Source organism: Pseudoalteromonas sp. Cn5-37 (assembly GCF_021532495.1).
GTDB lineage: Bacteria > Pseudomonadota > Gammaproteobacteria > Enterobacterales > Alteromonadaceae > Pseudoalteromonas > Pseudoalteromonas simplex.
This window is the reverse complement of the sequence record NZ_JAKGBA010000006.1, coordinates 1-115343: the sequence shown is the minus strand read 5'-3', so window position 1 is coordinate 115343 and position 115343 is coordinate 1. Positions and strand designations below refer to the sequence as shown.

The following is a 115343-nucleotide window of genomic DNA, read 5'->3' as shown; positions in this document are numbered from 1 at the left end:
ATTTTGAGCAAGGGCAATGCGTTGCTGACGCTTTGGCGCATACATAAAGTGGTCAATTAACCAAATTAATCCTGAGCCTAGCGTTAACAACACTAAGAAAATAGAAAAGTAACCCGCCATGCATTAATTCCTTTATTTACTTCTAATTATTTACCAACTTTAAGGATAGCTAAGAATGCATCTTGAGGTACTTCAACGTTACCTAGTTGCTTCATTCGCTTTTTACCTTCTTTTTGTTTTTGTAGCAGTTTCTTCTTACGGCTCACGTCACCACCGTAACATTTTGCGATTACGTTTTTACGTAATTGCTTAACGGTTGTTCGGGCAATAACATGCTGACCAATCGCTGCTTGAATCGCAATATCAAACTGCTGACGTGGAATTAAGTCTTTCAGTGCTTCAGCTAACTGACGACCACGTGATTGTGCAATATCACGGTGAACAATAATCGCTAACGCATCAACACGCTCACCATTAATTAATACGTCAACACGTACCATGTCTGAAGCTTGGAAATGCTTGAAGTTATAATCAAGCGATGCAAAACCACGGCTTGTTGATTTTAACTTATCAAAAAAGTCCATGACTACTTCAGCCATCGGTAATTCGTACGTCACCGCAACTTGCTTACCATGGTAGCTCATTTTAGTTTGCATACCACGCTTTTCAACACAAAGCGTAATTACGTTACCTAAAAACTCTTGCGGAACTAATATGTTAGCTTCAACAATTGGCTCACGGATTTCAAGAATATTATTCACTGGCGGTAAGTCAGACGGGTTATCTATCTGTTTAGTTCCGTCTTTAGTCTCTACTTCGTAGATTACTGTTGGCGCAGTGGTAATAAGATCAATGTCGTATTCACGCTCAAGACGCTCTTGAATGATTTCCATGTGTAGCATACCTAAGAAGCCACAACGGAAACCAAAGCCTAGTGCTGTTGAGTTTTCTGGCTCGAAGAATAACGACGCATCGTTCAAGCTTAATTTATCAAGCGCATCACGGAATGACTCATAGTCATCTGATGAAATTGGGAACATACCTGCATAAACCTGCGGTTTAATGCGTTGGAAGCCCGGTAAACGCTCAGGCGCAGAATTACGTTGTAAAGTGATGGTATCACCAACTGGTGCACCATGGATTTCTTTAATACCTGCAATAACAAAGCCTACTTCACCGGTTTTTAAGATACCCGTGTTAGTTTGTTTTGGTGTGAAAATACCCACTTTATCTGCGATATGAACTTGATCATTCGACATGATCTTAATTTTATCGCCCGAGCGTAATTCACCATGTTTGATACGTACTAGTGATACAACGCCTTGGTATGGGTCAAACCATGAGTCAATGATAAGCGCCTGTAGTGGCTTGTCTTTGTCACCTTCTGGCGGCGGAATATCTTTAACAATGATTTCGAGTACTTCTTCAATACCAATACCCGTTTTAGCACTACATTGCACTGCATCTAGGGCATCGATACCAATGATGTCTTCAATTTCTTCTGCTACACGAAGTGGATCAGCTTGTGGTAAGTCGATTTTATTTAGAACTGGAATAACTTCTAAGTCCATTTCGATTGCTGTGTAGCAGTTAGCTAAGGTTTGTGCTTCTACACCTTGACCCGCATCAACAACTAAAAGTGCACCTTCACAGGCTGCAAGTGAACGTGATACTTCGTATGTGAAGTCAACGTGTCCTGGCGTGTCGATAAAGTTTAACTGGTATGTTTCGCCGTCTTTAGCTTTATAATTTAGCGTTACACTTTGCGCTTTGATGGTAATACCACGCTCACGCTCTATGTCCATTGAGTCTAACACCTGCTGCTGCATTTCACGGTCTGTTAAACCACCACAAACTTGGATAAGACGGTCAGAGAGAGTCGATTTACCATGGTCAATATGGGCGATGATCGAAAAATTACGGATATGCTTCATAAACTGGATTCTAAACTTCTATATAAAATGGACTAAGTGTATAAAGCGACAATTTTACATTTAATTGGCTTTAATCACCATCTATTTGAGTGAAAGGAATAGTAATTGGGTGAATTTTTATTACTTTAATATCATGCTTCAGGCTCTTAACCCTTGATTTTGCTATCGCATAGCCCGTCAAACCACCAATCACGGCGGCTAAAATTTGCCAGCCTTCGGCAAGCGAAAAAGCCGAAAATGAGATTAAAGCAAACCCTAAACTAAACAAAAGGGGTAGCATGTAAACAGCCATAGCGTGTTTAACTAAGTGGCTATCATCGAGTGCTAAAGTTACTTTTTGCCCTACTTGGAGCTCTTTTTCGAAGGTATAAGGAAAGGTTTTTTTAGCTGTTCCAAACAGCTTTGCAAAAACTTGCGAACCACAACGACCATTACAGCCGGCACAGGCTTGCTTTTGTTCTGCTTCTAAATTCGCTGTCGTGCCTTTAACTGACACGACAGTGAGTGTTTGTTCAATCATGATTTAAAGAGGTCGTGCTACCGACTCAGCTATAGCTTTGGCTGTCATAGCTGGGATATTACCAACAACCGATACATCAAAGCTACCACCATTGTGCACATACACAGTCGTTGCACCTGAGGTTAAAGCGCCGCTTGCACGCTTTCCAGGTAACGGTCTTTGAATAAAAACAGACACTTCAACAAACCCATCTGAATATAAATAATAGTCAGCAAGTTCATTATTTAAATCAAGTTTATGGCGATCTGACTTTAATAACTTAAAGCCATCAGGGAGCCAACCAATTTTCCAATCATTCGCTGCGCCGTCACCGTCGCTGGCTAAATCGTTAGTCGCAAGGACTGCTGGAAAGTCACGATTTTGCATTTCAACTAACATAGGTGCTGGCTGCTCTGTTACGCTGATATGAGTTAACTGTAACTGCTCAAGCATTTCACCTTTGTGATTCACATAGGCAGATTTAAGTAACAACGATGACTCAGTATCTAGCCAAATCCAATAGTTATATTTGTATTCATCTTTTGATTCGATACGCACTAACTGTGCTGAGCGCCCTGCAATACGGCCTTTTCCGCCAAGCACAAAATCATAGTGAGCGCTTAGTCGATTAATATCTTTAAAAAGTACTTCAGGAATTGGCCCGGCTATAGAGTCTGTTTTCACTGAATAAGGCTCAGAATGAGGCTCAAAATAGGTCACTTGATCGTCAACGCGCACCATTTCTAGGCCAGCGCCGTTGAGTAAACTTAAATGCTCAAGCTCAATATCGCCTTGTTTTGCATGTAACCAGCGATAGGGTTCCATGGCTTGGCCTTTTACAACCACAAATGATGCGTCAAAGTTGCGAGTATGAACGGCCATAGCCATATCATTTAATAAAGTCTTGGCGGGATTTTCGTCGCTGGCAATGGCTGGAGCCGTTAATACCAGCGACAAAATAAAAGTAAAAACTTTCATTTAATTAGTTTTTTTCCTCGTCTGCATTTTCTGCAGTTTGCGATTTTTCTAGCGAATATGCAACACGTGCTTGACGTTGGTGCTCAAGCACTAATGCACCAATACGCTGTTGTTGTAACTCACGTAAACCTTGCTCTGCATTTTCTAATGCAGGTTGCTCAGATGAGTAACTAACAGGAGAAGCCATACCGGTTAATGGTACAGTTTGTAATGTTGGGATGTCATTTTGTGGCACTTCACTGTTTTGTGGCAAAGTTTGTACGCCCACAATAGCAAACATGGCAACACTAGCAGCAATGGCCACTTGGGCAAATGGACGACGCCAATTAAATGCTACTACGTTATCAGTGCCTGTTGCCGCCACGATTTCTTCGCTTTTTGGTGCCGTTGTTTTATTCGCGAAATCTGCGTAAACAGGTTCTTGCTCTAGTGATTCAGCCACTGCATCTGCAATGTCAAAATTAAAAGCGTTGTTATTTGCCTCAGCACGCATTACATCACCAATCAATGCGTAACGACCAAATGTAGACACATCGTCATTTGTGATCGCTTGATCAGTTAACTGCTGCTCGCCGTCAAGTAACGCGGACAACTGCTCATTATCCAACTTGTTAACGTCTGCTTTTGTCATACTAAGACTCACCTATTAATGGATTCAATTTATTATCAATCGCCTCACGGGCACGGAAAATACGTGAACGCACCGTTCCCACAGGGCAATCCATAACCACGGCTATTTCTTCATAGCTCATACCTTCAATTTCACGAAGGGTAATCGCGGTTTTTAGATCTTCAGGCAAACTATCAATCGTATTAAAAATTACAGCACGTACTTCGTCACTTAATAACAGGTTTTCTGGCGATGCGTTTGAACGCATTGCATCTGCACTGTCATAAAATTCTGCTTCTTCGGCATCAACATCGTTAGCTGGGGGTTTGCGGCCCTGCGCAACTAAGTAATTTTTAGCACAATTTACGGCGATACGGTACAACCAAGTATAAAAGGCGCTATCACCTCTAAAGTTAGGTAAAGCACGGTAGGCTTTAATAAAAGCTTCCTGTGCGACATCAGCAACATCACCTTGGTTCGATACATAACGTGAAATCAAACCTGCAATTTTATTCTGATATTTTCTAACTAATAGGTTGAAGGCGTTTTTATCTCCTTGCTGGACCCTTTTAACTAGCGCTAAATCCAAATCCTGCTCGCTCATTCGAGCCGGTACTCCTCTGTTTGATTCTTGCTTGCTATTCATATACTCGCCATTGTTTACACAAACTCTGACTGCACCATGAATATAAAAGTTCAGTTTAAAATGATTTTTTTATAAAATAGCACGCAAATAAATTGAGTCATACCAATCTTATTACACGACAACCTCAATAATTGCTTAAGAATCAACGGTTATCTAAATTAAACTCACAATTTAAAACAGCTAACAATAAACTGTTTATGTGACGATAAAACTAATAAGATTGGTATAACGTATTAAAATGACTAATAGTGTTAAAGCAAATATGGTACATATACGTATACCACATAAAAATTTATTTGCTCAAACTTTTGGCACTACTAGCCGAGCATTGTAACCGCAAAGACCACAGACATGAACCAAAATAAACATCACATTACTGATGTCGCTATCATTGGCAGCGGCGCCGCTGGCCTTTCTCTTGCTTTATCGCTTGCAAATCACTGTAAGGTGACGGTACTTAGTAAAGGCGCATTAACAGAAGGCTCTACCTTATATGCTCAAGGTGGTATTGCAGCAGTATTTGATAAAAAGAATGACAGTATTGAATCTCATGTTGAAGATACCCTCGATGCAGGTGGCGGATTATGTGACCGTGATGCGGTTCACTACACAGCGAGCAATGCTAAAAAATGTTTAAAGTGGCTTATTGAGCAAGGCGTACCTTTTGATATGGAATTCGATTCAAAAGGTAAAGAGCGTTTTCATTTAACTCGCGAAGGTGGTCATAGTCACCGCCGTATTTTACATGCCGCCGATGCAACTGGCCGAGCAGTACAAACAACCTTAATTAGCCAAGTACAAGCACACCCTAACATCACTCTGTTAGAAAACTACAATGCCATTGATTTAATCACAGATAAAAGCTTATCCAAAAAAGGCAAGCATGTTCACGGCTTATACGTCTGGAATTGTGTTGATAAAAAAGTTGAAACCATTGCAGCTAAGTTCGTATCACTGGCAACAGGTGGCGCAAGTAAAGTGTACTTATATACTTCTAACCCTGATGTATCGAGTGGTGATGGTATCGCAATGGCATGGCGTGCGGGGTGCCGTGTAGCCAATATGGAATTTAACCAATTCCACCCAACAAGTTTGTATCACCCAGAGCTGCAAAACTTTTTGATCACAGAAGCTATGCGCGGTGAAGGTGCGTATTTAAAACGCCCTGATGGCACTCGCTTTATGAAAGACTTTGATGAGCGCGAAGAACTTGCCCCTCGCGATATTGTTGCTCGTGCCATCGATTTTGAAATGAAACGCCTTGGTGCGAATTGTGTGTACCTTGATATTAGCCACAAAGATAAAGATTTTATCATTGAGCACTTCCCAACTATCTACGCAAAATGCTTAAGTGTTGGCCTCGACATTACCAAAGAAGCCATTCCTGTGGTGCCTGCTGCACACTATACCTGCGGCGGTGTTATGACCGACTTTAATGGCCGTACAGATTTAGATAACTTATATGCGGTTGGCGAAGTAGCTTACACAGGCTTACACGGTGCTAATCGTATGGCGAGCAACTCACTACTTGAGTGCATTGTATTTGCCCATGCTGCCGCGAAAGATATTCTGAGCAAAATCGATGCAAGCCCTGCCCTTGAAGCCTTACCATTATGGGATGAAAGTCGCGTAACTAACTCAGACGAAGAAATCGTTATTACCCACAACTGGCATGAGCTAAGGTTATTTATGTGGGATTACGTGGGTATTGTACGCTCAACAAAACGTTTAGAACGTGCGCTTCACCGCGTTGAATTACTGCAGCAAGAAATTCACGACTATTACGCAAACTTTAGGGTGACAAATAACTTATTAGAACTTCGAAACCTAGTACAGGTTGCAGAGCTTATTATTCGCAGCGCCCTTGAGCGTAAAGAAAGTCGTGGTCTTCATTACACGATTGATTACCCAGAGCAAAACGAAAATCCAACACCGACAATTTTAACGCCTAAGTCGGTTGCTGCACTGCAATAATTGCACGCTTTAAGCGCGAGAAACTTTCTTCATCAACACTGGCTGAGCTTATAATCAGCCAGTGTGATTGATAAAACCCAGCCAACCTCAGCACTACAAAATTAGCAAACACATAACTTTTAGCCGTTATTTGGCCTTGTACTTTCAGTCTGTCGTTTGCAAATCTAAGCTCTGCTTGCTCTAAAATTATAAAACCCTTTTCAGGTTGTGCTTGTTGGACTTTTTTAAAACTAAGAATGGCTAAGAAAAAGCACGCAAAGCAAACCAACAGCTGAGCGATAACATGCTGATAAGCAAAACATAAAATAATGGCTGTTAAGCAAAAAAAGACCACAAAGGGTTTGTGGTCGGGGGTGTTATTTGTAACGGTAAACCTATACACGAACTCGGTCTAAAATTAACGCAACCATGCCGTTTAGCTCAGGGTCTTTACACTCTTCATGACCCATAAACCATGCAAATAAATCAGGATCATCGCACTCAAGTAAGCGTTGAAAAACGGCTTGCTGTTCTTTTGATAGTGAGTCAAACGCTTCTTCAACGAATGGCATAAATAAAACATCTAGTTCTAACATACCGCGACGGCATGCCCAACGAATACGTTCTTTACTGTGAATTTCAGTCATTTTAAACCTCGTACTTATTTGTCTGCAGTTTACCAAATTGCTATCGAATAAACAGCTATTTAAATTGCTACCCTAACTAAGTTATCATTAGCGCTCATTCATATCGTAAAGAAGGTTTTTATGTCGACTGTTTACGCATGTCCTTTATCTTATTCACTTATCAGCCTAACTGGCAAAGATAAGTTGTCTTACCTTCACGGACAAATTACGCAAGATATCAACAAATTAACTGATGATAACTTCCTTTGGGCTGGCCACTGTAATGCAAAAGGCAAGCTTTGGGGTGTATTTAGGTTGTTTTCACACCTTGATAGCTATTACCTTGCAGGGTCAAAACCTGAGGTAGAGCAATCGCTAGTCGAGTTAAAAAAATACGCCGTTTTTTCGCAAGTAGAAATTCAGCAATCTGAAAAACCGCTAATTGGCTTACTAGGTGATGACCTAACAGCGACACTAGAAACCTTAGCAATTAATTTTGACAGTGAGCACAGCGCAGTCGATTTTGCTGGTGGTAAAGCGTTAAAGCTTGCAGATAACCGCGTATTGCTTATGGTCAACGAAGAATTTAGCTTACCTGATAACGTCACAGCTCTTGATGATGACGCGTTATGGCAACAGGCAGCTATTGCCGCAGGCGAGCCGTCATTAAACAGCGACGCTATTGGCGAATACGTACCGCAAATGGTTAACTTGCAAGCGCTTGGCGGTATCAGTTTCAGAAAAGGTTGCTACACAGGGCAAGAAACTGTCGCCCGTATGAAATACCTAGGCAAAAATAAACGTGCTATGTACATAGTTTCGGGCAAAGCTGAAGGCTTACTTGACGAGCTTGAACTCGAAACACAAATGGGCGAAAACTGGCGCCGTGCTGGCAAGCTTATTAGCCAAAGTTTTAATCAACAAACGCAAACCTTAATGGGCCTTGTTGTGCTTCCGAACGATAATGAAGCTGGCCAAATTTTGCGAGCTAAACACCTCCCTCAGGTAGAGTTATCTATTCAAGCTCTGCCTTACTCTCTCGAAGATGAATAAATAGGAATGACTATGATCGTAGCAGCAAACAAAGTGGTAAAAATGCATTATTCAGTATTGGATAATAACAAAAACACCATCGACAACTCTTTCGATGGCGAGCCACTGGTGTTTATCGTTGGCACGGGTTTCTTAATTCCAGGCCTCGAAAATGCGCTATTAGGTAAAGAAGCGGGCGACACATTCAGCGTAACTGTTGAGCCAGAGCAAGGCTATGGTGAGCGTCACGATGACCTAATGCAAGCAGTACCAAAATCAATGTTTGAAGGTATGGAAATTGAAGTGGGTATGCAGTTCCGCGCTACGACTGACGCTGGCGACCAATCAGTGATGATCATCGAAATTCAAGACGAAGACGTTATTGTAGATGGTAACCACCCACTTTCAGGTATTACCCTTCATTTTGATGTTGAAGTACTTGAAGTACGCGATGCAACTGAAGAAGAATTAGCACATGGTCATGTGCACGGTGAAGGTGGTTGTGGTCACAGCCACTAAACCATTACTATAAAAAAAGCGCCACTGGCGCTTTTCTTATATCTGTTCGACTACTTCTTCTGTATCCACAGAAGCGTCTGTCACAGGTTCAGCAATATGTTCTCTAAGCGCAGCCAGTAAACCTTCTTGGTCATTGGTTCCTAAGCGATAGTACGTGCCGTCTTTCATTGCCAATTCAACAGCACTAAATCCAGATACACTGTAAACCCAGCCATCATGGGTGATACGCAGACCAATACCATGACGAAATGAATTACTTACCGCTCGAACAGATTCAATCTCATCAAAAGTCACGGTTTTTCCAAATACACCCGGACCGAATGCCCAGCTTACTGTTTTATCGCTCACCTTAATCGTTAAACCATGAAACAAAAAGGCCACCAGCACTAAGATAGCGCTAAACACCATAAGAGGAATATCTGCACCAATTAAGTTCCAAGCTAAGGCAATGAAGGCGCCAATCCAGCCTAAGATAACAAAAATAAAAATAGCGTACTGTTTATGTTGATACATTCTGAAGTATTCTCTTAAAAGCTATAAACAAAGGTTGCACTCAGCTCAGAATCGTACTTGAGCTTATCTTCCTCTGGTTTTGAGTTATAGCGATACATGTAAGTAAATTTGAGTGATACATCACCCATAATTTTGCTGATCAGGGATGTTTCTGACTTTAAACGCGAGTTTAACCCTGACAATGATTGTTCATAACTGACATCTTGATTAAAGCGAGTGCGAGCAGAAACCGTACGCTCCCACTGCAGCGCTAGACGAAGCAGATAACCGGTTTTTGTTTCATCTTCTTCTGTTGCAGTCTCTTGATCAGCCACCGAGCGGTATAAACCAGGGCCCACATCGATATCGACTTTATTCTTGCTGCCTTGGTAAATGCGGTTACCGTAACCCGTCGCTATGGTGCTCTTAAACTCAAGACCACTAAACTTATCTCGCTCATAGTCACCGTAAATGAAAAATGACTCATTTTTCACATTTAGCTTATAGTTACCTTGGCCTGATACAAAAATACGGTCAGCAGAAACTTCTTCATCACCGGTTTCTTCATTACGGTCACGTTTGTATAAAGTATCGAGCTTAAATTGGTTACGCCACTTTTCGAAATCTTGGTAAAGGTTACCTTTAAGTTTGAAACTAGTTGAGTTGGTATTACCGCGGCTTACCATAAAACCAAACTCCATATCTCCGTACAGCAACTCGCCTTTATGAATTTTATGGATTTCTTCTTCTGATAATTGCCCGTACTCATGAAAGTCTTCAAACGGATCAACAGCAAAAGCCTGCCAACTGCAAACTAGCAGGGCGGGCAAAATAATTCGTTTTATTGAATTAAAACAACTAAAAGTAGAGTCAAACATCGGCTGGAGAGTTATTCGCTATCTTTCCAAAGAATGTGGCAAAACGGTGCATCTTTGTCTCGGCTAATTAAAATTTTCGCAAACAAGATATCTTGATTGTCGAATTCAAGTCCTACTAAGACTTGCACAAATAGCTCAGGTTCAATTTCTAGTGCAACAAAATCTTGCCACTGCTCGTCAGGCTCACCTTCTTCAATAAAGCCAAGCTCTTCTCTGTGCTCGTTAAAATCAGCAATATCTTGCTCGCTTAAATTATCAGGTGCTAACTCTAAAAAGATATCATAAGCCTGATGAGTTACTTCTTCTTCACTGTATAAGCGTGGACCAGCCATTCCTTAAACCTCTGCACATGTGTATCGCTTTGAATCTGGCTATGATAACAAACCTCTTTTGAGTTTTACCAAAAAAAAAGCCAGGTTGCCCTGACTTTTTTGTAATTAATAACAGATTTTACTCCGCACTTGCTGTGCCTTTTATCTTTTCGCGCATTGATTGCACGAGCGTATAAAATAGCGGAACAAGTAAGGTGCCAAAAATGGTTGCAGCTAACATCCCGAATAACACGGTAATACCGAGCGATATTCGACTGCCAGCCCCTGCGCCACTTGCAAACACCAGCGGTAATACGCCAAGTACAAACGACAATGCCGTCATCAATACGGCCCTAAAGCGTAATCTTGCCGCATTAAGAGCCGCTTCAAAAATACCTTTACCTGCCGCACGCTCTTCCATAGCAAATTCAACAATCAAAATAGCGGTTTTGGTGGATAGGCCAATCAGTAGCACTAAACCAACCTGCGCATAGATGTTGTTTTCCATACCAATCACATACAGCGCAAGCATGGCACCAAATAACGCCAACGGTACCGCTGCAATGACCGAAAACGGAATTGTCCAGCTTTCGTATTGCGCAACCAAGAATAGATACACAAATACCACCGCTAAGCCAAATAAGATTGGCGCCATATTACCCGCTTCAATCTCTTGTTTAGACTGCCCAGCCCACTCATACACATAGCCTGTAGGTAATTGCTCAGCTAGCTCTTGCATTGCTTTAATGGCATCACCACTGGCATAACCCGCTGCAGGTTGTCCGCTAATGCTTGCACTACGATATAAGTTAAAGTGCGTTAAGCTTGTAGGGCCTAAAATTGGCTCCAGCTTAGCCAATGTAGTGAGCGGCACCATTGCTCCCTCATCATTACGTACATAGTAGTACTGTAAGTCTGCTGGGTTTTGACGAAAACGGCTTTCCGCCTGCATGATAACGCGGTAAGTACGGCTAAATTGGTTAAAGTCATTTATGTATAACGAGCCAAGTTGCGCCTGCAAGGTTAAGAAAATATCGCTAAGCGCCACCCCTTGAGCTTTTGCCTTATTACGGTCAATTTCAAGGAAATACTGTGGCACATTTGCTCTAAATGTACTGTAAACATTTGACAGCTCTGGACGCTGGTTCGCTTCATAAATTAAGCCATTTAACACTTGTGCAAGTTCAGCAGGCTCGCGTCCTTCACTGTCTTGTAACCTAAACTCAAAGCCTGCGCTTGTGCCAAGTCCAGGTATTGAAGGCGGATTAAAGGCCATGATTTGCGCATCTGGCATCGCCCAGAACTGCCCCATCAGGCGCGTTAGTACTGCACGTAAGCCAAGCTCTGGGCTGGTACGCTCTTCCCAATCCTTGAGTACCACAATACCAAGCGCATTATTAGAACCCGCACCACCGAGTAATGAAAAGCCAGAAACCGCAATAAAGTCAGTTGCCGCTGGTTCATTTTTTACAATCTCGCCCAGCTTATGCATTACATCTTGGGTACGACCGCTAGCTGCCGCATCTGGTAATTGCACATCAACAAAAAGAAAGCCTTGGTCTTCTGCTGGTACAAAGCCTGTAGGCACTGTTTTTACTAGCCAACCTGCAGCCGCAAAAATAACCACCGCAAACAATGCCATTCTCGCGGTACGTTTGAGGATAAAGTTAATAACTTTACTGTAGCCATTGGTCGAACGAGTAATGATATTTTCGAATGGGGCTAACCACTTAATCGGCTTCATGGCTTTTTCATTTAACAATAAAGCACACAATGCAGGGCTTAATGTCAGTGCGTTTAAAGAAGAAATGAGTACCGCAAATGAAATCGTCACCGAGAACTGTTTATATAGCTCCCCAGTTATTCCCGGCATAAAGCCTACTGGCACAAACACCGCAAGCAAAACTAAGGTCGTTGCCACGATTGGCCCCGATACCTGCTCCATCGCTTTGGTAACCGCTTCTTTAATTGGCAGCTTTTCTTCTTTTAGTATTCGCTCAACGTTTTCAATAACGATAATGGCATCATCGACCACAATACCGATTGCAAGTACTAAACCAAACAAGGTGATTAAGTTGATGGAGTAATCCATCATCATCATAAACGCGAAAGTCCCCACCAAAGATACCGGAATAGCCACCGTTGGAATGAGCGTAGCGCGCCAATTTTGTAAGAATAAAAATACCACTAAAATAACCAAGCCAACCGCTTGGACAAGGGTGACAACCACTTCATCAATCGAGCGATTGATGAACTCTGTGGTGTCATAAGGAATCGAGTACTCAACACCATCAGGTAGCTGTTTAGCAAGCTCTGCCATACGGGCTTTTACATCAGCAGCTACTTGCGTCGCATTCGCTTCTGTTAGCTGATAAATAACGATGAATGCAGTGTCTTGCTGGTTTAACTTTGCTGTTGTGCTGTAGCTTGCTGCACCTAATTCAATACGGGCAATATCATTCAAGCGCACAAAGTTACCATCTTTGCTCGAGCGGATAATGGTTTGGCCAAACTCTTCAGGGGTTTTTAAGCGCCCTTTAGCCTGAATCGAATACTCAAATTGCTGACTCGGTGCTGAGGGTGCAGCACCCAGCTTACCCGCGGCTACGATGGTATTTTGCTCTTGCAGTGCCGCTTGAACTTCTGACACAGTTAAACCTAATGATGCCATTCGATCTGGGCGTAACCACAAGCGCATTGAATAGGTTTGCTCCCCCATTACTTCAGCAGAGGCAACCCCATTAATACGGCCAAGTGGCTCGGTTAAGTAATTGGTTGCATAGTTACTTAAGAAAATAGCGTCGATATTTTCTTGATTAGAGTACAGGTTGATACCGAGAAGCATCGAACTCGACTTTTTCTTAACCGATACACCTTGGCGTTTAACTTCTTCAGGTAACCCTGCTTCGGCAAGGGCCACACGGTTTTGTACGTTAACTTGGGCTATATCTGTGTCTGTACCGACTTTAAAGTAAACAGTTATGTTGGCCGTGCCGTTATTCGACGATGTTGATTCGATATACATCATATCTTCAACGCCATTAACTTGCTCTTCTATGGGCCGGATCACCGACTCTTCAACAATTTGCGCACTTGCACCCGGGTAATTGGCACTAATTTGTACTTGCGGAGGGGTTATTTGCGGGTACATATTCACTGGCAGCAAAGCCATTGAAATTAAACCCGCAATGGTAATAACAATCGAAATTACCAAGGCAAATTTTGGGCGAGATATAAAGGTTTTACTGATCATATCTCACTCCTAAGAGTTAGCTTTGCTAGAAATAGTGCCGGTTGTTTCATCGACATTTTTTTCAACAGCTTTCACTTCAGCGCCTTGGCGTACCTTTTGTAAACCTTCAATAATGACTTTTTCACCCGCCTTTAAACCAGACTCAACCACCCACATTGCATTAATACGACGACCCAGCTTAACAATCCGCATAGCCACTTTGTTTTCGTCATCAACAACGAGCACAAACTTACCTTGCTGGTTTTCTTGCACTGCAACTTGAGGAATGAGTGCCAAGTCTTGTTTATTCGTACTTTCAACGATTAAAGTGACGAATAGACCCGGCATAACGATGCCATCAGGGTTATCAAAAGCGGCTCTTAGTTCAACCGTGCCTGTATTGCGGTTAATTTTGGTATCTGCAAAATCAAGTTCGCCTTTATCAGCAAAAGTTGAGTTGTTTGGTAAACGCAAAGTTAAGTCGATAGGCACATCACGAGGGTCTTTATCTGAAGGTGCTTGATTATTTTGGCGATAAGAGATGTAGTCAGCTTCTTCAACCTGAAAACTTACATAAATTGGGTCAACATCGGTCAGCTCTGCAAGCTCATTGGATGATGGCCCAACAATATTACCCACATCATAGTTCACTTTACCGATGCGCCCTGCAAACGGTGCACGTATCTCAGTATAGCTTAAATTAAGTTTTGCTTTTTCAAGCTCAGCTTCCGCGGCTTTTACAGCTGCTGTAGCCTGTTCAAAATTCGTGGTGAGTTTATCGAGATCTGATTGCGAAATAAAACCTTGCGCAGCCACATCTTTACCACGTTTTAAATCTCTTTCAGCGGCGCCCGCTGCGGCAATTTTACTTTTTAAATCAGCTTCAACTTCTGCAACAGTTGAGCGATACTCAGATGGGTCAATACGTAATAAAAGCTGATCTTTCTCAACCGATGAGCCTTCATTAAAGTGGCGTTCAATGAGTTCACCCTCAACTCGGGCTCTAATCGCAACCTCTTGGAATGCTTCAGTACGCGCGACAAACTCTCGGTAATTACCAACTTCCTGTGTGACGACATTAAATACTGATACGGCCGGTGGCGGCGTAGTTTGTTGTTGTGCTTTATCATCTGAACAGCCAACTAATGTGGTTGTTAATGCGACAGAAATTGCAGCAAAAGCCAAAGAACGAGATGATTGTTTAGTTATGCGAGCTGTTTTGCCCATCAGCATATATTTACTCCTAGTAGCGCGACTTAAAACTAAGTCTAGTCGTGTCATGAGATTTTGCGAAAGTATCTAACTAATCACAAAACAAAGCTAGCTGCGAACTAGCACCTTTGTTTTAAAAATATACACCAATTTGTAACTAAATATATGACAAGGTTACCCATTTTTGGAAAATATAATGATTACTTGCGACACATCAGCAATTCTTTACTTAGATGTAATTAACTCGTAAGCTCTAACAAACAGGTCAGAGGAGTCACCATGATAAAACTAGAAATAAAACAACAAGTCGCATGGGTTAGCCTTGCTCGTCCCGAGAAACAAAATGCACTCAGTTTTGCTATGTTCGTTGAGCTTTCAAACGTAATCAAAGAAATTAAACGTGATCGCAGCTTGCGTGCGGTGGTTATCTCTGGAGAAGGTGAGCACTTTTGCTCTGGACTGGATGTTGCTGCAGTGATGAAAAAGCCAAGCAATATCATCAAGCTTTTATTCAAATGGTTACCAGGAAACCAAAATCTAGCGCAAAAAGTGGTGCTAGGTTGGCAAGACTTAAGTATTCCGGTGATAGCAAAAGTAACCGGACACTGCTTTGGTGGCGGTATGCAAATCGCACTCGGCGCTGATTATCGCATCGTCGATAAAAACGCTAAATTAGCGATCATGGAAGCCCGGTGGGGCTTATGCCCTGATATGGGGGCTAACGTGGTGCTTGCAGGTTTAATGAAGCGTGACCAAGCACTTTGGTTGGCAAGTCATGCAGGTCCTGTCTCAGCTGAAGACGCTAAAGAATATGGCTTAGTTACACAACTTACTGATGACGTTGATAAACAAACCGATGCTGTACTAGAAACCCTCATGGCGCGCTCGCCAGATACCCTTGCTGCAATTAAACGAATCACACAGCAAAGCTTTCGCTCACAGCAGCGCAAGATTCTCGCTAAAGAAACCTGGAGTCAAATTCGCTTACTGATGAATCCAAATACTAAAAAAGCGATTGCAAAAGCGAAAGGCGCAGAGGATATCAAGTTTAATAATGCCAAATCATGGTAAGCTAAAGTCGCATAGTACAACTGACAAGGGTATGATGTAGTTGTACTTTATTCGCAATTATCCTGACTTATGAAATACCTTATCAGTAGCGTTATTATTCTTACTTGCTTAGCCGTTGCAAAGTTTTTAACGGCTTTGCTTGAAAGCTCATTCCCTGCTCCATTACTCGGTATGGTGTTACTGCTCGTGCTACTGTTAACAGGCCTCGTTAAAGAACAGCATTTAAAACCAACAGCCAGCCCTTTACTTAATTACATGCCGTTGTTTTTCATCCCTGCAGGGGTTGGTATTATTGAACATCTGGGTTTAATTTCACAGAACTGGCCTTTATTACTGACTATTTTTATAGTCGTGCCGCTGAGTAGTGTTTTAATCATAGGCGCTGTTATCGCCTATTTTAAGGGCCGTGAAAATGACAGTTAGTTTATGGTGGCTCAGCGTCCCGCTTATTATTGTACTTTTCTTAGTGCTGCGATTTTTAAACGCGAAAACCCAGCATGCCACTGCTAAAGCGCTTAGTAACCCTGTGTGCTGGGCAATTGTATTAATTGCAGCGTTGTTAGTGGCACTGAAGCTCCCCTATGAGCCTTTTGCCGAGCACAGTAAAGTTCTAAGCTGGTTGCTTGAGCCTGCCATTGTGGCATTGGCTTTACCGCTTTATCAGCAATTTATCCATGTCAAAAAGAACCTGCTGCTAATTCTTATAAGTTGTAGTTTAGGGGTGATCAATGCCACCTTTGTCGCGTCGCTTATTTGTTATTTTTTTGCAGCCCCAGCACAGTTAAGCGCATCTTTAGCAAGTTTATCTGTAACAACCCCCATCACCTTGTTAGTAACAGAGTCGCTAGGCGGCATACCTTCTTTAGCGGCAGCCATGGTGATTTTTATTGGCGTACTTGGGGCAATATTTGGTAATTTGATTTTCTCGCTGATAAATATTCGCAATGCCCAAGCAAAAGGTGTTGCTATTGGTACTGCTTGCCATGCCATTGGCACAGCATCACTGATTAGTGATCAGCCAAAAGCCGGTGCCTTTGCCTCTGTGGCGATGGCATTAAGTGCGCTTCTCAGCGCGATAATAGTGCCGATACTCTATCCTGTTATTCAGCATGTTCTGGTATAGTCAGAATTCGCAGTAACCTTGTTAGGAAAACACATGATTGACTCAGAAATTCAGCAAGTCGAAAAATACTACAATCTGATTATGGAATATTTGGTCACCTACAGTATGCAAATTTTAGGTGCTATCTTAATTCTATTTATTGGTTTATGGATTGCGCAAAAAGTATCGAACATGGTTGCTGGCCTCATGCAGCGTCACAATATCGATATTACCCTCACCAACTTTGTCAGCAATGTCATCAAAGTATTGCTGATCATTATGTTCTTAGTTATTGCCCTTGGCAAAATTGGCATTAGCGTGACCCCATTTGTCGCTGCCATTGGTGCCGCATCTTTAGGTGCTGGTTTAGCAATGCAAGGCATGCTTTCAAACTACGGTGCGGGCCTTGCTATCATTGCAACAAGGCCATTTGTTGTTGGCGATACCATCGAAGTAAAAGGCGTCAGTGGGCAAGTTAAAACCATTGAACTTGGTCACACTATTCTGATTAACGAAGAAAAAGTCGAAATCACCATTCCTAACAAACATATTGTTGGCGAAATTATACATAACTCGTTTAGCTATTCGTTAGTTAAAGGTGAAATAGACATCGCTTATGATGCCAATGCAGACCTTGCTATTGAGCTTATCGAAAAGGTGCTAAACGATCATGAGCTAGTTAGTGACTCTCCTCATGCACAAGTCGGTATTGAGCGTTTTGCTGAGAGCGGTGTTACCTTGAGCTATCGCTTTTGGGTGCCAACCACCAAGATTATTGAGACCAAATTAGCGGTGAACCGCAATGTATTTAAAGTAATTCAAGAGGCGGATATCGAAATACCTTTCCCACAACGAATTGTTACCCTCAACCAAACTAATGATAAAGGCGCTTAAAGCGCCTTTTTTGCAGCTCGTCGACAGAGATTGTGTTTACTCAAAAGATTGTAGTACAATTTAAATGATAACAATTACTATCATCAATTAACGTCGGGCTATTTTTACCATGAGTAAACGTCTTTGGTTCCAACTACATGGTTGGTTTTCGCTCCCAGTATGGGTGCTATTTTGCTTTATTTGCGTCACAGGCACTGTATCTGTGATAAGCCATGAGCTTACTTGGCTGACCAACAGTGAAGCACGTGCAAACAACCCAAATGATTTACCAGCACTTGGTGTTGATCAAGTTATTAATAGCGTTGAAAAAGCCTACCCGACTGCCGATGTAATGAGTGTACTCAATTATGAGCCTTACTTGGTAAATGCGGTTATTTTCACTGATACCGACAAACCTTACGCTGTGGCTTACGTCAATCAATACACTGGCGAAGTACAAGCGGTTAATGACACTATCTCATTCATTGAATTTATGCGTACCCTGCACGGCTGGCTATTCTTCCCTTGGCAAGAGGGTTACAGCGTAGGTTACTATCTTGTCAGCGCCATGGCTTTTGTTATTTTAGGTGCACTAGTAACAGGCTTAGTGATTTATAAAAACTTTTGGCGTGCATTTAGTCAGCCAAAACTACGTTTTAACCAAGGCAAAAAAACCTTCCTAAAAGATTTACATACCCTAAGTGGCGTTTGGTCAATTTGGTTTATGGCAGTAATGGCACTCACAGGCCTGTGGTATTTAGTGCAAGCCATCATGTGGCATAACGAAATAGACATAGAAGAGCATGCACCGCTCGTGGCGGTTTCAACTTTGCCTGCGAATAAACAAACACCGCCAACCGATTTAAAAGCGGCACTGGCTATTACCAAAGAGAAATTCCCAGATTTCAAACCTAGTTATGTGATGCTGCCAGAGCATAACCGCGGCATGTTTAATATCATGGGCAGTGGCGATACTATTTTCTACGATAACTACGCTTACTCAACTTCAATCAATCCTTGGACGGGTGAAATTGCAGCAAGTAAAAGCCCAGAAACCATGTCGGGATTACTCACCCTTTCGCATATCGCCGATCCGCTGCATTACGGTAATATTGGCGGTCTGTGGACAAAGGTTATTTGGTTTATCTTTGGTTTGATTTTAAGTGGTATGTCGATCACTGGTTTTATGATGTACGCCGCAAAATTAGTAAATAACAAACCTGTAAAAGCGCGCCAATCAGCGCCAGTGAATAACGTTCAGGAGGCAAACTAATGGCTCGTTTACAAGCAACTTGGTGGCAACGTAAAAAGTATGTTTTACATGCTGTGGTACTGGCTTTACCTGTATGGTTTATTTATCAGTCATTAAACCCTCAGTTTCCTGCACTTTGGCAAGAGCAACAAGCGGGCGAATTTAAAATCGCCCCGATGCCGCTAAATGAAGATGCCCCGTACTCACACCACAATGAGTATGTGAAGGATTTCTTTATCGCCTTTAATCAAGGTGACATAAGCAATGTTCGTCAGGCGTATTTAAATATTGGCCAAGCGCCTTTAGCACTAACGGAGTTTGCTAAAGATGAAGAAGGCATAATGCATGGCACCAATCATGGTCAGCACGCCCATGCGATAGCTCCTAAAACCATATCAGCAGATGATAAACTGTGGATCACAATACAAACTTGGCAAGGCCAACTGCATACCCTCAAATGGGATATTCCCAGCCAGTTTATTACTCAATAACATCCGAAAAGCCACTCACTGAGTGGCTTTTTTGTATCTCAGCTAAACACTAAAGTCCCTTCCAAAACAGTTGAAGGTAAAATTTTTGTTAATTATTTTTACCGTTCACCTTTACAAAAGTAATAATATAATAAAGTATTATAAATAGTTTTCATTTGCACCATTACTCTTAATTAATTGGTGTTGATCAAAACTCATCCAAGGAGCAGAACACACAAGGAAAGCTCAATAACAATGATTTGGAGACACAATGATACTTTCAAAAAAAGCCCTAGCTGCACTCAGCTTGGCAGCAACACTCATACTGCCCAATGCTTATGCGATTGATAATGGCGTATACACCATTAAATCAAAGTACAGTGCTAAATTTGTTGAAGTAGCCAGCGCGCAAACCAACGATGGTGCGAATGTTAGTCAGTGGGCTGACACTAATCACGACACCCAGCGCTGGTTAATCACTAACATAGGTGGCAGCAACTATTCGGTTATTAACTTAAACAGTGGTAAAGCCCTCGAAGTGTTTGACTTCTCGACTGCCGATGGCGGTAATGTGGTGCAATATGAGTATGCTGATGTTGCCAGCCAACACTGGCAAATTAATGATGAAGGTAGCGGCTATTACAGCTTCATTAACGATCACAGTGGTAAGGCACTCGACCTTTATGCTTTTGATGGCAACGATGGCGCAAATATTAGCCAGTGGAGCTACAACGGCAGCGATGCACAGCAGTGGCAGCTAACCAAGCTTGCTAATGTTGAATCAACCCCTTGGGATCCATCCACAACCAATGGCGCAGCAGATCACTGGCCACTTACTGGTAATTTAGTCACCCACGATCCTACCCTTGGCTATGAAAATGGCACTTGGTGGGTTTTTCAAACAGGCCCTGGTATCTACGGTAAATATTCAAGTAACGGTGTAGATTGGAATGATGCGCAACCGATTTTCTCAAATGGTTTAAGCTGGTGGAGCAACTATGTGCCAGATCATGATGGAATTGATGTCTGGGCGCCTGAATTAAAAAGCTACAATGGTCGTAGCTGGCTTTATTATTCGATTTCGACCTTTGGTTCACGTGTTAGCGCTATTGGCCTTACATCAGTAAGCAGTGTAGCAGCCGGTGATTGGCGTGATGATGGTTTAGTCATTAACACGACCAATAGCAATAATTATAACGCCATTGACCCTGATCTTGTGGTGGCAAAAGATGGTGCACCTTGGCTTGCCTTTGGTTCATGGAATTCGGGTATTAAACTAACGCGTATTAACCCAATGACCATGAAACCATTTGGTCAAATCTACTCTTTAGCAAGTCGCTCTGGTGGCATCGAAGCGCCTACCATAGTGTATCGCCAAGGCTATTACTATTTGTTTGTTTCAGTTGGCAAATGCTGTGATGGCACGAATAGTACTTACCGTATTGCATATGGTCGCTCTAGTGACATTCGCGGCCCATACCTAGATAAAAATGGCACCGACATGCTAGCTAGCGGCGGGAGCATTCTTGATGCGGGTAATAGCCAATGGGTAGGTCCAGGGGGACAAGACATTTTAAATACCGATGTGATTGTTCGTCATGCCTATGATGCAGGTGACAATGGCACCCCTAAATTGCTCATCAGCACCCTGAATTGGGATGCAAACGGTTGGCCTAAATACTAGTTCTCCCCACTAAGCGCGTGCAAGCGCGCTTTTTACAATCTATCTAAAAGACTGCGAACAAATTCAGAATTAAGAATCTGAGTAACTGCTCCGCTACACCACAAATAGGCACGTTGAATCGGATAACCTTTAAAAATCCAACGCTTACGCACATGATTAAAGTCATGCAAATAATCCGCCTTTGCTTGCGGTAACGAGTCTTTGGCTAACTTATGCCATGCTTTATAAACCCCACTCATATCGGCACCACGCATAAAACGCTGTAACCAGCGCGGAAAGCGTGCAAAGCGAATCGCTGACTGAAAATCAATAATATAAGGCTTGCCATCTTTTGAACAAATCACATTTCCCAAATTACGTAAATCCAGATGCACCACCCCGCGGCGATGCATTTTTGCTACCAAACGCTCAAACTCTTTAAAGAAATCACTCGGTAAATGCTGCTGTTGCAAGGCAAGCTGGCGAAGTGGCGTGCCTTCAATAAAATCATAAGCAATGGCAATTGAGGACAAACGGCAAAAGTTATCGACCACTCCGTCTACGTCTTGCAGGCGTGCCAGCCCCTTGTACTCTTGATTGATAAATAGCGGCGCGATGGTTTTTCTCACCCACCACGGGCTGTGCTGAAAGTCTTTAATAATTAGATCAAATTGCGCGTCTTTATAACGATAGACAATGGCATTGGCAAAGCGGCCAGTGTGAACAACCGACAAACCTTCTGGGCTAAATTGATGAGCTGGAAATTGAGCGTGAAGCTGCGCAAGCAAAGATGATTCAAACATAACAACCCGGACTTGTTAAAATTAAATGCCTAGGCAACTATATTATCAAAATGCATCTACAGCGACAATGTACCGCTTAGAGAAATTTATGCTTTTAAATTATGAATAGCTCTAAACAGTAAGCTTGCGAGTTGCTCTTGCTCATCATCAGAGAAGCCTGTGAGTGCTTTGCGATAGATATCATTTACAGTGGGTAAAATTTCCGGGTAGAGCTGTTGGCCTTTTTCTGTGAGGCATAAAAGAGTTGAACGGCGATCTTCAACTGACTGCTTCTTAGCAACTAAGCCCTTGTCTTCTAAACGAGAAAGTAATCGACTCATGGCACCACGGTCATACACCATGTGCTCACAAAGCTCAGCCAAGGTATTTACTTTACCGCGTGCAAGTAGCACAACCACGATGTACTGAGCCGAGGTTAGCTCTTTATCCTCTAACGCATTATCAAGATGAGTCACCAGATTTGAACGTAAATAAGAGACTAAGCGACCTAAGTCTTGCACGGGATCTAAATCTTCAATACAGCACTGGCCAATTGATGCAGGTTCTTTCATATTTCCTCTAAAGCGATGAATAGCAATTCATAGACAGTTAATCGGCAAAATAATTCAATCCTATTAGATTGCTTCAACGGCTATGAATAGTGTAGCGTGAAGAAGCGTACTAACTGTCGGGGGCGTTATGCTAACTAAACAACATATTATCAAGTATTTATCTCTTACAATACTGCTACTTCTTTGTTGGCTAGAGCATTATAACCATTTCATTATGCGCTTTATCGACAGCGCCCTTATACAATCAACCCTAGTGTATGCTTCATCTCGTACAGTTAATGCTGCTATATCGCTATTGCAATCAGCCGAAGTGGGCATTGGTATTGCCAGTATTCAACCTGCACAACTACTCGACCCAGTAAATGACCTAGCTGAATACATGTCGGATGCTATGCGCCTTGCAATAGGCTCGTTATTTTTACAGCGCATTTTATACACCATTTCTTCTGGGGTTATTTTTAGTGGTGTTTTTACTGTTTCGGTCGTCGCTTACTTTATCTGTGAATGGCGTAACTATTTACCTAACTTGCGTCATAAGATTATGGCGAGCCTGATTTTAATTCGCTTTTTAGTGCCTGCGGTGGTGCTGACAACAGGCCTCGTCAGCCAGATATTCTTAGATGAGCAAATTAACCAGCAAAGTGAGCTGGTGAGCGAGAAAGTCGAGACAGTGAATAGCAGTGCAAATAATACCTCGGCCTTATCTGCCAAGCTAAAGGCCGAGGTCGATAGTGAAAAACAAACCATCTTCGACAAGCTCTCTATATTAAATGAGCAGCAGATTAAGAACCACCAGCAAGCGACAGAACTCAAAGTTAAGCTAACAGAGGTCGATACCCAAATAGAAGCGATTCAAGCAACTCGCAGCTTGTCTGAGCGACTGACCTTTACTGAGCTTGAACAAGCCAAGCCATTACTTGATAAAAAGCAGCAATTAACAGCGCAGTTTAATGCGGTACTGAACCAACAAAGACAGCTAAACCTAGACAAAGACGCCTTAAACGAACAACTAGAAAACTTAAATGCATCACTCAATCAAGACCAATCGTCGCAAGTGAGTAAAATTATAGACACCGTTAGCTCTGGCATTAGCAACATGGTGGCAGCCGTCGAAGACTTATTCATCGACTTTTTGAATATCTTGTCTCTACTGATTTTAAAGCTGTTATTAATGCCGCTAATATTTTTATACCTATTTAACAAAGCCTTTAAGGCCATTTGGCAGCGCCGCTTTATGGATATGGTAATACAAACAAAGCAACTGGCTGTTAATCGCTGATATTTCAGCTAAAGTTATAAACCTAACTCGTTTTTAAAGGATATAAGTATGACTGAGCAACGCCATAATCACATTCCCCTAGAAGCTTTCGATTGGTACGATGAATACGCCCATGGCTTAATGGACCGCCGTACCTTTATGAAAAAGCTAGGTGGCTTAGTCGCCCTTGGTTATTCAATGGCAATGCTAAGTAGCGCTTTACTGCCAAACTACGCATTAGCTGAGCAAGTGTCCTTTAATGACCCTGATATCAAAGCCAGCTATAAAACCTTTGACTCGTTTAAAGGTCACGGCGAAGGTAAAGGTTATTTAGTAGAACCCGCTAATTTAACCGGCAAGCACCCATTAGTGTTAGTGATCCACGAAAACAGAGGCTTAAACCCTTATATTAAAGATGTTGCTCGCCGCCTTGCCAAAGCTGGATTTATTGCCTTTGCGCCAGATGCATTACACCCTCTTGGTGGCTATCCTGGTAATGACGATGAAGGTCGCGCAATGCAGCGCTCTATGGATAAAGAAAAAATCCAACAAGACTTTATTGCCGCAGCTGAATACATAAAAAGACACCCAAATAGTAATGGCAAACTCGGTGCGGTAGGCTTTTGCTTTGGTGGTTATATGGTTAACTACCTAGCAGCCGTTGATAGCAAACTAATCAATGCGGGCGTGCCCTATTACGGCACTCCAGCCGTTAAAGAACTCAGACAAAATATCAAAGCCCCGCTACTTGTACACTTAGCTGAATTTGATAAACGCGTTAATGCAACGTGGCCAGAATACGAGAGCGACTTAAAAGCACATCAAGTGCCTTACACTATGCATATGTATGAACAGGCAAATCATGGTTTTCATAACGACTCTACATCTCGGTATGATGAAAAACAGGCGGAGCTTTCTTGGCAACGCACATTGGCGTTTTTCAATGAGCAATTGATTTAAACAGAGCAATTTCATACACTCTCGAAAAAATTTTAGGCTAGAAAAGAGATGGAATCGCAAGTCAGTTATCGCTTTGACTCACAGCAAACCGCCAATCGGTTTTTAAACAAGCTTAAGCATTGGTCAGTGGCTAAGGTCACTGCGAGTCTTTGCCAAGGTGGTTATGGCGTGAAAATACGTTACGAAGTCGATAATAGTGGCTTTGATTACACCCTTGCAGAGCTTGATGATTTAGCGATGCAACACGAAGGCGAAGAGATTTAATTCTTATACTCTAGTATTCTAGGCATAAAAAAACGGCTAACCTTGGTTAGCCGTTTCATTTTAAAGCCTTACAATAAAACGCTACTTATAAATCAAAGCTACGTGAAATAGACGCGACAATGCGCTCGTCTGCGGTATCCCAGTCTAGGCTGGTATTTTCGCCAGCAAGCTCAAAATCAAAACCTGCAAAGCTTGTTTGATAGGCTAAACGATAATGGTTGTATGACTTGTCATTACCATCCCAAGCAAACTTATTGCCATCTAATGAGTTAGATACATCAAAACTGGCACGAATTGCATGATTTGGGGCAATTTCAAAGGTATGCGCAAGCATAGAAATTACATGCCCAGCATCGGTACCGAAATAATCCCAAGCGTACCAAAAGTTAAGTTCTGTGAAACCCAGACTATTGGTGTAACCAAACTTTGCATAAGTCTCAAAATAATTACCGTCGCTTGAGTAATCTTCACCATGGTAAGAGTAATAAGCAATACCATAATCAACACTAAGGGCATCGTTTATCTCAACATAATTACCAAAATAAGCATCCCACTCAATGTCAGTACCTTCACCAAAATCTACATTTGAAGCCCAAGTACCTACATACATGCCTGAATCGGCAAAGGCGTAATCTAAACTACCTTGAATTGCAGGATCATTCTGAGTCTGGCTTACACCATTGAAGGTGTAATCTGATGCCAATGTAACCGTAGTCGATAAGTCAGCCATGGCTGATGTCGATAGTAATGCCAATGGCAACGCTGCTGCTAATACTGTTTGTCTTGTTGTCATGTTGGTTTCCCCTAGCTAACTGTTTCTATTTTTGTGTAATCTAATTTATTGTCTTTTGGTGAGCCTTCGATATTTTTCACTGTTTTTAACTTGCTGTAGCCAATAAACGCAGCACAGCCGAAAAATAATGCAATAACGAGCGCACCAACCCATTGGATCTGTAAAAAGTCGAACTTAAACAGCAGGGTTAACAATGAAAGCGCCACCACATTTAAGGCAATATAATTAAATTTACCTAAACGTTTCACCGTTAAGTTTAGGTTATCTGTGTATAAACGGATCAAAGAATCAAGTGAGTTGATCACAAACACCACACCAACAAACACCATAGCGATGTTTTTCAGGCCTGCTGTTGCAATACCCGCTTCATGGTATTGATACAAAACACTAAACCAGATAGCGATTGGAATAGACGGGAAAATCAACATAGCTGCCAGCACTTGGTAAGTTTTTAAACCACCCACAAAGCGCGAAGTAAATTGACCAATCATAATGCTCCAAGCAAACCACCAAAACAGGTAGAAGGCATGGTAATCATTTAGTGGTAATACAAACTCATTGATGTTGCCAAAGTAGCTGCCAATTAACGCAAGATTATCAACAAATGCTGATGTTTGTGCATCAGAACCCACAAAGGCACCGAACCACATAAATGCGATTAAAGCGATAAACAACCAAGTAGTAGAAATACTTAAAAAGCGTACATACTTAATGTCTGTGCTCGAATACACAGCAAAACAAATCGCTGCAAACACCATTAAGTAGAATGTCGGAATAATTGACTCACCATCACCAAGCGACGGCAAATACCAAGGTAAATTCGACAGCAGTAAAAATGCAGTAAATGCGCATGTACCAATAATAACTATGTTATTTATTAGTTTTACCCAAGCAATTTCAAAAAATTTTACTTTGGGCTCTATTACGCAGAAATAAAAGCACGTAAGGAAATAAAATCCCCAGATCAAGAAGCCCCAAAAACCAAACTCGATGGCTAATGGATTGGCAAACGCATACTCTGGGCTTGCTTTTATGTCTGCATAACCTGCAAACTCTGTCAGTGGAAACATAATCAAGCCAACATCTAGGCCCGATGTAAATAAAATTGCAATGAACGTAAACGTTCTAACCGGTGTGACGCCAACACACCTTACCGTACCCCATTTAAATAAAATAACCGCAATTGCTAACAGGGTAAAAATGATGCCAGCACTAAGCCAAAAGGTCATAGTTACCCCCCCAAAATAAGTAATAATACTTCATTGTTTCTCCAGTTTTATTCCTCGCATTAACGCATCACAAACAACTCGTGATGCGCGCCACTGCAAGCCCCACAGCCGAAACTGCGGGTGGCCTTATTAGATCTCCGAACTACGCTGCGTTGATTGCCATTGTTTTTCCATAGCAACATCTGCAGTTGATGCCGATAACACAGGCTTACCTAAGATGTGGTCCGCCGCTTTTTCTGCCACCATAATGGTTGGCGCATTTAAATTACCGTTTGGAACGGTTGGGAAAATAGATGAATCTACAACCCGTAAACCTTCGATACCGTGCACTTGAGTTTGCGAGTTAACCACGGCCATCTCGTCTTCACCCATCTTGCACGAACATGACGGATGGTAAGCACTCTCAACCGCTTGACGAACAAACGCATCTATTTCTTCATCGCTTTGAACATCTTTACCGGGTTGAATTTCACCATCGCGATACTCATCAAACGCACTTTGCTCAATAATCTCGCGAGTTAGACGTACACAAGCTCTAAAGCCTTCAATGTCATCTTGATGCTGTAAGTAGTTAAATTGGATCTTTGGCGCAACCTGAGGATCCGCCGACTTAATCGTTACTGCACCACGGCTTTTTGGTTTGTTATGCCCAACATGAACTTGGAAACCATGACCATCAAAGGCACTTTTACCGTCATAACGAATTGCAGCTGGTAAAAAGTGATACTGAATATCTGGCCATTCAACACCCGGTTTTGAACGAATAAATGCACATGATTCAAAATGGTTCGTCGCCCCTAAACCTGAGCGATTTAATAACCAACGAGCACCAATTAGCCCTTTTGAAACAAGGCCTAATTTGCCGTTTAAAGTAATTGGTTGCTTACACTTATATTGGAAGTAAAACTCCAAGTGGTCTTGTAAGTTTTGGCCAACACCTGGTAAGTGGTGTTTAACCTCAACACCCGCTTCGCTCAGGATATCTTTATCACCAATACCTGATAATTGCAGAATATGCGGTGAACCAATTGGGCCCGCACTTAAAATAACGTCTTTTGCTGCAAATGCCTGCTGCTTAGAGCCAGACACTGAAAACTCAACACCAACGGCTTTTTTGCCTTCGAGCAATACTTTTTCAGCTAAAGCACCGGTGATTAGCGTTAGGTTTTTACGTGACTTAACTGGGTCTAAATACTCACGGCTAGCAGAGCTTCTTACGCCGTCTTTTACCGTCATATGCATTGGCCCAAAACCTTCTTGCTGGGCTGCATTGTAGTCATCAGTTTGCGCATAACCTGCTTGTTGGCCCGCTTTGATAAAGGCTTTATAAAGCGGGTTAGCCATTTCATTACCGTTATTAACCCCTAATGGGCCGTTATCGCCACGGTAACTGTTACCACCTAAGTAGAATGATTCAGCACGTTTAAAGTACGGTAAGCATGCTTGGTAATCCCAACCATTAGCGCCGTGTTGCTGCCACTCATCAAAATCTTTGGCATGGCCACGTACATACACCATGCCGTTAATAGATGATGAGCCACCTAACACCTTACCTCGCGGGCAGTGCATCTGGCGGTTATCTAAATATGGCTCTGGCTCGGTATGAAATTGCCATGCATATTTGTCAGTATTCATTGGGATTGATAGCGCGGTAGGCATCTTTATAAAAATGCTTTTATCACTACCACCCGTTTCAAGTAATAACACCTTATTAGAAGGGTCTGCTGATAGTCGGTTTGCCAACACGCAGCCTGCTGAGCCAGCACCGACTATGATGTAATCATAGTTCTGTGTACTCATTAAAATGGACTCTCTATATTGCTCATACCCACATAAATCGATTTAGTTTGGGTATAATGATCTAAGGTTTCGATACCGTTTTCACGGCCGATACCTGATTGCTTATAACCACCTACTGGCATTTCAGCAGGTGAATTTCCATAGCTGTTTATCCAACAAATACCGGCTTGTAATTGGTGGATCACGCGGTGTGCGCGCTGAATATCTTTAGTGAACACGCCTGCAGCTAAGCCTAGGTGGGTATCGTTTGCACGCTGAATAACGTCATCTTCATCATCAAACACCAACACACTCATTACTGGGCCAAAGATCTCTTCTCTAACTATGGTCATGTCGTCTTTACAGTCGACAAAAACGGTCGGTTCCACAAAGTAACCGTTTGGTGCAGATGCAGGTGACAGAGCCTTGCCACCGGTTAGCAAGGTTGCGCCTTCTTGAATACCTTTATCGATATAGCCAAGTACAAGCTCTTGATGTTTTTTAGAGATAAGCGCCCCTAAATTCACCTCCGGATCCATTGGGTCGCCAGCGATAATATTTTGCTCTGTGCGTGTTTTCAGCTCATCAATAAACTGCTGATAAACATTTTTATGCACATAAATGCGCGTACAGTTAGTGCAAATTTCGCCTTGCGTATAAAAATTACCTAACATTGCCGCACTAACAGCTTGTGATACATCGGCATCATCAAATACTAATAACGGTGACTTACCACCAAGCTCCATGGTCACATCTTTAAGTGAACCAGCAGCGCTTGCCATTACTTTTTTGCCTGTGCCTACTTCACCAGTGAAAGACACTTTTTCAATATTTGGGTTTGCTGTTAACCATTGCCCTACTTCAGCAGCGCCTTGCACAACGTTGAATACGCCAGCAGGTACACCCGCTTCGATGAAAATCTCTGCAAGTTTAATTGCACCAAGAGGTGTTTCTTCAGAAGGTTTGAAAATAACCGAATTACCCGCAGCCAGTGCTGGGCCTGATTTCCAACACGCAATTTGCAGTGGATAGTTCCATGCACCAATACCGGCACAAATACCTAAAGGCTCTTTACGTGTGTAGTAAAAGTCATTGCCAACCATTTGTTGCTGACCCACTTGTGCAGGAGCAAGACCAGCAAAATATTCGATAACATCGGCGCCTGTTTCAACATCGACACACTCGGCTTCTTGCCAAGGCTTACCCGTATCAAGTACTTCTACTTTTGCCAGTTCATCGTTACGTTCGCGTAAGATTGCCACGGCTTTTAATAAAATACGGCTACGCTCAATTGGCGTCATTGCAGACCATGCTGCAAACCCTTGTTTTGCGCTTTCGATTGCCGCGTTTTGAATAAATTCATCAGCGATTTCAACGTGATAAATCACTTCATCCGTTGCAGGATTCTTAACCGCAAAGGTATCGCCTGTTTGATTCTTTAAAAAATGGCCATTAATAAAATTTTCGTAAACAGGTGTGGTCATTTTAGGCTCCATACTGTTTTATCAGTGAGCGAATATAGTCTTTGGCTAATCGCTCACAATTTTCGAATTGATCTTGGTCTGACTTACTTAATACGGCTCTTAGCCATAAACCATCGATCATGGCTGCACTTAGCTCAGCAGCTAAATTGGCATCGCTATCGCTCATTAACTGTTTGAATGAGCTTAATAAGTTACTAAATAAACGTTTACTATTTACGTTTTGTAAGCGATGCAACTGGGCGTCGTGCATTGAATGCGCCCAAAAGCTCAACCAAGTTTTGGTGTTGTTGCTTTGCTGCTGAATACGCGAAAAGTTTGCTTCAACGATAAACATTAATCGTTGCTCTGGACTAGTTTGTGGCGTTACTTGATTCAAAAGTGCTTGCTTTAAGCTGGTCAATAAATAACGCACAGTGGCTTCAATTAAGCCCTGCTTACCACCAAAATAATGACTGATAATGCCAGACGATAAGCCTGCCTTTTTACTAATGCTATTTATGGTGGTGCCTTGCAAACCAAGCTCTGCAACCGACTCTATTGTGGCGTCAATTAACTGCTGACGACGAACAGGTTCCATTCCAACTTTCGGCATAATTTTTTATTGATTGAACGTTCAATTAAAATAAAGGTTAAGGTAATGAGCATGGCAATTCAAGGTTGACAAATTGTAAACAACCGCAAAGCTACACTCGTAAGTTAAGCTAACCCACTGTTCTTACGTTTATTATCCGAAATATAAAAAAGTTTTAAATTTATTCAAAATAAAGCCTAAAAAGTATGATTTTAGGCTGAAATACGGAAAAAAGAGAAAATTTATTGCAGGCGTATTTTTAATAAAAAAGCGCTTATAAAAGCGCTCATATTAGGTTAAAAGTTAAGCGAGGCTCATTCGTGGTATTTACGAATAACCGCTATCTTGCCATCTTCGATTTCGAGCACATCCATAATGGTTTGCGTGTATTCAATTTCTTGCTGGTTTTGCGGATGTATACCTTTAGCATGATGGGTATAACGCAAAGCAATGGCAGAATCATTAAAAATAAAGGTATCGAGTAAGTTTGCTTGGTATTCAGTGTGCGCACCAAGGTAAAAAGTCATGCCTTTGCGCATCATCGCTTTGCCATCTGGCTCTCTTGAATCATCTGTTTGATAAGGTAAATGTTGGTTTGCTACATCATCAGTTAATAAAGCTAAAAAAGCTTCTAGCTCTTTGTTGGTAGCATTAGGTGCTTGTGTTGCAACCATGGTATTAAAGTACTGCTGTGCTAATGCTGTGAGCTCTGGGTTAGCTTGCTTTGCTTGGCTAGTAAATGTGCTTAACAGGCAAATAGCTAGAAAATAAAGGTGCTTCATCGTTATTCCTTGTGGTTTTAGTTATTGACTAATAATCAAACTACGCACCTAAAATAACGACAAAGCATCGAACTATCAACAATTTAGTTTTAAGCTGCTTGTGGCTTTGGGATCTCGCGTTTATCTAAATAGCCGCTGTATCGTGTTGCAATTAACGCCGCTAAACTGATGATAGCGCCTATCCAAGCAGTGTCTTGCAATGAGTAGTTTTCAACGACAACACCACCTAACACTGAACCTAGCGCAATACCGATATTAAACGCAGCAATGTTTAATCCAGAGGCCACATCGACAGCATTCGGTGTGAACTTTTCGGCAAGTTTAACCACATAGACTTGCAGCCCAGGCACATTACCAAACGCAAATGCCCCCCATACAAGTATGGTCAGTACCGCAGCGACTTTAGATTGCATGGTAAAGGTCAGCACCAAGAGCACAATACTCAAAGCACTAAAGATAATGGTCAGCGCACTAATCGGGCCTTTTTTATCAGCTAATTTACCGCCGTAGATATTGCCAACAGCAACCGATACTCCATATACCAGCATAATTAAGCTAATGGTGGCTGATGCAAAACCAGTTTGCTGCTCTAAAATAGGCGCTAAATAGGTAAAGGCAGTAAATGTGCCGCCATAACCAAGTATGGTCATCAAGTACACTAGTAAAAGCCTAGGTTGCACCATTACTTTTAGCTGCTCACTCAAAGTAGCTGGTTTACTTTGCTTTAAGTTGCTCGGAATTAAAAACGCGCTACCAATCAGTGCAATTAAACCCAGTAAAGACACCACTAAAAAGGTCGCTCGCCAGCCAAAGTGCTGACCAATCCACGTTCCTAATGGCACACCGGTTACTAATGCAACCGTTAACCCCGTAAACATAATCGCAATGGCACTGGCTTCTTTATCTTTACTGACAAGCCCTGTAGCGATGGTTGAACCAATTGAGAAAAACACCCCATGGGCAAGGCCTGTTAGAATCCTTGCGGTGATCAAGCTACCATAACTAGGTGCTTGCCAAGCCAGTAAATTACCGATTACAAATAGGCTCATTAAGCTAAGTAATACATGTTTTCGATTCCAGCGTCCGGTAAGCGCAGTTAATACTGGCGCCCCCACCGCAACACCTAATGCGTACAAGCTAACAAGTAGCCCAGCACTTGGTAACGAAACCGCTAAATCATCAGCGATAGTTGGCACTAAGCCGACAATCACAAACTCAGTGGTGCCTATGGCAAACGCACTGAGAGTTAATGCAAGTAATGCTATTGGCATCACATATCCTCTGTTTAATTTTGAAAGTGGAGCTATTGTGGCTAAAATTAAATTTGCAAAAAATAGCAGTAGTGACAAAATACTTTTGTTAAAAATGAAAAGGTAAAACCATGAGCGTGATCTCCAACACCCAAGATTTAGAAGCATTTATTAGCGTGGTTGATACCGGCGGCTTCTCAAGTGCGGCCAATGCTCTCGATGAGCAAGTTGCAAAAATATCACGGGCGGTAACTCGGCTCGAAAAATCCTTAAACGTTACCTTATTCAACCGCACCACAAGACGCATTGAGCTGACCGAAGAAGGCGAATTATTTTTAGGCTATGCTAGAGAAGCACTGAGTCAGCTTGCACAAGGCGAAGAGGCCTTAAAGCTTCTGCACTGCGCCCCATCAGGAAAATTAAGAGTCGATGCCGCAAGTCCTTTTGTGTTTCACCAATTAGCACCACATTTAAAAGCCTTTAACCAAGCTTATCCTGACATAAAACTTGAGATCACCAGCCACGACAACATTATCGATTTACTTGAGCATAAAACCGATATTGCTATTCGTATTGGCGAACTTGCTGACTCAAACTTGCATGCGCGAACTTTGGGAGTTAGTAAATTACAGCTCGTTGCCAGCCCTAATTATTTAAAAGCGGTACCAGCATTAAATGAGCTAACCGACTTAGCCTCGCACCAGCTTATTGGTTTTACCGATGCGCCGCATTTAAATCACTGGCCGCTGACCACGCCTTTAGATCTTAAATTTTCAATCAGTGCATCAAGTGGTGAAACTGTGCGCCAGCTTTGTATTCAAGGTCATGGCATTTCCTTGTTGTCGGAATTTATGATCAACGAAGATTTAAAAGCAGGCCGTTTAGTTAAAGTGCTCGAAGGCGAAGTACTGAGCCCTAATCGTCGCGAAAAAGTGCATGCGGTGTATTATCAAAACAGCGGTGTGTCATCACGAGTATTAGCGTTTTTAGACTTTATAGCACCCAGGTTAACGCTGTAGTTTTTTTGCACTTTTAACAAAAGTGTTTTGTGATTACCGGCATTAATTTCATAAATAATTTTCGTTATGCTGAAAGCATATTCGCTTTCAAGGAGCCGTAATGAACAAATTATTCGATACTATACAACTTGCCGGTCATACTTTAAAAAACCGTATTGTCATGCCACCGATGACTCGCTCTCGCTCATCACAACCAGGTGATATCGCCAATGAATTAATGGCCGACTACTATGCACAACGTGCCAGTGCTGGCTTAATTATTAGCGAAGGTACACAAATATCAGCCCTAGGTAAGGGTTATGCTTGGACACCGGGTATTTACACTGCCGAGCAAATTGCCGGCTGGAAAAAAGTAACCGACAAAGTTCATCAAGCTGGTGGCATTATGTTCGCTCAGCTTTGGCATGTTGGCCGCGTATCTCACCCAAGTAACACAGGTGGCGAGCAACCAATTGCGCCATCTGCGATTGCAGCTAAAGACGTAAAAGTTTTTATTGATGAAGATGACAAACCCGACTTTGTTGCCACTGCACAGCCACGCGCAATGAGCCATGACGACATCAAACAGGTTATAAGCGAATATCGCCAAGCTGCCCTTAATGCAGTTGATGCAGGGTTTGATGGTATTGAACTTCACGCTGCCAATGGTTACTTAATTAATCAATTTATTGATTCAGAGTCGAACCAACGCACTGATGAATACGGCGGCAGTTTAGAAAACCGCTTACGCTTTTTACAACAAGTGACACAAGCGGTATGTGATGAAATTGGCGCTGAGCGAGTTGGCGTACGCCTTGCTCCACTCACAACCCTCAATGGGACGGTCGATGATAACCCGTTTGAAACCTATATTGGCGCAGCAAAAGTACTCAATGACCTTAACGTTGCTTACCTGCACATTGCCGAAGCTGATTGGGATGATGCACCTTTAATGGAGCAAAGTTTTAAGCAAGCGCTACGTGAAAACTATGCTGGATTAATGATTTATGCGGGCAAATACACTGGCGATAAAGCAGAGCAAGCATTAGCCGCAGGCTGGGCTGATTTAATTGGTTTTGGTCGCCCGTTTGTTGCCAACCCAGATCTGCCAGCGCGCATTGAACAAGGCATTGAACTGGCTCAGCATGATCCAGATACCCTATTTGGAGGCGGTGCTAAAGGCTACACTGACTACCCTTTAGCAACGCAGTAACGCACTAAAAAAAGTGGCTCGTCAACCAATAGCTCAATACAATAAAGCTGATGTTGGCGAGCGCTCTTAACCACCAAGGAGCAGAGCTAAACTGTATTTGGCTATACTTGCTTACTAATACCAAAGCGCCCATCACAGTAAACCAAGGAGTAAAAAAGAATAGTGGCTTTAACTTCACTAAACTCACCGCTAAATCGTGCAGCGCCCCACTGACGGCAAAAGTAACAACAACCGCACACCAAACCGGCATAATGTCATTGCAAGGCTTCATGACATACCGAGATAAGTAATAGCTCCACACCGGATTCCAATATCGCCAAAATAGATAAAACGAACTCGCACCCAGCGAGCGTGTCAGCATATTGCGCAGCGAATCTTTATGCCCCAGAGGCACACCTGTACGTTTTTTAACGTATTGAGTAAGGGTAATAGCTGCTGACACCAACTTTCTCTTTTTTACTAATGACTCAATTAGACTACTAAACAGCCAATAAAAGAGAAACCAAAACAGGGTTAGAAATTGTAACGGTTTATTTTATTCGTATTGGTTTTGCGCAGATAGATAGCTGGTAATCACCCATTACCTCTGCTATCAACATTAGAGGGACACCAATGAAAACCTCATTATCATTGATTGGCTACTGAGTGAAACATTGAAAGTGTACCCTAATGGAGTATACTATGATTTATAAAACAAAGGATTTTGTTTCGCGCACGAAAAAAGAAAGTTTGTCTGATATTGATTTAATAAACGCTTGCATAGAGATGTCAGCAGGCCTTTTCGATGCAGACCTAGGTGGTAATGTTTATAAAAAGCGCGTAGCCATGGGCAGTAAAGGAAAAAGAGCTGATTACAGAACTATCGTCGGAGCTGTAATTGGTGATAAATATTTCTTTCTCTATGCGTTTGCTAAAAACGCTAGAGCTAATATAAATGCTAAAGAAAAGTTAGCATTAAAAGAGTTAGCAAAAGAGTTTATTCGATTTTCCCAAAGTGAACTTGAACAACTAGTCGATGATGGCGAACTTTTAATTGTAGGTGATGATCATGAGTGACATATTAAAGTCAGTTCACAAAACAGTGAGTGGATTAAAAAAGTCAGGAGTTATAGACAAAACGACGATGCGTAAATTTGACGCATTATGCCTTACAAGTGTTCATGAATTTACCCCCGAACAAGTTCGTAACTTAAGACTGAAATACAATCTTTCACAACCGGTTTTTGCTCAATACTTAAATGTCAGTGACAAGTTAGTTAAAAAATGGGAGCAAGGTGATAGCTCACCAAGAGGAGCAGCATTGAAAATGCTCACTCTGGCAGAGCAAAAAGGGTTAGAAGTAATCGCTTAAGCCTAATCCAAAGTTTTGTAATTTTGAGCATTCAGCTTCATTAAAATCACATCTTACTTTTTACTTTATTAGTTGCTTGGCTGGTGGCGGGGTTGTCTGGCCAAAAATGTTTTGGATAACGCCCTTTCATTTCTTTTTGCACATCGCGGTAACTTGTTTGCCAAAAGTTAGCTAAGTCTTGAGTTAACTGCAGTGGTCGCCGCGCTGGTGATAATAGCTCCATTAATAATGGCAATTTACCTTGTGCCAGCAAAGGCGTGCTGGTCATGCCATACACTTCTTGCATGCGCACACTGAGCTTCGCAGGGCCATCAAGTTGATAGCTCACTTTTACATTTGAACCACTTGGCACTGTTAATCGCAAAGGCAGCAATTCATTCAATAAACTTTGCTGCTGCCAATCAAAACAGCTTTTAATTGCTTCGCTGTAATTGAACTTTTTTAATTGCTCAAGGTTTTTAATATCATCCAAATAAGGTGCAAGCCATTGGTTATCGGCAATTAATTCATCGTGATTTAAAAGCGGGAATGACTCTGGTAACAGCTTACTTGCCAAGCTCATTCGAGTGAGTAACTGCTCACTGTCGGGTTGTTCATTAAATAACGAAAAGCCCTGCTTACTAAATAAATTTAACCACGCTTTAGTGCGCTCGCTCTTATCTAGGGGCTGTTTACTTGGTTGACTCGCTATGGTGATAGCACCGAGCTTGAGCTCATCTTGATGGATAAAACGCCCTGCTTTTTCATCGTATTCGCAGCGAGTTTGCTCAGTAAATAAATGCGAAAGATCATCTTCTAGCTCACTTGGCATAAAGGCAACAGCAGCAAAAACCCGGTTTCCCTTATGACCGCCCATATGCGCAATGGCAATATAGTCATCGTTATGCCAAAACTCCTCACTTAAGTCGGCGCCCGCACCATTGGCAAGTAAATAACCATTACCGCGCTTTTTGGCTAAACGGTCAGGAAAGGCAAGTGCCACCAGCAGCGACAAGTACTCTGTTTTAAGCTCATTAACCGGCTTGAGCTGTAAGCGCGATAGCCAATAATTTAATTGCTGCTTAAATACTGGGTGCGGTTTACTGTGCTGACTATGTAATGCCAAATTAAGATCAGCTGGCATACTAATGCGGCTTTCAAGCAGCGCCGTTAAATACCCCGCTAATATATAAATACCAGGCATGCGCTGATCCAGTTGCTTTGCCTTAATGAGCATGTGCGAGAGGCGAATATCGGCTCCATAACTCAGCATTTGACTGCCAAGGGGTGTTAGCTTTTCATTTTTATCAATGGCTTCGAGCATTTTCAAAAGTGCCGTTGCCTGTTTAATTTGCTGGTTACTAGGTGGGTCGAGTAAGCTAAGCTCAGCAAGTGATGCCCCCCACTGCTTTGCCTCTAATAACAACTGACTAATATCACTGGTCAGAATTTCTGGCGCATCATGACTGTTACGGCGCTCAAAGGTTTGCTTAGAGCCTAAACGATACACAACCCCCGGCTCAATTCGCCCAGCACGACCTGCGCGCTGTATAGCTGAAGAACGAGAAATACTCTGCGTAACAAGCTCAGTAACACCGGTTTTTAAATTGAAATTGGCAGCACGGCGTTTGCCGCTATCAACCACAATACGTATTCCTTCAATGGTCAAACTGGTTTCAGCGACATTGGTGGTTAGTACCACTTTGCGTTTGCCATTTTTAGCGGGCGCAATAGCAGCTTGTTGCTCTTTTTTATTTTGCTCACCATACAGGCTAAATACTTCAACGCTATCATTTAAATCATTTAAAGACTGCTGAACGCGCATTATTTCACGCTGTCCAGGTAAAAACACTAAAGCACTGCCCGATTGCTCACTAAGCGCCTGTTTTATTAGTGCAGGTATGTCATCGAGCCAACGGCTTTCGTCTTTAAGTGGAATATACACTTCATCAATAGGGTAGCTTCGACCTTGTGATGAAATAATAGGACAGCTGAAAAACTCACTGTAACGTTCGCCGTCTAAGGTTGCCGACATCAGCAATATTTTTAAATCATCGCGAAGTGCTGCCTGTGTTTCGAGGGCAAATGCCAAAGCCGTATCTGCGGCAATTGAGCGCTCGTGAAATTCATCAAAAATAAGTAAGTCTACATCACTAAGCTCTGGGTCATTTTGCAACATACGCGTCAGCATGCCTTCAGTGACAATTTCGAGTTTAGTTGTAGAACTTACTTTTGATTCGCCACGAATGCGTAAGCCGACAGTGTCACCGACTATTTCATTCTGCTGACTTGCCAAATACTGGGCAATATTGCGTGCGGCCAGTCGTCTTGGCTCTAACATAACAATGCGTTTAAAGTGCCCTTCGCGCATTAAGGTAAGAGGCAGCCATGTTGATTTACCCGCTCCCGGTGGCGCTTGCAATAAGGCCATTGGGTTACTCTGTAATGTGGTTAACAGGGATTGATAAATATCTTGAACTGGCAGCACGTTAGGTATCTCTTACTTTCTTTTCACGCATTGTATCAAAAAACTAAAAATTGCGATGGCTATAGGCTTATTTTCTATTTCGGGCTTTAAAAAGTGAAAACATTGCATTCTGCCAGTTTAGACTTATTCTTGATTAAACGACCGCACAAAAGTCAGAATAAGGAATAAACTTGTTCAGGATTTACACCCGTATTTTAATCACCTTGCTATTTTTAGCTTTACCGCTTCAAAAAGCATATAGCCAGCAAAAGATTACGGTTGCACTTGGCAATACACTTCCACCTTGGGTGATGGCTGAAGACAACACAGGCATTATTCCTGACTTACTTCGCGCGACACTGGGTGCTCAAGGTTACCAACTACAATTCGTCTACGTGCCTTATGCAAGACGGATCCTTTTATATAATGAAAACTTAGTTGATGTAGTATCTGATATAAACAATAAAGTTATTGAAGCTAATCAAATGAACGGTTACTTTTCAGATATTGCTTACAACTATGAGAACTTTGCGTTTAGCCTAGCCAAGCGAAATTTCGACCTCAAGTCCATCGCCCAACTAAAACATCATACCGTGCTATCTTGGCAAGGTGCTAAAGCGCGACTTTCACCTGAATATCGCGACATGGCAAAAGAAAATCTTAATTATTCAGAAACATACGACCAATCAACCCAAGTACGGCTTTTATATCGTGAACGGTATGAAGTGATCCAAATGGACGGAAAAATTTTTGACTACTACCGAGCGTTAATTACAAAACATGGGGAGGTTGATGTGTCTGAACCGGTGCAGCAGTTTGCTTTGTTCGGCAAAAGCCCCAATGGTTTTTTGTTTCATGATGAAGCCTTAAGAGACCGGTTTAACGAGAGTTTACGTAAACTAAAATCAACTGAAGAATACACGCGGATAATCAATCGCTATACATCTAAGAGCCACTAAGTATCTAAAACTAGCGCAACAGAAAATATTACAGGCTGATTCTAAAAACTACGTAGTAATTGCAAACGTTTAAATTCCACTCATTAGATTTAAAAACATAAAACAACTACAAATCAATAATTTAATAAGTTTCACCAAATTGGTACAGCGATTGCTCTTACTAAGGTGAATGTTTAACAGAGTAAGGAGATTATGATGAACAGCGATCGTTTAGAAGGCAACTGGAAAGAGCTTAAAGGTAAAGCACAACGTAAATGGGGTGACCTTACCAATGATGATTTAGATAAAATTGAAGGTAGCCGTAAAGAGCTGGTTGGTAAACTTCAGCAAAAATACGGTAAATCAAAGGAAGAAGCTGAACGTGAAGTCAGCGACTTTGAAAAAAGCCATTAATTTGAGCAATCAATAAAGCCGCTAATTGCGGCTTTATTTATCAAGCTGGCTCATGCTTTGCTAAATCTACCTCAGCAACCGTTTGATTTTTACCTTGCGATTTAGCGCGGTAAAGCCGTTTATCAGCAATGTTTAAGCAATGATCCATGCTCTCATCAGCGACGCGCACGTACAAGCCAATACTTAAGGTAACATGAAAAAGATGCTGGCCGCTCGTAAATGGCTTTGCAGCAAGCTTCTTATGGATTTTTTCAGCGACTTTTCTGGCTCTAAGCTCATACCCTGTTGGGATCACAATTAAAAACTCTTCGCCGCCCCAACGGGAAATAATATCGTCTTCTGTGCACACGTTTTTAAAGACATCAGCGAAAAATATTAGCACCTCATCACCCACTTGATGACCGTAGGTGTCGTTGATTTGCTTAAAGTTATCAACATCCATCAGCAAGAACACAGCCCCTTCGCCAAAGCGCTTATCTTGCAAACATTCGGTTGCGTAGCGACGGTTAGCGAGTTCTGTCATCGCGTCAGTGCGAGCCAGCTTTTGATTAAGTTTAAGTTGCTCCATTAACTGCAAACTGTATTTGTTGCGATAATATTCGTAGAAGCCACCCAAAATACATAAAATAGAGAAGCACAGCATGACCCGTGTAGGAAAATAATGACTCGGATAACTGTAATAGCCAAATTGATCAGTAAAATAAAAAAGCACCGAGATAATAATGGCAAGCAAGATAAGATCAAACGCTCCGCGCTTTAAACCACGAATAAAAAAGGTCACAGGAGATACAATAAACAACCATAATGGCCCAGTGCCATTACTACCCCCAGAGACAATTAAAAAACACATCATCGAATAGAGAGCGTACAGCATAAGTATTGCGATGGTTTCGTCACGATTTTTAATGACAAAAGGTGAGGCAAACACAAAGCCGCCAATAATCAATAAATAGCTAAGGGCATGGTAACCATCTTGATAGCTGGTGATCGCCATTAAGAACGAGGTGATCGAACCAATAAATGCAAAAACACGTAAAAATCGTGCTTTATCTTTGTCACTTGCATTCACTGTATCAATCACAATTTCACCTTAGATTTCTTGATCAATCTCAACAATACCAATCCGCAATAATACTTAATCATTTTGAGGGATTAAACCTGTCGCTACCTGCGTTAAAAATTTCTGATTTACGACTGCATGGATGCAGAAGGTAGAGCAATGCAGGAGCAATTGCCGAGCACAACTAAATAACGAAATTTTTGCCTTGTTATCAACGAGGTTTCATTGCCTCAAAATAGACCACTTTATTAAGCGAATTGGTATAACTTTAACACAAATATTTAAAATAGAAGGAATTTGCCAGTATTAAAGCAATTAAAAAGAAAAAAGTATGATTAAAAATAGGCATAAAAAACGAGCCATTTGGGACTCGTTTTTAATTTAAACAAAAGCGAATAACTAAAGGTTATTATTCTGGTTCATAGCCCAAATTAGGCGACAACCAACGCTCAGCTTCTGCAAGAGTCATGTTGGTACGCTTAGCGTAATCTTCAACCTGATCTTGTTGAATTTGCGCCACTGCGTAGTACTTAGCTTCAGGGTGAGAAAAATACCAACCAGATACCGCCGCACCCGGCCACATTGCATATGAACTTGTTAGCTTCATGCCAATACGCTGTTCGGTATCAAGTAACTGCCAGATTTTCTTCTTCTCTGTATGTTCAGGACAAGCAGGGTAACCTGGCGCTGGGCGAATACCTTGGTAGTTTTCACGAATAAGTTCATCGTTCGATAGATTTTCATCTACCGCATAGCCCCAATACTCTTTACGCACTTGCTCATGCAAGTACTCAGCAAACGCCTCAGCTAAACGGTCTGCAACGGCTTTAACCATAATCTTATTATAATCATCTTGCTTCGCATCGAAGGCATCGGCAAGGTCGTCTTCTTCAAGACCACCGGTAACCGCAAACGCACCAAAGTAGTCAGGAGTGCCTTTAGGCGCAATATAGTCAGCTAAACAGTAGTTAGCAAAGTCGGTTTTTTCAGTTTGTTGGCGTAAATGACACGATGTAGTTAAAAGCGTTGTACGCGACTCATCGGTGTAAATCTCAATGTCATCCCCTACTCGGTTTGCAGGGAATAAACCAATGACACCTAGAGGTTGTAGTGCACCTGATTGCTCTAGCTCATCAAGCATTGCATTAGCATCAGCGAATAAGCTTTTAGCCTGTTCACCGACAATTTCATCTTCAAGAATACGTGGATACTTACCAGCGATTGACCACGTCATGAAATAAGGTGTCCAGTCGATGTACTGTCTTAACGTCGCAATCGAAACATCTTTAAATTCAGTCACACCTAGCTTTTTAGGCACAGGTGGTGTGTAGTTGTCCCAATCAAGTTTTACAGCGTTGTCGCGAGCACGCTGTAGAGTAACTGGTTTTGAGCGCGGCTTTTTACGTGCTTGTTGTTCACGTACTTTTTCATACTCAGCCTTGGTTTTCTCTAAAAATGCTGGTTTTAACTCTTTCGACAATAAATTAGAAACCACACCTACAGCGCGGCTAGCGTTATTGACATAAACCACACCTTTATCATACTGAGGCTCAATTTTAACCGCTGTATGCGCTTTAGAGGTAGTTGCACCACCAATCAGTAACGGCAATTCAAAACCACGACGGGTCATTTCTTTCGCAACATGCACCATTTCATCAAGCGATGGGGTAATCAGCCCTGATAAACCAATAATATCGGCTTTCTCGTCAATGGCGGTTTGCAAGATTTTCTCTGCCGGCACCATCACACCAAGGTCGATAACCTCGTAGTTATTACATTGCAGTACCACGCCTACAATGTTCTTACCAATGTCGTGTACGTCGCCCTTAACGGTTGCCATAACCACTTTACCATTGGTTGCACCCTCTTCTTTTTCAGCTTCAATGAAAGGGTCAAGATAGGCAACGGCGCGCTTCATCACACGAGCTGACTTAACAACCTGTGGTAAGAACATTTTACCCGCGCCGAATAAGTCGCCTACAACGTTCATGCCATCCATAAGCGGGCCTTCAATCACTTCGATAGGCTTAGCTTTGCCCTTGCGGCACGCTTCGGTATCTTCATCGATGTATTCGGTAATGCCTTTAACTAATGCATGTTCAAGGCGCTTTTCAACAGGCCAAGTACGCCACTCTAAATCTTCAACTTTTTCTGCTTGCGCCATACCTGAGTATTTGGGTGCAAGTTCAACAAGTCGTTCACCGGCACCTGGGTCGGTATTGAGGATCACATCTTCTACAGCTTTACGCAGCTCGTCGGGAATATCGTCGTAAACCGCTAATTGGCCCGCATTTACAATGCCCATGTCCATACCCGCTTTAATCGCGTGGTATAAAAACACAGAGTGAATAGCCTCACGTACTGGGTTGTTACCACGGAACGAGAACGACACATTCGATACACCACCCGACACTTTACAGTGCGGTAAGCCTTGCTTAATTCGACGCGTACCTTCAATAAACTCAACAGCGTAGTTATCGTGCTCTTCAATGCCCGTTGCGACGGCAAAAATGTTCGGGTCAAAAATAATGTCTTCTGGCGGAAAGCCAATATCATCAACGAGTATTTTGTAGCTACGCTGACAAATCTCGAACTTACGATCAGCGGTTTCTGCTTGCCCTGTTTCATCAAACGCCATTACAACCGCAGCAGCACCAAAGCGTTTAATTAGCTTAGCTTGGCGGATGAACGGCTCTTCACCTTCTTTAAGTGAAATTGAGTTAACAATGGCCTTACCTTGAATACACTTTAAGCCTGCTTCAATCACGTCCCATTTCGATGAGTCGACCATGATAGGTACTTTTGAGATATCAGGCTCTGAAGCAATTAAGTTTAAAAACTTTACCATCGCCGCTTTCGAGTCCAACATGGCTTCATCCATGTTGATATCAATCACTTGCGCGCCATTTTCTACTTGTTCACGGGCAACATCGAGAGCGGTCTCGTAATCTTCTTCCATGATCAAGCGCTTAAACTTAGCCGAGCCTGTTACATTGGTACGCTCACCGACGTTAGTAAATACAGCAATTTGGTCAGTCATGTCGGTTTCCTAGTTTAAGTTACACGCTTCAAGGCCCGATAAGCGCATACGCACTTCAAGCTCAGGTAATTGGCGAGGTTTAACACCTTCAAGGCCTTTCGCAAACGCCTTAATATGAGCCGGTGTGGTGCCGCAACAACCACCTACAATATTGATGAAGCCAGACTTGCCCCAATCAATAATTTCTTGGGCCATTTCAGGAGCTTCTAAATCATATTCGCCAAACTCGTTCGGTAAACCTGCATTTGGATACACCGAGGTAAAGGTTTCACAAACGCGCGATAACTCTTCAACATACTGGCGCAGTAAGTCAGGGCCAAGGGCGCAGTTAAGGCCGATTGATAGCGGTTTAATATGGCGAATTGAGTTATAAAATGCTTCTGTGGTTTGCCCTGATAAAGTTCGGCCTGAGGCATCGGTAATGGTGCCTGAGATCATCACAGGTAAACTACGACCAGCTTGCTCGAATGCTTCTTCTACGGCAAACGAAGCCGCTTTTGCATTAAGGGTATCAAAGATGGTTTCTATTAAAATAAGATCAGCACCACCTTCCATCAGTGCCAGTGTTGACTCAACGTACGCCGCCACCAGCTTATCAAAGTTGATATTACGGTAACCTGGGTCATTTACATCTGGTGAAATAGAACAGGTTTTTGACGTTGGCCCAAGTACACCGGCTACATAACGCGGTTTGCTAGGATCTTTTGCTTCAAGTTCATCACACACGCTGCGTGCAAGCTTCGCTGACTCGAAGTTGATTTCGCGGCTAAGGCTCGCCATGTCGTAATCTTCCATCGAAATAGTCGTGGCATTAAAGGTATTCGTTTCGATGATATCGGCACCGGCTTCTAAGTAAGCACGGTGAATATCAGCAATGATTTTTGGCTGAGTTAGGCTTAATAAATCGTTATTGCCTTTAATAAGTACATGCCAGTCTTTAAAGCGCTCACCGCGATAATCCTGTTCTTCTAATTTATATTCTTGGATCATGGTGCCCATCGCGCCATCGAGGATTAAAATTCGATGTTTTAGCGCCTCGGTTAATTGTTCGCGTTTATTCACTTTCACTGCATTACTCGGCATAGTTGTTAGTCCTTACATCTTGGCTAACTAAGTTAATATCATACGGTGTAGTTTGGTACACATAATAGTTTAACCAATTCGAAAACAATAAAAAGGCATGGCTTTGCCACGTTTTCGACGGTTCGTTGTCTGGGTTATCGTCAGGGAAGTAGTTTTCTGGCTTAGGCGCATCCGCTGATTTTTCTTGGTCGCGTAAATACTCCCCTTTTAAGGTATGAGCATCGTACTCTGGATGGCCAGTAATATACACTTGGCTGCCTGATTTATTTTTAATTAAGTAAGCACCAACTCGCTCTGATCCGGCTAACACCACCAGCTCTTCGCAGGCAGTGATCTTATCGATATCAATATGACCATAACGAGAGTGTGGCACTAAAAAGGTATCATCAAAACCACGAGTGAGTGCTGCATGGTCAAAATAACTTTTATGGGTAAATACGCCGCTTAATTTATTTGGTTTAAGTTCGCGCTTAAGGCCATAGTGATGATATAGACCCGCATGGGCCGCCCAACACGAAAACAGCGTAGACGTAACATGTTGCTCAGCCCAATCTAAAATAACTTTTAGCTCGTCCCAGTAAGCAACTTCGTCATACTCTAAATGAGCAAGCGGCGCGCCTGTTATGATCATGGCATCGTAGTTATTATCTTTCACTTCTGAAAAATAGCGATAAAACGTATCCATGTGCTGCTCAGAGTGACTACTGGTGCGGTGAGTATCTAAGCGCAACAGCTCAACATTAACTTGTAGCGGTGAATTAGCTAACAAGCGAATAAACTGCACTTCGGTTTCAACCTTGTTTGGCATTAAGTTTAAGATGGCCAAACGCATTGGGCGTATCTCTTGCGTTTTAGCGCGACTTTTTGGCATTACAAACACGTTTTCTTGGCGTAATTTTGCAATGGCTGGCAATTCATCTTTTACTGTAATGGGCATAGCTGGCTCCGAGCATACTTATCTGACTGCTAATTATGAACGGATAGTTAGAAATTTCAACCTCTAGATGTTTAGATGTCCAAATGAAGTGGTATTTCTGAGTGGTCATTAATTAAAATGTATGACTCTTTGAGTAAATAACACCTTGATGATAAGCCTATCATAAACGCTGAATTCTGTATTTTGAGGTAGTTTGGGTATACAATACTTGCTGTTAATTTTTCTTATAAATTGAAGGCTCCTTTCATGGTGTTACCAGATAAGTTTATATTCTCGATGAGTCGAGTTTCTAAGGTTGTGCCACCTAAGCGCACTATCTTAAAAGATATTTCTTTACACTTTTTCCCAGGCGCAAAAATTGGTGTGCTAGGTCTAAACGGTGCAGGTAAATCAACGTTACTTCGCATTATGGCTGGTGTTGACCAAGACTTTGAAGGTGAAGCTCGCCCTCAACCAGGCACTAAAATCGGTTACTTACCGCAAGAACCTGTACTAGACGAAAGCAAAACAGTTCGCGAAACAGTAGAAGAAGCAGTAAGCGAAGTTAAAAACGCACTAAACCGCCTTGATGAAGTATACAACGAGTATGCAATGGACGGTGCTGACTTCGATGCACTTGCTAAAGAGCAAGGCGAATTAGAAGCTATCATCCAAGCACACGATGGTCACAATATCGACAACGTGTTAGAGCGTGCAGCTGATGCATTACGCCTTCCACCTTGGAATGCAAAAATTGAACACCTTTCGGGTGGTGAGCGTCGCCGTGTTGCGATCTGTCGTTTACTACTTGAAAAACCAGATATGCTTATCCTTGACGAACCGACCAACCACTTAGACGCTGAGTCAGTTGCTTGGTTAGAGCGCTTCTTACACGACTACGAAGGTACCGTGGTTGCTGTAACCCACGACCGTTACTTCTTAGATAACGTAGCAGGTTGGATTTTAGAGCTTGACCGTGGTGAAGGTATTCCTTGGGAAGGTAACTACTCATCGTGGCTTGAGCAGAAAGATTTACGTTTACAACAAGAACAGAAATCTGAAAAAGCACGTCAAAAATCAATCGCGCAAGAACTTGAATGGGTTCGTTCAAACCCGAAAGGCCGTCAAGCTAAGTCTAAAGCACGTATGGCACAGTTCTCTGAGCTTCAGCAAAACGATTACCAAAAGCGTAACGAAACGAATGAACTATTCATTCCACCGGGTCCACGCTTAGGTGATCAAGTTATCGAAGTGAAAGGCCTGAAGAAGAGCTTTGGCGAACGTGTATTAATCGATGACTTAAACTTTGCAATGCCGAAAGGCGCTATCGTAGGTATTATCGGTGCCAATGGTGCGGGTAAATCAACGCTATTCAAAATGCTAAGTGGTGAAGAAACGCCAGATAGCGGTGAGATCATTGTTGGTGACACTGTTGAGCTTGCAACGGTTGATCAGTTCCGTGGCGACATGGACGAAAGCAACACTGTTTTCCAAGAAATCTCTAACGGCCAAGACGTATTAAAAATTGGTAACTTTGAATTCCCAAGCCGTGCCTATGTTGGCCGCTTTAACTTCAAAGGTAACGACCAACAAAAATTCGTTAAAGACCTATCAGGTGGTGAGCGCAACCGTTTACACCTAGCTAAGTTACTAAAAGCAGGTGGCAACGTATTACTACTGGATGAGCCAACCAATGACCTAGACGTTGAAACACTACGTGCACTTGAGAACGCTATTTTAGAGTTCCCTGGCTGTGTAATGTGTATCTCGCATGACCGTTGGTTCCTTGACCGTATTGCTACACATATTCTTGATTACCGTGATGAAGGCCAAATTAACTTCTTCGATGGTAACTACACAGAGTATGAAGAATGGTTAAAGAAAACCTTAGGCGCAGAAGCGGCACAACCTAAGCGTATTAAATACAAAAAAATTGGCTAATTAGCTGATACTCAAAAAGCCCCTACTCAGGGGCTTTTTTGTTGTATTAAGCTTTGCTATCACTCACTCCATTATGATCTATACTATTAAGTAACTAAAGTTGGAGATACAGCTATGAATGAACGCAGAGAGTTTTCGCGGGTATTATTTTCTTGCCCTGCGGTCCTTCGTATCGAAGATAACGACTATCACTGTCAGTTACTTGATCTATCTTTGCAAGGTGCGCTCATTACTAAAAGTGATTCATTTTTAGTGCCTATTCATAGTAAAGCTGACTTAATCTTTACCCTACCAGAGTCAACTATCGAGATTAAAATGCAAGTGGAGCTGTGCCATGTTGAGCATCAGCATGCAGGCCTTCGCTGCGAACATATCGATATTGATAATATCTCACTTAAAACGATTGATTGAGCTCAATCTGGGTGATGAAGCATTATTACATCGCGAATTAGCTCATTTAATTCACGCACCAGAGTAAACTTTTGTCGGTAGATTCGTTATGCTGTAGCAAATTCAGCTATTCAATGAGCTATGCAGTTAAATCCCCACTTACCCTTGGTGTATCACCCAAATTACTCGTTTAGTTTCGATCCTAACCATCGCTTTGTGATGAGTAAATTTGCTTATTTATATGAGCATGTACAAAACCTTGGATTAATAAATGACAACCTAACTCAACCGATGCTTGGCAGCCCTGAGCCCCTTGAGTTAGTGCACTGCGAAAATTATATCCACGACCTTTGGCACAACCGCTTAGATGAAAAAGCGATGCGCCGTATTGGCTTACCTTGGTCAAAAGAGCTGATGGCACGTACCTTTACTGCGCCTCTGGGCACCTTACAAACAGCACGTTTAGCTCTTAAACATGGCATTGCTTGCCACTTAGCGGGTGGCACTCATCATGCTCATACTGATTTTGGCTCAGGCTATTGCATGGTAAACGACCTCGCTTTCACCAGCGAAACCCTGATAAAAAGTGGTGAAGTAACCAATATACTTATTTTTGATTTAGATGTTCATCAAGGTGATGGTACCGCAGCAATGCTGGCGCATCAGCCCTATGCTTATACCTGCTCTATTCACTGTGAAAAGAATTTTCCGTTTCGAAAATCAGCCAGCGATTTAGATATAGGTTTAGCACCGAATGTCGCTGATAGTGAATACCTAGGCGTTGTTGACGATACGCTGAGTTATTTATTAAACACCCTAAACCCAGACTTAGTACTTTATGATGCAGGTGTAGATGTATGGCAGCAAGATGGCTTAGGAAAACTTGATATAAGCTGGCAAGGGATAGCACAACGCGACCATTTAGTTCTCAAACGCTGCCTTGAGCACAATGTACCTGTCGCAACCGTGATTGGTGGTGGTTATGATAAAGACCATCGCCGTTTAGCGGCTCGTCATGGCATTGTAGTAGAGCAAGCTGCTCGATTTTAAAAACAACAAAGAAAAAAGGCCCGGTGGAGAAAAAACCGGGCCTTTGCTACTGTAACATTGGGATATGTTAGCAACTTTTTTCTAAGTTAAAACAAGTAGCTGTGGAGCTACCGAATGGTAATCTAAAGCCATAGCTATGCTCAAAACCGTGATGTTTACAATTGAAAAAGCAAACACTTGGCGCGCCCAGCCGCTTACATCAATATTGCGACGATAGCCACGAAGCGCCATTAGCAACCACCAAAAACTCGTTGTACAAGCTACAGCCATAAAGGCTAAACCTGTATAACCACTAATGGTTAATAACATCACAACCAACGCATACACGGCGATATATAAAACAATGTGATGCTTTGCCTTCTCGATCCCCTGCGCTACTGGTAACACAGGAATTCTGGCCGCTTGGTAGTCGTTATAACGAAAAATTGCAATTGCATATGAATGAGGCATTTGCCATAGACTAAACATAACCAATAAAATCACAGCACCAGCATCAAACTGCCCAGTTACGGCACAATAACCCACTACAGGTGGTACTGCGCCAGATAAACTTCCTACAAAGGTGCCGTACACAGAACGACGTTTCATGTATAAGCTGTACACACCTACGTAGATGACGTAACCAAAAGTAGCAAATAAGAGTGCCACTACGTTGGTATACACTGCTAATAATCCGAAACCAATAACACCAAGCACGATGCCATGTGCCATAGCCGCCTTTGCTGACATTTCGCCAGTCACTGTGACGCGTTTGCGAGTGCGCGCCATAGCAACATCAATATCACGATCAATTACGTTATTGATCGCGCATCCTGATGCCACTACTAAAGATAACCCTAGTAAGGTTGCGATCATTAACCATGGGTCAATATCACCGCGAGAGGCTAGCAAGAATCCCCCCGCGACAGAGATCAAATTGCCCATGATAATGCCAGGTTTAGTGACATTTAAATAACGTCGAAACACTTCCTCGACTCCTCTAATTTTCAGCACAAACGCAATATTACGAAAGAAACTAGCTAGTAACAGACTGTAAGAACTGGAGACACAACCTCAGACTAACCAGCTCCTTTCGTAAATCTTTTACCAATTACCAAGTAATTGTTATTAGTACATCATCATGGCGTTCGATTCGTAGATGATCCACACCGACAAACCAACCACCATAACTATGATTAAAGCACTAAAGATAAACGACAATGAACTTGCCTTGCCGTCTTCAGTTTTGAAGTTTAGGTGTAAGAAATATTTCAAATGCACCCAAATTTGCACAATCGCCATGCTCACGATGCACCATGCAGTGGTCGTTTTAGAAAACGAACCACTCATCACAGCCCAAAATGGAATAGCCGTTAAAACCACTGACAGTAGAAAACCAATTAAATAGTCTTTAACGCTGCCATGTGATTGATCATTATGTGCATGAACTTCTAAGTTATTAATTACATGTGATTCACTGTGACTCATTACATTGCTCCCATTAAATAAACAACGGTAAATACACAGATCCACACCACATCTAAGAAGTGCCAGAATAGGCTTAAACAACTTAGGCGTGTCACTGTTTGTGGGTTTAAACCACGGCGCACAACTTCAATCATCAGGACAGTCATCCAAATAAGACCCGCTGTAACGTGAAGACCATGTAAGCCCACTAAAGAGAAGAACGATGTTAAAAAGGCACTTTGCTGAGGGCCATTACCGTGCGCAATTAGGTGATGAAATTCGTACACTTCCATACCAATAAACACTGCACCAAAGGCAAAGGTAACCAGCAACCAAGTTAACGTAGCCGCCTTTTTCTGCCCGTGAGCAGAGATCATCGCAAAGCCAAATGTGATACTACTAAGTAGTAGAGCTGCGGTTTCAACCGCAACAAAATCAAGTTCAAAAATATCTTTACCCGACACACCGCCAGCAGTGTTCATGAACAATACTGCGTAGGTTGCAAAAAATGATGCAAACAACAGACAGTCAGTCATAAGATAAAGCCAGAAACCAAATACGGTGTTACCACCTGTATCGTGGTGCTCATGGTCGTGTGCATCGACATGACCGTGTGCGCCGTTTAAGGTGTCGAGTCCTGCAGAAATGCTACTCATGCATTCACCTCCTTAGTAGCGGCTGTGTTATGAGCCGTTTCTAGTTCAACAATTTCATCTGGTTGCACGTAGTAATCAACATCGCTGGTGTAACAACGTTTGATGAACACCACGATAGCACCCAGTAAACCAAAGGCTGCAAGCCACCAAATGTGCCAGATCATGGCAAAACAGAAGGTTGTTAAAGCTGCGCTCATTAATACACCTGCCGATGTATTTTTTGGCATATGAATTGGGCTATAAGAGGCTTCTTGCTTGTAGGCTAAGCCTTTTTCTTTCATGTCTGTCCACGCATCGATGTCATCAACATGAGGGATTTTCGCAAAGTTGTAGTACTGTGGAGGTGAAGCAGATGCCCACTCAAGGGTATGACCATTCCACGGATCGCCCGTTGTATCATCAAGTTGCTCGCGGTTTTTGAAGCTCACTACAAGTTGTACAACTTGGAACAAGATACCGAACATAATGATCACCGCACCGCCAGCTGCAATGTATAACCAAATGTTCCAATCAGGGTTGTTTGTGTGGTTTAAGCGACGTGTCATACCTAAGAAACCAAGTACGTATAACGGCATAAATGCCACGAAGAAACCAATTAACCAGCACCAGAAAGATCGTCTGCCCCAGCTCTCGTCAAGTTTGAAGCCCATTGCTTTAGGGAACCAAAACGCAAAACCAGCTAAATAACCAAATACCGCACCGCCAATGATGGTGTTATGGAAGTGAGCGATTAAGAATAAGCTGTTATGTAATACGTAGTCAGCACCAGGAATAGCAAGTAACACGCCGGTCATACCACCGATAGTGAACGTCACCATAAAACCTAAAGTCCAAAGGACAGGCACAGTAATACGTAAACGACCACGATACATAGTGAATAACCAGTTAAACAACTTAACCCCGGTCGGTACCGCAATAACCATGGTCATAACACCAAAGAAGGCATTAACGTTAGCGCTTGAGCCCATAGTAAAGAAGTGATGAAGCCAAACGATAAAACCTAAAATCGAAATTGCACCACTTGCGTAAACCATCGACTTATAACCAAACAAGCGTTTACCAGCAAACGTTGAGATAACTTCTGAGAAAATACCAAACGCAGGTAAGATCAGAATGTAAACTTCAGGGTGACCCCATGCCCAGAATAAGTTGATGTACATCATCGCGTTACCACCTAATTCATTCGTGAAGAAGTGGAAATCGAGATAACGATCAAGCGTTAACATAGCCAGAACAGCAGTTAAAATTGGGAACGATGCTGCAATTAAGATATTCGCCCACGTACATGCCCAAGTAAAAATAGGCATTTTCATTAATGTCATGCCTGGTGCACGCATTTTAAATACAGTCGCTAAGAAGTTTACCGATGTTAATAAGGTACCCAAGCCGGATATCTGCAAGGCCCATATATAATAGTCGACCCCGACACCTGGACTGAATGACAATTCAGACAACGGTGGATATGCCACCCAACCCGTTTTCGCAAACTCACCAAAGAATAATGAGATATTGATTAGGATTGCACCGCCAGCAGTTAACCAAAAGCTAAGGTTATTTAAGAATGGGAATGCAACATCACGGGCACCAATTTGCAGCGGTAAAATGATGTTCATTAAACCAATCATAAACGGCATCGCCATAAAGATGATCATGATCACCCCGTGTGCCGTAAATATTTGGTCATAGTGCTCTGGTGGTAAGTAACCACTTGCACCGCCAGTAGCCATTGCTAATTGCAGTCGCATCATAATGGCATCCGCGAAACCACGGAAAAGCATGATAAGCGCAAGAATGATGTACATAACACCTAAACGCTTATGGTCAATTGAGGTGATCCAGTCGTGCCAAATCACGCCCCACTTTTTATATTTTGTTACTAAGCCTGCCACTAACAGACCTAAGACAGCAACAACCGTCATGGTAACCATGATAATTGGTTCATGAAACGGGATTGCGTCTAATGTTAATTTACCTAACAACGACATGATTATTCCTCGTCCTCGCTGTGCTTCTTATGAGCTGAGTGCTCTGGCATAGCGTGTTGCATTGCACCGTGAGAGCCATGCGCTTGCATATATTTCATTACGATTGAATGGAACATATCTTTATCTACGCTGGCATAGTATTTAACTGGGTCGTATTCACTTGGTTTTGCAAGTTCAACATAGCTTTGCTTAGTCAATGCAGAACCAGTATTTTTTACTTTGTTTACCCAAGCATCGAAATCAGCTTCTGTGGCTGTTGCAATGGCATCGAACTTCATACCTGTGAAACCTGCACCACTGTAGTTAGCAGAGAAGCCTTTAAAAGTACCCGGCTCATCAGCAATTAAATGAAGCTTTGTTTCCATGCCTGCCATTGAATAAATTTGGCTACCAAGCTGTGGAATGAAAAACGAGTTCATGGTGCTTTCTGAGGTGATCTTGTACTGCACTGGCACATTGGCAGGAAAAACAAGCTCATTCACTGTGGCGATGCCTTGCTCTGGATAAATGAATAGCCATTTCCAGTTCAAAGAAACAACCTCAACAGTAAGGTGCTTACCTTTACCCTCAAGTGGTTTATATGGGTCAAGTTGTTGCGTTGACTGCCACGTGATCACACCTAAAATCGCAACGATGATGATAGGAATGGTCCAAACTACAGCTTCAATCTTATTAGAGTGCGCCCACTTTGGAGCGTAAATTTCTTGATCTCGTCCATCACGGTATTTCCATGCAAAATAAATTGTCATGGCAATAACTGGAATCACAACAATCAGCATTAACACCGTAGCTACGATAATTAAATACTTCTCGTCGACACCAATTTGACCTTTTGGATCGAGTACCCCGCCTTTACAGCCAGACAAGGCCAGCACTAAAGACGCTAGAGCAATATTACAAAGGTTTCGAATTGACAAAGGAATATCCTACAACCTAAAAGTTAACACTTGTCGAAATAAGAACACGACGCTTTTCTGCAACAGATGCTACAGATATCCCTCGGCTGACTAACAAGCACGACAAATCGGCACGCTAAGAAGTGAGGGATTTTAGGTTGGCTGCTGAAATTTGGGCGTAAAAAACCCACTAGGTGCTTAGTAAAGACAACTTAGAAAAACGACTAAATGGCTGAACTTAAGCAACAAAGCTTATTTACAGACAACCACTTACACGAGGAGGAGCACGACAGCCATGAGCGCTGTGTACTACTAAAGACTTTATCGTTTCACGCGCAGCGAAGGCCGCTTTACGTAAAATGACACCTGCACGACGCGCAGGGAAGAAATGGAAGACCAACCAGCATAAACCAATAAGTAATTGGCAAGACACCACAGGGTAAGCTAAAAAACTCAAAACATTAAGCAACGGTGTTTCGTATAAAGCACCTTCACTTAATAAACTTCTTAGCCCGTGAGCATCTTCTAATGTACCGTTGATTAGCATGGCTGAATTAATCAGCAACAAGGCTAAAACTGACATTAGTTCTTTGCCAGCAAAAAACGCACGCGCAGCCAATTGCAACCTAGCTAAGCTAGACTGTTTGACACCTTGTGACTGATTAATTGCTCGCAAAACTCACGCCTTTTATCGCTTTTACTGCATTTTAGGTAAATGGCTTACCCTATTTTTTAATGCGGTAACATGATCTTCATCAATAAAGTTTCAGTAATTACTGAAATTTCGATGTGGAGTATAACAAAGTCAACAGACGGTACAAGTAGAATTTTACAGCACACGGTTAAGTATTGTTTAGCCATTTGATAATAAACTGTAAAAAAACAAACCTATTGAAGCTAAGTACTTAAAAGTAATACTGTATTTTATATAGCGTAAAGCTATGAAGAAAAAGAAAATAGCATAAAAATAGCGATTTAAAGCATACTTAGTCAGTAGCAATCGAAGCTTTAATACTGAACAAGGATTAGCCAAAGGCGATGAAATATAATATTCTACATAATATTAAAACAAAGAATAAAAGAGATAATTATGCGTCAATATGCACTCGCTGCAGCCTTTTTAGCACTAAGTACCAGTACACCTGCAAATACGATTGAAGACACCGCTGTAGCTGGCTTAGATAAACCTGCGATTTACTACGCCGATATAGAACCCCACTTAAAACGCGCAGCAAAACATCCAAGCGTCACACTAAAACAAATCGGCACCTCTTTCCAAGGACAGGCACTTAATTCTCTAAAAATCGGCACCGGCCCAATCAAAGTGATGATGTGGAGCCAAATGCACGGCGACGAAAACACAGCTACTGCCGCACTAATGGATTTTTTAAGCTTTATAACCGCAGATGAAAACGCACAATGGCTAGAAAGCTGGCAACAGAAAGTAACTCTTCTCATTATCCCTATGGTGAACCCAGACGGCGCCGCAGCTCAAACTCGCCATAATGCACAAGGTATTGATTTAAATCGTGATGCTAAAGCCCTTCGCACAAAAGAAGGACAAATACTCATGACTGCGGCTGATGAATTCAAACCTGATTTCGGCTTTAATTTACATGATCAGAATGCCTATTACGGTGCCGGAAAAATGGGTAAACAAGCCTCTATTTCAGTGCTAGCACCCGCCTATAATGAAGCAAGAGAAGTGAATAAAATTCGTGGTGAGGCTATGCAATTTATTGCTCATTTAGCCAAAACGGTTGAAACCATGATCCCAGGGCACTTGGGGAAGTACAACGACAGTTACTCTTATCGCAGTTTTGGAGATACTTTTTCGGAAAAAGGTATCCGAACTATATTAATTGAATCAGGTGCTTACCCAAACGACCCAAACCGACAAATAGCCCGTAAAGTTAACCGTGTTTTATATAAAAAGACTATTGATTCAATAACTTCACAGGAATGGAAAAGCGCTAAAATAGCCCAGTACCACGCTATCCCATTTAATGCTAAAGACAATTGGGTAGACTTACTAATAGATGATGTAACTGTAAAGAGTGAGCTAGGTGATTATCAGATAGATATTGCAATAAACAACAAAGGACAGTCACCCATTATTAAAGAGTTGGGGGATATAAGCAGTATCCGCCAAGGTTACACGAGTTTAGATGCAAGCAACCTGAACTTTAGAACCGGTAACAGTTTTGTTTTAAATGAGTCGTTAACGCTTACCGAAAATAAATATAAAGAGCTTTTAATACAAGGCTATAGTTGCTTTTCTGGCGATATTAATATGCTAGAAAACTCCACAAATTGGCCAGTTTACGCATGCAAAAGTGTATTTACATCAATACCTTCACTTCATGCACCTGCCGCCTTTTTCTTACAAGCAAATGGCAAAAATAAGTACGCAGTTTTAGGGGCTAAGCTAATTAATTTAGATTAAACACGATTTAAAAAGACAGGCACTGTTAAACCTCCAAATACCTTAAATTTGTAACCTAAAATAATAGCTGAGTAGACAAACTACCCTATTAGCTTAATCTAACAATAGAAACCAAGATAAAAGATTTAATTTTATGAGAATTGAAAGTACAAGTTAGCTGCAAGAGTTTGCAAAAAATAAAAGTCGAGAGAAATTTAAGATTAACTGGCAAGTAATAACTTACAGCTTGCTAGATTACTTCGTCGCTTACGAGCAGTTTTACTGCAATAACTTTCAATAGCACCCACTCGACCTGCTGCTCCATGAAATAAGTTTTCAAATTGAGTTGTTAATGTTAACCAGTTTTTAGCTTCCAAATTCAGCCTTTCAAGAATAGGAGGTAAATGATGCTCTATATATCCAGGCTTATCCGCGCTGATACAACGCCCAGTTTGCTCCACAAGTAGCAGGTATGACTTTAACTCAAAAGGTATTCCCTTTGATTTATACTTACTCATGCCACCAATAAAACGAGCTAGTAATTTAGGTTGCTTTGACTCCTTCGCGCTTTCGCATCGCTTTATAAAACTGGTATAGTCCGATTGCTCCGGCGTACTTGCAGCTTTAGCACGAACAGGGTTTAAATCAACATAGGCCATGCAGGCTAAAAGCGCTGATTCATCAAGGAGAGCTTGGCTTTTAAAGCGCCCTTCCCAAAAATGCCCTGTACACTCGTCTTCTTTATTTGCCCGTCTGGCAATATATTCATTTAGCATTCGCATGAACCAACTAATGCTCGAAAGGCGCGCTCTGTATTCTGCAACCTCTTTATTTAAGAAGACTTGTTGACCATCACTTAACGGCTCACCATAAAGGGCTTTTTGACCTAAAGGCGTCATTTTACTGAGCTTAAACCAGCGTAAAAGAATGGCTTTATCCGATAACCTATTTGCTTTTTTATTATCAACATAAAGCACAAGATGCGTATGATTGCTCATCACCGCATAAGCACACACATCAATGCAAAATACCTTTGCAAGAGCAAGCAGACGCTGTTCAACCCACACTCGGCGGTGTTCATATGATTTGCCTGTGAGTGCGTCTTCTCCACAAAGGTAAGCGCGTCTGACGCAACGAGATACACAGTGATAATATTTGGTGTTCGACAAACAGATTTGCCGCTTCCTTGCTAAAGCCATCGTTCACTCCTTGAACTGATAATTTGAAATGCATTAAATGTAATTAAAGTTTAGACAATATCTTATTTACTGCAAGAATGAGTTCATGGATAAAAGTGACTGTCTTTGTAAATAGTCTTTGTAAATATTCAAAATAGTTTTAAAGTGACTGTCCTTGTAATACCATTCCGCTTAAATATCTGATCTAATATAGGCTATATAAAATCACCGGTTAATAACATTGAATCCAAACATATCTGAACAGCTTTTAGCGCTTTCTCGTAAAGAACCAAACGCACGAAAACGCATGCGATTGCTCGCAGTGTCATTATTTTATGAGGGGAATAGCAGAACCGATATTGCAAAACGTCTAAACACAGCAAGAAGTAGTGTGAATAAATGGGTTTCTAGTTACCTAGAGTATGGGCTAGCTGGTTTAGACAATAAGCCCATTCAAGGACGTCCATCAAGATTACAACAGCGGCAACTTGAACAACTATCTGAGTTTATAAAGCGCACGAATACAGAACTTCGTGGTGGCCGCCTTACCGGTGAAGACATTGTGCATTACATTCATACTGAATTTGGTGTTCATTACCACTTAAATCATGTCTATAAAATTCTAAAGCAACTTGGCTTTAGTTGGATCACAAGTCGCTCTAAACACCCGAAACAATCATTACAGAGCCAAGAAGCTTTTAAAAAACTTCCAACTGGAAACGATCCTTCACACACCAGGACACCTTCCTCTTGATCGGATCGACGTATGGTTTCAGGACGAAGCACGATTTGGCCAGCAAAATCCGACTACGCGCATTTGGGCTGAAACAGGCACTCGGCCACGGATTGTAAAACAACAGCAATTTGACTATGGATACTTATTTGGCGCGGTATGTCCAGCGACAGGCCAAACAGAAGCGTTAGTTAGTCCATTTGTAAATAAAGAAGCGATGACGCAGCACATGCGCCAGATATCACACGCGACACCTGCTGGAAGACATGCTGTCGTGATCATAGATGGCGCAGGCTGGCAAACATACGATACAGCTGCAGAATTTAAAAACCTAACGCTTATAAAGCTTCCACCTTATTCACCAGAGCTAAATCCAATAGAGCAAGTATGGAGTTGGATACGACAACATTGTTTATCAAATAGAGTGTTTTCAGGCTATGACGAAATTGTCGATGAAGTTTCAAAGGCGTGGAATCACTTTATTTCAATCCCGGATCGAGTAAGGAAAATGTGCAATCGGGAATGGATTAAATTGATTTAATCTTTATACGGAATGGTATAAAATTTAGTTAAAGTGACTGTCCTTGTAAAATTTAGGTATTAAAAAAGCGCCTTTGGGCGCTTTTTTTGTGGTTAAAGAATTTGATTCTCTTTCCAGACTTGTTCTTTTGCCATGCGCTTTTTACGCTTGTCACATGGGTCGTCGCAGTCGCAGGCTTTGTCGATACCAACAGCGCCTAGGCCACCACAACTACTGGCCATAGATTTCTTTTGCACAATCATGCCGACAGCCATCGCCGCCACAATTAAAATAAGTAGACCAAATGTAAGAAGAAAAAGTGACATTGCTTTGCCCCTATCGTCAGCAATTAAATCGAGCCTAATTAATTAGGCTGCATGTATTATATACCTAAACCACCTCAAGGTGCGAGTTTCAGTTAGAATTAAAAGCAATTTAGGCAAGGCATTGATTGCAAGCAATAGTGGTTCTATTGTTAAAATCAATAACGCAGTATAAATCGCTTTTAAACCAACCCTTTGGGCGCTTCACAGGCACTTACTCTCATCGTTGTTACTTCTTAAAAGGGACTGCCATTGTTCCCAAGTAACGCCTTGATATTAAGCCCTATGGAGCGCTGAATTCTGCATCTTGAGGCGGCTTGGGTATACACTGCTTCTTGCCCTACTACAAATATGCTTTAAATGCAGGGCTTGAATAAGTTACTAAACCATTGTCTGACTTACCAATTAAGTACACCGGCAAATCGTGCTCTTCGGCGTATTTCTGCGCCTTTTCCATGCCCATCACTGTAATTGCCGTCGCTAAGCCGTCTGCAGTCATCGCTGATGGGTGTAAAACAGTAACTGATACCAAATCATGACGGCTCGGCATACCTGTTACAGGGTCAATTAAGTGGCTATAGGTAACACCATCCATTTCGTAAAAAATTCGGTAATCACCGGATGTCGCAATACCATTAGTACCCGGCTCAATTACTTTATGTACTTTACGCACGCCAGGCTCAGCATCAGGCTGCTCAATAGCTATTTTCCAAGTGATGTTGTTTGGCTTAATACCCGACACACGAAGCTCACCACCAATCTCAACCATATAATTAGTGAAACCATGGCTTTCTATCACTTGTGCTACTTTATCAATGCCGTAACCTTTGGCTGTAGCCGAAAACGACAGCTCTAAACCATCAATCGTCTTCATAAGACCAGCATCTGTAAGTTCAAGCTTATCAACACCAATTTTGGCAACCATTGCGGCCAAGGCTTCATCGCTTGGGCGTTTAGTCGGCTTTTTATCTGGACCAAAGCCCCACAAGTCAATAAGTGGCCCCATAGTCACATCTAACGTTTTTGTTGATTCGCCAAGGCGAATTGATTCAGCTACCACGTTTCTAAAATCAGCGCTTATTGGCATTACCTGCCCTGCTGGTAACTGGTTGAACTGGTTAATTTCTGAATCAGGAATGTAAGTCGACATAGATTGATTTACATCTTTAAGCACTTGCTTAATTTCCGGGTGTAAATCAACACCTGCAACCTTTGAAGACTCTGCAAACACCTTAATGTGATAAGTGGTGCCCATTGTCTTACCTTCAAAATAAAGCTCTTCAGCCTTATCTGATTGACCGCAGCCAGCCATGAGTAAAGTCATAGTTAATAGGAAAAAGGCCATCAAGCCTTGGCGATAAAACACTCTATTCATAGCATTCACCTTGTAGATACCACGGAGTTCGGTATAGAAATAAAAAAGCCTCGTAACACTAAGTGCTACGAGGCCTGTATTCTAACCAAAACTAATTGTTTTGTGTATGGTGTTAGCCACCGAAGTCATCTAATAAGATGTTTTCGTCTTCTACACCAAGATCTTTAAGCATGTTGATAACAGCCGCGTTCATCATTGGAGGACCACACATGTAGAACTCACAATCTTCAGGCGCTTCATGATCTTTCAAGTAGTTTTCATAAAGTACATTATGGATGAAGCCTGTGTAACCTTCCCAGTTATCTTCTGGTTGTGGATCAGACAGTGCTGTGTGCCATACGAAGTTATCGTTTTCTGCTGCTAAGCCGTCGAAATCTTCTACGTAGAACATTTCACGCTTAGAACGCGCACCATACCAGAAGCTCATCTTACGCTTAGATTGTAAACGCTTAAGTTGGTCAAAGATATGTGAACGCATTGGTGCCATACCTGCACCACCACCTACGAATACCATTTCTGCATCAGTGTCTTTCGCGAAGAACTCACCGAATGGACCAGAGATAGTCACTTTATCACCTTCTTTTAATGACCAAATGTACGAAGACATTTTACCACATGGAAGGCTTAGGTCTCTTGGCGGCGGCGTAGCGATACGCACGTTAAGCATGATGATGCCTTCTTCTTCTGGGTAGTTAGCCATAGAGTATGCACGAATTGTTTCGTCGTCTACTTTAGACTCCAGATCGAAGAAACCGAAGTGGTTCCAGTCGCCACGATACTCTTCTGGAATATCGAAATCAGCGTATTTAACGTGGTGAGCTGGTGCTTCAATTTGAATATAACCACCGGCACGGAAAGGTACTGACTCGCCATCAGGGATTTGTAACTTAAGTTCCTTGATGAACGTTGCCTTGTTATCGTTAGAGATAACAGTACAGTCCCACTTCTTAACACCGAAAATTGACTCTTCAAGTTCAATTTCCATGTCGTTCTTAACATTTACCTGACACGCTAAACGGCAGCCTTCACGAGCTTCACCTTTAGAGATGTGATCAAGTTCTGTTGGTAAGATATCGCCGCCACCTTCTTTGATGTGTACACGACACTGACCACAAGAGCCACCGCCACCACATGCAGATGAAACGAAGATACCTGAATCAGCTAGCGCGCCTAATAGCTTGCTACCTGCAGATGTTTTAATAGCTTTTTCTGGGTCGCCATTAATTCCGATGATGATATCGCCGCTTGCTACTAATTTAGATTTAGCACCAATGATAACTAAAACTAAAATAACAACGATAGCGATGAAAACACCAACGCCTAAGAAAATCTCATTCATGATTTATCCTCGCTACCTATTAAAGTGAAATACCAGAGAATGACATAAAGCCAAGACCCATAAGACCAACAGTGATGAAAGTAATACCTAAACCACGTAAGCCATCAGGAACGTCTGAGTACTTCATTTTTTCACGGATACCAGCAAGTAAAGTAATTGCTAGTGCCCAGCCCACACCTGAACCGATACCATAAACAACAGACTCGCCGAAGTTATAGTTACGCTCAACCATGAAAGATACCGCACCGAAGATCGCACAGTTAACTGTGATCAGTGGTAAGAAGATACCTAACGCGTTGTAAAGTGCAGGGAAGAACTTATCTAATGCCATTTCAAGAATTTGTACAAGTGCTGCAATAACACCGATGAAAGTCAAGAAACGTAAGAAGCTAAGGTCTGCTTCTGGGTAGCCAAGCCACTCTAATGCACCTGGTGCAAGAACAGCGTGATAAACCAAGTTATTTACAGGTACTGAGATACCTAGTACCACGATAACTGCCACACCTAGGCCGATTGACGTTGTTACTTTCTTTGATACAGCAAGGAAAGTACACATACCTAGGAAGAAGGCTAAAGCTAAGTTTTCAATGAAAACCGCTTTTACAAATAAACTAATATAATGTTCCACTGCTCGCCCCTTACGCTTTTGCTTCTACTTGGTCTTTCTTGAAGGTACGAAGTACCCAGATGAATAAACCAATAATGAAGAATGCACTCGGTGGTAAAATCAATAGACCCATTGGTTGATACCAGCCACCATTTTGTACTAATGGGATAATATCAACACCGAATAGTGAACCTTTACCGAATAACTCACGGATGAAACCAACAGTTAGTAGTACTACTGAGTAGCCTAAACCGTTACCGATACCATCTAAGAAAGACATTAACGGTGGTGACTTCATTGCGTATGCTTCAGCACGACCCATTACGATACAGTTTGTAATGATTAGACCAACGAATACTGAAAGCTCTTTAGCTGTTGCATAAGAGAATGCTTGCAATACTTGGTCAACAACGATTACAAGTGATGCGATGATCGTCATTTGCACGATGATACGTACAGATGATGGGATGTGGTTACGAATTGACGAAATAAACAAGCTAGAAAACGCAGTTACTAGTGTCAATGCGATTGACATAATTAGTGCATTTTTTAAGCTTGATGTTACCGCTAGCGCAGAACAAATACCTAGTACTTGTAATGCGATCGGGTTATTTGCGAATACCGGGCCAAATAGGACCGACTTCATTTCTTTAGTATCAGCCATTATTTCAACGCTCCTTCACGTACTTTCGCAAGGAATGGACCAAAGCCATGCTCGCCAGTCCAGAAGTCAACTGTGTGATCAACACCGTTTGAAGTTAATGTTGCACCAGAAAGACCATCGATTTGATGTTCGTTCTTCGCACCGCTCTTCATGATATTGATTGGTAACTCTTTACCTTGCCATTTAGCAGTCCATTGTGGATTTTGGATTTCACCACCTAGACCTGGCGTTTCGTTGTGCTTGAAGAAGTTGATGTTTTTAACTGTTTCACCATCGCTTTCAAGCGCTAAGAAGCCGTACATTACACCCCAAAGGCCATAACCTTGGATTGGTAGAATGATTGCGTCTGTAGAACCATCAGATTTCTTCGAAATATATACAGGTGAATTTTTTGTCATACGCTGAATACCAGCGATGTCTTTAATTCCTTCTGCTTTCAACGCAAAGCTACGAGCTTGGTCGAATTTTGTTTTCTCGAAGTCAAATGAGTTAGGATCAGCACCTTCAACAAACTCACCTGTGTTCATGTCTACAACACGTGCTTCAATTTTTGAGTTAAAGGTATCTGACACAGTACCTGATACTTCAATGCCTGCAGCCGCTAAGATATTGCGTTGAATATCTTGTGTTTTGTTAGCTTGCTGTAAAGGACGAAGCTGAACTGAAGCAAACGATACGATAATTGCACACACTAAACATAGTGCAACAACAACGGTTAGCGTTTTGCCGATTGATTCGTTATTACTAGACATTACGTGCCAACCTCCGCTTGATATTAGCTTGCACTACAAAGTGATCGAATAATGGTGCAAATAAGTTAGCAAATAAGATTGCTAGCATCATACCTTCTGGGAATGCCGGGTTAACAACACGGATCATTACAACCATAAAGCCGATTAACGCACCGTAAGCGAACTTACCTTTGTCTGTGAATGATGCAGATACTGGGTCTGTTGCCATGAAGAACATACCAAATGCAAAACCACCAAGCACTAAGTGCCAGTGCCAAGGCATAGCAAATACAGCGTTAGTTTCTGAACCAATTGTATTTAGTAAGAATGCCGTTGCAACCATACCTAGGAATACACCTAGTACGATACGCCATGAAGCGATACGCACGTAAATTAGGAATAAACCACCGATTAATAGTGCTAGTGTTGACGTCTCACCCATAGAACCTTGAATGAAACCGTAGAACGCATTCCACCATAGCTCCATGTTGCTGTAATCAAGTGAACCAACAACAGCTTGGCCAAGCATAGTTGCACCAGAGAATGAATCTACTGCTGTCCATACTGTGTCACCTGAAATTTGCGCTGGGTATGCGAAGAATAAGAATGCACGACCGGCAAGAGCAGGGTTAAGGAAGTTACGACCCGTACCACCAAAGATTTCTTTAGCGATTACAACACCAAACGTAATACCTAGTGCAACTTGCCATAAAGGAATCGTCGCAGGCAGGATTAGTGCGAATAATACAGATGTTACGAAGAAACCTTCATTTACTTCGTGCTTACGCACTGAAGCAAATAGTACTTCCCAGAAACCACCCACAGCAAATGTTACTGCGTATATTGGTAGGAAGAAGCAGGCACCGTAAAACATTTTCGCGCCCCAACCAGAATCAGCAGTTAATTCACCACCGAATAATTGGAACAAACCAACTTGCCATGTGTTTGCTAGTTCAAAACCTTGCGCTAAAGCACCAGCGGCCTGATGACCGATGTTGAACATACCAAAGAACATTGCAGGGAACGTCGCCATCCACACTAAAATCATCATACGTTTTAGGTCGATGTTATCGCGAACGTGTGTTTTGCCTTTATTTACATAACCAGGCGTGTAGAAAATAGTCGCTGCAGCTTCGTAAAGCGCATACCATTTTTCGTGTTTACCACCCGGTTCAAAATGCGGCTCAATATCTTCTAGAAATTTCTTTAAACCCATCTCTCTAGCCTTCCTTCTCGATCGTAGTCAAGCAATCGCGTAGGATTGAACCGTACTCGTATTTACCCGGACAAACGAAGGTACATAATGCTAAATCTTCTTCATCAAGCTCTAGCGCACCTAACGAAATAGCACCATCAAGATCACGTGCGATTAAATCACGTAATAATAGTGTAGGTAGGATGTCTAAAGGCATAACACGCTCATAGCTACCAATTGGAACCATGGCACGCTTCGAACCACCTGTTGAAGTCGTCATGTTAAATAGACGGCTAGGAGCAAGGTGAGATAAGAAGGTACGTGTTACTGAGAACTTGTTAGCACCTGGTGCGATCCAACCGAATAGCTCTTTTTCGCGACCTTCAAGTAATACAGATACTTGAACATGGTAACGACCTAAGAACGCGTGTGGACCTTGAGAGATAGCGCCTGATAATACAGAACCAGAAATTACACGGTTATCACCGTCTTCTAATTCACCAGCAACTAAATCATCTAAAGATGCACCTAGCTGAGTTTTCACTAAGCGTGGGTTTTTAACACGTGGACCAGCAAGCGAAACAACACGGTCTGTGAAGATTTCACCTGTTAGGAATAAATTACCAAACGCGATTACGTCTTGGTAACCTAAGTGCCAAACCTGCTTGCTTGCAGAAACTGGGTCTAAGTTATGAATGTGTGTACCAACAAGACCTGCCGGATGCTTGCCACCAAACTCATGTACTTCTACTTGAGGGATTGATGAACTAGGCACTTGGCTACCAGCTTGTTTACAAACAAATACTTTGCCGTCAGTTAAACGAGATACCACAGCTAAACCTGCTTCAAATGCTTGAGTGTTTTCAGCAATGATTACTGCAGGATCTGCAGCTAGCGGGTTAGTGTCGATAGCCGTTACAAAGATAGAGCTAGGATTTGCATCCAAAGCAGCTACTCTGCTGAATGGGCGAGCACGTAGTGCTGTCCATTGACCTGACTGAACTAGTACTTCTTTCACTTTTTCACGGTCTAAGCCCGAAAGCTTGTCGGCCTTGAAAGAGTCAAAGGTGATTTGCTCACTGCCATTAACTTCAATAACAACAGATTGCAGCACACGTTTAGCACCACGATTGATTTCTTTAACTACCCCAGAAGCTGGTGCAGTAAATAAGACGCCTGGGTTCTTTTTGTCTTCAAAAAGTACCTGGCCTTTTTTGACTTGGTCATCCACGCGAACATGCATGGTTGGACGCATACCAATATATTCTTCACCTAGCACAGCTACACGTTTGACGGCAGAACCATCGTGAATAACTTGCTGAGGTGCGCCCTCTATCGGTAAATCCAGACCTTTTTTTATGTTGATCATACGCACTTGCATTACATTAACGGAAAGAAACTGAAAAATCGTACCAACCACGTCGCCATTTGATATGCTCAAGTTAAACTCTAAGTATCAAAGAATAGCCTGTTTAACACCCCAAACAAGCAACGCAGTAAACTCCTCACATATATTGCCCGAATTTTAACATCAATCAGGGTGACTATGCGAGAGCAAATATGAAATTTATACGACAGATACGGTTATTTAGACTACAAAAACCTTTTGAATAAAATTCAATATAGACCAAAGTGCTATTGATGAAGTTTTATTTTCATCCAGAAACAAAAAAGTCGCTTAAAAAAGCGACTTTACAAAATCAAGTTTGTTCAGCGATTAATCGATCAACTGTGAAATCGCAACATCAGGATTCACATCTTGCTCGTAATCTACACTCTCGATACCAAAACCGAATAAACGTAAAAACTCATTATGGTAACCCACGTAATCCGTTAATTCGTCAATTGTATCTGTATCTACTGTATCCCAAACATGTTGTACACGAGCTTGAACATCATCTTCTAACTCTTTGTAGTTTTGGAATAAATGACCACCTTCGTCAAAACGTGGTGTTTCACCGTAAAGGTTTTCAGTAAATAGTGAGTGAATTTGCTCAATGGTACCTTCGTAAGTACCGTCTGCTTTCATTACTTTGAATAAAGCAGAGATATATAAAGGCATAATTGGAATTGCCGAGCTTGCTTGTGTCACAACCGCATTTAACGAAGAAACATACGCTTCACCATTTAAGCCTTTTGTTGACTCTTTGATTGCTTGCGTTGCACGGTCAAGATCTTCTTTCGCTTTACCAATTGTCGCATGACCGTAAATTGGCCATGTTAATTCTTTACCGATATAAGTGTAAGCCGTTGTTTTGAAGTTATCAGCTAGTACATCCGCTTCTTTTAATGCGTCAATCCACATTTCCCAATCTTCACCGCCCATTACTTTAATTGTATTGTCGATGTCTTCTTGGTTTGCTGCTTCAACCGTTACTTCATCAATCACACGCTTTGAAGTATTTAAGTTCTTCGTGGTGATATCAGAGCCAATTGGCTTAAGCGTAGATGAGTAAGTTTCGCCTGTATTTGGATCAGTACGGCGAGGTGACGCAAGGCTGTAAATAACTAAATCAATTTTACCTAGATCAGCTTTGATAGTATCAATTGCTTTTTGCTTAATTTCGTTAGAAAACGCGTCGCCATTGATATTTTTAGACCATAAACCAGCTTCTTCAGCGGCTGCTTGGAATGCTGCTGTGTTGTACCAACCTGCAGAACCCGTTTTGCGTTCGCTACCTTCTTTTTCAAAGAAAATACCTAACGTTTTAGCACCGCCACCAAATGCAGCCGTGATACGTGATGCTAGGCCGTAACCTGTAGACGCACCTATCACTAATACATTCTTAGGTGCATTGCTCAGTGGTCCTTGCGCTTTCACATAATTAATTTGTTCTTGTACGTGCTCAGCACACCCTACTGGATGCGCGTTAGTGCAGATAAATCCACGAATTTTCGGCTTAATGACCATTGATCATCCTATATCTATCACAATAAAAATTAGCGCTAGTTTAAAGGCTAATAGTTAAAATACAGGTCTGATCAGTAAAACTTTTCAGACCCACGTAAATTTTTCGAGCTTAAAACACCCAAGTAACCAGCAGTCTAGAGTGACTGTCCTTCTAACTTTGAGTGACTGTCCTGCTAATTTAGTCGAACTTTGAGCCGCCTAAGCACTTTGGTGATTCAGGTGCCTGTCCATGTTGTTCACTGAACTCTTCGGGAGTAAATGTGTGAATCGCTAATGCATGAATGTGATTTGCTAATTCATCTTTTAATAGCTCATTAATTTGACGGTGACGGGCAAGTAAACGTTTACCTGCAAATTCTTCACTCACAACCACCACTTTAAAATGCGACTCAGTTCCACGACTATGCATATGGCTTTCATTGACAACATTCAGGTGTTTACATTCGATACCCGCAGCAAGCTTTTGCTCAATTTGTTGTTGCATTGACATGTGTCATAGACCTTTCATAAGAAAATAATTGCCAGCTACTATATCAAGGGCATGGCTCAATTTGCCAATGATTTTATATGATTGAACGAAAGGTAAGGTTAATTCGAGGGTGTTTGAGTCTTTGCTGCTTCGGCAAACTATGCTGGTAATCGCGCTGGCTAAAACCATTCATGATTAAACAGCTACCACTTTGCAGCACAATGCTATATTGTTCACTTTTATATTTGTGCTTTATTTTAAATACACGTTCGGCCCCTAGTGATACAGACGCGATTGTTGGTTGCTCACCAAGTTCTTTCTCATCGTCACTATGCCAGCCCATACAATCATGACCATCTCGATACAAATTAACTAAAAGCGCATTAAATGGTATCTGCAAAGTTCTTGATAAGCGTACACGCATAGCATCAAGTACCTCTGGCCAAGGCTCAACGATTAATTTTGAACCCGAGTAACCATAATTTACGTTCTGATCAGCAAAAAAGCATTGCAAACGCGGGATCACATGGCTTTTTCCGTACACTTTTATAGCCGGTTGCTGCCAATTGAGCTGCTGCTGAAGAAAGTAAAATAATTCGAGGCTTTTTTGCGCACTCAATGTATTGGCTTGGTAAGAAAACCCATCAGGTAGATGATTAGGGTTGGCGTTTGGCTGTTGCATGTTAGAATTTACCTATACATTAATACTTTCGTAAAATCATGATGACCACCCAAGCACAGCTCGGTGATAACACCTATACCCTAGAACGCTTTCCGTTAGATCAAAAAAATCGCAGTCTTCAAGCATGGGACTCAGGCGATGAGTACCTTGTCAATTATGTACAAGAGCACTACCCAGATGCAAATTCAATCCTGATACTCAATGACAGTTTTGGCGCCTTATCCTGTGCCTTTAATACGTTAACAGTTTATTCAGTTAACGACTCGTATATTGGTCATCAAGCTACCCGCTATAATTTACAAACCAATGAGTTATCAACAGATTCTTTAACGCAACTGGACTCATTAGCAGCATTACCTAATCAGGTTGATTTAGTGATATTAAAAGTGCCACGCAATTTAGGCTATCTTCAGCATCAACTTGCCGCAATCAGTGCAGCTTTACCTGCTGACATTGATGTTATTGCAGCTGGAAAAACGAAAGACATTCATAACTCAACTATAAAGGCTTTTAGTCAGTATATCGGTGAAACATCAACCAGCTTAGCGGTTAAAAAGTCCCGTTTAATTATCAGTAAAACCAGTGGTCTTAATAAAGTAGCCCCCTTTCCTGTTAACTGGCCACTTGAAGGCAGTGAATTTGAAATTCAAAATCATGCAAATGTATTTTCTCGGGACTCATTAGATATCGGCGCGCGCTTTTTCTTTAACTATTTGCCACAAACAAGTAAAGCCCGCAGCATCATTGATTTAGGCTGTGGTAATGGTGTTGTTGGGTTGATGACTCTCAAACGTTGCCCTAAAGCCCATGTAACCTTCGTTGATGAGTCCTATATGGCCGTTGAATCAGCCAAATTGAACATAACTCACAATTTACCTGATCAATTAGACCAGTGTGAGTTTGTTCAAAACGACTGTTTAACCGATTTTCAACCTAACAGTGTTGACCTTGTTTTATGTAACCCACCATTCCACCAAGCGCAAGCGGTCACCGATCATATCGCTTGGCAAATGTTCAAACAGGCAAAACAAACATTAAAGCACGGTGGTGAATTAAGAATTATTGGTAATCGTCATCTAGACTATCATGAAAAGTTAAAACGCATGTTCGGCAATTGTAAGCTATTAGGATCTAATAAAAAGTTTGTCGTACTAAGTGCTACAAAGAATAATTAATGGAGCTAACTAAATGAAAAAAATACTTCCTTTATGCTTGCTAGCCGCCCTATCTGCGTGTAGCAATCAGCCAAATCAGTTAATTTTGAACCCCGTTTATCAAGGCGGGAAAATTTCAACTATTAACAGTAATGTTAGCACCAGCGTAATTGACTTACGTGGTGACAATGTGACCCTTAAAATCATTGGTTCAGACAAAGTAAAAACGCTTGCAAGCCCTGGAATAGCTGATTCTGTGAAAAGTGCCTTAGACAGTGCTCTAAGCCGTAATGGTGCAAACATTTCAAACTTAGCAACTACACGTTTTGAATTAGATATTCATAAGTTGCAAGCAACTGTCACCGAAAAGATGATGACGCACAGTAGTGCTGCAAATGTGGAGTTTGGTTTAAGAGTGATTAAAAGTACAAGTAACTTTAGTAAGATATACCGCGGCAACGCAAATCTTGAAGGACCACTCAGTCATGACCGTGCAAAAATAGAAGGTCAACTTAATAAGTTGACTGAACAGGTTATAACACGCATTGTATCTGACCCAGAATTAATCGCCTATTTAGAAGGTTAACCATGAAACGCATTTTATTACTTAGTTTTTTATTGTTTTTTGCTCACAGTTCATTCGCAGCGACTGAAGGTAAGTTTATTCAAAAAGACAATATGTTTCCGCGCGTAGAAATTGTTACTACGCTTGGCAGTATTGTGGTCGAAATGGATCGTTCACGGGCACCAATTACAGTAAATAACTTTCTAACTTACGTTGCCGATGGTAGCTATCAAGGTAGTGTATTTCACCGTGTTGAACGTGATGAAGACAACGAACGTGATTTTGTAATTCAAGGCGGTGGTTACGATAAAGACTACGATGGTCTGTACGAAGGTGACCCTATTTTCAATGAAAGTGGCAACGGGTTAAAAAACGATATGTATAGTATCGCAATGGCATACCAAGACCGTAAACCACACTCAGGTACGCGTCAATTCTTCTTTAATATGGACGACAACGACCATCTTAATCCAGGTCGTGATTGGGGCTTTGCTGTATTTGGTATGGTCATGGATGGCTACGAAACTCTAGACAAAATCATGCGTGTCGAAACTGCTTTCAATGAAAAAATTGGTTACAGCTTTGTACCCAAAGATCCTGTTGTTATCTTAAACGTAAAAGTGCTTGACGCTAATCAATAATAAATAGGGGCGCACGCCCCTTAAACTGGCAACACTATGACAAAAACCCTTTCTTTTTCAGAGTATTTCTCATACTTCAAAGATAAACGTTTAATTAATATATTTATTTTTGGTATTAGCAGCGGCTTTCCGTGGGTATTGATTGGCTCTGTCATGTCGGCCTGGCTAAAAGATGAAGGCCTAAGCCGCAGCATGATTGGGTTGTTTGGCATCGTGTTTGGTGCATATAGCATTAACTTTTTATGGTCACCGCTCGTTGACCGTGTAAAGTTACCCTTTTTATTTAACTGGCTAGGCCAGCGCCGTAGCTGGATTTTACTCTGTCAGTCAGTCATTTTTATTGGAACCTTTTCGCTTGCAGGGCTCGATATCAAAGCCAACCTTTGGTTTGCTGCCGCACTGTGTTTAGTGATTGCAATAGCATCTGCAACTCAAGACATTGCTATTGATGCATTTCGTATCGACACTTTGGCAGAAAATGAGAGCCATAAAGCCACCGCAGCGGCAGCAATGGCAACCTCAGGTTGGTGGAGCGGCTATGCTCTATTAGGCGCCCTACCGTTTTATATGGCCGACATTCCTTCAATTGATTGGCCACAAGTTTACTTTTTCCTATCTGTCGTGATGCTGCTATTAATGAGCAGCGTATTTTGGGCGAAAGAACCAGAATCAAATCGCGATGCAGTTCAAGCAGAGCTTGAGCAAACCTATCAACAAAAGCTGGCTGGTAGTACGCAAACTCGCTTTGCTAAAGTTATTGCATGGCTTGCTGTAACCGTTTTTGATCCTTTTAGAACCTTCTTCGCCCGTAACGGGGTAAAAACAGCATTGGCTTTATTAGCTTTTATTTTCTTATTTAAAATCGGCGAGGCCTTCTTAGGGCGAATGTCTATCGTGTTTTATAAAGAAGTGGGCTTCTCGAATAGCGATATTGCTACCTTCTCAAAAGTAGGTACGGCAGTACTTACTATCGCTTTCACCTTTCTAGGTAGTTTGTTTAACCAACGATATGGCATTGTTAAAGGCTTATTTATTAGTGGTATTGCGATGGCAGCCTCAAATCTCGCCTTCGCTTGGATTGCTATAGCAGGCCCTAAATTGAGCCTTTACGCGTTTGCAATCATTATTGATGGTTTTACACAGGCTTGGTCTCTCGTTGCCATGGTGGCGTTTATATCTATGCTTTGCGACCGAGCATTTAGTGCCACTCACTATGCGCTACTTGCATCATTAGGTAATTTAGGTAGAACTTTACTTTCAAGTTATAGCGGCGTGCTCATTGATGACTGGTTAGGAGGAAATTGGGCGATGTTCTTTGTAGTGACAGCACTTATGGTTTTACCTTCATTAATTTTCTTATTTTTAATTAGGCATAAGCTTTATGCACTAGAAAACAACTATCATCAAAGGGATTTAACAAGTTAGATACGAAAGTAATTTTAGAGGAGAGATAAATGGTGAAATTTTAATAGCGCCTCCCTGCACTATTTGTATTACTTTAGTAGTGTTATTTCACCACAAAGCACTAAAAAATTATGCGTCTTTTAGCAAATTAAGACCTTCGTACGGGTCAACTTCTAAAGCATCACAATAACGTATGAACTCAATAACATCTAGTCGACGTTCTTGGTTTTCAATTTTACCGATAAAAGAATGCGGCGTACCTAAAACCTGCGCAAGGCTACGCATTGTGTGACCTTTCTCGTGGCGTTTAGTTTTAAGCCATTTCGTTAATTTCGAGTTTTCTTCAGAAGAAACTGTTTTACCCATCATAAAATACATCTCCTACTAGATGATTTAAATTAATAAACTTAAGAGTGAAATTTGCCCGTCTCACTCTTGGATACATTATATACTAATAATTTTCACTTTGAATTATTAATTATACAAATGTCCACCTTTTAGGTATGGACCTTATTAGTATACATGTCTTAGTGTAGCTAAAATTAAAGCATGTGCTCTATAGTTAACTGGTTAACTGTACCAAAAAATTGATCAATTGGAAGTCAAACAAGATGAAAGTATCGCTTTAAATTCTGCATATTTATGCTTAAAGTGTACGTAAATACCGAAAAAGGCTAAGAAATGTTTCGTATATTATTTTTGTTGCCAATTGTACTGTGTGTAGCATGGTACCTATTTTTAAAACACAATCGAGTACCAATTAAGCAAGGTAAAAATGGCTTTGTATACATTTTGGTCGCATCAGCGTTAGTTTTAGGCTTCTTTTTACTGATGATTAAAGTGACCCAACACTAGGGTCACTCATTTTTAATTAATCGGTAACGAATTTACCTATTACTATCTACGACGATCTCGCAGCATTAACAAACACGGTGTAAGCACAAGTGTCAACACCGTGGCAAATGTTAAGCCACCAGCGACAGCCGTTGCCAATTGCACCCACCATTGAGTAGATGGCGCACCAAAATCAATGTGACGGTTAAATAAATCAATATTCACTTGGAGTACCATTGGCATCAATCCCAAAATGGTGGTAACAGTCGTTAGCAATACCGGACGCAAACGCTGTGCACCGGTTCGCAAAATCGCATCTTTGGCAGCCAGACCTTGGCTTCGTAAAACATTATAGGTATCAATCAATACTATATTGTTATTAACCACAATACCTGCAAGCGAAATAACCCCAATACCTGACATCACAATACCAAACGGTTGCTGTAATACGATTAAACCTAAGAACACACCCACAGTTGAAAATAGCACAGCACTTAAAATCAAAAATGCTTGATAAAAGCTATTAAATTGCGTCACCAAAATGATACCCATCACAAATAGAGCAACCACAAAAGCCTGCTCAAGAAAGGCTTCTGATTCATCTTGATCTTCAGTTTCACCACGCACTTTAATTTTCACGCGAGGGTCTAATCCTTGCTCTTCTAATTGCGCTTGTAAGCGCGGCAATGCCTTGGCAAGTTGTTCACCCGGCTTCATGTCTGCATTAACGGTAACAACGCGCTGAGAATCTACACGACGGATAGTATCGACTTTAGGCGCTGCTTGACGCTCAACAAAGTGACTAATTGGCACTTGCCCGTGCATGGTTTTTACACGTAACGTTTCAAGACGTCCTAAATCACGTTTGTCATGGGGGAAACGTACGCGAATATCAATCTCGTCATCCACATCATCTGGACGGTATTCCCCTAATTTCAAGCCATTGGTAATAAGCTGAACATTTGCCCCTAACATACTGGCATCGGCACCAAAACGAGCCGCATCCGAACGGTTCAATTTAAGTTGCCATTCAATACCTGGTTTTGAAGCACTGTCATCAACATTTCGAAACGCGCCATCATTCTCGATAGCTTGCCTTACTCGTTTAGCTTCACTGTTAAGCACATCAACAAACCGAGAGCTCAGCTCAATGCTTAACGCTTTACCACCACCCGGGCCGTTTTCATCTTTACGAAGTTCAATTTCTACACCGGCATAACTTGCCGTGATTTCGTTAACTTGGCTGATAATATCTTCTGCGAGCGGACGCTCATCCCAATCTTTTAGATTCATTCTAAACGTGCCTACTTGATCTTTACCACCAGTACGTGCGTACAGAGTTTTTATACCTTCCACTTTTAGGATGCGCGACTCAATATCTTTCATGATCACGTCTTTTTCAAAGATGGATAAGTCACTGTAAGAACGTACTTTGATATTGACGCCATTTGGCTCAACATCAGGAAAGAACTCAACGCCAAGCTTAGAAATAGCAAAGGCAAAAAACACCATAATAGAAAACACGATTGCAGCAGCAAGGCTCCACCAAGGACGCTCTGTTGCATAATCAAGCACTCGAATATAACGCCCTAGCATCCCTTTAATTTGTGTTAAATCGCCAGACTCTGCTAACTCTAAATCATGTTTTTGCTGCTCAGAAAGCGGCCTTGATTTACCTATTAGTCCACCAATAGTTGGTACAAACACCAGTGCCATAAGTAATGATGCAGACAAGGTAGCAATAAGTGTAATCGGCAAGTATTTCATAAACTCGCCCATCATTCCCGGCCAAAATATCAGCGGGGCAAAGGCCGCTAATGTTGTTGCCGTAGAGGCGATAATTGGCCATGCCATTCGTTCTGCAGCCAGTTTATATGCAACCTTGCGCTGTTTGCCTTCACTCATTGCTCTGTCTGCAAACTCACTAACAACAATTGCGCCATCCACCAGCATACCGACAGCCATGATGAGCGCAAAGAGCACCACGATATTCACCGTTAAACCAAACACAGAGATCACTAAAATCCCCGTTAAGAATGAACCGGGAATGGCAATACCCACTAAAAATGCCGTGCGCGCACCAAGTACCGCCACAATAACGATAACCACCAATAATACAGCAGACAGCACATTATTTTGCAGATCAGAAAGCATCATCTTTACGTCTTTTGACATGTCGCCGGTGTAATCAACGCGTATATGATCAGGCCATATTTTCTTGGCCTCATTGACCACTTGCTTCACTTGTTCGACCGTATCAATAATATTTTCACCAGCACGTTTTTTTACTTCCAGCGAAACCGCATGGCGGCCATTAATACGTGCGATTGAGGTTGGGTCTTTATACGCTCGACGAATTTTTGCTACGTCCATAAAACGTACCACCCTATCGCCAACGACTTTCACGGGTTGCTCCATGACATCCTGAATCGTCTCAAATACCGACGGGATTTTTACAGCAAAGCGTCCTTTACCAGTATCAAGTGTACCGGCAGCAACTAAGCGGTTGTTATTTGATAGCAGTTGAATGATGTCACTCGGTTCAAGACCATAAGAAATCATCGCCAGTGGATCGACCTCAATTTCGACCATGTCCTCGCGATCACCACCTACATCAACTTCTAATACGCTAGAAATGCTTTCTAGTTCATCTTTAAGATTACGAGCAAGGGTTAACAAACCTCGCTCTGGCGCATCACCGGATAAGGTTAATGTAATAGTCGGTTGCTCGTCTTCCATCAAGATTTCATGAACTTCTGGTTCTTCTGATTCAGAAGGCAGTTTCGCCTTAGCTAAGCTGACTTTATCTCGTACATCAGCTAAGGCTTCTTTGGGATCCATACCCGCGATAAATTCAAGGGTCACAGAGGCATGCCCTTCACTTGCCACCGCTGACATTTCTTTTACGCCTTCAATCGAGCGGAGCTCAATCTCCATTGGCCTAACTAATAGCCGCTCAGCATCTTCAGGGGAAATACCGTCATGAATAATCGACACATAAATAAAAGGAATGGTGACATCAGGATTCGCTTCTTTAGGGATGGTTTGATATGTCACCCACCCCGAGATCAGCAACAAGATGAAAATAGATAAAACTGTACGCGTGTGAGTCAACGACGCTTCGATTAAGTTTTTCATACTTAGTTGCTCGTAGCTTCAGTAAACACGGGCTCAACTTTATCACCGGCACGCACAAAACCTTGACCAAGGGTAATGACATTTGCTTGTTCGCCTAAACCCCAAAGCCAAACCCCCTGCTCGGTACTTTTAGCCAGATTCACCGATTTAAACTCAACAATATTATCGTCATTCACGACTTTTACGCCGATATTACCTTGCTCATCAAGGGCCATAAAAGCCGGGCTTAATAACATTGCAGGCTCAGTTGGCAACTCAATATTTAGCTGAGTCGAAAAACCTGCTTTGTATTTCATTCCTGGGTTTTCAAACGCCGCTTCGATGCGAAATGTATTGGTGCTGTCATCAGCAACAGATGCAATATAACGAATACGACCAGGATAGGTTTTGTCATTTAAAACATGAGCAAAAGTAGCTTGCCCGACTTCTAAGCCTTGCACTTCTTTTTGAGTCGCATCGGCTCTAACAATTAACGGGTCTAAATCAGCGAGCTGTAAAATAGGGTCGCCTATGCCAACATAATCACCAATTTCGACTAAACGTTTGTTAATAACGCCATCAAAAGCAGCGCGTACTTCAGTGCGCTCTAGTTTTAATTCAAGGCTAACTAAGGTTGCTTTAGCCTGTTGCAACATAGCTTGCGCTTGCATGGTTAATACTTTGTTCTGTAAACCTTGCTGATTTAGCTTAAGGGCGCCTTCGTATTCAGTTTGATACTGTGCCACTAAGGCTTCTGCTGATGTAATTTGGGCGGCTAAATCAGACTTATCGAGGCGTAAAATAACCTGTTCTTGTTTTACAAACTGACCTTCTTCAACCAAGATTTCGAGTACTTGTCCTGCTTGCCTAGCGCTAATATTTGCGATTTTGTCAGGCTCTGATTTACCGTAAAAGGTCAGGTTTTTATTTATTTTCTTAGCAACTAATGACATCACCTGCACTTTAGGCAAGCGCTCTTGGGCTTGTTCTTTACTTTGCTGCGCGTTTTGATCTGCTTTGCTATCGCCGGATAGCATCCACAATATAATCACCAAAACAATGGCGATAGCTAAAATATAGGGTTTCTTTTCTATTGTTGTAGTTATATTTGGCAACGCAAAATTCCTTCTAATAATGCGTAAAATTTAGCAGAGGCAGGATATTATGAGAAGTTAAAGCAATAAAAAAGCCACATCAAGTGGCTTTCATAAATAATTAAACGCTGAAGCTGGCTCCGCAACCACAGGTTGTAGTTGCGTTCGGGTTATTCACAAAAAAGCGAGCCCCTTCAAGGCCTTCTGTGTAATCAACGGTACCATCAACTAGGTATTGAATACTCATAGGGTCAACAACTAGCGTTACACCATTTTTAACAATTTCTAAATCGCCAGGGTTAGCTTTTTCATCAAAAGTAAAACCATATTGGAAACCTGAGCAACCACCACCTGTAACGTATACACGTAGCTTTAGATCAGGATTTTCTTCTTCCTCGATTAACTGTTTAACGCGAACAGCTGCTGCATCGCTGAACTTGATTGGCAACTCATCTGACATACCAAAACCCTCAAAACCTATAATGGTCGCAATTATCTAATACCCGAGTATTTTAATCAAGTATCGCCTCCCATTGAAAATATTTTAGTATAGGATTGGCTAACATATTCGCATTGAACTAACATTTAATTGTAGTACTTTTTACCCATGTAAAAGTTATGCGATGAGGGACCATCACAGTGATAGATCATTTAAAGCTGCATTTCATTAGTCCAAGCTTAACTAGCTCGCAAACAATCCCTGCGCAGTACGATAGTTTACTCGTTTGCTTATCCGTACTTACTGCGGTCTTTACTTCTTACATTTCATTTTTACTATCAGCAAAAATTAAAAGCTCTCAATTAAGAAATGAAAGCCTTGTATGGACTTTGTTAGCATCGTGCTTTTTAGGTATTGGTATCTGGGGTATGCATTTTGTAGGTATGCTCGCCTATAAACTTCCTATCGCTGTTGAATACAACATCACGGTCACTTTGATCTCTATTTTGCCAAGCGTTTTTGCAAGTTATATTGTTCTTTCCCCCACTATTGGGCGTGGCAAAGGGCTAGTTTTTCGAAGTGTACTTATGGGGGCTGGTATTGGTTGTATGCACTTTATTGGCATGATGGCAATGATGATGCCAGCCCACATGGCCTATGAACCTTGGTTATTTTCATTATCGATTTTAGTCGCAATTGTTCTTTCTGGCATTGCACTATGGATTAATGATTTTAGAAATGAGCGTGAGGTAAACCAAACACGTATAAACATTCTCGTTGCAGTCATTATGGGGAGTGCTATTTCAAGCATGCACTACATTGGTATGATTTCAATGACTGTATTTGAGACTGATTATACCATTTATACATCTGGCCATGATAACGCTGCGCTTGCAAAATTAATTATATCCGTCTTATTAGCCCTAAGTCTGTTCGTATTAGGAATTGTCGAACTTAGAGCACGAAGTTTACTATCAGCCAAACTTGAAGCCGTGCTGAATACAGTTCAAGATGTCGTTATTAGCTTTAATAATGTAGGAGTAATTGAATTCGCTAACCCAGCAGTTCTTCCTGTTTTTGGCTATGAACCAACCCACCTAATCGGTAAACATATCCACACTTTAATCCCAAAACAATCATCGCAGTTAGATGAGATATTCTGCGACCCACAGCAAAAAAAAGAAAACGTGAGTACAAATAAGAGCCGCCTATTAAAGGGGTTACGTAAAGATAAATGCTACTTTCCTATCACTCTCACAATTAGCTCCATTGGCAAAAAAGAAGCAGGCTCTTACGTTGCAACTATTAAAGACCTAAGCGACATTCAAAACCAAGAAGCGTTTACACAAACAATTTTCGATAACTTACCTATTATGCTGTTCGTAAAAGAGGCCGAGCATCTAACATTTAGCCATGTCAATAAAGCAGGTGAGCAACTTTTAGGTAAAACTAAAGAGCAACTCATTGGCTTAAATGACTTTGATATTTTTAGCGATGAGGACGCCGTGAATTTTATTCAAACAGATAGGGATGTACTAAAAAGTAACGAAACACTTTTTGTAACTGAGAAGCCTATGACCATAAATGGTCGAACGCATTATCTTCGAACCAGAAAGCTCGCAATTAGAGACGCTCAAGGAAAAGCTCGCTACTTACTGGATGTATCTGAAGATGTTACTGAATTAAAACAAGCAAAAACAGATCTTGAGAACTTACATCAACGGATGTCAATGGCTGCAGATGCAGCACACATTGGAATTTGGGAGTGGAACTTTGAAACCAATGAATTAATCTGGGATGACTGGATGCATACCTTGTTCGAAATTCCAAAAACATCTTTTAAAGGCAATTACTCAACATGGGCGAGCACCTTACACCCAGATGATTATGAGGACGTTACAAATAAGCTCAAGCTTTCGATACTAAACAATGAAGAATTTCATGCTGAGTTTCGTATCGTTTTATCTTCTGGCAGAACTCGCTATATCAATGCCGACGGAAGAATCTACGGAAAACGGATGATCGGCGTCAATTTTGATATTACCAAGCGGGTTTTGGCTGAACAACAGATACGAATGTTGGCACAAACAGATCATCTTACCGGTCTTGCAAACAGAAGCGCTTTAAGTAAGTTTATTAATCATGAGTTTGACCGTGTTGAACGCACAGGTGGTAAGGTTGGTTGTTTATACTTTGACCTTGACAAATTTAAGCCCATCAATGACACCCATGGTCATTTAGTTGGTGATTTCGTGCTTGTTGAAATTGCTAAACGGTTACTTGAAACAGCCCGAAAAACAGATTGTGTTGCACGCATTGGGGGTGATGAATTTGTCATAGTCATTACTGATATAGAAAATCAAAATCAGATTGAGCGAGCTCTAACACGTTTTATTAACTCAATATCAACGCCAATTGCATCTGAGGTGGGTTATTTAAATGTAGGCGCAAGTGTTGGTTATGCTTTATATCCTGATGATGCAAAATCACTTGACGACTTATTAAATAAAGCTGATGAGCGCATGTACAAGCAAAAACATAACTCTCCTATGACAGTGATAAGTATGCAACCATAACCTTGGCTCAGTCATTAAATATTATAATCAGCTCGATTTTCCCAAAAAGAAGATAAAAATATAAAATGCCAACGACTTAGTGAGTTTGATTTGGTAAACTGCGGCTCAAAAGTGCTGTGAGGAAATATGCGTGTGGCTTGAGAGACTAAGACGTCGACTAGCAAAGCCTAAAACATCTGTGCAATTGTGCTTACTTGGTGTGAGTGCAGGGTTAATTGCGGCAGTGCTGATCATATTCTTTCGCCTTACGATCATGTTTTTCCAGAGCTTATTCTTAGAAAAGCCTGATGACTTTTCTACGCTTCCTACTCTTGAACGTGTTTTATTACCAGTCGGCGCAGCCTTATTAATTGCCCTTTTTGCAGCTTCAACTGGATTTAAACATTATCGACTTGGTATTCCATTTGTCATTCATCGAATAAAAAAATACTACGGTCATATGCCACTCTATAACACGGTTAACCAATTTGTTGGTGGTGCTTTAGCCTTGATCAGTGGTTTTTCGGTGGGCCGAGAAGGCCCATCAGTGCATATGGGTGCAACAGGTGCCAGTTTACTGGCCGATAAACTACACCTTCCACACAATGCAATGCGTACCCTCACCGGTTGTGGCGTTGCAGCCGGAATTGCAGCCTCATTTAACACCCCACTTGCAGCCGTTATCTTTGTTATGGAGGTGGTGCTTAGGGAATATAAAGTGCATATTTTTGTGCCCATTATGCTCGCTGCGGTTACTGGTGCTTTAGCCACTCAGTTTGTATTTGGTGATGCTTCAGAGCTTGCGCTTATCACCATGAACCCATTGAGTGGCTGGCATTACCCATTTTTAATCATTTTTGGTATGGCACTAGGGGCTGTTGCCTATGCGTTTAACCAAAACTTGATGCTTATAATCCGCACTTTTAAACCGCTTAGCATGTTTCCTCGCCTATTACTGGCAGGGTTAATTGCAGGGTTAATTGCTTATATGGTTCCTCATGCAATGGGTTCAGGTATGAGCGCCATCACTATTGCTATTGAATCACCAGATGATGTGCAGTTTTTAACAACCATCTTAATTGCCAAATTACTCGCCACCTTATTTGCCATTGGTTTAGGTATTCCAGGTGGGATCATCGGCCCTGTTATTGGGCTTGGGGTATTAATGGGCACCTTAATGGCCTTCTTTGCGCAGTTTATTAGCCCAGGAGTAGATATCACAGGTACCTACAGCATGCTTGGCATGGCTGGGTTATTGGCCGCTACATTACACGCACCACTTGCTGCACTCACTACGGTTATGGAGTTAACCTCAAGCCCCGAGATCATTGTGCCAGCCATGTTGGTGATCTCAACGGCTTATGTCACAGCATTACAGTTTTTTGGTAACCGCTCTATTTTTATGCAGCAACTTGACTTCCAAGGGCTTGAGTATCAAATATCGCCTGCCACAGAAGCATTACAAAAAGTAGGCGTGATGGATGAAATGGATGAGCAGTTCAAACTGCTTTACAGTGACGACAAACAACAAATTAAAGAATCGCTCGATGCCCTTGATAGCCAAACCCCGCTGATTGTTCATGATGAAGAGAATGGCTATCGTCTTGCTGAATATGATTTAAGTTTGATGTCTGACCAAGAAAGTAACATCAAATATGTCAGCCTTGCCGGCCTTAGTAGCCAAGCAACATTAGCCGATGCTTTTGACTTACTAAAAGATAAACGCAGCGGTGCGGTGTATATTTACAACCTACTTGATAACCAACAGATTATGGGCCTTTTGCGTTGGGACCAAATCAGACATATTCTTACCATACGCAATAGTTTGTTATAACAATTAAAATGGATGCTTAAATGACTGCGCTATTAGTTTATAAAACCTTCCACGTATTTTTTATGATTGCTTGGTTTGCCGGTATTTTTTACCTGCCACGTCTTTTTGTTTACCACGCAATGAGTGAAGAAAAAGCCTGTAACTCAATGCTGAAAGTAATGGAACGCCGCTTACTGTTTTTTGTGACGCCGTTTGCCGTTTTAACATTGGTATTTGGCTTACTGACCATTTTTGAATATGGTCGTGATTGGTTTAGATACAGCATGTGGCTGCACTACAAACTGGTGTTAGTAATTATCCTTTATATATATCATGGCTATTGCTTTAAATTACTGGCTGACTTTAAGCATGATCGCAATACTCGTAGCGATCGCTTTTACCGTATTTTTAATGAAGTTCCGGTACTCATCCTTTTAGCTATAGTGGCACTGGCAATTATTAAACCTAACTTATAATTTGCTGCTGTGAACGTTAAAAATTTGCTATAGTACTGCGCAAATTTATGCGGCCTCCCATACCGAGTGCCAGCGCCCTATAAATATGATTAGGAACAAACCCCATGCTAAGTTTCCAAGGTGAAAATATCCTGTCGGTCAATCAGCTTGATCGAGATTGTATTGAACGTATTTTTGCAGTTGCTAAGAAAATGGAGCCTTATGCTAAAAAGCAAAAGCGCACCAATGTTTTAGAGGGCGCAATTTTAGCGAACTTGTTCTTTGAACCAAGCACGCGTACTCGCGTAAGTTTTGGTACAGCATTTAACTTACTAGGTGGTTTGGTTCGTGAAACAACAGGTATGCAAAGCTCGGCGCTTGCAAAAGGTGAATCTTTGTATGATACCGCTCGCGTTATCTCAGCGTATGCAGATGCAGTCGCAATGCGCCACCCTGACGCAGGCTCTGTTGCTGAGTTTGCCACTGGGTGTGACGTGCCAGTGATTAATGGCGGTGACGGCCCAAATGAGCACCCAACACAAGCCCTACTGGACTTACTAACAATTGAGCGTGAACTAGGTCGCTTCAACCAAAGCATCGACGGTATGCACATTGCCCTAGTAGGTGATTTAAAATACGGCCGTACTGTGCACTCTTTATCTAAATTACTTTGTCATTATAAAGACGTTAAGTTCTCTATGGTGGCACCTGATGGCTTACAAATGCCAGACTACATTTTAGATGCTGTAGATAACGCAGGTCATAAAATTCAAGTAGTCGATAAGATGGAAGGCAACTTGGCGGCCGATATTGTGTATCAAACCCGTATCCAAGAAGAGCGCTTCCCTTCACAAGAAGAAGCTAACAAATACCGTGGTGGTTTCCGTATCAGCCAAGCAATTTACAACGCACACTGTAAGCCAAACTCAGTATTGATGCACCCACTCCCTCGTGACAGCCGTTTAGAGGCAAACGAGCTAGATAACGATTTAAATAGCAACGACAACCTAGCAATTTTCCGCCAAGTGCAAAATGGCGTGTTAATTCGCATGGCGTTGTTTGCTCTAACCTTAGATGTTGCCGACAAAGTTGAGCAATATGAAGTCGACGTGCCTTGGTTTAGCCGTAAACGTAATAGCTAACTTGCTTCGTTTTGGGCTCTTTGAGCCCTTGCAAACCAATTCATTTAACGTGACAACCCAATAGGACTATTCATGACAATTAGCCAAGATCTTTTTAATCGCGCGCAAGAATCAATCCCAGGCGGTGTTAACTCACCAGTTCGTGCCTTCAATGGCGTTGGCGGTACTCCTTTATTCATCACTAAAGCTGAAGGCCCTTTTACCTTTGATGCTGATGGTAACCGTTATATCGATTACGTTGGTTCATGGGGACCCATGATCATGGGTCATAACCACCCAGCTATTAAGCAAGCGGTATTAGAAGCCGTAGAAAATGGCTTAAGCTATGGTGCGCCAACCGAAACTGAAATCTTAATGGCCGAAAAAGTAAAAGAGCTAGTACCATCAATCGAAAAAGTACGTATGGTAAGCTCAGGTACTGAGGCAACAATGAGTGCAATTCGCTTAGCACGTGGTTTCACTGGCCGTGACAAAATCTTAAAGTTTGAAGGCTGTTACCACGGTCATGCAGACTCACTACTAGTAAAAGCAGGCTCAGGCGCACTGACTATGGGTGTACCAAACTCACCAGGTATTCCTGAAGACTTTGCTAAGCACACATTAACTGTGTCGTTTAATAACCTTGATGAAGTAAAAGCAATTTTCGCAAAATATGCTGACGACATCGCTTGTATCATCGTTGAGCCAGTTGCTGGCAACATGAACTGTATTCCACCTGTACCAGGCTTCTTAGAAGGTCTGCGTGAGGTGTGTGATGAATACAAATCTGTGCTTATTTTTGATGAAGTAATGACAGGTTTCCGTGTTGCTTTAGGTGGCGCACAAGCTTACTACAACATCAAACCAGACCTAACCTGTTTAGGTAAAGTGATCGGTGGCGGTATGCCTGTGGGTGCATTTGGCGGTAAGAAAGAAATCATGGATTACATCGCACCTGTTGGTCCAGTTTATCAAGCGGGCACATTATCAGGTAACCCAATTGCCATGGCTGCCGGTTTAAAATCTTTAGAACTTTTAAGTGCTGACGGCCTGCACGACGAGCTTGAAGCAAAGAGCAAAGCAATTTGTGAAGGCTTTGAAGCCGCTGCGAAAAAAGCAGGTATTGCACTTACAACAAACTACGCAGGTGGTATGTACGGTTTCTTCTTTACTGATAAAGAAAAAGTAACTAGCTACCAACAAGCGACTGAGTGTGATTTAGAACGCTTCAAAAAGTTCTTCCACTTAATGCTAGAAGAAGGTGTTTATCTCGCTCCTTCGGCGTTTGAAGCAGGCTTTGTGTGCGCTGAACACTCTGAAAAAGAGATCAACGACACCATTGCAGCCGCAGAGCGCGCATTCGCGAAGCTGTAAAAAGCTATTATTTTGAAAAAGCCCTCACATGAAAGTGTGAGGGCTTTTTTTATTTGAATGAAAATATCTTATTTTTCGGTCTATTCTTTTTATACTAGTATTGTTTAGCGAGAAAACTGTGAATAGACTCATAATACCTGCTGTTAATTTAATGGCACAACTTAAGTACAAACATAAAATTACTTTATTGTTTAGTTTATTAGTTTTTCCTCTGTGTCTGAGCTTATTTTTTCTAATCAGTCTGTTAAATGAAAATATCCAAGTTTCAAAACAACAATACAAAGGCATCAGTAGTTACCGCTTGCTGTTATCGTATCTTGTCGATAACAAGCAACAAGCCATGCTGAATTCCGCCCAAACTTTAGGTTATGCTCACAATGCATCGAGTGAAGAAAACATACTTGAAACAGTATCAATTGAGTCGCAATTAGCTGTTAGTCAAAACCTCACTATTAACTATTTAAATCGTACTTTAGTCACCCATTTGCCTAACTTGATTTACCATCTTAATAGCACCTACCAAAGTGCTGAAAAAGTATTAAATCAAGGTAAGTTTACGCCAGAAAGCTTTATTGCTTTATCAAACCAAATTAAAGCGATACCCCAGTTATCTGGGCAATTTAAAGATGCGTTATCCATCGCCTTCCAACAAGACAATAAAATAAAAGAGCAACTATCTCCTAGTGCTGAAACATTACTAGAAAACATATCTCAGTTCTCGCAACAAGTTAACCAAAGGCTGTTGGAGCCTGATACGATAGAATTAAGCAAAGCACAATTTTTGAGCCTTAAAGCGAATCTAAACCAAAGTATAGATGAGTACATTGCTGACACTGAGCCAGCCCTTACGAGTATCATTAGTTATAAGCTAAACAATGAACAATTCATTTTGTACCTTGTTATCGCTGCGGCTCTATTATCTTTAATAATAGCCAGTTACTTGATGCTTGGATTTTATCGTTTAGTAGTTGATACCCTGAAGCTTTTTTCAGAAACCGCTAACAGTGCCGCGCAAGGTAATATCTCTGCTCGTTTAAAGTTAACAGGTAAAGATGAGTTAACCTCAATAGGAAAAGAGTTTAATCATGTATTGGCATCATTTTCTTTGATGGTAAATGAAGTCAAGCACACTACGAGCAGTGTAATAACAACCACAGATACAGTGACGAGTCACTCTGAAAAAACCAGTCAAGATGTACAAGTTCAGCAACAAAGTGTGTCAACTATTAGCCAAGCTTTATCAGAAATGAGCCAAGCTGCCGAACATGTCGAGGTGTCTGCCTCTCAAGCCGTTGATTTAGCTTCATCTGCAGCCAAAAAAGTACAAAAAGGTGCTGATGAAAGCGCAAATTTAGCCACGCACATGAGTCATTTACAACAAGAGTTCAACGAGGGTCTTGCTGCCTTAGAGTTACTTGCTAAAGACAGCCAAGCGATTAGTAGCGTGAGTAATGGTATAAATGAAATTGCCGAGCAAACCAACCTACTAGCTTTGAATGCTGCGATAGAAGCAGCTAGAGCTGGTGAACAAGGCCGAGGCTTTGCGGTTGTTGCAGATGAAGTAAGAACCCTTGCAAAACGCACTCAACAACAAACTCATGAGATCCACCAAATTATTAATTCACTTCAATCCGCAACAAAGCTAACACAAGATAGAATGCAAGCAAGCGTAGAGAAGATGGAACAAGGTTCACAAAGTGCAGAGCACACTAAAAATAATTTATTAGCTGTCGCAGCATCAATGTCTGATATTGGCATGCAAGGAAAGCAAATAGCAGTTCAAGTCAGTCAGCAAGGCACTGCAATTCAAAACGCTTTACACCACGCTGAAGATGTCAGTGAACTTGCCAGAGACACAGAGAAAAGTGCACTTATGGCAATGAATAGCGTACAAAATTTAGCTCAACTGTGTGTTGAGCTAAATGATTCAATGGCCAAGTTTAGCGCTGACAATTAGGTCTAGGCTCAAACTCGCTTGCACGAATGGGGAGTTGCACCACTTTGCCACAACCCGGAGGCGCTTGCAGGCCGGTTTCTTCATTAATGAATGCCCAACGAATAGAAGCCGGACGAGTATCTGCTATAGCTTCAGGGTTGAGTGGTTTAAGGTAGCGAATGTAGGCCTCTAGTGCGCCAACACTGCCTGTTAAACCTGTGCTCTTGTTATCGTCGCGGCCAATCCATGCAACGGTCACGGTGTTTTGGTCAAAACCAGCAAACCAGCTATCGCGTAATTCGTTACTTGTGCCTGTTTTACCGGCAAGCTGAATTGATGGGAAATGAGCATTTAGGCGTTTAGCCGTGCCATCTTTAGTCACGCGCTTCATTGCATACTTAGTCATGTAGATTGATGCATCATCAAAGCGTTTTTGTGAGCTGACATCATGCTTGTAAAGCACTTTACCTACTGAGTCTGTAAGGGCTGAGATAGACGTTAATTCACGGTACTGACCATCAGCAGCAAGCGTTGTATAAAGCTGCGCTACTTCAAAACTTGAAAGCTCAAGTGCACCTAAAAGTAACGACGGATATTGATCAATACGCCCTTCTACACCTAAACGCTTCAAGGTATCAGCGACTTTATCAACTCCAACATCAAGACCCGTGTTAACGGCTGGGATATTAATACTGTTACTAAATGCTTTATAAAGAGGCATAGGGCCGCGGAACTGCTTGTCGAAGTTCTCAGGTTGCCACACTTTACCCTGCTCATTAGTCACTTGCAGCGGTGAGTCATCCACCAACGTGGCAACATTAAACTGACCACTTTCAAATGCCGATAAATAAACTGCTGGCTTAACTAATGAGCCAATATTACGTTTGGTATCAAGCACACGGTTAAAACCAAAATAACGTACGTCACGGCCTGCAACTAATGCCGACACCCCACCTTTTTCGACATTAACAGAAATCATCGCAGCCTCAAGCTCTTCTGTTTTAGGGCGTCTTTCTAGATAAGGTAGACTTGCCTCAACAGACTCTTCCATGGCCGTTTGCTTTTGTAAGTCAAAATAAGTGAATACACGCACCCCAGCATCTAACACCTGCTGATCAGGTAGTAGGCGCTTTAATTCTCGGTTAACTAATTCTAAGTAACCCGGATACGACTTTTGCAAGCTGTCTTTCATTGGTGCAATATCAATAGGGCGCTTTAATGCTGCGCGGTACTCACGGGTATCAATTAGCTTGTTTTCAACCATTAAGCGCAGCACTAAATCACGGCGCTCCATTGCGCGCTCACTATAACGGCGCGGATTATAGTACGATGGCCCTTTTACCATAGCGACTAATAGCGCGATTTGGTCGTATTCAAGCTCATCCACAGGCTTTGAAAAATAAAACTCAGCGGCAAGCCCCATACCGTGAACACCTTGATTGTAAGACTGACCCAAATACACTTCATTCAGATAGGCTTCTAAAATTTCATCTTTGCTGTAGCGGTAATCTAATATCAAGGCAATAAGCGCTTCATTAAACTTACGCACCAGTGAACGCTCACGGGTAAGGTATATATTCTTTGCTAATTGCTGGGTTAAAGTACTGCCCCCTTGCACGGTACGTCCGGCTTTAATATTGCTGTATAAAGCGCGCATAATTGACCACACAGATACACCATGGTGTTGATAGAAATTGCGATCTTCAACCACCAGCAAGGTATCTTTTAGCATCGGCGGAAATTTATCTAGCGGCACAAACTCGCGATCTTGTTTTGAATCATTACCAATGCGAGCTATTTGAACCGGCTCTAATCGAGCATTGTTTAAACGGCGGCCAAACTTATCTTTGATAGTTGCTAATTTCTGCCCTGAAAAACGCAGCTCAATAACGTGTGCATCTTCAAGGCCATCATAAAACTCAAACTCGCGACGGTACACTTTAATACTGTTTGCTGATTTAACATACTGACCTGTACGGCTTAGTTTATTCACAGATGAGTAATTTAAACGGTTTAACTCCCAAATAACCTCTTGCTGAGACAAATACTGCCCGGGATAAAAGCTCATTGCGCGGGCATATACTTGTGCAGGTAACTGCCATTTATTGCCTTCAAATTGGCGAGTGATTTTTGCATCTAAATAAATTAGATACAGCACCATGGCAACTATTACTGCGAGTGAAAGCTTCCAAAAAATTGACCAAAGTTTTCTCAATAAACTTGTTTTAGCAGGCACTTGAGGTGTGCGTGAGCGCTTAGCAGTAGTTTTTTTTGATGCCGCTTTAGGTTTGCTAGACGACTTTTTTGCAGGAGTTTTTTTATCAGCCATTGAGTTCGCTATTGGTCAGTTAATTTTACAGGATTAAGCCCTAAACAGCGCAATATTAACACCTGTAAAATTAACAGTCACTTAAACTCGACTAGCGTGTACACAACCAAAGAGAGTGGATCACTGCAGGTATAAAAAAGATAAAGCATAAAATAATGTTAATTACTAAGTCTTTACCAGCACCCGCTTTCAAAAATACCGCTACAGGCGGTAAAAACAGCGAAATAATTATAAGCAAGAGTTTGTTATCCATCGTTTTTCCTTATTGATTCAGAATTAAAAGCATAGTCAAAAAACGACTATTTCGCCTATCAGAAATGACTTATTTAAACGCAAAAAAGCCCTACCTAAGTAGAGCTTCGATTTGAACACACAATGATATTTTTATGTGCGTGCTATTGCACGCACTAAGATTAGTTACTGCGCACTGAAACAAACTCAGGGTAAGCATCAATACCACAGTCATGTTGATCCATACCGTTTAGTTCTTCTTCTTCGGTAACACGGATACCCATGGTATTTTTCAGGATTGCCCATACGATTGATGACGCGATGAATACAAATCCTAAGATACATACTAAGCCAATTAATTGATTAACAAAGGTTGCATCAGAGTTTGAAAGTGGCACTAGCATAATACCTAATGCACCACACACACCGTGTACAGAGATAGCACCTACAGGGTCATCGATTTTCGCTTTATCAAGTGCAACGATGCTAAATACAACCAGTGAGCCACCTAATAGACCAAGTAAACAAGCAAGTAATGGTGTTGGTGATGCTGGCTCAGCAGTAATCGTTACCAGACCTGCTAATGCACCATTTAGAACCATTGTTAAGTCAGCTTTACCCCATAACACTTTACATACAAATAGTGCTGCGATTGCGCCACACGCTGCTGCTGCGTTAGTGTTTAAAAAGATTTTGCCAACTGCTGTTGCGTTTTCAGCATCAGAAACAAGTAGTTGCGATCCACCGTTGAAGCCGAACCAACCCATCCAAAGAATTAATGTACCCAATGTTGCTAACGGTAAGTTAGAACCAGGAATTGGGTAGATTTCACCATTTTTACCGTATTTACCTTTACGAGCACCTAAGAAAAGCACACCTGCTAGCGCTGCCGCAGCACCTGCACCGTGAACGATTGCAGAACCAGCGAAGTCAACAAAGCCCATTTCTGATAAAAAGCCCGCGCCCCAAGTCCAGTAACCTTCGATTGGGTAGATGAAACCGGTTAAAATAACAGTAAAAATTAAGAATGCCCATAACTTCATACGCTCTGCAACCGCACCAGATACGATTGACATAGCTGTTGCTACAAACACAACTTGGAAGAAGAAATCAGACTCTAAAGAGTGATCAGCATCAGCAGCTTGCGTGCCGATTAATGCGCCAAATGAAGGGATGAAACCACCTTCTGCGTTATCAACATACATGATGTTGTAACCCACTAATAAAAACATAGTGCAAGCAATAGAAAATAGTGCAACGTTTTTAGTTAGAATTTCTGTTGTATTTTTTGCACGAACTAAACCTGCTTCAAGCATAGCGAAACCAGCCGCCATCCACATTACTAAAACACCCGACATCAAAAAGTAAAAAGTGTCGAGTGAGAACTTCAACTCTACGATAGTGTTTTCCATAATTCCCCCTTAAATTGCTTCTTCATCAAGTTCGCCCGTACGGATACGAACGATTTGGTCTAAGTCGTAAACAAAAATTTTGCCGTCACCAATTTTGCCTGTTGAAGCAATTTTTGTGATGGTTTCAACAACGCGTTGACAATTTTCGCTACGAGTTGCAATTTCAAGTTTGATCTTTGGAATAAAATCGACTTGGTATTCAGCTCCACGATATAGCTCAGTATGACCACGTTGACGGCCAAAGCCTTTAACGTCGACAACTGTCATCCCCTCAATGCCTAAATCAGCCAATGCTTCACGCACATCATCAAGTTTGAATGGCTTTATTATTGCACTAATCATTTTCATAGTGGCCCCCTTCGGACGCTTATTGTTATCCTGTTGACTTATACAATCCAACCTTTATGCCACTATTTTTTATTTAATTCTTTCAATAAGTTAAAAACAAAACTGCGTTTTTGAACAAAAAAAATGCACCCTAACGGTGCATTTTTTTAACAATTAACCTGCGCTGGTGCAATTAACACAACTATAGTTGAACTAAGCAATTTCGCGATTGCTGCTTGGCTTGATAAAGGGCTTTATCTGCGGTGCGCATTGCAGCTGTGAGGGATACTTTATGGAATTTTGTTATACCAATACTCATCGTTAGTGAGTAAGGTTCACCATTAATTGAAAAGGCGTGCTCAGCTAACTGTTCACGAAACGTATTTAGCTTAGGCTGAGCCTTTTCGAGATCCATATTGTTTAATACTACAGCGAACTCTTCACCACCAATACGAGCAACTGTAAAATCATCAAATTTTCTTTTCAAAAATGAAGCTACTTGCTTTAATGCCTGATCACCCGCCTCGTGACCAAACTGATCATTGATATTCTTAAAAAAGTCGATATCAAGCAGGGCAAGCACGTTATCTTGCTCTACATTTTTTAATACTCTTTCAGCATATTGATAAAAATAACGTCGATTATGCAAACCAGTTAGATGATCGCGGTATGCACTTTCTTTTATATCGGCTATTAATGACAACTGCTCCATAGTTTGCATCACACGGCAATGAAACTCTTCGTTCATAAATGGCTTAGTTAAAAAGTCATTAGCTCCATATTTTATGAACCGCGCAGATAAACCATGCTTACCCGCACCTGATAGGCCAATTATTGCTAGGTCATCGCGGCCACGAAAGTTACGTACCGCTTTAACAAGCTCAAAGCCGTCCATTGTTGGCATCGCATAATCCGTTAGCAATAACTTAATTTCTGGGTCGTCTTTAAGCATTTGTAGTGCTTGCTCACCATCTTGCGCATCACTTACTTTGAAAAGCTGCTTTTCAAGCATTTGCTTCATCAAAGTACGACTTAACACCGAATCATCAGCCACTAACGCTTTACAACCATGATTTCTAAGCAATTGCGCAACAAGTTTAATCGCGTAGTGATATGAATCACGGTTGTCTTTAACTACGTAATCAACCACACCTAGTTCTAACATTTGCTGACGAATGTATTCATCAATTTTAGATGTTAGCACCACGGTAGGAATATCTTTTGAGAGGGTATATCTGGCCACTTCGCCGTTCATCGCATCAGGTAATGTTAAATCAACCAAAGCTAATGTGTAGTCATGCTTAGCGATATAGTTTACGCCCTCTTTTAAGGACCACGCAAAGTCAACAGCTACATCAAGGTAGTGAGCTGCTAAATGCCGTAACACTTGCTGTACTACTTTACTGTCTTCTACAACTAACACTCTTTGCATTGCAACTTCTCTTTCTTAAGCTCGTGTATATACCCAAACCACCTCAAGGTGCGAGTTTCAGTTGGAATTAAAAGCGATTTAAACAAGGCATTGATTGCAAGTAATAGTGGTTCTATTGTTAAAATCAATAACGCAGTATAAATCGCTTTTAAACCAACCCTTTGGGCGTTACACAGGCACTTACTCTCATCGTTGTTACTTTTTAAAAGGGACTGCCATTGTTGCAAAGTAACGCCTTGATATTAAGCACCTGTGAAACGCTGAATTCTGCATCTTGAGGTGGTTTGGGTATACCATTTATAAACTTGCTCAATATACGCCATTTTTTAATCTAGCTAAATATTTAACCAAGCTATCTTTACTAAAAAGTGCACTTTTTTGTAACTCACCCTGCATTTCTTCTTTTATTTAACAGCTAATATTGGTGACTAGTCTCATTAGTTTGTCATCGAGTTGGCTTTACTTTTTAATAGCTGCAATTCGAATAATAAGGAATCAACATGAAACTTGTTAGTTTTATTGGCTTGTCAGTGACAGCATTAACACTGGCCTTCAGTACTCCAAGCTTTGCTGATAATGGACGTCGTATTGACGTTGACAGTAAAGTGGTGACAGAACACAAAGCCCGCATTAATGGTGAGCGCTTTTCATATACCGCAACCACAGGGACACAACCAGTTTGGAATGAGCAAGGCGATGCGGTTGCAACGCTACAATATACTTATTATACCCGCGACAAAGTAGACGATAGAACAAAACGCCCTTTAGTCTTTTCGTTCAATGGTGGCCCAGGTTCTGCGTCAGTATGGATGCACCTTGCCTATACTGGACCGCGTGTATTAAAAATTGATGACGAAGGCTACCCTGTTCAACCTTATGGCGTAAAAGATAATCCTTACTCAATTTTAGACGTGGCTGATATTGTTTATATCAACCCTGTTAACACCGGTTATTCACGTGTTCTTGAAAACGAAAAAGGTGAGCTACCAAGTAAATCAGATCAACAAAAAATGTTCTTTGGTGTTAACGCTGACATCAAATACTTAGCAGAGTGGCTAAATACCTTTGTTTCTCGCAACGAGCGCTGGCGCTCTCCTAAATTTTTAATTGGTGAGAGCTATGGTACGACTCGTGTATCTGGCCTTGCTCACGAATTACAAAATCGCCAATGGATGTACATCAACGGTGTTATTTTAGTATCACCAACTGAGATTGGTATTAAGCGCGAAGGCCCTGTAGAAGCTGCTAACCGCCTACCTTACTTTGCTGCAACCGCTTGGTACCACAAAGCACTTAGCGCAGACTTACAAGCAAAAGACTTAGACGAGTTACTCCCTGAAGTTGAACAGTTCACCGTGAATAAGTTCTTACCTGCAATTGCTAAAGGTGGTTTCTTACCTGCTGATGAAAAGCGTGCCATTATCAAGCAAGCGGCAAAATACGCAGGTTTATCTGAAAAGTTTGTTGAGCAAAATAACCTTGATATCCCAAATAACTTCTTCTGGAAAGAGCTATTGCGCGAGCGCGGCCAAACTGTAGGCCGTTTAGATTCTCGCTATTTAGGTATCGACAAACGTGATGCAGGTGAGTCACCTGATTACTGGGCTGAGCTTACTTCATGGTTACACTCATTCACGCCAGCGATTAACTATTACCTACGTGAAGAGCTTAACTACAAAACCGATATCAAATATAACCTATTTGGTAATGTTCACCCTTGGGATCGCTCAGGCAACAACACAGGTGAAAACTTACGTTTAGCAATGGCACAAAACCCATACTTAAACGTGATGATTCAATCTGGCTACTACGACGGTGCAACAAACTACTTTGATGCTAAATACACAATGTGGCAGTTAGATCCTAGTGGCAAAATGAAAGAGCGCTTAAGCTTTAAAGGCTACCGCAGTGGTCACATGATGTATTTACGTCATGCTGATTTAGAGTCATCAAATAACGACTTACGTGATTTCATCCTGAAATCTCTACCAGCCGAAGGCAAAGCAGCAAAATACTAAACAGCGTATTTGCAAATCCATAATAGAAAAAGCCCGTTTTATACGGGCTTTTGTTTTTCCACTAATCTTTTTGGGTATATACTCAAGTCATTGATTTAAGGATTTGGATAATCAGCAAATGGCAGAAAAATTTCGCGTAATGTTTGCAGGGCTTGAAGCCGGTGTCGACCAAGCACAAGCAACAGAACAATTAGCTGCAAAACTAAAAACAACAACAGACAAAGTTGCAACCCTGTTTGAGCATAAGCCATTATTTGCACCAAGCGAGCAAGATAAAGCACTAAAACAAGCAAAATTACTCGCAAGTGTTGGCATTAAAGCCAAGCTCCAACCGATAAACCAAGCAGCCACCAGCAACCAATCAAGTAATACAGATGCACAGACCAAAGAGCGTGAAGAACGTATTTTTGATGCCCTCGATTACATCACCAGTAGCCTTATTCGTCTAGAAGAAAAACTTGATGACTTAGAGCAACGTTTACCTGAGCTTGAAAATAACAGCGTTGCTGATAGTGACGATAGCTGGCAAGAAGATGACTTGCTACTTGAAGACGAATTAACAGAGCCCGTTAAAAAACGCTCAAACACCCTACTCTATTCGCTTATTGCCATGGTCATTGTGCTATTGATCATTTTGGGTGTAGTGGAGCTTTTTCCTGAACTTTTCTCCTTTTTAGAAAGTTAATACTAATATTGACATGAGCAACACACGAGCAGAAATCAGACAATCTATCCGAAAACAGCGCAATTCACTGACTGTTGAACAACAAAAAAATGCAGCCATTGCGCTAAAAGTGAATTTTACTCAACACTTAAAATCACTAAAAACACCTAAAAATGTCCATATCGGCATTTATTTTAGCAATGATGGCGAATTAGACACCTCATTGTTAATTAAAGAATTATGGAAGCAAGAGCAGCATTTATACCTGCCTATAATTCACCCCTTTAATGGCACAACTTTATACTTTCAGAGGTATGAAGAAAATTCACCCATGACTGCAAACCGCTATGGTATCTTGGAGCCCAAGTTGAATTGCAGTCAAATATGTCCTTTAGACAAGCTTGATATTTTACTTATGCCATTAGTGGCATTTGATGATCAAGGTAACCGTTTAGGAATGGGCGGTGGGTTTTATGACAAAACGTTGGCTCGGTATTACCAAGAAAACTGGCAAAAACCGATTTTGATAGGCCTTGCCCATCAATGTCAGCATGTTTCAGCATTGCCAATTGAATCGTGGGATGTACCGTTAAAACACATTATAACCCCAGAGAAAATCTACCAATGGTAAGCAAACTGTTTGTATACTATAGGCCCTCTCTGACAGCTAACTGAGCACATAATTATGACGCAAGATGAATTAAAAAAAGCCGCTGCCTGGGCAGCCCTAGAGTTTGTAAATGAAAATACCATTGTTGGCGTAGGTACAGGCTCTACAGTGAATCACTTTATTGATGCACTTGATACAGTAAAAGACACCATTACTGGTGCGGTTTCAAGCTCTGAGGCTTCAACTGAAAAGTTAAAAGCACTGGGTATTGAAGTATTCGAACTAAACGATGTATCAAGCCTTGATGTGTATGTTGATGGCGCAGACGAAATCAACCCACACAATGAGATGATCAAAGGCGGTGGTGCAGCCCTGACACGCGAGAAAATCGTTTCAGCGGTAGCAAAACAATTTGTTTGTATTGTTGATGAATCTAAAGAAGTTACAACATTAGGCGCATTTCCACTACCGGTTGAAGTGATCCCTATGGCACGCAGCTATGTAGCGCGTGAACTAGTAAAACTAGGCGGTGATCCTGTTTACCGTGAAGGTGTTGTAACAGATAACGGTAACGTCATTTTAGACGTGCACAATTTAGATATCAGCAACGCCAAAGAATTAGAACTAACAATCAACCAGATTGTTGGTGTAGTAACAAACGGCTTATTTGCCCATCGCGGCGCAGATAAAGTCATTATCGGCACCAAAAACGGGCCGCAAATAAAGTAAATAGGAATGAGGATATGAGTAAGGTATCGTTAGCAAAAGACAAAATTAAAATTCTCTTGCTGGAAGGCGTGCACCAAAGTGCTGTAGAAACGCTTAAGCGTAATGGCTACAGTAATATTGATTACGTAAAAACATCCTTACCTGAAGACGAGCTCATTGAGCGCATTAAAGATGTGCACTTTGTAGGCCTTCGTTCTCGCACTCATATTAATGAAGCGGTATTAGAAGCAGCTGAAAAGCTAGTCGCAATCGGCTGCTTCTGTATCGGTACTAACCAAGTCGACCTGCAAGGTGCTCGTGAACGTGGTATTGCAGTATTTAACGCACCATTTTCAAACACCCGATCTGTTGCAGAATTAGTACTTGGTGAAATCTTATTATTACTTCGTGGTATTCCAGAGCGTAATGCCCTTGCACACCGCGGTGGTTGGTTAAAATCAGCCAACGGTTCATTTGAAGCACGTGGTAAAACCTTAGGTATTATTGGTTACGGCCACATTGGTACACAGCTAGGTATCATGGCTGAAAATATCGGCATGAACGTTGAGTTTTACGATATCGAAGACAAGCTAACACTGGGTAATGCAACGCAAGTTCATAACCTAACTCAGTTACTACAACGTGCTGACGTTATTAGCTTACACGTACCAGAAACACCACAAACGAAGAACCTAATTGGTATGGCTGAGCTTGAAGTAATGAAGCAAGGCGCCATCTTGATCAATGCTTCTCGCGGCACTGTTGTTGATATTGACGCTCTAGCAGAATCACTGCGTGATAAAAAGCTGAGCGGCGCTGCAATCGACGTGTTCCCTGTAGAACCAAAATCAAATGATGAAGAGTTCGTATCACCGCTACGCGAGTTTGATAACGTAATTCTGACTCCGCATATTGGTGGTTCAACACAAGAAGCACAAGAAAATATCGGTATTGAAGTAGCGGGCAAACTTGCTAAGTACTCAGATAATGGTTCAACCATTACGGCGGTTAACTTTCCTGAAGTATCACTGCCTGAGCTTGCAAACCGCAGCCGCTTATTACACGTGCACCATAACCGCCCAGGCGTTCTAACGCAAATTAACCAAGCGTTTGCACAGCACGGCATTAATATCGCAGCCCAGTACTTACAAACTGATGAATCAATTGGTTACGTAGTAATTGATGTAGATACAGACCAATCAGAAGTCGCTCTTAAAGAGCTAAGTGCAGTTGAAGGGACTATCAGAGCACGTATTCTTCACTAATCGTTGGTATACCGAATAAATAAAAAAGCGCAACCAGTTAAACTGCTTGCGCTTTTTTTGTAGGACAAAACTTTAAGGTAGGTTGGTTTGAGCGCAGCGAAACCCAACACGGGAACCCAGCTTTAAACCGTAAATTTCAAGCTCTAAGCCATAAATAGCTTACCGTAGGCGTGAAATTTATTTTGCGCGATGGCTTATTTCTTATAAATAACACACAAGAAATTTCAGGTGAACAGCCAAAGTAGCAGCAAGCTTGTGATTATTCTCATTACGCTACTGAAAAACTAATAGGGTGTACCTTGGTTAGGTTAACATTTTGTTTAGCTTGCCAAAGATTGTAATTATCCTGCATCGATAGCCAACTTTCAGGGCTTCTACCCAAAGCCTTAGATAATCTTAATGCCATTTCAGGAGTAATTGAGCTCTGCCCCTTAAGAACTCTGTTAAGAGTTGAAGGTGAGACATCCAATTGTTTCGCGACAAATCTACAGCTGTAACCGAAAGGCTCCATATATACATCGGAAATAAATTCACCCGGATGCGGTGGATTATGCATAGTCATTAGTGATAATCCTCGTAGTTTAATATGTAGGCGTTACCATCTTTAAATTCAAATGTTACTCGCCAATTACCATTTACAGTTATTGACCAAACACCATCACGATTGCCTTTTAATGGATGCAACTTAAACCCAGGTAAATCGATATCTTCAATAATCGAAGCGGTATCTATAGCGGCTAGTTGCATTCTCAAACGGCGCTCGTGTTTGGCTTGAATCCCTGCTTTGCTTCCAGTCTCGAAGAACTTTTTCAAGCCTTTATGTTTGAATGTCTTGATCATTGCCAAAGTGTAGCGTGTTGCGCAACAGGTGTCCACTTAAAATGTAACCCTCTTACTTAGGGGGAATAGCCTGTGGGTTAAAATTTGAAGCAAAGCAAAAACCAGCACGTTAATTAAAAGCTTTAAACCGTAAATTTTAAGCGCTAAGTCAGATACGGCTCACCGTAGGCGTAAAATTCATTTCGCGCGAATTTACACTCCCAACCTCCTTTAAATTATTTAACAGATCCAGGTCATTTGTTTTATTTCTTAGATATCGACATAATGCACCACTATGCTCAAATCACCATTGGAAGGTTTATTTTGAAAAAACTGATATTTGCTTTACTACTTATTACACCTATGTTTTGCGTATCAACAGAACTGCCAAGTGAATTTGAAAATAATTTAATCTACTTAACCCCAAAGCTCAGTGATGGCACAACAGTAAAATTTTTCACTGATACTGGTGGTGGTTGGAATGCTATTTCAAAAGAACTCAGTGAAAAATATCAATGGAAGGTTGAAAGCAAAGAAACTGAAGACGGTGCCATTAAAGTTACTGATATGCCGCAATTTGATAAAAGTGCTTGGATACCCATCGCAGGGCTGAACAATTGGTGGGCAGGTCAATTACAAGTAGTGCCAAGAAGAGAAATAAGTTCATCTAATGAGTTGGATGGCACCTTAGGCGGCAGATGGCATGCTGAAAAAATCATCGATTTTAACTACCTAGATAAAAGCATCACTATTTTATCTAAACTACCTGAAACTGATAACTTTTCTGAAGTACCTTTAGGTTTCCAAAAGAATGAATTAGGTAATTATACGTTAGGTTTTCCGAGCATTAATATATCGGTAGATAGTGTAACGATTCCAATGTTATTCGATACTGGCGCTTCTGCTTGGCCTTCAAATGAAGCTCTTGAGCAACTTAATTTATCCGGTGAAAAAGTCGCAACCTCTTTTATCACAGCGTCCATATTTGACAATTGGGTGAGATCTCACCCTGAATGGACGGTTATAGAAAAAGCATGTTTGTTATCTAAACAATCAATGATTAGAGTGCCAGAGCTAAAAATAGCAAATAAAGTGGTGGGCCCTGTTTGGTTTACGCGAAGAGAAGATAATAATTTTCATCAATTTATGTCTTCTATGATGGATAAACAAATTGATGGTGCGCTAGGAGGTTCAGCGCTTAAATATTTGAGAGTTATAGTCGACTACCCTAATGAACGAGCTTGGGTTAAAAATGATTTGAAATGAAGATTAAAAGGCCATGCTCGTTCAAAGGTTAGCTTGAATGTCTTGCCTACCTAATACTCTCATAATTTCTATATTGCCACCTTGAATGCGATAATAAATGCTATCAACACCACAAACAGCTCGTCGATAACCTTGCCTAATCTCATCGACTGCTGGTGCTAAATAAGGTTGCTTTGCCAATTGCTCAAAACGATAAAAAGACTTACAAAAATAAGCATCAGCCTGATTTTCACCATATTGCTCTAAACTACGAAACCAAATTCGCTTCAAATCAGCTTCGGCTTGAATATTAAGTTTATAACTTCCCATCCTTACTCGCTTCTTCCTTGAAACTAGCTAACATTTGACTTGGTGATTTATCTGAAAGTCCACTTTTCTCTGCTTCAATTAATTTCATACGAATAGCTTCAATTTCAGAAGCTCGCATTTGCTCTTTTCTAATCAAATCTCGAAGTAACTCACTGTCACTCGCATAATTTCCTGAAGCGAGCTGTGCTTGCATCCATTTTTCTTGTTGGGCAGTCACAGTGATACTTTTTTTTACCATCGCCATAATTTACTCATCTTAAATAAAACAAATACAGATATAATCCTACTTTATACTACTACAATCAAGCTTAGCTTATTGGTGCTAGTAATCAACTATACCTTTTACTTAATCCCCCACCTCAAACACACTTCCCTGTGTAAATCACGCCGATGAGTCAGTAAATTTTACTTATCGGTTTGCGGTGCCTCAGCGTCTTTATCTTGCTGTTTTTCGCTTATCATGGCATTTAATTTCTCGCCGCCTTTGATACCAAAATCTAACGTGCGGATTGGGAATGGGATGGTCATATCAGCTTCGCTTAGGGCGTTTCTAACTGCCACAACAGCCTTGTGACGAACGGTCATGAAATCTGCTTCGCCGGGGTATTTAATCCAAAACCAAACTAGTAAGTTAACGCTGCTATCACCAAAGCTTTCGGCGTAAACTGCGGTTTCTTCTTGTTTGATCACAAAATCAAACTCATTGATTTTTTTAACAATCACCTCAGCGGCTTGCTCGGGGTCATCGGCATACGAAATACCTACTGGTACCTCGATACGACGCACACCTAAGGTGCTGTAGTTACTGAGTATATTTCTAAATAGAATCTTGTTAGGCACTAAGATAAGTTGCCCATAAAAGTTCTCAATGAGAGTGTTTCTAAGGTTAATCGCCTTAACGGTACCAAACACGCTTTCGGTGCGGATTACATCCCCTGTTTTGAATGGTTTGCGAATACCCATGGCAATACCCGCTATAAGGTTCTCTGTCATGTCCTGAAAGGCAAAACCAATAGCGAGGCCTACGATACCCGCACCAGCTAGTAATGAGGTGACCGTGCCTCTGAGGCCCAAGAAATCAAGGGCTACAAATAAGCCTACACATAATACGATGACTTTTACTATCGATGACATTAAGTCTGCTATTTGTGAAGACTCTAACGAACGGCGTAATAGCTTTCTAAGCATTGAACCAACGATACGTGCCAGCAGTGAAAACACGATAGTAATGATTACTGCAACAATAAAGTTAGGGATATGGCTTATGATGATATCAACCCAGCCACCGAGCTTTTCTTCTATAAGTTTTTCGGCTTCACCGACGGTTGGTATTTTTAACATGCGACTACCTGATACATTAAGAAACATAACTGCTGTTTTGCAAAATAAGCGCCAGTTTCATACAAGCACAAAAAAGCCGTGCTTAGCACGGCTGTTTTAATTCATTTTACTAAAAGTTTAGTTCTGCTCTTCCCGTAAGAAAACAGGCTCTAATTCTTTTGCTGTAGCATCGCTGCTAAAGTAATAACCTGCAACGGTGAAATCTTTTAAATCACTTAATTGGGTGATTTTATTTTCAATGATGTAACGTGCCATCATGCCGCGGGCTTTTTTCGCATAAAAGCTGATCACTTTATATTGGCCGTTTTTACAGTCTTTAAAATGTGGAGTGATGATTTGTGCATTTAATGCTTTTTTATCAACCGCTTTAAAATACTCATTCGAAGCAAGGTTTACCAAGTATTTGCTATCTTGCTCAGCAAGCACTGTATTTAGCTTTTCGGCGATAACACTGCCCCAAAACTCATATAAGTTTTTACCGCGTGGGTTTTCTAACTTAGTACCCATTTCAAGGCGGTAAGCTTGCATTAAATCTAATGGTTTAAGCACACCATAAAGACCAGACAAAATACGTAAGTGCGACTGTGCGTAATCAAGATCAGCATCGCTTAGAGTTTGCGCATCTAAGCCACCGTATACATCACCATTAAAGGCTAGCACGGCTTGTTTTGCGTTATCTTGAGTAAATGGCTGTGACCACTCGGCGAAGCGTGCCGCATTCAAACCAGCTAGTTTATCGCTGATTTTCATTAGGCTACCAATTTGCGCTGGTGTTAAATCACGGCAAACTGACATTAACTCTTCGCTGTGCTCGAGTAATTCAGGTTGAGTGAATTTATCGGTCGTGGCTGGTGTTTCGTAATCTAAATTTTTTGCAGGTGAAATAACAGTGATCATACTTAGCTATTGACTTGTAATTTGTTTGATGTCAATTTCAACATTAATTGAATCAAAATGCACGTTTTGTTTCGTCCTGCCTTTATCCGCTGTTCTTTTCATACATAATGTTCTAATTTCTGTATTAAGGACATTTGACCTATTAAACACTGTCATAGTGTTGCAGCATAAAGGCCGCTATAATGGATTTTCTTTTAACTTGCTTGGAATGAGGAAAGCAAATGACTTCAGCACTACAAAGGCTTAAACAGCATTCATCTATTGTTGCAGATACAGGTGATATCGAAGCTATCAAAAAGCACCAACCAGAAGATGCAACAACAAACCCATCTCTACTTTTAAAAGCCAGTGAAATTGAAGCGTATAAGCCTTATTTAGATAAAGCGTGGCAATATGCCAAAGAAACCGAGCAAGATGCAGCTAAACAACTTGAATTAGCATGTGATTACTTTGCTGTATTAATTGGTAAAGAAATTAGCGAAATCGTACCTGGTTATATCTCTACAGAAGTAGACGCACGTTTATCATTTGATACCCAAGCGACTATCGACAAAGCACATACGTTACTGAGCCTTTACGAAAAAGAAGGCGTTAGCAAAGATAAAATCCTAATCAAAGTTGCATCAACTTGGGAAGGCATCAAAGCTGCAGAACAGCTTGAAAAAGAAGGCACTAAGTGTAACTTAACGCTGTTATTCTCTGAAGCACAAGCTCGCGCATGTGCCGATGCGAACGTATTTTTAATTTCACCATTCGTTGGCCGTATCTTAGACTGGCACGTTGCTAACGGCATGGAAAAACCAACAGATCCGCTAAACGATCCAGGTGTGCAATCTGTACGTAACATTTACGAATTTTACAAACGCCACGATTACAAAACGGTTGTTATGGGCGCAAGCTTCCGTAACACAGGCGAGATCATCGCACTTACTGGCTGTGATAAGTTAACGATTAGCCCTGCTCTTTTAGAAGAGTTAGGCCAATTAACGGATGCACAAGAGTACCTACTAGAGAGCGACTTTACTGTTGAAGAAAAACCAGCACCACTAACTGAAGACCAGTTCCGCTGGTTACATAACCAAGATGCTATGGCAACAGAAAAACTTGCTGAGGGTATTCGTTCTTTTGCTCAAGCACAGCTTGAATTAGAAGCACGCTTTAAAGCAATGTAATTTAAATTACAGTATTTTTTAAAACGCCACCGCTAGGTGGCGTTTTTGTTTCTAAAAAACCACCTTCTTTGATCTATTCATCTATCAATCACAGTTCTGTAACAGTATTGTCACTTTTTTATTCTATTTTTGAGCAGCCTGTGGTATAGGTATTTCCGAGGTTCAAAAAATCAATAGGAGAAGTTCATGGATAGCCTAGACGATATTTTAGAAATATTAGAAGGTCCTAGTACAACAAAAAAGACCTCTACAAAAAATAAAAAGAGAAAATGGCGCGAAATCGAAGCGTTGAAAGACAAGCATAGACTTCGCAAAGAACTACAGGAGTTAGACTATTTCACAGACAGCGTTGAGCTTGATGAATTAGACTTTTAATTAAAGGCCCGCAAGGGCCTTTTGCATTTGCGGCAAAGACCAATTTACTGGTGCTTTATTTTGATCAGTAAGCAGCTGGTTTGTCTTTGAAAAATGCTGACAACCAAAAAAGCCACGATGTGCAGAAAGCGGTGATGGATGCGGGCCTTGGATCACATGATGACGCGAGGTATCAATGTGTTTACCTTTTTTCTGAGCATGTGCGCCCCATAACACAAACACCACACCGTCACAGTGATGGTTGATAAGCGCAATTACTGCATCAGTAAACTTTTCCCAGCCAAGATGCTTATGAGAATGAGCTTGCCCTTGCTCTACCGTTAGTACCGTGTTGAGTAAAAACACGCCTTGTTCGGCCCAGCTTTGCAAATAGCCATGATGAGGTATCTCAAAACCTTCTATATCAGTAGCCAACTCTTTGTACATATTTTTCAAAGACGGGGGCAGCTTTTTAACTTCTGGTAATACCGAAAAGCACAAACCATGGGCTTGACCTTCTCCGTGATAAGGATCTTGCCCTAAAATAACCACCTTAACTTCATTCAAAGGGGTAGCATCAAAAGCTGAGAATACCTGTTCGTCTTTGGGATAAACGGTAACGCCTGCTGCGCGTCTATCGGCCACATATTGTAAGGTTTCTTGCATGTAGGGCTTAGCAAGCTCAGTATCTAGAAATGTTTGCCAATCGTTCATTTTGAAGCCTGTATTTGCTGACGAGAAACGTCTATTTTACCACACATGTCGGTCAAACCATCAAGCATACGGATTGTAAAACGGTGCAATAAGTCTGCGTTTACACTAATAAACTGGTTATGTTGCACTGCTGGCAATTCAGGCCATTGTCGCCAATCAATTTTAGGCTGAGGCTTTTTCGATTTTTCATCTGGAATAATCACGACCTCTGGATTGGCAACCAATACATTTTCAATACTAATGCGCGGGTAGTCTGTATCACTATTAGCAAACACATTATCCGCATGACAAATAGTTAATAGCTGATTGATCCAAGTATTTCCGCCAACTGTCATCATTGGCTCAGGCCATAATTGATAAAACACCGACACTTTCGGTTTGCCTTCCTGCGCTGTACGAATAGCGTTGAGTTTAGTTTCAAACTGTTTGGCTACTTTATTTGCCTTGGTTTGCAAATGCGTAAGCGTGCCTAGTTTACGTAGTTCATCTGCCACATTATCAACCTGATTTGGATTGCTGTACGCTACCGGAATACCTAACTTTTCAATGTAAGCGAGATCTTCAGCTTTGTTACCCGTTTTCCAAGCCAGAACTAGGTCTGGTTTTAACGACAACAGCTTTTCCATGTTAATTCCGTAATAGCCGCCTACTCGTTCGATATCATTCGCTTGCTGAGGAAAGTCTGCATAGTCAACGGTACCGACAATGCGCTCTCCAGCACCAATCGCAAACAGGTTTTCAACGATATGTGGGGCTAAGGCAACAATACGTTGAGGCTCTTTTATTTCATAAGCCTGAGCCAATGTTGGTAAATAAAATAAAACACTTACGAGTGCAAACTTAATGGTTCTCATGTTAATAATCGAACCCTTTTTGTGCTTTTATTCCTGCATCAAAAGCGTGTTTTACGTTTCTGACTTCACTGACTGTATCAGCTAAGTCGGTTAGTTTTCGGTGTGCACCACGACCTGTAATAATCACCGATTGCATAGCAGGGCGAGAGCTAACGGCTTCTAGTACTTCGTCTAAATCAATATAGCCGTAGGTAATCATATAGGTTATTTCATCTAGCATAACGAGGTTAATCGACTCATCCTTCAACATTCTTTTCGCTTCTTGCCATGTCACTTGCGCAGCAGCTGTATCTGACTCTTTATTTTGTGTTTCCCAAGTAAAACCGGTGTTCATAATAACAAATTCAACCCCTGCTTTTTCGAGTAGGTTACGCTCACCACACTCCCATGTACCTTTAATAAACTGACACACAGCGGATTTCATTCCGTGACCTACCGCACGTGCAACAGTACCAAAACCAGAAGTCGATTTACCCTTACCGTTGCCAGTAATAACCTGAAAAATACCCTGCTCTTTTTGTGCAGCAGCAATCCGTTCGTCGACTTTTTCTTTTACTTTTTGCTGGCGTTGTTGGTGCTTATCTTGATTCTGTTCGCTCATTGTTGTTCCTTATGTCTCTAAATTGAAGTTCTCATAAATATTGATGATTTGTTCAATATCGAGATTCTCTGCTACTACACTAGCTAAACGGCTTAACTGCTGTTCACGGTTTAAGTTAATATCAATTGGCTTAATTTGGCTCTTTGCTGCAAGCCAAGTTATTAGCTCAGATACGCCCTCAGGGGTATCGAACAAGCCATGTAAGTAAGTACCTGCTACTTGGTTATCATCACTAATAAAACCATCTACTTTGAATCCACTTGGGTGATCATTAAAGCTCAAAAATGGCTTTTCAAGTGCCGGCCCTTGGCTGATTCCGGCGTGAATTTCATAACCAGATATTGCTTTATCGCTATTGTTTAAATGAAGAGTACCAGAGACTTGGCTTAGTACTTTTTGTTGCCCTAATTGCGTTTCAAAGTCAGCAAGCCCAAGCCCTTTTGAACTGCCTAAATTAGATTCCACAGCATGTGGATCAGTAAGGTAGTTGCCTAACATTTGCAGCCCACCACATATTCCGAGCACTTTACCGCCATAACGCAGGTGACGTGTTATTTGTTTATGCCAACCTTCATTTTTTAAAAACACTAAATCGCTGAGTACATTTTTACTGCCCGGAATAATAATCAGATCAACACTTGGAATAGCCTGGGTATGACGTACATACTGTAAATCAATTTCTGGTTGTAATCGCAATGCATCGAAGTCTGTGTGATTACTAATATGAGGAAGTAGCAACACGGCTATGCGTAATTGCGGTTTATCTACCTGATTAGTTATAGCAACGGCATCTTCAGCATCGAGTGCTAAGTCATGTAAATAAGGTAACACCCCAAGCACTGGCTTATTGGTGTATTGCTCTAACCAATCAAGGCCTCCTTGCAATAACGCAATATCACCACGAAAACGGTTAATCACAAAGCCTTTAACGCGCGCTTGCTCCGACTCAGACAACAAGGCTAACGTTCCGACTAAATGAGCAAACACGCCGCCTTTATCGATATCGGCAATGATGATCACCGGGCAATCAACCGCCTCAGCGTAACCCATATTAGCAATGTCGTTTTCGCGCAGGTTAATTTCTGCTGGGCTCCCTGCACCTTCAACAACCAGTAATTCAAAACGTTCACTTAAACGCTGCTGCGAAGTAAGAACTGCATCCATCGCCACTTTTTTGTAGTCGTGATAATTGCCAGCTTCCATATTCGACAGCGCTTTACCATGAACGATTACCTGCGCCCCGGTATCGCTGTTAGGTTTTAATAAGATAGGGTTAAAATCGACTTCTGCGGGGACTTTTGCCGCTACTGCTTGCAAAGCTTGTGCGCGACCTATTTCGCCACCATCTTCGGTTACGGCGCTATTTAACGCCATATTTTGTGGCTTAAAAGGCGCAACCTTAATGCCTCGATTAGCAAAGATCCGGCAAAGTGCTGCTACAAGAGTACTTTTACCTGCATCTGAGGTCGTGCCTTGCACCATTAATGTTTTCATCATTGTTCTCTTTTTAAGGTTTGTGCAAGACCTGCAATCACAAACTCAACACGTGCAACTTGCTGTGCTAAGGCTTGATGCAACCAACCTGAATGATCAACAAACTGACGACTTAATTCACCGAGTGGCACAATGCCATGACCCACTTCATTGCTGACAAAAATCACCTCACCCGGCAATTGCGATAGCACATCGAGTAAGGCCGCTTTTTGCTCAAGCCAAAATGCTTCACCATGCTGGCATAAGCAATTACTCAACCAAAGGGTTAAACAATCCACTAAAATACAGTTTTCAGCTTGGCTGTGTTGTTGTAGTGCTTTAGCCAAATACAAAGGCTCTTCAACAAGTTGCCAATACTTAGCCCTCTCAGCTTGATGCCTATTAATTCGGGCTGTCATTTCTTCATCACCCGCATTGGCTGTGGCGATGTAGATAAGAGGCTTGTTTGAATCTGTTGCCAGCTGCTCAGCAAAACGGCTTTTACCGCTGCGAGCACCGCCTAAAATTAAAGTATGTTGTTGGCTCATAATAAACTCACCAAGCAAAGGTAGGTAACAAGCTCAGATACTTGCTGGGCTGCTCCCAAGCAATCACCGGTATAGCCAGATAACTGTTTTTCAAACCAGCGCTTTAATAGTAAGCGAGTAACACAAAGCACACTGATGAGTATTAATAATTGCCCTAAAGTGAAGCCAAAAAACAACCATGCAATTGCTAATACCGCACCGCCAGTTACTAACAGTATTTGATAACTTTGCGTGCTTAAATGCATCGCAATGGGTTTTACTTTAGATGTGGCGTCCTGACTTACATAGTCCATGTCTGCAATTAAACTTGTTGCTACAACCCGACTTAAGCTTTGCCCTAAAACAAGTGCAATAATCACAGTACTGGTTACTTCACTAAGTGCAACGAGTGTTTGGTACTTAATTAATAAGGCCATCACTAACGCCGCAGAACCATAGGTACCTAAGCGACTATCTTTCATAATGCTCAGCTTATCTGCGACTTGCCAACCACCACCAAAGCCATCCCAGACATCAGCAAGGCCATCTTCATGAAATGCCCCTGTAATTATCAAGCTAAACGTCATAACTAAGGCAACTGCAATGGCTGCAGGGAATAACCAACTTAGCAGCAAAAAGCTCAGCGCTAAAAGTACACCTAATATCACACCGACCAATGCAAAATAACGGCTGGCCTGATTGAGTGCTGTATCAGACACTACAAAGTTTAATTTAACGGGGATACGCGTTAAAAAGCTAAGCGCTAGCAAAAATAGCTGAAGCTGACTTGGAGTAGAACCAGAAGTGTGTTGTTCAGTGCTCATATCAGACAACTTGCTCAACATTAGCATCGGCAAAACTTGCCATGTCATTGTAAAACGCCAAAGATGCTTGCAGTAAAGGTAAAGCAAGCGCAGCCCCGGTGCCCTCTCCTAAACGTAAATCAAGCTGCAATAAAGGTGCTGCATGCAAGGCATTGAGCATTGCTTTGTGCCCTTGCTCATCAGAAGCATGAGCAAATAACATATAATCGCGAGCGTTTGCATTAATGCGAGTTGCAACAAGCGCCGCTACGGTACAAATAAAGCCATCCACGATCACTGCTATACCAAGCTCGGCAGCAGCTAAAATGGCACCGGTGATCTGTACAATTTCAAAACCACCTAATGCCGCAAGCGTCATTAATGGATCGCTAAAATGAGCTTGATGTAATTGAAGGGCTTGCTCAACAACTTTAATTTTTTTAGCAACAACCTCGTCACTCACACCAGTGCCTTTACCAACACATTGGCTGGCAGGTAACGACAACAAGGCAGCCATTAATGCCGCAGCACTTGTGGTATTGCCAATGCCCATCTCACCAAAGGCGATGGTATTGCAGCCTTGTTCATAGAGTGAATAAACTCGCTGCTTAGCTAATGCAAACCCTTTTTCAACCTGGCTAAGTGACATGGCCATTTCAGTATTCAGTGGTGCAGTGATTTCACCTAAACGCTGGTTATGCACACTTTTATCGTGTGAAGTAGCGAGTGTTCCAGCGTCAACAACTTCTAGCTGCCAGCCAAGCTGGCGACAAAATACATTAATCGCTGCGCCTCCTGCTGCAAAGTTTGCCACCATTTGTGATGTAACGCTGCTAGGAGCAATCGACACACCTTGGCTTGCCACACCATGATCACCCGCAAATACAACTAGAGAAGGGTTTGAAATAACCGGTTTAAAGGCAACTAGCGCCTGCTCACTATCAAGCTGCTTTGAAAAAATAAGCGTTAATTGTTTGGCACAACTTTCAAGCTGACCTAAAGCGCCTAGCGGCTTTGTTTTAAGGTCTATTTTTTGTTGAATTACAGCTGAAAATTGCTGATTAAGAGGCATGATATTAAACATTAGCTACCTGCTCTGTTTACGAAAATAAAGTAAGAATAAAAAGAACACACTACCGATAGCGGCTGTGATCACACCAACGGGTAGTTCTTGGTTATTCAATAGGGTTCGGCATAACACATCTACCCACACCATAAAAATGCCACCTACCAAGGATGTCATAACTAAGTTATGGCTGCTGCCTTGCGGCGAAAAGTAGCGCACAATATGTGGGATCATCAGGCCGACAAAACCAACGCCACCGCACATAGCAACAAGCACCGCTGTAATTAATGAACTTAGCAGCAGCATCATGATCCGAAAGCGTTGTACATGAATCCCCAAAGTCGCTGCACTTTCATCACCAAGCAGCATCGCATTTAGCTGACGACGAAATGCAATCATCAAAGTCATACAGGCAATAATAACGGCAAACGGCAGCCAAAGAGTGTCCCACTGAGCACGAGAAAAACTGCCCATCGTCCAAAACAAGATAGCGGTGATGGCTTGTGGATCGCTAAAATAAAGCAACAGACTAGTTAGAGCACTAAATAAGAAAGATAAAGCAACACCAGCGAGTAACATGGCTTCAACTTGGCCAGCATGGCGACGCCCTGCAATAGCAATAAGCAACAGCATAGAAAGTAAGCTTCCGGCAAATGCTGCAACTGACATACTAAAGCCAAAACTCACACCGGTTAGGGCTATAAAGCACACCACACCAAATGAAGCCCCAGAAGAAATACCAAACAAGTAAGGGTCAGCAAGCGGGTTTCGGGTTACGGTCTGCAAAATTAATCCTGCAAGAGCCAGCCCAGAACCTGCTAAAAATGCCAGCATTGTTCTGGGCATACGTAACTGCCAAATAATACGCTGCACAAATTCATCGCTACCTTGGCTAAACAAACCATTAAAAACATCACTCAGTGGCGTATTTGCAGCACCAAAGCTCAATGCTAAAAAACAACTAATAAGCCCTACGACAACACAGATACTTAAACGCATTGCATCAGTCATGTTGATGCTCCTGTGTCTGATAGCCATAAAAATAAGTGATGTGCGGAATAAACTTATCAGTGCTTGATTGCGGGTGAGCAGATACCGCTGCGCAGACACCAAATACATCACTCAACAGCTGCTCAGTAAGCACCGCTTTTGGTTGCCCCTGACAAACCAAACGCCCTTCATCAATCACCAATAATTCATCACATAAACTCGCGGCGAGATTTAAATCATGGAAAGAGGCAAGCACTGTCACATCGAGGGACTTTGCTAATTCCATTATTTGAATTTGGTATTTAACATCAAGGTGACTGGTAGGCTCATCCATGATGAGCAACTTAGGTTGCTGTACGATAGAGCGTGCAATGAGCGCTCTTTGCTTTTCGCCACCTGAGAGCGAATCAAATGCTTGCTCACTATGATGAGACAAACCAACCTGCTCAATCGCTTGAAAAATACGCTGCTTATCATTGGCAGACGTGCCGCTGAAAAGTCGCTTATGAGGTGTTAAGCCTAGGCTCACCACGTCGAACAGAGACAAATAAAACTGCGATGGAGACTCTTGTAAAACCACTGCAACCTGCTTTGCATATTCATCAGCACTGATTTGCCAAATATCTTGACCGCGCAGCAGCACAACCCCTTGCTTAGGCTTCAAGTAACGATAAAGACAGCGCAACAGGCTTGATTTACCAGCTCCATTAGGGCCAAGTAGACCGATAAACTGCCCAGCGTTTAACTCAAGGTTAATTGATTTAAGTATCGTTTTATTCGCAGTACCCCAACTTAAATCAGACACTGATATTAATGGCGCAGCGCTAAGGCTATTTTGTTGCAAGCTTATTCTCTCTTGGCGAGTAATCACAACGCACAAGAAAGCACTGGTAAGTACCAGAAAATGATGTGAGTTGACCCGCTCGATGATTAGTTGTTAGTGCTAAGTATCTGGCTGACCATTATTTAGATGGATTACAGTTGCGGGAACAGCTGGAGAATTTCACTCCATTCCATAGCATATGAGTATTATGGCGGGCTAAGTAAATAATTCAATGAATATCGCTCTAGATGGCTAAAAAACAATTTTAGGCCAAGCTTGTCCTTGTTCATCTATATATACATCAAGTGTAATAAGCCCTGCATAAGGAAGATGAAAAACATTTAAATGCGTGGCTGATTGTTTTGGCATCTGACAAACAATAGCGAGAATTTGTTTGATCACTCCAGCATGACTAATTACCAATGACTGTTCATGCTTAGATTCACATAGTGATTGTAAAAATGTTTGCCACCATGCCTCTACCCGGGCGTAAAAGTCTGCCATAGATTCACCATTTGGTACTTTTACTTGCCATGGGTGCTGCCAAAAATCACCAATATGAGGCTTACTTGTTTGCTGCCAAAGCTGTTGGTAATCTTGGCCATCCCAATCACCAAAATTAAACTCTTTCAGCGCGTTATAATACTGTACATGCAGTGAGTGCTGATTTGCTAAATAATCAGCGTGGACTGAGCAACGCTTTAGTGGTGAGCTATATATGGCATTTAAATTTATGAGCTCAGCAGAGGCTTGGCGCATTTGCTTATGACCAAGCTCTGATAAATCGACATCGATTTGCCCAGAAAGAATTCCAGGCGTAGCGATTTCGCCATGCCGAAGAAAGTAAACTCGTGAAGTAAATGCGTCCATAATGTTCCTCAGTAAACCATTAGTGAACGTTAACGCGTTTTAAATACTCTGTCGACTTATGCTAAGGCTGTTATACTCAGAGAGTTAAGCTAAACGCATTAAACGAACATCAAAATGCAGCACTGCATTTGCGCCAATTTTGCCACCGTTACCTTTTTTACCCCAAGCAAGCTCTGGAGGGATCACAAATTCATAACGAGAGCCAATATTCATTAATAGCAACCCTTCTCTTAACCCTTCTATAGCTTCGGATAATGCGAACACCTCAGGCATACCCGCTTTATAACTGTCGGCAATAACACTGCCATCAGCAAGCATAATACGTTGATTAATAACCACTGTATCGAACTCTGATATGCATTCTCCTGCAACATCATCAATCACTTTATACATTAAACCCGACGGGCATAGATGCGTATCTGGATGCGATGAGAACTTAGCAATAAATGCTTCACTATTTTTACGATTTAAACCTGAAGAGCCTTTTGACTTGGTCGTTTTCTTACGAGACACAGCAAACCTTAATTGTATTACAAATATAAAACGCTTTATCGCATAACAAGGTAAGGGAAGCAAGTTTGCGAGAGTAAAGTTGCAAGTTAGAAGGGGAAAGTTTGAGGATCTGGCGTAGGTTGGGTAGAGCACAGCGAAACCCAACACAGAGCTATCAGCTTTCAGCCGTCAGCGTTCAGCGTTCAGCCGCGTGATCTGACCCCGATAAAGTAGACACGGGGTTTAATTAACTTGTTCGTACTGCATGGGACTTTTATACCCTAGGGTGCCATGCCTTCTTACTGAGTTGTAGTATTTTTCAATATAAAAATACGTTTGTGTTGTCATTTCACTACGACTCAGTTCATTTAAATTCTTTATCCACTCCTTTTTATACTGCGCGAAAAAGCTTTCTGAGCACG

Annotated in this window: 115 protein-coding genes, 1 pseudogene and 1 riboswitch (1 of these 117 running past the window's edge); of the genes and pseudogenes, 43 read left to right on the top strand and 73 right to left on the bottom strand. The window is 41.7% G+C overall.

The genetic code is table 11. The features are described from left to right. The 6 genes from lepB to rpoE all read right to left on the bottom strand — a co-directional run. Positions 1-120, bottom strand: the 5' portion of a protein-coding gene (gene lepB, locus L1266_RS10445; RefSeq protein ID WP_054554336.1) for a signal peptidase I. It extends 816 nt beyond the left edge of the window; only the first 120 of its 936 coding nucleotides appear in the window; its start codon is at positions 118-120; the stop codon falls past the left edge of the window. Positions 121-146: 26 nt separating this feature from the next. Then, the gene (lepA, locus tag L1266_RS10440) at positions 147-1934 is read right to left on the bottom strand and encodes a translation elongation factor 4 (protein ID WP_054554335.1); all 1788 of its coding nucleotides are present in this window, start codon (positions 1932-1934) and stop codon (positions 147-149) included. A gap of 70 nt (positions 1935-2004) precedes the next feature. Further along, the gene (locus L1266_RS10435; RefSeq protein WP_235377484.1) at positions 2005-2454 is read right to left on the bottom strand and encodes a SoxR reducing system RseC family protein; all 450 of its coding nucleotides are present in this window, start codon (positions 2452-2454) and stop codon (positions 2005-2007) included. Between the two features lie 3 nt (positions 2455-2457). Next, positions 2458-3411 carry a MucB/RseB C-terminal domain-containing protein gene (locus tag L1266_RS10430; protein ID WP_054554333.1) on the bottom strand — a complete coding sequence of 318 codons (954 nt, stop codon included), beginning with the start codon at positions 3409-3411 and terminating at the stop codon, positions 2458-2460. Between the two features lie 4 nt (positions 3412-3415). Continuing rightward, complete coding sequence (locus tag L1266_RS10425; RefSeq protein WP_054554332.1) at positions 3416-4042, bottom strand: sigma-E factor negative regulatory protein; 627 nt, start codon at positions 4040-4042, stop codon at positions 3416-3418. Between the two features lies 1 nt (position 4043). After that, entirely contained in the window at positions 4044-4625 is a 582-nt protein-coding gene (gene rpoE / locus L1266_RS10420) for an RNA polymerase sigma factor RpoE (protein WP_036969086.1), read from the bottom strand. 393 nt (positions 4626-5018) lie between these two features. On the opposite strand from rpoE, the gene nadB reads away from it, so the two are divergent. Continuing rightward, on the top strand, positions 5019-6641 hold the full coding sequence (gene nadB / locus L1266_RS10415; RefSeq protein ID WP_235377483.1) for an L-aspartate oxidase: 1623 nt from the start codon (positions 5019-5021) through the stop codon (positions 6639-6641). Here nadB and L1266_RS10410 read toward each other — a convergent pair. Together L1266_RS10410 and L1266_RS10405 are read right to left on the bottom strand one after the other, a co-directional pair. Next, positions 6616-7023: a protein YgfX gene (locus L1266_RS10410; protein ID WP_199530098.1), complete on the bottom strand. Its 408-nt coding sequence runs from the start codon at positions 7021-7023 to the stop codon at positions 6616-6618. The two genes, nadB and L1266_RS10410, sit on opposite strands and share 26 nt — an antisense overlap. Further along, positions 7016-7267: an FAD assembly factor SdhE gene (locus tag L1266_RS10405; protein ID WP_054562257.1), complete on the bottom strand. Its 252-nt coding sequence runs from the start codon at positions 7265-7267 to the stop codon at positions 7016-7018. The genes L1266_RS10410 and L1266_RS10405 overlap by 8 nt, the downstream gene beginning before the upstream one ends. A 120-nt stretch (positions 7268-7387) precedes the next feature. On the opposite strand from L1266_RS10405, the gene ygfZ reads away from it, so the two are divergent. Both ygfZ and L1266_RS10395 read left to right on the top strand, forming a co-directional pair. Beyond that, a complete protein-coding gene (gene ygfZ / locus L1266_RS10400; protein ID WP_187490605.1) occupies positions 7388-8299 on the top strand; it encodes a tRNA-modifying protein YgfZ in 912 nt (303 codons plus the stop codon). Positions 8300-8311: 12 nt separating this feature from the next. After that, positions 8312-8797 carry an FKBP-type peptidyl-prolyl cis-trans isomerase gene (locus L1266_RS10395; protein ID WP_054554327.1) on the top strand — a complete coding sequence of 162 codons (486 nt, stop codon included), beginning with the start codon at positions 8312-8314 and terminating at the stop codon, positions 8795-8797. A 36-nt stretch (positions 8798-8833) separates the two neighbouring features. Here L1266_RS10395 and L1266_RS10390 read toward each other — a convergent pair whose 3' ends face one another. The 5 genes from L1266_RS10390 to L1266_RS10370 form a co-directional block, all read right to left on the bottom strand. Beyond that, positions 8834-9310 (bottom strand): hypothetical protein, encoded by a 477-nt coding sequence (locus L1266_RS10390; RefSeq protein WP_166341794.1) that lies wholly within the window; start codon positions 9308-9310, stop codon positions 8834-8836. 14 nt (positions 9311-9324) lie between these two features. Further along, entirely contained in the window at positions 9325-10119 is a 795-nt protein-coding gene (locus L1266_RS10385) for a DUF481 domain-containing protein (protein ID WP_370316364.1), read from the bottom strand. Positions 10120-10178: 59 nt separating this feature from the next. Next, entirely contained in the window at positions 10179-10499 is a 321-nt protein-coding gene (locus L1266_RS10380; protein ID WP_054554325.1) for an HI1450 family dsDNA-mimic protein, read from the bottom strand. A 118-nt stretch (positions 10500-10617) separates the two neighbouring features. Beyond that, positions 10618-13731, bottom strand: coding sequence for an efflux RND transporter permease subunit (locus tag L1266_RS10375; RefSeq protein ID WP_054554324.1), 3114 nt, complete (start codon positions 13729-13731; stop codon positions 10618-10620). A gap of 9 nt (positions 13732-13740) precedes the next feature. Continuing rightward, a complete protein-coding gene (locus L1266_RS10370) occupies positions 13741-14943 on the bottom strand; it encodes an efflux RND transporter periplasmic adaptor subunit (RefSeq protein WP_235377482.1) in 1203 nt (400 codons plus the stop codon). A gap of 258 nt (positions 14944-15201) precedes the next feature. On the opposite strand from L1266_RS10370, the gene L1266_RS10365 reads away from it, so the two are divergent. The 7 genes from L1266_RS10365 (at position 15202) to L1266_RS22395 (ending at position 21374) form a co-directional block, all read left to right on the top strand. Then, on the top strand, positions 15202-15993 hold the full coding sequence (locus L1266_RS10365; RefSeq protein ID WP_054554323.1) for a crotonase/enoyl-CoA hydratase family protein: 792 nt from the start codon (positions 15202-15204) through the stop codon (positions 15991-15993). A 69-nt stretch (positions 15994-16062) separates the two neighbouring features. Beyond that, the gene (locus tag L1266_RS10360; RefSeq protein WP_138619385.1) at positions 16063-16416 is read left to right on the top strand and encodes a CidA/LrgA family protein; all 354 of its coding nucleotides are present in this window, start codon (positions 16063-16065) and stop codon (positions 16414-16416) included. After that, complete coding sequence (locus L1266_RS10355; RefSeq protein ID WP_199530097.1) at positions 16406-17116, top strand: LrgB family protein; 711 nt, start codon at positions 16406-16408, stop codon at positions 17114-17116. The genes L1266_RS10360 and L1266_RS10355 overlap by 11 nt, the downstream gene beginning before the upstream one ends. Positions 17117-17149: 33 nt before the next feature. Then, positions 17150-17989, top strand: coding sequence for a mechanosensitive ion channel family protein (locus tag L1266_RS10350; RefSeq protein ID WP_054554320.1), 840 nt, complete (start codon positions 17150-17152; stop codon positions 17987-17989). A gap of 100 nt (positions 17990-18089) precedes the next feature. Then, positions 18090-19241 carry a PepSY-associated TM helix domain-containing protein gene (locus L1266_RS10345; protein WP_138619389.1) on the top strand — a complete coding sequence of 384 codons (1152 nt, stop codon included), beginning with the start codon at positions 18090-18092 and terminating at the stop codon, positions 19239-19241. Then, the gene (locus L1266_RS10340; protein ID WP_054554318.1) at positions 19241-19711 is read left to right on the top strand and encodes a hypothetical protein; all 471 of its coding nucleotides are present in this window, start codon (positions 19241-19243) and stop codon (positions 19709-19711) included. Before L1266_RS10345 ends, L1266_RS10340 begins: the two co-directional genes overlap by 1 nt. A 250-nt stretch (positions 19712-19961) precedes the next feature. Then, positions 19962-21374: a family 43 glycosylhydrolase gene (locus tag L1266_RS22395; RefSeq protein WP_328260171.1), complete on the top strand. Its 1413-nt coding sequence runs from the start codon at positions 19962-19964 to the stop codon at positions 21372-21374. A gap of 32 nt (positions 21375-21406) precedes the next feature. Here L1266_RS22395 and L1266_RS10325 read toward each other — a convergent pair whose 3' ends face one another. Then, a complete protein-coding gene (locus L1266_RS10325; protein WP_235377481.1) occupies positions 21407-22156 on the bottom strand; it encodes an RIO1 family regulatory kinase/ATPase domain-containing protein in 750 nt (249 codons plus the stop codon). Between the two features lie 86 nt (positions 22157-22242). Beyond that, positions 22243-22707: a MarR family winged helix-turn-helix transcriptional regulator gene (locus tag L1266_RS10320; RefSeq protein ID WP_235377480.1), complete on the bottom strand. Its 465-nt coding sequence runs from the start codon at positions 22705-22707 to the stop codon at positions 22243-22245. 127 nt (positions 22708-22834) lie between these two features. Between L1266_RS10320 and L1266_RS10315 the strand changes: the two genes are divergently transcribed. Genes L1266_RS10315 through L1266_RS10305 form a run of 3 tightly spaced genes read left to right on the top strand, consistent with a single transcriptional unit; the run spans position 22835 to position 25189 of the window. After that, entirely contained in the window at positions 22835-23986 is a 1152-nt protein-coding gene (locus tag L1266_RS10315) for a hypothetical protein (RefSeq protein ID WP_235377479.1), read from the top strand. Between the two features lie 48 nt (positions 23987-24034). Then, the gene (locus tag L1266_RS10310) at positions 24035-24925 is read left to right on the top strand and encodes a dienelactone hydrolase family protein (RefSeq protein WP_235377478.1); all 891 of its coding nucleotides are present in this window, start codon (positions 24035-24037) and stop codon (positions 24923-24925) included. A 48-nt stretch (positions 24926-24973) separates the two neighbouring features. Further along, positions 24974-25189, top strand: a complete 216-nt coding sequence (locus L1266_RS10305; RefSeq protein WP_054554312.1) for a hypothetical protein — start codon at positions 24974-24976, stop codon at positions 25187-25189. A gap of 85 nt (positions 25190-25274) precedes the next feature. Here L1266_RS10305 and L1266_RS10300 read toward each other — a convergent pair whose 3' ends face one another. The 7 genes from L1266_RS10300 to L1266_RS10270 all read right to left on the bottom strand — a co-directional run bounded on the left by L1266_RS10300 (position 25275) and on the right by L1266_RS10270 (position 33098). Continuing rightward, entirely contained in the window at positions 25275-25982 is a 708-nt protein-coding gene (locus tag L1266_RS10300; protein WP_138600250.1) for a TorF family putative porin, read from the bottom strand. A gap of 11 nt (positions 25983-25993) precedes the next feature. After that, positions 25994-27211, bottom strand: a complete 1218-nt coding sequence (locus L1266_RS10295; protein ID WP_054554310.1) for a choline transporter — start codon at positions 27209-27211, stop codon at positions 25994-25996. 129 nt (positions 27212-27340) lie between these two features. Further along, the gene (gene betA / locus L1266_RS10290; protein ID WP_138619403.1) at positions 27341-29011 is read right to left on the bottom strand and encodes a choline dehydrogenase; all 1671 of its coding nucleotides are present in this window, start codon (positions 29009-29011) and stop codon (positions 27341-27343) included. Next, the gene (gene betB, locus L1266_RS10285) at positions 29011-30474 is read right to left on the bottom strand and encodes a betaine-aldehyde dehydrogenase (RefSeq protein WP_235377477.1); all 1464 of its coding nucleotides are present in this window, start codon (positions 30472-30474) and stop codon (positions 29011-29013) included. Before betB ends, betA begins: the two co-directional genes overlap by 1 nt. A 1-nt stretch (position 30475) precedes the next feature. Next, entirely contained in the window at positions 30476-31066 is a 591-nt protein-coding gene (betI, locus tag L1266_RS10280; protein ID WP_055020667.1) for a transcriptional regulator BetI, read from the bottom strand. A 293-nt stretch (positions 31067-31359) separates the two neighbouring features. Continuing rightward, positions 31360-31827 carry a nuclear transport factor 2 family protein gene (locus L1266_RS10275; protein WP_054554306.1) on the bottom strand — a complete coding sequence of 156 codons (468 nt, stop codon included), beginning with the start codon at positions 31825-31827 and terminating at the stop codon, positions 31360-31362. Positions 31828-31916: 89 nt separating this feature from the next. Further along, complete coding sequence (locus L1266_RS10270; RefSeq protein ID WP_235377476.1) at positions 31917-33098, bottom strand: MFS transporter; 1182 nt, start codon at positions 33096-33098, stop codon at positions 31917-31919. 110 nt (positions 33099-33208) lie between these two features. Here L1266_RS10270 and L1266_RS10265 point away from each other — a divergent pair, with 110 nt between their 5' ends. Continuing rightward, positions 33209-34096, top strand: a complete 888-nt coding sequence (locus L1266_RS10265; protein WP_235377475.1) for a LysR substrate-binding domain-containing protein — start codon at positions 33209-33211, stop codon at positions 34094-34096. A gap of 100 nt (positions 34097-34196) precedes the next feature. Beyond that, positions 34197-35288 (top strand): alkene reductase, encoded by a 1092-nt coding sequence (locus tag L1266_RS10260; protein ID WP_235377474.1) that lies wholly within the window; start codon positions 34197-34199, stop codon positions 35286-35288. Between the two features lie 4 nt (positions 35289-35292). Here the strand turns inward: L1266_RS10260 and L1266_RS10255 are convergent, their stop codons facing one another. Then, positions 35293-35730 (bottom strand): acyltransferase, encoded by a 438-nt coding sequence (locus L1266_RS10255; RefSeq protein WP_138600237.1) that lies wholly within the window; start codon positions 35728-35730, stop codon positions 35293-35295. Positions 35731-35969: 239 nt separating this feature from the next. Between L1266_RS10255 and L1266_RS10250 the strand changes: the two genes are divergently transcribed. Together L1266_RS10250 and L1266_RS10245 are read left to right on the top strand one after the other, a co-directional pair. Then, positions 35970-36344, top strand: a complete 375-nt coding sequence (locus L1266_RS10250) for a type II toxin-antitoxin system RelE/ParE family toxin (RefSeq protein ID WP_235372634.1) — start codon at positions 35970-35972, stop codon at positions 36342-36344. After that, positions 36337-36639, top strand: a complete 303-nt coding sequence (locus tag L1266_RS10245; RefSeq protein WP_138600233.1) for a helix-turn-helix domain-containing protein — start codon at positions 36337-36339, stop codon at positions 36637-36639. The genes L1266_RS10250 and L1266_RS10245 overlap by 8 nt, the downstream gene beginning before the upstream one ends. 46 nt (positions 36640-36685) lie before the next feature. On the opposite strand, the gene hrpB is transcribed toward L1266_RS10245, so the two are convergent. Further along, the gene (gene hrpB / locus L1266_RS10240; protein WP_235377473.1) at positions 36686-39106 is read right to left on the bottom strand and encodes an ATP-dependent helicase HrpB; all 2421 of its coding nucleotides are present in this window, start codon (positions 39104-39106) and stop codon (positions 36686-36688) included. Between the two features lie 170 nt (positions 39107-39276). On the opposite strand from hrpB, the gene L1266_RS10235 reads away from it, so the two are divergent. Together L1266_RS10235 and L1266_RS10230 are read left to right on the top strand one after the other, a co-directional pair. Next, on the top strand, positions 39277-40044 hold the full coding sequence (locus L1266_RS10235; RefSeq protein ID WP_235377472.1) for a substrate-binding periplasmic protein: 768 nt from the start codon (positions 39277-39279) through the stop codon (positions 40042-40044). 195 nt (positions 40045-40239) lie between these two features. Continuing rightward, positions 40240-40437 carry a CsbD family protein gene (locus L1266_RS10230; protein ID WP_138619436.1) on the top strand — a complete coding sequence of 66 codons (198 nt, stop codon included), beginning with the start codon at positions 40240-40242 and terminating at the stop codon, positions 40435-40437. Between the two features lie 40 nt (positions 40438-40477). Here L1266_RS10230 and L1266_RS22390 read toward each other — a convergent pair whose 3' ends face one another. From L1266_RS22390 to L1266_RS10210, 4 genes are all read right to left on the bottom strand, one after another. Then, positions 40478-41518, bottom strand: a complete 1041-nt coding sequence (locus tag L1266_RS22390) for a GGDEF domain-containing protein (RefSeq protein ID WP_235377471.1) — start codon at positions 41516-41518, stop codon at positions 40478-40480. A gap of 388 nt (positions 41519-41906) precedes the next feature. Then, positions 41907-44537: a methionine synthase gene (metH, locus tag L1266_RS10220; protein WP_235377470.1), complete on the bottom strand. Its 2631-nt coding sequence runs from the start codon at positions 44535-44537 to the stop codon at positions 41907-41909. Positions 44538-44546: 9 nt separating this feature from the next. Next, on the bottom strand, positions 44547-45620 hold the full coding sequence (locus L1266_RS10215) for a homocysteine S-methyltransferase family protein (RefSeq protein ID WP_235377469.1): 1074 nt from the start codon (positions 45618-45620) through the stop codon (positions 44547-44549). Next, positions 45610-46557, bottom strand: a complete 948-nt coding sequence (locus L1266_RS10210) for a homoserine O-succinyltransferase (protein ID WP_194442608.1) — start codon at positions 46555-46557, stop codon at positions 45610-45612. The genes L1266_RS10215 and L1266_RS10210 overlap by 11 nt, the downstream gene beginning before the upstream one ends. A 246-nt stretch (positions 46558-46803) precedes the next feature. Here L1266_RS10210 and ettA point away from each other — a divergent pair, with 246 nt between their 5' ends. The 3 genes and pseudogenes from ettA to L1266_RS10195 all read left to right on the top strand — a co-directional run bounded on the left by ettA (position 46804) and on the right by L1266_RS10195 (position 49917). Further along, entirely contained in the window at positions 46804-48477 is a 1674-nt protein-coding gene (gene ettA, locus L1266_RS10205; RefSeq protein WP_235377468.1) for an energy-dependent translational throttle protein EttA, read from the top strand. 114 nt (positions 48478-48591) lie between these two features. Continuing rightward, a pseudogene (locus L1266_RS10200) lies at positions 48592-48955 on the top strand (PilZ domain-containing protein). Between the two features lie 53 nt (positions 48956-49008). Continuing rightward, on the top strand, positions 49009-49917 hold the full coding sequence (locus tag L1266_RS10195) for a histone deacetylase family protein (protein WP_138619422.1): 909 nt from the start codon (positions 49009-49011) through the stop codon (positions 49915-49917). 81 nt (positions 49918-49998) lie between these two features. Here L1266_RS10195 and cyoE read toward each other — a convergent pair whose 3' ends face one another. The 6 genes from cyoE to L1266_RS10165 all read right to left on the bottom strand — a co-directional run bounded on the left by cyoE (position 49999) and on the right by L1266_RS10165 (position 55576). Continuing rightward, positions 49999-50883 (bottom strand): heme o synthase, encoded by an 885-nt coding sequence (cyoE, locus tag L1266_RS10190; protein ID WP_054554292.1) that lies wholly within the window; start codon positions 50881-50883, stop codon positions 49999-50001. 141 nt (positions 50884-51024) lie between these two features. Beyond that, complete coding sequence (gene cyoD, locus L1266_RS10185; protein ID WP_138600215.1) at positions 51025-51384, bottom strand: cytochrome o ubiquinol oxidase subunit IV; 360 nt, start codon at positions 51382-51384, stop codon at positions 51025-51027. Beyond that, positions 51384-52019 carry a cytochrome o ubiquinol oxidase subunit III gene (cyoC, locus tag L1266_RS10180; RefSeq protein WP_054554290.1) on the bottom strand — a complete coding sequence of 212 codons (636 nt, stop codon included), beginning with the start codon at positions 52017-52019 and terminating at the stop codon, positions 51384-51386. The genes cyoD and cyoC overlap by 1 nt, the downstream gene beginning before the upstream one ends. Next, complete coding sequence (gene cyoB, locus L1266_RS10175) at positions 52016-54004, bottom strand: cytochrome o ubiquinol oxidase subunit I (protein ID WP_054554289.1); 1989 nt, start codon at positions 54002-54004, stop codon at positions 52016-52018. The genes cyoC and cyoB overlap by 4 nt, the downstream gene beginning before the upstream one ends. Before the next feature lie 2 nt (positions 54005-54006). After that, positions 54007-54921 (bottom strand): ubiquinol oxidase subunit II, encoded by a 915-nt coding sequence (gene cyoA / locus L1266_RS10170; RefSeq protein WP_054562298.1) that lies wholly within the window; start codon positions 54919-54921, stop codon positions 54007-54009. Between the two features lie 235 nt (positions 54922-55156). Next, positions 55157-55576: a hypothetical protein gene (locus L1266_RS10165; RefSeq protein ID WP_063706310.1), complete on the bottom strand. Its 420-nt coding sequence runs from the start codon at positions 55574-55576 to the stop codon at positions 55157-55159. Between the two features lie 414 nt (positions 55577-55990). On the opposite strand from L1266_RS10165, the gene L1266_RS10160 reads away from it, so the two are divergent. Further along, entirely contained in the window at positions 55991-57346 is a 1356-nt protein-coding gene (locus L1266_RS10160; protein WP_235377467.1) for a M14 family zinc carboxypeptidase, read from the top strand. 200 nt (positions 57347-57546) lie between these two features. Here the strand turns inward: L1266_RS10160 and L1266_RS10155 are convergent, their stop codons facing one another. Beyond that, the gene (locus L1266_RS10155; RefSeq protein WP_235377466.1) at positions 57547-58524 is read right to left on the bottom strand and encodes a transposase; all 978 of its coding nucleotides are present in this window, start codon (positions 58522-58524) and stop codon (positions 57547-57549) included. A 286-nt stretch (positions 58525-58810) separates the two neighbouring features. On the opposite strand from L1266_RS10155, the gene L1266_RS10150 reads away from it, so the two are divergent. Further along, positions 58811-59777, top strand: a protein-coding gene (locus tag L1266_RS10150) for an IS630 family transposase (RefSeq protein WP_442960603.1) whose coding sequence is annotated in 2 segments (ribosomal slippage) — positions 58811-59209 and positions 59211-59777 — 966 coding nt in all. Because the reading frame shifts where the segments join, the coding sequence is not laid out codon by codon here. 92 nt (positions 59778-59869) lie between these two features. Here L1266_RS10150 and nqrM read toward each other — a convergent pair. The 11 genes from nqrM to L1266_RS10095 form a co-directional block, all read right to left on the bottom strand. Then, positions 59870-60082: a (Na+)-NQR maturation NqrM gene (nqrM, locus tag L1266_RS10145; protein WP_055020649.1), complete on the bottom strand. Its 213-nt coding sequence runs from the start codon at positions 60080-60082 to the stop codon at positions 59870-59872. A 340-nt stretch (positions 60083-60422) separates the two neighbouring features. Next, on the bottom strand, positions 60423-61454 hold the full coding sequence (locus tag L1266_RS10140; protein WP_235377464.1) for an FAD:protein FMN transferase: 1032 nt from the start codon (positions 61452-61454) through the stop codon (positions 60423-60425). 112 nt (positions 61455-61566) lie between these two features. After that, on the bottom strand, positions 61567-62793 hold the full coding sequence (gene nqrF, locus L1266_RS10135) for an NADH:ubiquinone reductase (Na(+)-transporting) subunit F (RefSeq protein ID WP_130052183.1): 1227 nt from the start codon (positions 62791-62793) through the stop codon (positions 61567-61569). A 19-nt stretch (positions 62794-62812) separates the two neighbouring features. Continuing rightward, positions 62813-63421: an NADH:ubiquinone reductase (Na(+)-transporting) subunit E gene (nqrE, locus tag L1266_RS10130; RefSeq protein WP_016708692.1), complete on the bottom strand. Its 609-nt coding sequence runs from the start codon at positions 63419-63421 to the stop codon at positions 62813-62815. A gap of 10 nt (positions 63422-63431) precedes the next feature. Beyond that, positions 63432-64064, bottom strand: coding sequence for an NADH:ubiquinone reductase (Na(+)-transporting) subunit D (locus tag L1266_RS10125; protein WP_054554281.1), 633 nt, complete (start codon positions 64062-64064; stop codon positions 63432-63434). Beyond that, a complete protein-coding gene (locus L1266_RS10120) occupies positions 64064-64816 on the bottom strand; it encodes a Na(+)-translocating NADH-quinone reductase subunit C (protein WP_054554280.1) in 753 nt (250 codons plus the stop codon). Before L1266_RS10120 ends, L1266_RS10125 begins: the two co-directional genes overlap by 1 nt. Further along, positions 64809-66011, bottom strand: coding sequence for an NADH:ubiquinone reductase (Na(+)-transporting) subunit B (locus L1266_RS10115; protein WP_054554279.1), 1203 nt, complete (start codon positions 66009-66011; stop codon positions 64809-64811). The genes L1266_RS10120 and L1266_RS10115 overlap by 8 nt, the downstream gene beginning before the upstream one ends. A 4-nt stretch (positions 66012-66015) precedes the next feature. Continuing rightward, a complete protein-coding gene (locus L1266_RS10110) occupies positions 66016-67359 on the bottom strand; it encodes a Na(+)-translocating NADH-quinone reductase subunit A (protein ID WP_235377507.1) in 1344 nt (447 codons plus the stop codon). A 348-nt stretch (positions 67360-67707) separates the two neighbouring features. Then, entirely contained in the window at positions 67708-68901 is a 1194-nt protein-coding gene (gene fabV / locus L1266_RS10105) for an enoyl-ACP reductase FabV (RefSeq protein ID WP_235377463.1), read from the bottom strand. A gap of 178 nt (positions 68902-69079) precedes the next feature. Further along, a complete protein-coding gene (locus L1266_RS10100) occupies positions 69080-69391 on the bottom strand; it encodes a BolA family protein (RefSeq protein ID WP_054554277.1) in 312 nt (103 codons plus the stop codon). 73 nt (positions 69392-69464) lie between these two features. Continuing rightward, positions 69465-70052 carry an alpha-ketoglutarate-dependent dioxygenase AlkB family protein gene (locus L1266_RS10095; protein ID WP_235377462.1) on the bottom strand — a complete coding sequence of 196 codons (588 nt, stop codon included), beginning with the start codon at positions 70050-70052 and terminating at the stop codon, positions 69465-69467. A gap of 41 nt (positions 70053-70093) precedes the next feature. On the opposite strand from L1266_RS10095, the gene L1266_RS10090 reads away from it, so the two are divergent. The 4 genes from L1266_RS10090 to L1266_RS10075 are packed head-to-tail and all read left to right on the top strand — an operon-like array spanning position 70094 to position 73837. After that, positions 70094-71227 carry a methyltransferase gene (locus L1266_RS10090; RefSeq protein ID WP_054554275.1) on the top strand — a complete coding sequence of 378 codons (1134 nt, stop codon included), beginning with the start codon at positions 70094-70096 and terminating at the stop codon, positions 71225-71227. A 13-nt stretch (positions 71228-71240) separates the two neighbouring features. After that, positions 71241-71792, top strand: coding sequence for a YajG family lipoprotein (locus L1266_RS10085; RefSeq protein WP_054554274.1), 552 nt, complete (start codon positions 71241-71243; stop codon positions 71790-71792). 2 nt (positions 71793-71794) lie between these two features. Next, the gene (locus L1266_RS10080) at positions 71795-72412 is read left to right on the top strand and encodes a peptidylprolyl isomerase (protein WP_054554273.1); all 618 of its coding nucleotides are present in this window, start codon (positions 71795-71797) and stop codon (positions 72410-72412) included. Positions 72413-72448: 36 nt separating this feature from the next. Beyond that, positions 72449-73837, top strand: coding sequence for an AmpG family muropeptide MFS transporter (locus tag L1266_RS10075; RefSeq protein WP_199529510.1), 1389 nt, complete (start codon positions 72449-72451; stop codon positions 73835-73837). Positions 73838-73945: 108 nt separating this feature from the next. On the opposite strand, the gene L1266_RS10070 is transcribed toward L1266_RS10075, so the two are convergent. Next, complete coding sequence (locus tag L1266_RS10070; RefSeq protein WP_054554271.1) at positions 73946-74185, bottom strand: helix-turn-helix domain-containing protein; 240 nt, start codon at positions 74183-74185, stop codon at positions 73946-73948. A 312-nt stretch (positions 74186-74497) separates the two neighbouring features. On the opposite strand from L1266_RS10070, the gene L1266_RS10065 reads away from it, so the two are divergent. Beyond that, positions 74498-74671, top strand: a complete 174-nt coding sequence (locus L1266_RS10065; protein ID WP_171043836.1) for a hypothetical protein — start codon at positions 74498-74500, stop codon at positions 74669-74671. 42 nt (positions 74672-74713) lie between these two features. On the opposite strand, the gene L1266_RS10060 is transcribed toward L1266_RS10065, so the two are convergent. The 3 genes from L1266_RS10060 to erpA form a co-directional block, all read right to left on the bottom strand. After that, the gene (locus tag L1266_RS10060; RefSeq protein WP_235377461.1) at positions 74714-77788 is read right to left on the bottom strand and encodes an efflux RND transporter permease subunit; all 3075 of its coding nucleotides are present in this window, start codon (positions 77786-77788) and stop codon (positions 74714-74716) included. A 2-nt stretch (positions 77789-77790) separates the two neighbouring features. After that, complete coding sequence (locus L1266_RS10055) at positions 77791-78882, bottom strand: efflux RND transporter periplasmic adaptor subunit (RefSeq protein ID WP_054554269.1); 1092 nt, start codon at positions 78880-78882, stop codon at positions 77791-77793. 100 nt (positions 78883-78982) lie between these two features. Next, positions 78983-79321, bottom strand: a complete 339-nt coding sequence (gene erpA / locus L1266_RS10050) for an iron-sulfur cluster insertion protein ErpA (protein ID WP_036966451.1) — start codon at positions 79319-79321, stop codon at positions 78983-78985. Between the two features lie 179 nt (positions 79322-79500). On the opposite strand from erpA, the gene L1266_RS10045 reads away from it, so the two are divergent. From L1266_RS10045 to L1266_RS22385, 6 genes are all read left to right on the top strand, one after another. Further along, a complete protein-coding gene (locus L1266_RS10045; RefSeq protein WP_235377460.1) occupies positions 79501-81876 on the top strand; it encodes a diguanylate cyclase domain-containing protein in 2376 nt (791 codons plus the stop codon). A gap of 130 nt (positions 81877-82006) precedes the next feature. Further along, positions 82007-83689: a chloride channel protein gene (locus L1266_RS10040; RefSeq protein ID WP_138601775.1), complete on the top strand. Its 1683-nt coding sequence runs from the start codon at positions 82007-82009 to the stop codon at positions 83687-83689. A 20-nt stretch (positions 83690-83709) separates the two neighbouring features. Continuing rightward, positions 83710-84144, top strand: coding sequence for a CopD family protein (locus L1266_RS10035; RefSeq protein WP_054554266.1), 435 nt, complete (start codon positions 83710-83712; stop codon positions 84142-84144). Between the two features lie 104 nt (positions 84145-84248). After that, a complete protein-coding gene (locus L1266_RS10030) occupies positions 84249-85265 on the top strand; it encodes an aspartate carbamoyltransferase (RefSeq protein ID WP_054554265.1) in 1017 nt (338 codons plus the stop codon). Between the two features lie 72 nt (positions 85266-85337). Further along, positions 85338-86618, top strand: a complete 1281-nt coding sequence (gene hemL, locus L1266_RS10025; protein ID WP_138601779.1) for a glutamate-1-semialdehyde 2,1-aminomutase — start codon at positions 85338-85340, stop codon at positions 86616-86618. Positions 86619-86736: 118 nt separating this feature from the next. Beyond that, positions 86737-88575: a methyl-accepting chemotaxis protein gene (locus tag L1266_RS22385; protein ID WP_235377459.1), complete on the top strand. Its 1839-nt coding sequence runs from the start codon at positions 86737-86739 to the stop codon at positions 88573-88575. Here the strand turns inward: L1266_RS22385 and mrcB are convergent. The 5 genes from mrcB to L1266_RS09995 all read right to left on the bottom strand — a co-directional run bounded on the left by mrcB (position 88559) and on the right by L1266_RS09995 (position 94285). Beyond that, on the bottom strand, positions 88559-90883 hold the full coding sequence (gene mrcB, locus L1266_RS10015; RefSeq protein ID WP_054554262.1) for a penicillin-binding protein 1B: 2325 nt from the start codon (positions 90881-90883) through the stop codon (positions 88559-88561). The genes L1266_RS22385 and mrcB overlap by 17 nt on opposite strands. A 91-nt stretch (positions 90884-90974) precedes the next feature. Then, positions 90975-91136, bottom strand: a complete 162-nt coding sequence (locus tag L1266_RS10010; RefSeq protein WP_082401591.1) for a YqaE/Pmp3 family membrane protein — start codon at positions 91134-91136, stop codon at positions 90975-90977. A gap of 160 nt (positions 91137-91296) precedes the next feature. After that, positions 91297-92526 (bottom strand): ammonium transporter, encoded by a 1230-nt coding sequence (locus L1266_RS10005; protein WP_054554261.1) that lies wholly within the window; start codon positions 92524-92526, stop codon positions 91297-91299. A gap of 9 nt (positions 92527-92535) precedes the next feature. Further along, a complete protein-coding gene (locus tag L1266_RS10000; protein ID WP_054554260.1) occupies positions 92536-92874 on the bottom strand; it encodes a P-II family nitrogen regulator in 339 nt (112 codons plus the stop codon). Between the two features lie 181 nt (positions 92875-93055). After that, positions 93056-94285 carry a diguanylate cyclase domain-containing protein gene (locus L1266_RS09995; RefSeq protein ID WP_054554259.1) on the bottom strand — a complete coding sequence of 410 codons (1230 nt, stop codon included), beginning with the start codon at positions 94283-94285 and terminating at the stop codon, positions 93056-93058. A 500-nt stretch (positions 94286-94785) separates the two neighbouring features. Here L1266_RS09995 and L1266_RS09990 point away from each other — a divergent pair, with 500 nt between their 5' ends. The 5 genes from L1266_RS09990 (at position 94786) to serA (ending at position 99550) form a co-directional block, all read left to right on the top strand. Further along, positions 94786-96303: a S10 family peptidase gene (locus tag L1266_RS09990; RefSeq protein ID WP_054554258.1), complete on the top strand. Its 1518-nt coding sequence runs from the start codon at positions 94786-94788 to the stop codon at positions 96301-96303. 118 nt (positions 96304-96421) lie between these two features. Continuing rightward, on the top strand, positions 96422-96988 hold the full coding sequence (locus tag L1266_RS09985) for a hypothetical protein (RefSeq protein ID WP_054554257.1): 567 nt from the start codon (positions 96422-96424) through the stop codon (positions 96986-96988). A 13-nt stretch (positions 96989-97001) separates the two neighbouring features. Beyond that, the gene (locus L1266_RS09980; RefSeq protein ID WP_138601787.1) at positions 97002-97598 is read left to right on the top strand and encodes a 5-formyltetrahydrofolate cyclo-ligase; all 597 of its coding nucleotides are present in this window, start codon (positions 97002-97004) and stop codon (positions 97596-97598) included. Between the two features lie 54 nt (positions 97599-97652). Beyond that, complete coding sequence (gene rpiA, locus L1266_RS09975; RefSeq protein WP_054554255.1) at positions 97653-98306, top strand: ribose-5-phosphate isomerase RpiA; 654 nt, start codon at positions 97653-97655, stop codon at positions 98304-98306. Between the two features lie 14 nt (positions 98307-98320). Then, positions 98321-99550, top strand: coding sequence for a phosphoglycerate dehydrogenase (gene serA / locus L1266_RS09970; RefSeq protein ID WP_054554254.1), 1230 nt, complete (start codon positions 98321-98323; stop codon positions 99548-99550). Positions 99551-99818: 268 nt separating this feature from the next. On the opposite strand, the gene L1266_RS09965 is transcribed toward serA, so the two are convergent. Continuing rightward, positions 99819-100112 (bottom strand): HigA family addiction module antitoxin, encoded by a 294-nt coding sequence (locus tag L1266_RS09965; protein WP_235377458.1) that lies wholly within the window; start codon positions 100110-100112, stop codon positions 99819-99821. Further along, positions 100112-100390 carry a type II toxin-antitoxin system RelE/ParE family toxin gene (locus tag L1266_RS09960; protein ID WP_054554252.1) on the bottom strand — a complete coding sequence of 93 codons (279 nt, stop codon included), beginning with the start codon at positions 100388-100390 and terminating at the stop codon, positions 100112-100114. Before L1266_RS09960 ends, L1266_RS09965 begins: the two co-directional genes overlap by 1 nt. 237 nt (positions 100391-100627) lie before the next feature. Between L1266_RS09960 and L1266_RS09955 the strand changes: the two genes are divergently transcribed. Continuing rightward, positions 100628-101635, top strand: a complete 1008-nt coding sequence (locus L1266_RS09955; RefSeq protein WP_235377457.1) for a hypothetical protein — start codon at positions 100628-100630, stop codon at positions 101633-101635. A 21-nt stretch (positions 101636-101656) separates the two neighbouring features. Here L1266_RS09955 and L1266_RS09950 read toward each other — a convergent pair whose 3' ends face one another. The 4 genes from L1266_RS09950 to yaaA form a co-directional block, all read right to left on the bottom strand. Continuing rightward, positions 101657-101944: a type II toxin-antitoxin system RelE/ParE family toxin gene (locus L1266_RS09950; protein WP_235377456.1), complete on the bottom strand. Its 288-nt coding sequence runs from the start codon at positions 101942-101944 to the stop codon at positions 101657-101659. After that, on the bottom strand, positions 101931-102188 hold the full coding sequence (locus tag L1266_RS09945; RefSeq protein WP_063706242.1) for a ribbon-helix-helix domain-containing protein: 258 nt from the start codon (positions 102186-102188) through the stop codon (positions 101931-101933). Before L1266_RS09945 ends, L1266_RS09950 begins: the two co-directional genes overlap by 14 nt. Before the next feature lie 161 nt (positions 102189-102349). Then, positions 102350-103285 (bottom strand): mechanosensitive ion channel family protein, encoded by a 936-nt coding sequence (locus L1266_RS09940; protein WP_054554250.1) that lies wholly within the window; start codon positions 103283-103285, stop codon positions 102350-102352. Between the two features lie 117 nt (positions 103286-103402). Further along, entirely contained in the window at positions 103403-104182 is a 780-nt protein-coding gene (gene yaaA / locus L1266_RS09935) for a peroxide stress protein YaaA (protein ID WP_062566697.1), read from the bottom strand. Between the two features lie 221 nt (positions 104183-104403). On the opposite strand from yaaA, the gene tal reads away from it, so the two are divergent. Further along, entirely contained in the window at positions 104404-105354 is a 951-nt protein-coding gene (tal, locus tag L1266_RS09930; protein WP_235377455.1) for a transaldolase, read from the top strand. A 186-nt stretch (positions 105355-105540) separates the two neighbouring features. Further along, entirely contained in the window at positions 105541-105729 is a 189-nt protein-coding gene (locus L1266_RS09925) for a DUF3545 family protein (protein ID WP_054554247.1), read from the top strand. Here L1266_RS09925 and ung read toward each other — a convergent pair whose 3' ends face one another. The 12 genes from ung to L1266_RS09865 all read right to left on the bottom strand — a co-directional run. Continuing rightward, complete coding sequence (gene ung, locus L1266_RS09920) at positions 105730-106422, bottom strand: uracil-DNA glycosylase (protein ID WP_235377454.1); 693 nt, start codon at positions 106420-106422, stop codon at positions 105730-105732. After that, positions 106419-107276, bottom strand: a complete 858-nt coding sequence (locus tag L1266_RS09915; protein WP_199528437.1) for a cobalamin-binding protein — start codon at positions 107274-107276, stop codon at positions 106419-106421. The genes ung and L1266_RS09915 overlap by 4 nt, the downstream gene beginning before the upstream one ends. Before the next feature lies 1 nt (position 107277). Continuing rightward, a complete protein-coding gene (gene cobO / locus L1266_RS09910) occupies positions 107278-107877 on the bottom strand; it encodes a cob(I)yrinic acid a,c-diamide adenosyltransferase (RefSeq protein ID WP_199528435.1) in 600 nt (199 codons plus the stop codon). A 9-nt stretch (positions 107878-107886) separates the two neighbouring features. After that, positions 107887-109371 carry a cobyric acid synthase gene (locus tag L1266_RS09905; RefSeq protein WP_199528443.1) on the bottom strand — a complete coding sequence of 495 codons (1485 nt, stop codon included), beginning with the start codon at positions 109369-109371 and terminating at the stop codon, positions 107887-107889. After that, positions 109371-109898, bottom strand: a complete 528-nt coding sequence (cobU, locus tag L1266_RS09900; RefSeq protein WP_235377453.1) for a bifunctional adenosylcobinamide kinase/adenosylcobinamide-phosphate guanylyltransferase — start codon at positions 109896-109898, stop codon at positions 109371-109373. The genes L1266_RS09905 and cobU overlap by 1 nt, the downstream gene beginning before the upstream one ends. Further along, on the bottom strand, positions 109895-110701 hold the full coding sequence (locus tag L1266_RS09895; protein ID WP_235377452.1) for an adenosylcobinamide-GDP ribazoletransferase: 807 nt from the start codon (positions 110699-110701) through the stop codon (positions 109895-109897). Before L1266_RS09895 ends, cobU begins: the two co-directional genes overlap by 4 nt. A gap of 1 nt (position 110702) precedes the next feature. Next, on the bottom strand, positions 110703-111764 hold the full coding sequence (gene cobT / locus L1266_RS09890; protein ID WP_235377451.1) for a nicotinate-nucleotide--dimethylbenzimidazole phosphoribosyltransferase: 1062 nt from the start codon (positions 111762-111764) through the stop codon (positions 110703-110705). A 3-nt stretch (positions 111765-111767) separates the two neighbouring features. After that, complete coding sequence (locus L1266_RS09885; protein ID WP_235377450.1) at positions 111768-112757, bottom strand: FecCD family ABC transporter permease; 990 nt, start codon at positions 112755-112757, stop codon at positions 111768-111770. Next, a complete protein-coding gene (locus tag L1266_RS09880) occupies positions 112750-113580 on the bottom strand; it encodes an ABC transporter ATP-binding protein (protein ID WP_235377449.1) in 831 nt (276 codons plus the stop codon). Before L1266_RS09880 ends, L1266_RS09885 begins: the two co-directional genes overlap by 8 nt. 103 nt (positions 113581-113683) lie before the next feature. After that, positions 113684-113751, bottom strand: a riboswitch (cobalamin riboswitch). Between the two features lie 60 nt (positions 113752-113811). Beyond that, a complete protein-coding gene (locus L1266_RS09875) occupies positions 113812-114429 on the bottom strand; it encodes a histidine phosphatase family protein (protein ID WP_209327582.1) in 618 nt (205 codons plus the stop codon). Positions 114430-114513: 84 nt separating this feature from the next. Then, the gene (locus L1266_RS09870; protein WP_235377448.1) at positions 114514-114942 is read right to left on the bottom strand and encodes an FKBP-type peptidyl-prolyl cis-trans isomerase; all 429 of its coding nucleotides are present in this window, start codon (positions 114940-114942) and stop codon (positions 114514-114516) included. 222 nt (positions 114943-115164) lie between these two features. Continuing rightward, on the bottom strand, positions 115165-115343 hold a 179-nt coding region (locus L1266_RS09865), incomplete at its 5' end, for an IS3 family transposase (protein ID WP_235377129.1).

Coding starts and splice junctions, on each gene's coding strand:
- lepA (WP_054554335.1), bottom strand. CDS start 1,934: ATGAAGCATATCCGTAATTTTTCGATCATCGCCCATATTGACCATGGT.
- L1266_RS10435 (WP_235377484.1), bottom strand. CDS start 2,454: ATGATTGAACAAACACTCACTGTCGTGTCAGTTAAAGGCACGACAGCG.
- L1266_RS10430 (WP_054554333.1), bottom strand. CDS start 3,411: ATGAAAGTTTTTACTTTTATTTTGTCGCTGGTATTAACGGCTCCAGCC.
- L1266_RS10425 (WP_054554332.1), bottom strand. CDS start 4,042: ATGACAAAAGCAGACGTTAACAAGTTGGATAATGAGCAGTTGTCCGCG.
- rpoE (WP_036969086.1), bottom strand. CDS start 4,625: ATGAGCGAGCAGGATTTGGATTTAGCGCTAGTTAAAAGGGTCCAGCAA.
- nadB (WP_235377483.1), top strand. CDS start 5,019: ATGAACCAAAATAAACATCACATTACTGATGTCGCTATCATTGGCAGC.
- L1266_RS10405 (WP_054562257.1), bottom strand. CDS start 7,267: ATGACTGAAATTCACAGTAAAGAACGTATTCGTTGGGCATGCCGTCGC.
- ygfZ (WP_187490605.1), top strand. CDS start 7,388: ATGTCGACTGTTTACGCATGTCCTTTATCTTATTCACTTATCAGCCTA.
- L1266_RS10395 (WP_054554327.1), top strand. CDS start 8,312: ATGATCGTAGCAGCAAACAAAGTGGTAAAAATGCATTATTCAGTATTG.
- L1266_RS10390 (WP_166341794.1), bottom strand. CDS start 9,310: ATGTATCAACATAAACAGTACGCTATTTTTATTTTTGTTATCTTAGGC.
- L1266_RS10380 (WP_054554325.1), bottom strand. CDS start 10,499: ATGGCTGGTCCACGCTTATACAGTGAAGAAGAAGTAACTCATCAGGCT.
- L1266_RS10375 (WP_054554324.1), bottom strand. CDS start 13,731: ATGATCAGTAAAACCTTTATATCTCGCCCAAAATTTGCCTTGGTAATT.
- L1266_RS10370 (WP_235377482.1), bottom strand. CDS start 14,943: ATGCTGATGGGCAAAACAGCTCGCATAACTAAACAATCATCTCGTTCT.
- L1266_RS10365 (WP_054554323.1), top strand. CDS start 15,202: ATGATAAAACTAGAAATAAAACAACAAGTCGCATGGGTTAGCCTTGCT.
- L1266_RS10360 (WP_138619385.1), top strand. CDS start 16,063: ATGAAATACCTTATCAGTAGCGTTATTATTCTTACTTGCTTAGCCGTT.
- L1266_RS10355 (WP_199530097.1), top strand. CDS start 16,406: ATGACAGTTAGTTTATGGTGGCTCAGCGTCCCGCTTATTATTGTACTT.
- L1266_RS10350 (WP_054554320.1), top strand. CDS start 17,150: ATGATTGACTCAGAAATTCAGCAAGTCGAAAAATACTACAATCTGATT.
- L1266_RS10340 (WP_054554318.1), top strand. CDS start 19,241: ATGGCTCGTTTACAAGCAACTTGGTGGCAACGTAAAAAGTATGTTTTA.
- L1266_RS22395 (WP_328260171.1), top strand. CDS start 19,962: ATGATACTTTCAAAAAAAGCCCTAGCTGCACTCAGCTTGGCAGCAACA.
- L1266_RS10325 (WP_235377481.1), bottom strand. CDS start 22,156: ATGTTTGAATCATCTTTGCTTGCGCAGCTTCACGCTCAATTTCCAGCT.
- L1266_RS10320 (WP_235377480.1), bottom strand. CDS start 22,707: ATGAAAGAACCTGCATCAATTGGCCAGTGCTGTATTGAAGATTTAGAT.
- L1266_RS10315 (WP_235377479.1), top strand. CDS start 22,835: ATGCTAACTAAACAACATATTATCAAGTATTTATCTCTTACAATACTG.
- L1266_RS10310 (WP_235377478.1), top strand. CDS start 24,035: ATGACTGAGCAACGCCATAATCACATTCCCCTAGAAGCTTTCGATTGG.
- L1266_RS10305 (WP_054554312.1), top strand. CDS start 24,974: ATGGAATCGCAAGTCAGTTATCGCTTTGACTCACAGCAAACCGCCAAT.
- L1266_RS10300 (WP_138600250.1), bottom strand. CDS start 25,982: ATGACAACAAGACAAACAGTATTAGCAGCAGCGTTGCCATTGGCATTA.
- L1266_RS10295 (WP_054554310.1), bottom strand. CDS start 27,211: ATGACCTTTTGGCTTAGTGCTGGCATCATTTTTACCCTGTTAGCAATT.
- betA (WP_138619403.1), bottom strand. CDS start 29,011: ATGAGTACACAGAACTATGATTACATCATAGTCGGTGCTGGCTCAGCA.
- betB (WP_235377477.1), bottom strand. CDS start 30,474: ATGACCACACCTGTTTACGAAAATTTTATTAATGGCCATTTTTTAAAG.
- betI (WP_055020667.1), bottom strand. CDS start 31,066: ATGCCGAAAGTTGGAATGGAACCTGTTCGTCGTCAGCAGTTAATTGAC.
- L1266_RS10275 (WP_054554306.1), bottom strand. CDS start 31,827: ATGAAGCACCTTTATTTTCTAGCTATTTGCCTGTTAAGCACATTTACT.
- L1266_RS10270 (WP_235377476.1), bottom strand. CDS start 33,098: ATGCCAATAGCATTACTTGCATTAACTCTCAGTGCGTTTGCCATAGGC.
- L1266_RS10265 (WP_235377475.1), top strand. CDS start 33,209: ATGAGCGTGATCTCCAACACCCAAGATTTAGAAGCATTTATTAGCGTG.
- L1266_RS10260 (WP_235377474.1), top strand. CDS start 34,197: ATGAACAAATTATTCGATACTATACAACTTGCCGGTCATACTTTAAAA.
- L1266_RS10250 (WP_235372634.1), top strand. CDS start 35,970: ATGATTTATAAAACAAAGGATTTTGTTTCGCGCACGAAAAAAGAAAGT.
- L1266_RS10245 (WP_138600233.1), top strand. CDS start 36,337: ATGAGTGACATATTAAAGTCAGTTCACAAAACAGTGAGTGGATTAAAA.
- L1266_RS10230 (WP_138619436.1), top strand. CDS start 40,240: ATGAACAGCGATCGTTTAGAAGGCAACTGGAAAGAGCTTAAAGGTAAA.
- metH (WP_235377470.1), bottom strand. CDS start 44,537: ATGACTGACCAAATTGCTGTATTTACTAACGTCGGTGAGCGTACCAAT.
- L1266_RS10215 (WP_235377469.1), bottom strand. CDS start 45,620: ATGCCGAGTAATGCAGTGAAAGTGAATAAACGCGAACAATTAACCGAG.
- L1266_RS10210 (WP_194442608.1), bottom strand. CDS start 46,557: ATGCCCATTACAGTAAAAGATGAATTGCCAGCCATTGCAAAATTACGC.
- ettA (WP_235377468.1), top strand. CDS start 46,804: ATGGTGTTACCAGATAAGTTTATATTCTCGATGAGTCGAGTTTCTAAG.
- L1266_RS10195 (WP_138619422.1), top strand. CDS start 49,009: ATGCAGTTAAATCCCCACTTACCCTTGGTGTATCACCCAAATTACTCG.
- cyoD (WP_138600215.1), bottom strand. CDS start 51,384: ATGAGTCACAGTGAATCACATGTAATTAATAACTTAGAAGTTCATGCA.
- cyoC (WP_054554290.1), bottom strand. CDS start 52,019: ATGAGTAGCATTTCTGCAGGACTCGACACCTTAAACGGCGCACACGGT.
- cyoB (WP_054554289.1), bottom strand. CDS start 54,004: ATGTCGTTGTTAGGTAAATTAACATTAGACGCAATCCCGTTTCATGAA.
- L1266_RS10160 (WP_235377467.1), top strand. CDS start 55,991: ATGCGTCAATATGCACTCGCTGCAGCCTTTTTAGCACTAAGTACCAGT.
- L1266_RS10155 (WP_235377466.1), bottom strand. CDS start 58,524: ATGGCTTTAGCAAGGAAGCGGCAAATCTGTTTGTCGAACACCAAATAT.
- nqrM (WP_055020649.1), bottom strand. CDS start 60,082: ATGTCACTTTTTCTTCTTACATTTGGTCTACTTATTTTAATTGTGGCG.
- L1266_RS10140 (WP_235377464.1), bottom strand. CDS start 61,454: ATGAATAGAGTGTTTTATCGCCAAGGCTTGATGGCCTTTTTCCTATTA.
- nqrF (WP_130052183.1), bottom strand. CDS start 62,793: ATGAATGAGATTTTCTTAGGCGTTGGTGTTTTCATCGCTATCGTTGTT.
- L1266_RS10125 (WP_054554281.1), bottom strand. CDS start 64,064: ATGGCTGATACTAAAGAAATGAAGTCGGTCCTATTTGGCCCGGTATTC.
- L1266_RS10120 (WP_054554280.1), bottom strand. CDS start 64,816: ATGTCTAGTAATAACGAATCAATCGGCAAAACGCTAACCGTTGTTGTT.
- L1266_RS10115 (WP_054554279.1), bottom strand. CDS start 66,011: ATGGGTTTAAAGAAATTTCTAGAAGATATTGAGCCGCATTTTGAACCG.
- L1266_RS10110 (WP_235377507.1), bottom strand. CDS start 67,359: ATGATCAACATAAAAAAAGGTCTGGATTTACCGATAGAGGGCGCACCT.
- fabV (WP_235377463.1), bottom strand. CDS start 68,901: ATGGTCATTAAGCCGAAAATTCGTGGATTTATCTGCACTAACGCGCAT.
- L1266_RS10100 (WP_054554277.1), bottom strand. CDS start 69,391: ATGTCAATGCAACAACAAATTGAGCAAAAGCTTGCTGCGGGTATCGAA.
- L1266_RS10095 (WP_235377462.1), bottom strand. CDS start 70,052: ATGCAACAGCCAAACGCCAACCCTAATCATCTACCTGATGGGTTTTCT.
- L1266_RS10090 (WP_054554275.1), top strand. CDS start 70,094: ATGACCACCCAAGCACAGCTCGGTGATAACACCTATACCCTAGAACGC.
- L1266_RS10085 (WP_054554274.1), top strand. CDS start 71,241: ATGAAAAAAATACTTCCTTTATGCTTGCTAGCCGCCCTATCTGCGTGT.
- L1266_RS10080 (WP_054554273.1), top strand. CDS start 71,795: ATGAAACGCATTTTATTACTTAGTTTTTTATTGTTTTTTGCTCACAGT.
- L1266_RS10075 (WP_199529510.1), top strand. CDS start 72,449: ATGACAAAAACCCTTTCTTTTTCAGAGTATTTCTCATACTTCAAAGAT.
- L1266_RS10070 (WP_054554271.1), bottom strand. CDS start 74,185: ATGATGGGTAAAACAGTTTCTTCTGAAGAAAACTCGAAATTAACGAAA.
- L1266_RS10065 (WP_171043836.1), top strand. CDS start 74,498: ATGTTTCGTATATTATTTTTGTTGCCAATTGTACTGTGTGTAGCATGG.
- L1266_RS10060 (WP_235377461.1), bottom strand. CDS start 77,788: ATGAAAAACTTAATCGAAGCGTCGTTGACTCACACGCGTACAGTTTTA.
- erpA (WP_036966451.1), bottom strand. CDS start 79,321: ATGTCAGATGAGTTGCCAATCAAGTTCAGCGATGCAGCAGCTGTTCGC.
- L1266_RS10035 (WP_054554266.1), top strand. CDS start 83,710: ATGACTGCGCTATTAGTTTATAAAACCTTCCACGTATTTTTTATGATT.
- L1266_RS10030 (WP_054554265.1), top strand. CDS start 84,249: ATGCTAAGTTTCCAAGGTGAAAATATCCTGTCGGTCAATCAGCTTGAT.
- hemL (WP_138601779.1), top strand. CDS start 85,338: ATGACAATTAGCCAAGATCTTTTTAATCGCGCGCAAGAATCAATCCCA.
- mrcB (WP_054554262.1), bottom strand. CDS start 90,883: ATGGCTGATAAAAAAACTCCTGCAAAAAAGTCGTCTAGCAAACCTAAA.
- L1266_RS10010 (WP_082401591.1), bottom strand. CDS start 91,136: ATGGATAACAAACTCTTGCTTATAATTATTTCGCTGTTTTTACCGCCT.
- L1266_RS10005 (WP_054554261.1), bottom strand. CDS start 92,526: ATGGAAAACACTATCGTAGAGTTGAAGTTCTCACTCGACACTTTTTAC.
- L1266_RS10000 (WP_054554260.1), bottom strand. CDS start 92,874: ATGAAAATGATTAGTGCAATAATAAAGCCATTCAAACTTGATGATGTG.
- L1266_RS09995 (WP_054554259.1), bottom strand. CDS start 94,285: ATGCAAAGAGTGTTAGTTGTAGAAGACAGTAAAGTAGTACAGCAAGTG.
- L1266_RS09990 (WP_054554258.1), top strand. CDS start 94,786: ATGAAACTTGTTAGTTTTATTGGCTTGTCAGTGACAGCATTAACACTG.
- L1266_RS09985 (WP_054554257.1), top strand. CDS start 96,422: ATGGCAGAAAAATTTCGCGTAATGTTTGCAGGGCTTGAAGCCGGTGTC.
- L1266_RS09980 (WP_138601787.1), top strand. CDS start 97,002: ATGAGCAACACACGAGCAGAAATCAGACAATCTATCCGAAAACAGCGC.
- rpiA (WP_054554255.1), top strand. CDS start 97,653: ATGACGCAAGATGAATTAAAAAAAGCCGCTGCCTGGGCAGCCCTAGAG.
- serA (WP_054554254.1), top strand. CDS start 98,321: ATGAGTAAGGTATCGTTAGCAAAAGACAAAATTAAAATTCTCTTGCTG.
- L1266_RS09965 (WP_235377458.1), bottom strand. CDS start 100,112: ATGACTATGCATAATCCACCGCATCCGGGTGAATTTATTTCCGATGTA.
- L1266_RS09960 (WP_054554252.1), bottom strand. CDS start 100,390: ATGATCAAGACATTCAAACATAAAGGCTTGAAAAAGTTCTTCGAGACT.
- L1266_RS09950 (WP_235377456.1), bottom strand. CDS start 101,944: ATGGGAAGTTATAAACTTAATATTCAAGCCGAAGCTGATTTGAAGCGA.
- L1266_RS09945 (WP_063706242.1), bottom strand. CDS start 102,188: ATGGCGATGGTAAAAAAAAGTATCACTGTGACTGCCCAACAAGAAAAA.
- L1266_RS09940 (WP_054554250.1), bottom strand. CDS start 103,285: ATGTTAAAAATACCAACCGTCGGTGAAGCCGAAAAACTTATAGAAGAA.
- yaaA (WP_062566697.1), bottom strand. CDS start 104,182: ATGATCACTGTTATTTCACCTGCAAAAAATTTAGATTACGAAACACCA.
- tal (WP_235377455.1), top strand. CDS start 104,404: ATGACTTCAGCACTACAAAGGCTTAAACAGCATTCATCTATTGTTGCA.
- L1266_RS09925 (WP_054554247.1), top strand. CDS start 105,541: ATGGATAGCCTAGACGATATTTTAGAAATATTAGAAGGTCCTAGTACA.
- ung (WP_235377454.1), bottom strand. CDS start 106,422: ATGAACGATTGGCAAACATTTCTAGATACTGAGCTTGCTAAGCCCTAC.
- L1266_RS09915 (WP_199528437.1), bottom strand. CDS start 107,276: ATGAGAACCATTAAGTTTGCACTCGTAAGTGTTTTATTTTATTTACCA.
- cobO (WP_199528435.1), bottom strand. CDS start 107,877: ATGAGCGAACAGAATCAAGATAAGCACCAACAACGCCAGCAAAAAGTA.
- L1266_RS09905 (WP_199528443.1), bottom strand. CDS start 109,371: ATGAAAACATTAATGGTGCAAGGCACGACCTCAGATGCAGGTAAAAGT.
- cobU (WP_235377453.1), bottom strand. CDS start 109,898: ATGAGCCAACAACATACTTTAATTTTAGGCGGTGCTCGCAGCGGTAAA.
- L1266_RS09895 (WP_235377452.1), bottom strand. CDS start 110,701: ATGAGCACTGAACAACACACTTCTGGTTCTACTCCAAGTCAGCTTCAG.
- cobT (WP_235377451.1), bottom strand. CDS start 111,764: ATGTTTAATATCATGCCTCTTAATCAGCAATTTTCAGCTGTAATTCAA.
- L1266_RS09885 (WP_235377450.1), bottom strand. CDS start 112,757: ATGACTGATGCAATGCGTTTAAGTATCTGTGTTGTCGTAGGGCTTATT.
- L1266_RS09875 (WP_209327582.1), bottom strand. CDS start 114,429: ATGGACGCATTTACTTCACGAGTTTACTTTCTTCGGCATGGCGAAATC.